This window comes from Microbulbifer discodermiae (genome assembly GCF_040742695.1).
GTDB lineage: Bacteria > Pseudomonadota > Gammaproteobacteria > Pseudomonadales > Cellvibrionaceae > Microbulbifer.
The window spans coordinates 1-87910 of sequence record NZ_JBFLAB010000014.1 but is presented as its reverse complement, the minus strand read 5'-3'; the positions used below and the strand labels follow the sequence as shown (position 1 = coordinate 87910).

The following is an 87910-nucleotide window of genomic DNA, read 5'->3' as shown; positions in this document are numbered from 1 at the left end:
GGCCAGTGCACCTGGAATCTGCTGAGAAGTAGATTCCAGGTGAAAAAACAAACAATCTCAGGGTTGTTTTGGTCAAATTCAGGCCCGCACCAGAAAATACTGATACTGCCGTAGCGATTGTTGAGTTATTCAGACGTTCCCTAATGTCAACGGGCCCTAGCAGGTTGTTGAAAAAGCCCTCCCTGGCTTTCCTCAACCCGGGTTAGCGGCGCATGTCCGCAAACCCTCCACGACAAATCAAGCAGTTACATGCTTGATTTGCGGCCCGAACATCCCTGTTCGGGACAGCAGGCTGCTGAAAAACACTTTTTCAACAGCCTGCTAGTGCGGCCGCCGGCGGCCGAAAAGCTGGCAGGGATGTGCGGGTGCAGAGATTATTGTGCCGGCTTCCGGTTTGTTACCGGCCCGCTGGATTCGTGGGCACGGATTGGGCAACAGCGAATACATGGCTTATCGACTGAACAGCAGGGAGACATTTGCTGCCGCCATCAAGGCTGCGGCCCAGGCCGAGGTAACCGCTGCCGCCACGGCTTCCGGGGAACTGCCGGAACCGGAGGCGGTGCACGAGCTGCGCAAGCATTGCAAGAAGATGCGCGCCCTGCTGCGCCTGATACGGGGCGGGCATGAGGCGCTGTACCGGCGCGAGAATGCCCACTACCGCACCCTGGCCCGCCGTCTGGCCGCCAATCGCGATATGGTGTCGGTTTGCGACGCCTATGCCGCCATTGCCACACCGCAGGATTTTCCCCGGATCCACACTTTTATTGCCGCGCGCTGCGGGCGGCGGGACAGGGCGGCATTGGCGCAGGCCGCCGAGTCGCTGCGCCGGGGGGCGGGGCGGATACCGGACTGGCCATTGGTGGATTTGCGCTGGAGACAGGGCAAGCGCGGATTTTTCCGTGCCTATGGGCGTGCCCGCAAATTAAAAGCCAGGGCGATTCCCCGGAGGGCTGCCGGGACGCTGCACGAATATCGCAAGCGGACCAAAGACCACTGGTACCACTGCCGCCTGTTGCAAGAGCGCTATCCATCCCTGGCTGACCGCTGTGCCCCGCTGGAAGCGCTCTCCCGGATGCTGGGGGACTGGCGCGACCTGCACCTGCTGTGCGAGCTGCTGGCAGCGGAGCGGGAGATACCGCCGGGTGAACTGGTAGCTCTGCTGGAGATTGCCGGACAGCGGGGGGCCACCCTGTACCGAGGGATTCAGCGGCTGAGTGCGGATCTGTTCCCGGCCGGAAAAGCCGCACCGCCATTAACCCGGGGGCACAAATAGGTCGCGGGTTGATGCGGGGGTGCCCGGTGGGTAGCGTGCCCCCCAAGCAGCAGCCACAGGCCAATGCATCGGCCGTCGATAATTTTTGGCATAATAAGCGCCACGAATAAATAACAGGGTGAAACAGGCCATGCTGGACTGGTTGAATACACATATCGCCTACTGGCACTGGCTGGTATTGGGACTGCTGCTGGTAACTGCCGAAATCTTCGTGTCCGGATTCGTTTTGTTTTGGTTCGGGCTGGCGGCGCTGTTGATGGGGGTGTTGCTGCTGGTGGTGGATATGCCGATTGCCATGCAACTGTTGCTGTGGGCCGCAGGTTCCATAGCGGCGCTGCTGCTGTGGCTGAAGTTTATCAAGCCCAAATGGCGCGATCGCACCACTGCCGGCATGGCCGCGGAGGCGCTGTATGGACAGGTGGGTATGGTGATTGAATCCAACGCGGGCAAAAGCCGCGGCAAGCTGAAATTCCCGGCGCCCATTCTCGGCGAAGAAGAATGGCTGTTTATTTGCACCGACGATATAGCGGTCGGCGAGCGGGTGAAGGTCGGCAAAATTTCCGGCAATACGCTGATTGTTACGGCTGCCTGACTATTTATGACTTTTCTTAGCCAGGGTTTGCGGCCAAGGTCCGCAAACCCTGCGCGACAAATCAAGCCGTTACACGTTTGATTTGCAACCAAAAAGTCCCAGTTTGGGGCAGCGGCCCGTCAGGGGCCCATACAAAAATCGCTTTAGCATCCGGGGAGGAGAAACTGGTGGAAGGTTTATATGTTGTTCTGGCGCTGGTGGCACTGGTGGTCATCACCATCGCCAAGGGGGTACGTATTGTACCGCAGGGTTTCAAACACATCGTTCAAAGGCTGGGTAAATACCACAAGACGCTGCCTCCGGGCATGAATGTGGTTATCCCCTATATCGATCAGATTCCCTTCAAGGTCACCACCAAGGACATAGTGCTGGATATACCGTCCCAGGAGGTTATCACCCAGGACAACGCCACCATCATCGCCAACGCGGTAGCCTACATCAACATCATCTCGCCGGAAAAAGCGGTTTACGGTGTAGAGGACTACACTATCGCCATCCAAAATCTGGTGCAGACGGCACTGCGCTCCATCGTTGGCGAAATGTCCCTGGATGCGGCGCTGTCGTCGCGGGAACTGATCAAGGCGAAACTCAAGGAGGGGATCTCCGATGATATCGCCGACTGGGGTATCAATCTGAAAACCGTGGAAATCCAGGATATCAACCCCTCGTCAACCATGCAGACGGCGATGGAGGAGCAGGCGGCGGCGGAGCGCCAGCGCCGCGCGACCGTGACCCGGGCCGAGGGGGAAAAGCAGGCGGCGATTCTGGAGGCGGACGGCCGCCTGGAGGCCTCCAGGCGCGACGCCAAGGCCCAGGTGGTGTTGGCTGACGCGAGCCGCGAGGCCATCGAGCGGGTGACCCAGGCCATAGGGGAGCAGGAATTGCCGGTGATGTATCTGCTCGGTGAGCGCTATATCGGCGCCCTGTCCGAACTCTCCCAGTCCGACAATGCCAAGAACGTGATTTTCCCGGCGGATCTGCCCCAGGCGGTGAAGGGGCTGTTGAACCGCTAGTGTAAACGACACCGGCGGCGGACTATCCACCGCCGGTGTTACAGGACGCTGGTCGAACAGGTGAGCAAAGCCCCGTTTAGTTGCCAGCTCCCTCCAGCAAACCACCGGCGCGGGCCATTACGTGGAACAGGTAGCTCTGTTCGTTGGTACCGCTGACCAGGTGGGCTCCGGGACCCCGCGCCCAGACACCCACGTCCTCACCCGCATGGGATTCACTGCCCAGAGGCACCAGGGCATCCTGGCGGTAGTCCACGGCAGTAGTATCAATGCTGGTCAGGTCTTTGCGCCCGCCGTTGTCGTCGGAGCTGTAGCCGGGACCATTGGCGTAAGTCAGCGTGGTGTAGGGGAGGCCGTCCCCCGCGAGGGTATGGGCAATTTCCGCCTCACCACTGGCGTCGTTGCCTATGACCTTGCCGAGGATCGGATTGCCCCGGGTCGGGTAGCCGGCAATGGTCATCACATGACTGTGGTCGGCGGTAACGATGATCAGCGTGTCCTCGGGGCTGGTGTGGTCCATGGCGTACCGGATGGCCCGGTCGAATTCCACCGCGTCCGTAAGGGCGGTATAGGCGCTGCCGGCGTGGTGACCGTGATCGATACGGCCGGACTCCACCATCAGCAAATAACCATTGCTATTTTTCTGCAGCAGCTCCAGACCCTTGGCAGTCATTTCGGTGAGGGAGGGCTCGCCGGCAATGTCGTTGCCGCGGTCCACCTCGTAACGCATGTGTGAACCGTTAAACAGGCCCAGCAGTTTGTCTGTGGAGGCTGTGTCCACAGCCGCGAAACCAGCGCTGTCCTCGACATAGGCGGCATTGGTGACGCCGTCGTTATAGCGCGCCTGCCACTCCTGGACCAGGTTGCGGCCGTCCTCACGGCGGCCTTCCCCGCCCTCCAGGTCGGTGACATCCACGGGCAGGAAGTTGCGCCGGCCCCCGCCCATGGCCACATCGATACCATCGCCCGCCTGCAACTCGACAAATTGTGCCGCGATATCGCGGCAGCCCTCGGGGGCGGAGGCCTCCCAGCCCCGCTCGGGTACCTTGGCATAAGTGGCCGCCGGTGTGGCGTGGGTAATCCGCGCGGTGCTGATGATGCCGGTGCTCTTGCCCAGATCTTCGGCCAGTTCGATGGCGGTGGTCAGCTGGCGATCCAGACTGGCGGCGCAGTCCCCCCGCGCCACATCCTCCGCCACACTCAATACACCGGCCTTGGTTTTCACACCGGTGACCAGCGCGGTCATGGTGCCGGCGGAGTCGGGGGTCTGCTGGTTGGTGTTATAGGTTTTCACCAGTCCCGCAAACGGCATCCGCTCAAAGCTCAACTGGTGCTCCTCACCCGGGCGCCCCTGTTGTTGTCCAGCCAGGATCCGCGCTGCGGTCACGGTGGAGATGCCCATGCCATCGCCAACAAACAAAATAATATTTTTCGCAGCGCCGGGAGTATTGTTAATGCGCTGGGCCTGGGCTGCAGCCAGGGCCTGCTGCCCCGCCTTAAACCAGTCGCTGTCGCGCTGGGCCGGTGACAGGCTCAGCGCCTGTGCCTGCGGCTCCGACGGCCGGGTAGGTTCCGGGTTGCTATTGTCATCACTGCAGCCAGCGGCGATCAGGGCCACAGAGAGGGCCAAAGTGGTCTTAGAGAAAACTTTCATGGTGCATTACCCCTAATTTATTCTTCAGTCACCGATAAGGCTGTTGCGCCGGCCATCAAGTGGAAAACAACGCTTTGTTCGAGACTTCCCTGCACCAGTTCGGCGCCAGCGCCGATGGCATGCAGGCTGATATCTTCACCGGCGTGGCTCTCCGCACTCAAGGGCACCAGGGCTTCCTGGTGGTATCCGGACGCCACTGTGTTCACCCCGCTGAGATCTTTGCGCCCATTGTCGGCGGCCAGGCTGTAGCGGCCGTCCGCATCGGTATTGTCACCCAGCTCGGCGTAACCCAGGCCGTTGGCGTAGACCAGGGTCGTATAGGGCTTGCCGTCGGCCGCGGTATCCACCTGGGATTCCGCCGCACCGCTGCTGTCATTGCCCACTACTTTTCCGAGAATAGGATTGCCCCTGGTGGGATAACCAGCGATGGTCATGACATGGCTGTGATCCGCCGTCACCAGGACCAGCGTACGGTTCAGATCCACTTTGTCCAGCGCTGTTTTTACCGCGTTGGAAAAGGCCAGCGTATCGTGCAGGGCATTGTAGGCATTGCCGGCGTGGTGCGCATGGTCAATGCGGCCGGACTCCACCATCAGAAAGTAACCGTTGCTATTTTTCTGCAACAGATCGATTGCCGCTACGGTCATTTCGGCGATACTTGGTTCATCGCGACCGCTGGCGGTGCGGTCGGCATGGTAACTCATATGGCTGCTGGTAAAGAGACCCAGCAGCTTTTCCGTGGAGGAGAAGTCGACGGCGGCCAGCTCGGAACCGGTCTGCACGTAAAGCGCATTCTGCTGGCCTTGGTAGCGCCGCAGCCACTCGCCGGTGAGATCGCGCCCATCCTTGCGCCGGCCCTCCGCGCTGGTGGGCGTAAAACTGCGGCGGCCGCCGCCGAGCATTACGTCGATACCGTCGCCATACTCCGACTCCACCATTTGTGTGGCGATATCCACACAGGGGCCTTCGGCACTGTACTCCCAGCCGCGCTCCGGGCTACGCGCATAGGTGGCGGCGGGGGTCGCGTGGGTGAGACGGGCAGTGGACACTATGCCGGTGGACCTGCCGCGACTCTCCATCAGTTCGAGAAAGGTATGGAGTTCTTTACCCGCACTGCCGGTGCAGTCAGCGCGCTGAGCCCCGCCATCAATATTGATCACCCCGGCACGGGTCTTCACCCCGGTCATCATCGCGGTCATGGTCCCGGCGGAATCCGGGGTCTGTTGATTGGTGTTATAGGCTTTGATCAGCGCACTGTAGGGAAACCGTTCAAACGCCAGATAATTCTCCTCCCCCGGCTCACCGCGCAGCTGCCCCTCCAGGATACGCGCGGCGGTAAGGGTGGATATGCCCATGCCGTCGCCCACAAACAGGATGACATTTTTTGCTGTTTTGCCCCGCTCGGACAGAGAGGCGCGCTCTTTCAGGTGCTCACTGCCCTCAGTAAACCAGTCGCTGCTGATCTGATAGTCGGGCAGTTCTGCGGATAACAGGGCTGGGGCCAGGGGTGTCAGGCACAGGGCGCCGAGTGCGCGGACAAGTTTTTTTGCCACGATGGTTCTCCGAAACTCGTGAATTTGGCGAGCATTAGAGTCCGGAAATATGACAGCGGTATGATGTATCGATCAGGCCTGGGAATTCTTTTGCGGAGCTGGCCGCCTCCGGGCTGAAAAACGCGAGTGCAGGAAGGTGCTACAACCAGGGTTGTTGGGGACGACAGTACAGCCTGTGTCTATTGCACGATTTTCCCACCGGCACAGCGAATAAGGCAGTGATGTCAGCCCATCCATTTCACCGCTTGTTCATCCGGGTCGCGCCCCTTGCCGGCGGCGCGCAATCGCTGCAGGTAGTGGTCCCAGTTGGCCACATAATCGATAGCCAGCGTATGCAGGTATTGCCAGGTGTAGATACCGGTATCGTGGCCATCGTCAAAATCGATTTTCAGTGCATAGCGCCCGGCGGTCTCGATTCTGTCGATCCCCACATGCATTTTTCCGCTGACCAGCTTGGGTTCACCGCCGCCGTGACCGCGCACCTCGGCGCTGGGGGAGTAGACGCGCAGGTACTCCGCCGGCAGGGTGAAGTCACCGTCATCAAATAGTAGCCACAGGTTTTTCTCTGCGCGATTCAAACGGATTTTGTGGGGTTTCATTACAGAATAAAACGCGACAGGTCCTCATTTTGGCTGAGTTCGCCCAGGTGACTGTCCACGTAAGCCGCATCCACAGTCAGGGAACCCTGGTCGTCGCTGGCATCGAAGGAAATTTCCTCCAGCAAACGCTCCAGCACTGTGTGCAGGCGGCGTGCACCGATATTCTCCGTGCGTTCATTGACCTCGCAGGCCACCTCGGCGATACGGCGGATACCGTCCTCGGCAAACTGCAGTTTTACCCCCTCGGTGGCCAGCAGGGCCTTCTGCTGTTCGGTCAGGGACGCCGACGGCTCCGTGAGAATGCGTTCGAAATCCGCGGAGGTGAGTGAACTCAGCTCCACGCGGATGGGCAGCCGCCCCTGCAGCTCGGGGATGAGATCCGACGGCTTGGCCAGGTGGAAGGCACCTGAGGCGATAAACAGGATATGGTCTGTCTTGATCATGCCGTATTTGGTGGTCACGGTGCTGCCTTCAATGAGCGGCAACAGGTCGCGTTGCACTCCTTCGCGGGACACGTCGGCACCCCCGCCCTCCTGGCGCTTGGCCACCTTGTCCAGTTCGTCCAGAAACACTATGCCGTTTTGCTCCGCGGCCTGGATGGCGCGGCTTTTAATCTCCTCGTCATTGATCAGCTTGCCTGCCTCCTCGTCACTGAGCTGTTTCAGCGCCTGTTTGACGGTGAGTTTGCGCTTGCGGGTCTTGCCCTGGGCCATATTGGAGAACATGCCCTGCAATTGATTGGTCATTTCCTCCATGCCCGGCGGCGCCATGATCTCCACCCCGATGGGGGAGACGGCCAGGTCGATTTCAATTTCCTTGTTGTCGAGGTCACCTTCGCGCAGCTTTTTGCGAAACAGCTGCCGGGTACCGGAATCTTTTTCCGACGGCTCGCTGCCGCGGGCGGGGGGCAGCAGAGCGTCCAGGACGCGTTCCTCGGCGGCATCCAGAGCCCGCTGCTGCACCGATTCCATGGCCTTTTCCCGCTCCAGTTTCACCGCCATTTCCACCAGGTCGCGCACTATGGATTCCACATCGCGGCCCACATAGCCCACTTCGGTAAATTTGGTGGCTTCCACCTTGATAAAGGGTGCGTTGGCCAGCTTGGCCAGACGGCGGGCTATCTCGGTTTTTCCCACACCGGTGGGGCCGATCATAAGAATATTCTTCGGGGTGATCTCCGCGCGCAGCTCTTCACTCACCTGCATACGGCGCCAGCGGTTGCGCAGCGCTATGGCCACGGCGCGCTTGGCGTCCTGCTGACCGACGATATGGCGGTCGAGTTCCTGCACAATTTCACGGGGGGTCATTTGGGACATAAGAATTCTCGGTAACCTTGACTGCGAGGCGGGGAGCCACTCAATAGCTCAATTCCTCGATGGTGTGGTTCTGATTGGTGAAGACGCAGATATCTCCGGCGATCTTCAAACCCTGTTCAACAATGGCGCGGGCTTCCATATCAGTGTTGTCCAGCAGGGCGCGGGCAGCGGACTGGGCGAAGGGGCCGCCGGAGCCGATGGCGATCAGGTCGTCTTCCGGCTGAATTACGTCGCCATTGCCGGTAACCACCAGGCTGGCGCTGGCATCGGCGACTGCTAGCAGTGCCTCCAGCCGGCGCAGGGCGCGGTCGGTGCGCCAGTCCTTGGCCAGCTCCACCGCAGCGCGGGTCAGCTGGCCGCCGTGGGCTTCCAGTTTGGCCTCGAAACGCTCGAACAGGGTAAAGGCATCGGCGGTACCGCCGGCAAAACCGGCGATAACCTGGTCCTTGTACAGGCGGCGCACCTTGCGGGCATTGCCTTTCATAATGGTGTTTCCCATAGACACCTGGCCGTCGCCGCCAATAACGACTTTGCCATTGCGACGGCAGGAGAGAATGGTGGTTCCGCGATACTGTTGCACCTGTGCGCCCCTCTTAAATTGCGTATCGACTAGCATAGGTGAGGTCGATGGCCCGGCTTTTCAACACAGGGCCGGCAAAAGGCCGGGACCGGGGGGCGGTTGGCGACGTGAGCGGATTATCGCCCCACCCGGGTATTGCAGGGGTCGTCGGAGGGACTCAGGAGTCGTGCGGGCGTTTGAGTACCAGAGGCATCAGGCGGTGGTCGGCGAGCACCTGGCGGGCTTTTGCCATCTGTGAGCGGCTCCGGTAGGGGCCGACCAGGACCCGGTGCCAGGTGCCGCGGCTGTCGGTGGCTGTCTCCACCTTGACGTCGAGATTGGCGAGGGTCAGCCGCGCGCGCAGTTTTTCCGCTTCCTTGGCGTCGCGAAATGACGCCGCCTGGAGTATGTAGCTGTAGTTGGGATTTACTCCGACGGGCTGTGCCGGCTGCGGGGCTGGATTGCCGGCACCACTGCTGCTGCCGCCATCCAGGCGACGCGCCGGTCTGGCGGTCTTCGGCGGCGGCACGCTGACTTCGCTGTCCCGCAACAGGGTGTAGAAATCGAAGCGCGTCTGCTGTGGCTGCTGATCCGTCTGTTGTCGCGGCTGGGCGCCGGGCTGGGCCGGCTCCAGTCCGCTGACGAAGATCATAAACACCGCGAAGCCGCCCACAAAATTACCCAGTACGAACCAGACCCAAGGGGGCTTGCCCGCAGGACTGCGGCGGCTGGCATTGCGACGGCTCATCGGCTTCTCTTACGGTTCTCTAGTGGTGGATTCTAGTGGTGGATATTGTGCCCGGCGCAGCATTGTACCGTTTATCACCCGCGCCCGGAGCCCAAACAAGAAATTCCCGGCGATAGGTTCAGGCGAGCTCCTGCGCATCCATGTCCACCGCCCAGCGCAGGCGGCGGTTGCTGCTGCCCTCGGCCCACTGGCACAGGCGCGCCAGCAGCGGTTGCAACTGACTGCGTTGCCCGGCCGTTATCTGAATATAGAAGCGAAACCTGCCGGATTTGCGCTCCAGCAGCGCCGGTACCGGTCCGAGGTAGCGCAAATCCGCTGAGGGCGGTGCCAGAGATTGCATAAACAGGCGCGCGTCCCGTAAAAAGCCCTCGGCCCAGGACGGTTCCTCGCACTCGGCGCGCACCAGGGCCATGGCGCTCAGGGGGGGCAGCTGTGCCGCAGCGCGCTCGCGCAGCAGCTGGCGGGCAAAAGTACTGTAGCCCTTTTCCAGCAACGTTTGCAGCAGTGGGTGTTCGGGGAAGCGGCTCTGTACCAGCACCCGCCCGGGCAAACTGCCGCGGCCGGCGCGGCCGGCCACCTGTTCCAGCAACTGGCCGGTGCGTTCCGGTGCGCGGAAGTCTGCGCTAAACAGACCGCCGTCGGCATCCTGAATCACTACCAGGGTTACCCGCGGCAGGTGGTGCCCTTTGGCCAGCATCTGGGTCCCCAGCAACAGGCAGGGCTCGCCATTGCGGGCGGGCGCCAGCAGTTGGTCCAGTGCCTGTTTGCTGGCTGTGGTGTCCCGGTCGACGCGGATCACCGGATAGCCCGCGAAACGCCGCGCCAGCAGTTCCTCGCTGCGTTCGGTACCGCCCCCCAGCGCTGAGATTGAGCGGCTGTGACACTGGGGACAGCTGTCCATCAGGGGGCGGCGGTAATCACAGTGGTGACAGCGGAGCTGGCGCTGGCGGCGATGCAGGGTCAGCTTGCTGGAGCAGTGCGGGCAGTCGGCGATCCAGGCGCACTCATCACAGATCAGTGCCGGCGCGAACCCCCGCCGGTTGATAAACACCAATACCTGCTCACCCCGCGCCAGGGTGTCACCGATATGGCGCAATACCTGCGGCGCAAACCCTTCCTCCAATGGCTCCCCGAGGGTGGGTACCAGGTGGATCTGTGGCGCGCGGGCTCCCCCGGCGCGGCGGCGCATACGCAGGTGCTGGTAGCGGCCGCTCAGGGCATTGTGCAGGGTTTCCAAAGCGGGCGTGGCGGAGCCCAGCAGGGCTGGCACGCCGGCTTTGCGTGCCAGCACCACCGCCAGGTCGCGGGCTGAGTAGCGCACACCATCCTGCTGTTTAAAGGAGGCGTCGTGTTCCTCGTCCACCAATACTGCGCCGAGCCTGGGCAGTGGAGTCATAATTGCCGAGCGGGTACCAATGACGATATCCGCCTGTCCGGCTGCGGCGGCCAGCCAGGAGCGGGCGCGTTCCCCCTCGGCCAGACCCGAGTGCAGGGCGGCGATACTGTGCCCGGGAAAGCGCGCGGCGATACGGCGCAGGGTCTGGGGCGTGAGACCGATCTCCGGCACCAGCAGCAGCGCTTGACGTCCCGCCGCCAGGACCCCCTCCACCAGGCGCAGGTAGACTTCCGTTTTGCCACTGCCAGTGGTGCCCTCCAGCAGCGTTGCGGAAAAACTGCTGCAGTTCACCGCGTCCAGTGCCAGCTGCTGTTCGCTGTTCAGTTGTGGAGCCGGGGAGGGCTCCACCTCTGGCATTGGCGGCGGCACCGTGGGGCCCGCCACCCACTCCACCAGGCCGCGTTCCTGTAGGGCGCGAACCGTCGCCGAGCCATGCTTGCGGGTTTTCAGGCAGGTGCGGCTCTGTCTGCCCTCGCGCAGCAGCAGCTGCAGCAGTGCCTGCTGTCTGGGCGCGCGCGCCAGCGCCGAGTCCGGCAACCCCTTGCCGTCCGTGGTCAACTGCAGCCACTGTTCGGCCCAGTGGTGGGCAGATTTGCCTTTGCGTAGCGCGGCGGGCATTGCGGCCGCGTAAACCTCACCCAGGGGAGCCTGGTAATAGCCCGCGATCCAGCTGAGAAAACTGCGGCTGCCTTCATCGAAGAGTACGGTGCGGTCAATCAACTCTTGAGCTGGTTTCAGTTCCGCCAGTGGTGATTCTTGCACTATCTCCACCAGCACCGCCACCAGCCTGCGCCCGGCAAAGGGCACCCACAGGCGCTGGCCCGGCGCTAGAAGCTGGGGGTCCAGACCCTCCGGCGGCAAATAGTCGAACAGCCGCCGCAGTGGCACCGGCACTGCCAGCCTCAGGATGACCCCCTGTGGAACCGCCTGCTGCACCCTACCTCCGTCGAAAATCTTAAAAGTCACTGGGCCCTGCTGTCCCGAGCAGCGATGTTCGGGCTGCCAATCCAGCGTGTAACGGCTCAATCTGTCGTGGAGGGCTTGTGGACACAGGCCGCAAACCCGGGCTGAGAAAAGCCAGGGAAGGCTTTTTCAGCAGGCTGCTAGTGTAGCGGCTGGCTCGGCCAGGTACAGGGAGGGCGACTTCTGCTTGCACACTCTAAATATTAGAGTATTATGAATAGCAACTCTATTATTTAGAGCTATCTATTAAAACAAGCGAGTGATAGTGCCATGACTGACGTGGATAGAATCAAGGACAACCTGGATTACGTTACCTGCGCGGTGCGCAACGGGGAGGTGCGCGGGGGCATACCGGCTCTCTATTTTCTGTGGGGCCCGGTGATTTTTATCGGTTTTACCCTGGTGGACCTGGCGCCGCGGTTTACCTCCATCTACTTCCTGGTGGCGGGCACCGCGGGGGGCCTGTTCAGTTGGTGGCTGGGCACGCGCAATGAACGCCGCAGGGGCATCAACAACACTGCTCTGGGGCGCCGATACGGATTGCACTGGCTGATAACTGGTGTCGCCTTCCTGTTGGCCTTTGCCTCCATGATGAGCGGATCTGGCTGGGGCGGACCGGAGTTGTTTCTGCTGGTTGCCGGACTGTCCTACAGTCTGGCGGGCGTCCATCTGGACCGGCCACTGCTCTACAGTGGCTTTTTGATGTTGGCTTGCTACGGCGTTATGGTGCTCCTCTCCCCTCCCTACGCCTGGACACTGACGGGAGTGCTTGTCGGCTTTGCGCTGGTGGGCAGCGGCATTGCCCAGCGCGTAGCGAACCGGCCTTCCGGAACTGCACAGTGAAGGCTCTGAAACAGTTGGACCCGGTCCTGGAACACCGGGTGCGGCTCGCCGTCTGTGTGCTGTTGGCACAGCATGAAAAGATCAGCTTTTCCCGCTTCAAGGAGCAGTTGGAAGTCACGGATGGCAACCTGGGCGCCCAGCTGCGGCGCCTGGAAGAGTGCGGTTATATCGGTCTGGACAGGGACTTCGTCGAGCGCCGCCCCGTCACCTGGTACCACCTCACCAGCGATGGCAGTCGGGCTCTGCAGCGGCATCTGGAGGCACTGCGGCAGCTGATCTCGGCGGCGGATTGAAATTGGGGCTGGAACGGCAAATCCGGACTTGAACCACGGCGCCGATCTGATAGTATGCGCCGACTTTTTAACCAGCCCGGAATCCAGGTGGCAACACCGAAGTTCCTGTACCAATGACGACTCCGTGCCCGGCAATGGATCGGGTGGCGGATTCGAAAAGAGGCAATCATGAAAGCAGATATCCATCCCGCCTACACAGATATTACGGCCACCTGTTCCTGCGGCAACGTGATCAAGACCCGTTCCACCCTGGGCAAAGACCTGCAGCTAGACGTCTGCTCCCAGTGCCACCCCTTCTACACCGGCAAGCAGAAGCAGGCCACTACCGGCGGCCGTGTTGACCGTTTCAAGAAACGTTTCGGCAGCCGTATCTCCAAGTAGAGCCGCCCGGCAACCGGGTGCCGCAGACGTGGCCCCCGGCACAATGGGCTCGAGCTGGTTTGGGGCCGCGTTGCGGGTCTGTCTAGGTGCCCTTGCCTATCTCCTGCTGCCGGTATTGCCGGTCGCTGTCGACTGTGTGTTCGCACCGGCGGATGAGCTGGTGGCCCTGCGCGAGGTGCGCGATGGCGACACGCTGATATTGCAAGACGGGCGCCGAGTGCGCCTGATCGGCGTGAACACACCGGAGCTGGCACGGGCCGACGCTCCTGCACAACCGCTGGCACAGGAGGCCAAGCGGTTCAGCGAGCGCTTTCTCGGCAACGGGGGCCTGGAACTGGTGTTCGACCAGGAGCGTTACGACCGCTATGGACGATTGCTGGCCCATGTCTACAACCACCGCGGTGAAAGCCTGGAGTCGGCACTGCTGTCCGCCGGGCTGGCCTTCCATATAGCGATAGCCCCCAACCTGACACTGGCGGAGTGCCTGTCCCAGCGCGAGCAGCGGGCGCGCCAGAGAGCGCTGGGTGTCTGGGCACCGGGGGCCTGGCCCCCGTTGCACGCCGCGGAGGTGGGCCCTGGTGATGGCGGCTTTGTGCTGCTGCTGGGCAGGGTGCAAAAGGCGGAGTACAACCGCTTTCTCTGGCTCCACCTGGATGGACCCGTGACCCTGCGGCTGAGCAACTCCGGGGAATATGGCCAGCTGACCCCGAGCGACTGGCAAGGGGCCAAAATAGAGGTTAGGGGTTGGCTGGTAGACAGGGGTACGAAATATCTGTCCCAGAATTCTCACCACAAGCGCTGGTTTATTGCGGTGGACTCCAAATTCTCCCTTAAAATTAGTAGGGACTAACGGTCCACATGCCGCTGCTCTCTTGTGGGTGCCAGTGGCCATCGGTTATTCTCCGGCCCCCGAAGTAGCCGGGCCCGCTAGCCGGCCGGCCGAGTATTTCAACCTCTGAATTTTAGAGACAGCCTCAAGATGAGCGACTCACTGCGCCAGGCGGCGCTCGACTACCACGCCCTGCCCACACCGGGCAAGCTCTCGGTGGAACTCACCACCCCCGCCCAGACCCAGGAGGACCTGTCTCTCGCCTACAGTCCGGGCGTGGCGGAGCCCGTGGGCGAGATTGCCAAAGACCCGGAGGCGGCGTATCGCTACACCGGCAAGGGCAATCTGGTAGCGGTTATCTCTGACGGCAGCGCTATCCTGGGCCTGGGCAATCTGGGCCCGCTGGCATCCAAGCCGGTGATGGAGGGCAAATCCCTGCTGTTCAAGCGCTTTGCGGGTATCAATTCCGTGGACATTGAGGTGGATACCGACAGCCCAGAGCAATTTATCCAGACTGTGGCTGCCATCGCCAACACCTTTGGTGGCATCAATCTGGAAGACATCAAGGCGCCGGAGTGTTTCCATATCGAAGAGGTGCTGATTGAGCGCTGCCCCGTGCCGGTGTTCCACGACGATCAGCACGGCACTGCCATAGTGACTGTGGCCGGGATGCTCAATGCGCTGGAAATCCAGGGCAAGGAAATCAGTGGCGTGCGTATGGTGTGCCTGGGTGCGGGTGCCGCCGCAACCGCCTGCTGCAAGCTGATGCTGGCGGCCGGGATGCGCAAGGAGCAGATCACCATGCTCGACAGCCGCGGCGTGATTCACTCCGGGCGTACCGATATCAACGCCTATAAGGGGGAGTGGGCGCGGGATACCGATATGCGCACCCTCGACGACGCCATTGCGGGCGCGGACGTTTTCCTCGGCGTCTCAGGCCCGGACCTCTTGTCGGCGGAGCAGCTCCGCAGCATGGCGCCGCGCCCGGTGGTATTTGCCTGCTCCAACCCCAATCCCGAAATTGCCCCGGAGCTGGCCCACAGTGTGCGCGACGATCTGATTATGGCCACCGGCCGCTCCGATTATCCAAACCAGGTCAACAATGTACTGTGTTTCCCGTTTATCTTCCGCGGCGCACTGGATGTGCGCGCAGTGTGTATCAACGAGGATATGAAGCTGGCGGCAATAGAGGCTATCCGTGCCATAGCACATCTGCCGGTACCGGACTCGGTACGCGAGGGTTACGGCGGTGTCGAACTGTGTTTCGGGCCGGACTATATTTTGCCGAAACCCATAGATCCGCGCCTGCTGCCACAAGTGGCGGCGGCAGTGGCGCGGGCGGCAGTGGACAGCGGTGTGGCGCGCCTGCCCTATCCCGGGCACTACCCGCCGGAGCTGCGCTGAGCGATGGGGGGGGCCGCGATGAAAACAGCGATTCGCCTACTTCTTGAGCTGTACAGCTGCCATCGCTACACTGCTCTCCTGTCACAGCATCAAAGTTGTTCCACCCCATGACCCACGTCTATGTGCTGACCAACCAGCACCAGCTTTTTCTGAGTAAAAGCAACGAATGGATCGATGGTCGCGAGGCCGGGCGCCTGTTTCGCAGCGCTCACAAGGATGTCGCCATCAACCAGATGTTCGAAGCCAACACCCGTGATGTCACCCTGCGGATCGAGTTGCTGGAGTGCCCGCTGGACAGCAAAGGCTGGCCAAAGGTGCCGGAAGCTGCCCTGGGCGAACCCGTTCCGGGGGAGCCGGAGATACCTGCGGGTGTGCCGGAGGAGTTGCCACCGGAGAGCAGCCCCGAGCTGAACCCCGAGCCGGCCCCCGAGGTGGAGCCCGCAGAGCATCCGGAAGTACCCCCGGGCCAGCCCCCCGAGGTGCCCCCTCTCCAACCCCCGGAGAGTGGCGACGACCACATTGCCGCCACAGATTTCGAATCCACCGCCGGAACCGCAGAGGTTTGAGAATTTAGGGCCGGCCAGCGCGCGTGGCGCCAAGACGGTACCGGCAACCCAAGGAGATTCGCGTGCCCAACCCCTATCTGGCCGCTCTGGCCCGACCCAGTTCGCTGCAATTGCTGAAGGGCATTCGCCGCGGTATCGAGAAGGAGAGTCTGCGCGTGACCGAAAGCGGTATGCTGGCGCAGTCCCCCCACCCGGCAACCCTGGGGTCAGCCCTGACCCACGACAGTATTACCACGGATTTCTCCGAGGCACTGTTGGAGTTCATTACTCCGCCGGTGGCGACGCCGGAAGAGGCCCTGCTACAACTCGACCGCATTCACCGCTATACATACAGTCAGATCGGTGACGAACGGCTTTGGGTCAACAGTATGCCCTGCCACATTGGCACCGATGCGGACATCCCAGTAGCCCGCTATGGCCACTCCCATATCGGCACCATGAAAACCGTTTACCGGCTCGGGCTGGGCCTGCGCTACGGCCGCGCTATGCAGACCATTGCGGGCATTCACTACAATTTTTCCCTGCCACAAGAATTCTGGTTGTGGCTGCGGGAATTCGAGCAGAGCGCCGAGGAACTGGGCGAGTTCAAGACCCGCCGCTACTTCGACCTGATCCGCAATTTCCGCCGGCACTACTGGCTGCTGGTCTACCTGTTTGGCGCCACCCCGGCCGTGTGCAGTACCTTTGTCCAGGGACGCCAGCACAATCTGCAGCGATTCGATGGCGATGCCTCCACCCTTTACAGTCCACACGCCACCTCGTTGCGCATGGGCGATCTCGGCTATAACAGCAACGAGCAAAAGTCCCTGATCGTCTGCTATAACGATTTGCCCAGCTACCTGTCGACCCTGTGTGCCGCCATTACCCGGCCCTATCCGCCCTACCACAGGCTGGGGGTCAAAGACGCGGCGGGGGATTACCAGCAGCTGTCCACCGGGCTGCTGCAAATCGAAAACGAGTTCTACTCGCCGATCCGGCCCAAAAATCCGGTCGGACCGGGTGAGACAGCACTGGCGGCACTGGACAAGCGCGGTGTCGAGTATATCGAAGTGCGCTGCCTCGATCTCAACCCCTATCTTCCGCTGGGCATAGACTCGGTGCAGATGCGCTTCCTGGATATTTTTCTGCTGCACTGCCTGCTGGACAAAAGCCCCAAAGCCGATGAGGCGGACTACAGGTCGGTGCAGGAAAACCAGCGGCGTATTGTCTATGATGGCCGCGACCCCCAGCTGCAACTGATCCGGAATGGTGAAGAAGTCCATCTCTCCGACTGGGCCGGGCAGCTGTTGGCGGAGATGGCTCCCTTGGCGGATCTCCTCGATCAAGCCTGGGACGGTGACAATTTCCAACGGGCACTGGAGGCCCAGAGCGCTGTGCTGCGCGGTGACGCACCCACCCCGGCAGCGCGGATACTCGACGACCTGGCCCGGAATGAGCAGAGCTTCTTTAACTGGGCCGCCGGCAAGGCGGAACAGCACCGCGAGTTTTTTCTCCAGCGGCCGCTGGAGCCGTCCGCGCAGGCTCAATTCGCCGCGGAAGCCTGGAGTTCGCTGCAGCGCAGGGCCCAATTGGAGGCCGCCGACGAGGGGTGTTTTGAGGACTTCCTCGGCAAATATTATGCCCAGTACATTTTTTGCCAGCGCCAGTGAGCGTTTCTCACTGATCCGACCGTGAACTATCTCGCTCACCTGCTGCTTTCCGGCCCCGATCCGGACTGGCGCCTTGGGGGACTGCTGGGGGATTTTGTCAAAGGGCCCCTGCGCGGTGAGCGGCCGCAAGCCATTGAGGCGGGGATTCGTCTCCACCGGCGCATCGATGCCAGCGCGGACAGGCACCCGAGCTACCAGCTGGCATTGACCAACCTGCATCCGCGGTGGCGGCGCCACGGGGGCATTATCCTGGATATCTGGTTTGACCATCTCCTCAGCCGCCATTGGGACGACTGGTATCCGCAACCGCTGGATGCGTTTTGTAGCCAGTGCTGGACGGATTTCCGGGCCCGCAAACTTTACATTCCACCCCCTGCCCAGGCATTTATCTGTCGTGCAGAACAATTTACACTGCTGCAGAGTTATCGCGACGAACAGGGGATTGCCCGTGTTTTAACGCGGGTTAGCGAGCGTCTGAGCCGGCCGCTGCCGCTGCAGCAGGCCCTGCCGGAGCTGATTGACGGACGTGTGGCGCTGACCGAAATTTTTAATGATTTGTTCAATTACCTGCTGCTGGAAGCCAAGCGATTTCGACAGCAGTATCCAGGAGCCGATTCCCGATGATTCTTCCCAATCCGCGTATCACTTTCCTGCTGATGTTTGTCGCCGTCGTTGTGCTGCTCGGAGCCGCCTTTTATCTGGAGTATGTGGCGGGCCTTGAGCCCTGCCCCCTATGTATCAGCCAGCGGGTAATGTTTCTCGGTGTGGGTTTGGTCTCACTGATTGGATTTGTGCACAACCCGGGCACTGTGGGTCGGCGTATCTACGGCCTGCTGGTCTCCCTATGGGCACTGGGGGGGCTGTATTTTTCCGTTCGGCAGTTGTGGCTGCAGAACCTGCCGGAAGATCAGGTCCCCGCCTGCGGGCCGGGTATCACCTATATGTTGGATGCCTTTCCCCTGTACGACGTGGTGCGCACACTACTTACCGGGGATGGCAACTGTGCGGAAGTACAGTGGACTTTGTTTGGTATCAGCATCCCCGGTTGGGCCACCATTGGCTTCGTGGGATTGGTGCTCTTCGGTATCTGGCAGGCATTTCGCACCGGCCGGGGCAATAACGGCGGCTACCGCTAAGGGCATGGGGTAGGTGATTGCAGCGGCAATAGCGGAACGACTCCGGCCGTCCTGTTCGACCCCCGCGGCCCTGTAGACGCAGTAACCCGAAGGTGTACAACCGGTAACGGCGGTGTGCCCCCGGTCATGTAAAGGCGCGCAGGGAGGGAATGGGGTGCTTAAGCCAGCCCCGGATCCCGTCAATCTGGCGCACCGTTTACCACTTATCTTGCCGGCGGCAAACGAATCTCCTATCTTTTATTATTAACACGCCAACGCCAATAAAACTGTGCATAGAGGCTGGTGCAATAGGGCAGTAACAGGAAAAATCAGATGCTGGAGAATTGCAAATCTGCGCGCGAGCGCTGGGGTGGGGTAAGCAAGATCATTGATCGGTGGCTGCAGTCGCGTCAGACACTCCTGGTGTCCTTCTGTGTGCTTTCAGAGAAGAAAGGGTCTCTGCAGGCAACTGAACCCACTGGAGAAAAGGTACGGGAGCTGTGCCAGAACCTCATGGACTATGTGTCGGCGGGGCATTTCGAGGTCTACGAACAGCTGATCCTGGAGGGCAAAGCCTTCGATGATAAGCAGGGGCTGGAACAGGCCCGGGGCCACTACCAAAAAATTGATGACACTACGGATACCGCCATCGACTTCAATGACAAGTACCTGGAGACAGATGACCTGTCCAGCCTGGTGCGCGATCTGTCGAAGCTTGGGGAGGCACTGGAAAGCCGTTTCAGCGCTGAGGACCAGATGATTGCGGTGCTACACACCGCCCACAAAAACCAGGCGGTCTAGTTTACCCGCCGCTGGCGGCAGCGGCGGACCTAAAAGCAGCACCGGTGAACTTGAGATGGGGAGACCCGGACCGACAGGCAGAGCCTTCCCCCTCCGGTCCGGAAGTCAATTTCACTCGGTTTCCGCCCCGCCTTCTGCCGGCTTTTCTTCCGCAGAATCATTCCCGCTGTCATTGTCGACATTGGCCTTGTGGAGTTCCACTTCAAAGATCAGGGTGGCATTGGGGCCTATCAGACCACCCGCACCGCCCGGGCCATACGCCAGGTCTGAAGGAATGTAGAGTTCCCACTTGGCACCCTCCTTCATGAGCTGGAGGGCTTCTGTCCAGCCTTTGATAACGCCGCCTACGGGAAACTGCACCGGCTCACCGCGGGCATAGGAGCTGTCGAATTCGGTGCCGTCAATCAGAGTTCCCCGGTAGTCCACTTCCACAGTGCTATCGGCGTCTGGAGAATTTCCACTGCCTTCAGTAATAATCTTGTACTGCAGGCCGGAATCGGTGGTGATCACACCGTCCTTCTTCGCGTTTTCTTCCAGGAAAGTCTTGCCGTCAGTCATATTCTTGTCAGCCTTTACCTTGAACTCCTCCTCCTGCTTAGCCAGCATCTCCTTCTGCTTGGCCTGGATCTTCTCCTGGAAGGCGGCTATCACCTGCTGCTTGTCTTCATCGTTCAGGCGCGACTCGCGGCCACTGGCGACGTCGTTCAGCGCCATCATCACTATCTGAGGGTCGAGTTGTACATCCTGAGACTGCAGGCGCCTGGCCATGTCCTCGGCTATGATGTAGCTGACTTTCTGTTCCTGGGTTTCAAGTGCCATTTCTGTCGCAGCACCCGATTCCTGTTTGTTACAGCCAACCAGCGCGAGGCCCAGTGCGACGGCTGCAGCCAAAGGGTATTTATTCATGGAGTTTTCTCTTCGTAATTGATACATTTTGATTTTTCGAGCGTGGTGGTTCGGCCAACGCAGACTGGCGGCGTATCTCTCTACACATAGCATAGAATTCCTGCGCGAGAGTCGGCCCGCCGGTGCCCAGCAAGTCTAACCCAAGGCGGCAACCGGTGCCTACCGGTGGAGTTGATTAGCGCAAAGCAGTGCACAATAAGGCGAGGCTCCGCGACCACCGGACAAAAAAATGGCTGAGCGACGTGAAGTATGCACTCAAACGGCATACATTTTTGGAAAAAACAGCGCTATTATCTCTGTTCCGCCTATGATTGTGTCGGCGTGTATGGGCTGGTCGAGCCGGTTCGAGGCGATCACTCAAAGTGTGGACCAGAGGAGCGGATATCAACCGCAAAGATTACCGGGCACACTCGCCCCGGGTACGCCGAATCCATAATAAACTTCAGGATATTTACTCATGGCTGCCAAACGTAAAGCTGTCAATCCGGTCGCAGAACTGGAAGCAAAAATCGCCAAACTCACCAATCAACTGGATAAAGCGCGAGCCAAGCAAGCGGCAGATGCCGGCAAGCAGGTGACCAAGACCGCTAAGGCGCTGGCCTCGGCCAGGAGCAAGCTGGCAGCGGGCAAAGCCAAACTGGTCGGTGCCCGTGCTGCGCTGAAAAAACGCAAGACGGCTGCGGCACAAAAGCGTGTGGAAGCTGCGGCTGCAGCTGTTCACAAGCTGGCTGATACCCTGGAGCAGGCCCGTGAAGCAGCCGCCTTTGCCAAGCAAGCCGAGGCCCAGGCCAAGCTGGAACTTAAGCTCGCCAAGGCGATCGACAAGGTCTCTGCCAAAGCTGAAAAGGCGGCCGGCAAAACCAAGAAGAAGGGCGTTGCGGCTAAACGGGCAGCGGGCAAAGTGAAGGCCCCGAAGGCCGCGGCCAAGAAAGCGACAGCGAAAAAAACCCCGGCCAAAAAAGCTGCCACAGCGAAGGCGACCGCCAAGAAGGCCCCGGCCAAGGGTGCCGCTGCCAAAAAGACAGTAGCGAAAAAATCCGCTGCAACCAAGGCCGCACCGAAGAAATCCGCCACCAAAACGGTAACCGCAGCCAAGGCCGCGCCCAAAAAGGCCGCACCAAAGAAAGCAGCACCCAAGAAGAAGGTAGCGGCACAGCCAGCGGTCAAAGCTGCAGTCCAGGTACCGCAGGCGGCAGCCAAGCCGGCGATGGAGCGACAGCCGGAGGCTAGTGCCGCACCCGCCGCGGATAAAACGCCGCCGGCCCCGCTTCCGGGTGCGGCTGCACCGACCGCACCGAGCATCACACCGGTTGCGCCGGCCAACAGCCTGTTTTCCAGTGAAGGTCCCGGCGACGAATAAGCGTTAAAGGCTGTCATTGTTCATCCGGCAATCCAATAGATGATTCCTCATCCATTGGATTGCCCTCAGTGAAAACCTGTGCAATTACGCGGAATCTCCAGCTTTTCAAGGGCTTGAGCAGGCCTTTGCCCAGCAGCACACCCCCTGCACCGCACTGACCCGGAAATTTGTTCAGTTGCCGGAGGTGAAGCTGTCGATCAGGCCCGCCCAGAGGGCCTGATCGCTTTGCGTCAATCCATATCGCTGGCCCACAAGTTCGACCGGTGGACAATCCCCGGCCCAGGGTCTTGTCTGCAGGGCCCATAAAGCGGCAATCTGTCGCTGTTCCAATAGCTGTTCACAATGCTTGCAACCGGCGTAAATCCTCCGCGCGCGCGGACATGCCCTGCCCAGCCAGCGGCGCAGCTGTCTGATGCGCCGGATCACACGCCGCAACGGCGCGGTACCGCGATTCGCCGTCTCCCAGCTCTCGCTGCTCAGTTTGCCTCCGGTGGCGGCGACATGGCTGGCCCACAACATCAGGCATACATCCGCACCGCGGAGGTCCTGGCACTCCAGCAAAAATCGCTCCACCTGGGGGTGGCGATAAAATTCCAGACTGAAGCGCCACAGAGGGTTTTGCCAAGGGTTCGACGAGGATGGAGGCGCACCATTTGTCACGATAGAATCTCCACCGTTTTTGTGTCTACAGCCCGGCGGCGCCGGGTATGCGAGGGTGACTGTTGATTAACTTACAGGGAGTTTCCCTGCAACTGGGGAGCCGGGAGCTGTTGCGACAGGCCGACTGCCGGATATCTCCCGGGCACAAGGTAGGCATTATCGGTGCCAACGGCTGCGGCAAGTCAACCCTGTTCAGATTGTTGCTGGGGCAGCTGGAGACCAGTGCGGGCAGTATTAGGGTCCCTTCCGGCTGGCGTATCGCACATATGGCTCAGGAGGTGGCCACTGGGGAAGGGACTGCGCTGAATTATGTGCTTGAAGGGGACCGGGAACTGCATGCCCTACAAGCTGAACTGCGCGCGGCCGAGGCCGGTGCGGAGGGACAACTGGGCGAACTGCATGAGCGCATGGCCGCTATCGACGGCTATAGCGGCCCCGCCCGGGCTGCGCAGCTGCTGCACGGGCTGGGTTTTTCCCACCCGGACCAGCAGCGGCCGGTGAACAGCTTTTCCGGCGGCTGGCGGATTCGCCTCAATCTGGCCCGCACACTGATGTGTCCCGCTGATTTGATGTTGCTGGATGAGCCTACCAACCACCTGGACCTGGACGCCACACTCTGGCTGGAGCAGTGGTTGCAGCGATTTGCCGGCACTTTGCTGATAGTCTCCCACGACCGCGATTTTCTGGATGCGGTGGTGGATACCATTGTCAGTTTCGAGCAGCAGAAGCTGGTGCTCTACAGCGGCAACTACAGTGGTTTTGAGCGCACCCGGGCGGAGCGATTGGCTCAGCAGCAGGTGCAGTTTGAAAAACAAAAAGCCGAGCGCGCGCATATGGAGGATTTCGTGCGCCGTTTCCGCGCCAAGGCCAGCAAGGCGCGCCAGGCGCAGAGCCGCCTCAAGGCACTGGGGCGGATGGCACAGATATCCCCCGCCCATGTGGATTCCCCCTTTCGTTTTTCTCTGCCGGCGGCGGAGCGGCATTCGGACCCCCTGGTGGATCTGCGCGGAGCGGATGTGGGTTATCCGGGCCCCAGCGGCAGTGGGCGAACAGTCGTGCACAGGGTGCAACTGGGTATTCGCCCCGGCAGTCGTATCGGCCTGCTGGGTCCCAATGGTGCGGGCAAGTCCTCTCTGATCAAGACACTGGCGGGTGAGTTGCCGCTGCTCGCGGGTGAACGGCATTGCGGCGAACACCTGGCTATCGGCTACTTTGCCCAGCACCAGTTGGAGGCCCTGGACAGTCGTGCATCGCCGTTGCTGCATCTGCAGCGGCTGTCACCCCAAGCAGGTGAGCAGTCCCTGCGGGGCTTTCTCGGTGGTTACGGCTTTACCGGCGACCGGGTGTTCGAAGACACAGGGGGCTTTTCCGGGGGAGAGAAGGCGCGACTGGCGCTGGCTATCCTCGCCTGGCAGAAGCCCAACCTGCTGTTGCTGGATGAACCCACCAACCACCTGGACCTGGAGGTGCGCCACGCACTTACCCTGGCTTTGGCGGAGTTTCCCGGCGCCGTGGTGTTGGTGTCACACGACAGGCATTTACTGGCCAACACTGTGGATGAGTTTCTGCTGGTTGCCAAGGGTAGATTGGAGCCGTTTGCCGGCGATCTTGAGGATTACAAGCGCTGGCTGCTGGATTTCCGCCGGGATGGGGGAGATGAACAGGAAGTTGCATCGGACCCAAAGCCCGCCGACGGCAAAAGGGCTCAGCGGCGCGCGGCAGCGGCCACTCGGGAGCAGCTGAAGCCATTGACCGACCAGCTCAAGTCGATCGAGCGCGCCATGCTGAAGGTGGAAAACGAACTGGCGGAACTGGAACGGCAGCTGGCGGATGAAAGCCTCTACAGCAGCGGGGATCAGCGGCAGATCGCCGATCTCAGTCGCACCCGCGCGCAGCGGCGGGAACTACTGGAGGAGCTGGAAACACAGTGGCTCGACATTAGCGACCAGCTGGAAGCTGCGCGCGACTAGGGTCTGTTCACACTAACTGAGTTGGCCCTAGTTGCCGGGTTAACAGCGTCTCAATCAGGGCAGCCGCTATCGTCGACCGCGACGGCCAGTGGCGTGCCGGGACAGAGGTCCAGATAGTCCGGCACCCCATCCCGGTCAGAGTCCACCGGGCAGCCATCGGCATCGATGAATACCCCCGGCGGTGTCTGCGGGCAGTCATCCAGCTTGTCGATGATCCCATCCCCATCCAGATCCCGCCAGAAGACCGGATATTCACTCCACTGGTAGCCGATGCTGATGCTGACAAAGCCGTCCAGGCCGCCCTCCTCCACTCCCTGAAAGGCCCGCGCATCGACGCGGGTCTGCCAGCGGGGCCCCAACTGGTATTTGACCCCGAATCCCCCATTCACCATGGTTTGGCGCCGGTGCCAGTCCCGTTCCGGGCCAAAGGCGCCATCGTATTCGGTGCGTATCTCGCCGACACCAAAAGCGACGTAGGGCTGCCAGCGACAGGGTGCGCCGCAGAAGTTGCCAGCGAAGTGATACAGGAGGTCCATGTGATAGTTGTAGACATCCACTTTTTCGTTGATGCCTTTGACACTCACACTGAAATAATCGACCACCCCTTCCAGTGCCCAGCGGTCAGTGATGCTGTAGCCAAGGCCGCCACCGCCACCGGTAGTGTCGCTGAGTTCCAGATCAAATTCCTGAAATGGCGTGCCCTTCAGGCGGTCGTTGTCAAACCAGTAGCGGCCGCCGTTGAGGTATAGGTTGAGGGTGGTTTCGGGGTCTGCCTGTAGCGGCGGGGAGGTGGCTGCCATCAGTGGCAAAGCGCACAGGGTGAGGCGGGAAATCAGTCGCCTTGTTGTCATTATCAACTCCGGAATATCCATTTACCGGCAATGGGTCTGAATGAAAATAGTAGACCCTGGGCGGGGCGTCCACTTAACCCTACAGGGTCTCAGAAGATCTTGCAGGAGCTGCAACCGCCCCATGGGGGAGTGGTGGTGGCGCTGTGTCGCCGCGGACTTTTGGGGGAATAACTGTTCAGTAAAGCGCGGCGTCTGTGTGAACCGAAACAACAGGGGTTGACAGGTGTGGCTGTGCCCCTAGCAGGTTGTTGCAAAAGGCATCCTGCCTTTTGCAACACACGAAAAGCGAAAAATTTGATTTTCACTTTTCTCCCAAAATCAACGACTTAGGCGTTGCCGATTTTGCCGGAACATCCATATTCCGGTACCAGGCGTCGAAATTCTTCGAATTTCAACAGCCTGCTAGCTGTCGGCGCGCCGGTAAAGCAGATCCCAGACCCCGTGGCCGAGTCGTTGGCCGCGCCGCTCGAACTTGGTTTGCGGACGGAAGTCCGGTCGCGGCGCATACTCGCCTTTGCCGGCGGTGTTTTCCAGCAGCGCTTCGGCCTCCAGCACTTCCAGCATCTGTTCGGCGTAGTTTTCCCAGTCAGTGGCCATATGCAGCAAACCACCGGGTTTTAATTTGGTACACAGCAGGCGTGCGAACTGGGGTTGCACTATGCGGCGCTTGTGGTGTTTTTTCTTGTGCCAGGGATCGGGAAAGTAGAGCTGTATGCGGTCCAGGGAAGCGTCCGCGATACAGTCATTCAGTACGTCTATGGCATCGGCCATATATACGCGAAGATTTTCCACACCCGCAGTACCGGCATTGTTGATCAGCCGGCCCACACCGGGTGGGTGGACCTCGATACCGATAAAATCCTTGTCCGGCTCCGCGCGGGCCATTGCCAGTAGCGAATCACCCATACCGAAGCCGATCTCCAGCACCAGCGGTGCCCCGCGGCCAAACACCTGTCGGGCACTCAAGGGGCCGTCGAAGAGCGACAGGCCGTAGGGACCCCAGTAGTGATCAAAAGCCCGTCTCTGACCCTCGGTCATGCGCCCGGCCCGAATGACATAGCTGCGAATGGATTTTTTCTTGTATTCCGTGCGATAGGGAAATTTTTCCGCGGAATCTTCCTGCATGTGTTGCGGCCTCTGAAGGGAACCTGACCCCAAGGGGGATTTTTTACTGTCCGTTAACCCGGCAATCCAATAGATGATCCCCCATTCATTGGATTGGCGCCCCTGCAAATCCATGCAATTGCGCGGAATCCTATGCTTTTCAGGGGCTTGTGCCGGCCTTCACCGGTGGTGGCACATCCTGTATCGCCATACCCGGTGACTTATTTAGTTGTCTAGTCGCCGGGTAAACCGTCACACTATTTCTCGGAGTCAGCGGGAATAGTTCAGTGCGGCGACAAACAGCGCCACCCAACCGGAGATGAGTGCCAGTCCCCCCAGCGGTGTGACCGGGCCCAGCCAGCGGGGACCGCCGAATGTCAGGCCATAGAGGCTGCCGGAAAACAGGAGTATCCCGGTGGCGAACAGGGCACCGCTGACCAACAGAGCTGTGCGTTCTCCCCAACTCTGTAACAGTAGCGCCACACCGAACAGGGCCAGAGTGTGGACCATCTGGTAAAGAACACCGGTTTTGTAGGCTTCCAGCAGATCCACCGCGACCTTGCCGCGCAGACCATGGGCGCCGAAGGCACCCAGCACGACGCCGCTGCCACCCAGGGCGGCGGCGATCAGCAGGTAGAGTTTGACCATTTGTCTTTCCTCCCGGAACATAGCGGGGCACCAATAAAAAACCGCGCGGATGCGCGGTTCTTTAACAGCCACAAGTGTCCGTCAGGCTTCCATCGCCGCTCGCACTTTCATCATGGCCTTTTTTTCCAGTTGGCGAATACGCTCGGCGGAAACACCGTATTTGTCCGCCAGTTCGTGCAGCGTTGCCTTGGTCTCGCTCAACCACCGCGCCTGGATAATATCGCGGCTGCGATCATCCAGCTGCTCCATGGCTGCTGCCAGACTGTTCAGGTTGGACTCCTTCCAGTTGTCACGCTCCAGCTGCGCCGCCGGGTCGAAGCGGTGATCTTCCAGGTAGTGGGCCGGCGCCTGCCAGGCGCTGTCATCACTGTCGTCCACCCCGGCATCGAAGGCCGCATCGTGGGCGGACAGGCGCCCCTCCATTTCATAGACCTCGGTGACATCGACTTTGAGGTCGGTGGCAACTGCCTTGGCTTCGTCATTGGTCAACCAGGCCAGCTTCTTCTTCTGGCTGCGCAGATTGAAGAACAGCTTGCGCTGGGCCTTGGTGGTGGCGATTTTCACGATACGCCAGTTGCGCAGGATGAACTCGTGAATCTCCGCCTTGATCCAGTGCACTGCAAAGGACACCAGGCGTACCCCTTTCTCGGGGTTGAAGCGCCGGACGGCCTTCATCAGGCCGACATTGCCCTCCTGGATCAGGTCGCCCTGGTTGAGGCCGTAGCCGGAATAGGACTTGGCGATATGCACCACGAAGCGCAGGTGGGACATCACCAGTTGGCGGGCCGCATCCAGATCCTGGCGATAGTAAAGGTCTTCGGTCAGGCGCCTCTCCTCCTCCGCGGACAGCACGTCAAAACTGCCGACCGTTTGGATGTAGGCGTTGAGATTGGCACCCGGAGACAGCGTATGCACTGGCTGCAGGCTGGTTCCCATGATTTCTCCTTCTGTTTAGTTGTGCCGGACAGCTGCTTTCAGCACCGACCGGCAGTGCGGTGGCCCCGTGTCGGACCCCCCCTTGTGTTCCGGTAGTCTTGTACCGATGGATTGGGGGATGGGGCGCCGCCGAATGGCTCCAGTGTAGCATTTGCACCACCGCCTTAGGAAGACTACAGCTGACGGGACAAAGGCGGGAACTACAGGTACTTAGAAGGTCTATCCATAGAAAAGTTTCGCGCCATAGGACAGTCCTCACTGGGTCCCGCAGGCCTCTACTCCCCTCAGCGGGGCTCGATTGCGCGGGTATGGCGGGTCACGGCGATCCAGGCTCCCATCAGGCCCAGCCCGGCGGCGCCTCCGGTCAGCGCCAGAAAATAGCCAAACCCGGGACCATCCAGTGTGTAACCACTGCCATAAGAGGCGGCCAGGCCCGCCACCGGCCCCGCCATCAGCGCCACCCCGAAAGCCACCAGCAGCCAGGCCAGGGCACCGCCGAAAAACCCGTAACAGAGGCCGCTGTAGAGAAAAGGGCGGCGCACAAAGGCGTTGGTGCCGCCCACCAGTTTGACCACCAGGATTTCCTCGCGGCGGTTCTCGATATGCAGGCGAATGGTATTCACCACGACCAGTAGCACGCCCATTGCCAGCAACAGGGCGAGGCCGGCGGCCAGGCGCTGCCCCAGCTGCGAGAGCCGGGCCAGCCGCTGTACCCAGGCCAGGTCCAGCACTACGGCATCGGTCAGGGGATTCGCCCGCAGCTGTTCTGCCAGCGCCTGCAGCCGGTCACTGGGGGCGCTTTGCGGGCGCACCAGCAACACAGCGGGCAGCGGATTGTTGTCCAGTCCGGTCAGCAGGTCGCCCAATCCGGAAGTCTGCTGAAATTCCTGCAGGGCCTGCTCCGGGGAGATGTAGGCGACCTCCCCGATCAGCGGGTTTGCCCGCAGCGCCTCCGCGTAGGTCTGCACCGCCTCGCTATTCGCACTTTTGCGCATAAACACGGAAATCTGTGGCTGGCCGTCCCAGCCCGCCACCGCGCGCTGAAAATTCACCATGCCCAGGTGCAGGGCACTGGGCAGAGCCAGTGCTATGGCGATGACCAGTGCAGTCATGCCGCTGGCTATGGGGGTAGCGAAGAAGCGGCGCAGCGCCTCCAGCGCCATCTCGCGATGGTGGCGGGTCCAGCTTTGCCAGCGGTCGCCGAGCCGGGTCCGGGCCGCCACCGCACCCGCTGTCTTCCTGGGTTCCGGCGCCGGGCGCCGGTGTTTATGGGTGGACTGTTTCACGGCCGGGGACTCCATCGAAGACCAGCTGGCCCGCCCGCAGGGTAATCACCCGGCGGCGCAGGCGCGCGATCAATTCCAGGTCGTGGCTGGCCACCAATACGGTCACGCCCACTGCGTTGAAATCACCAAACAGCCCCATGATCTCCTCCGAAAGCCGCGGGTCCAGGTTGCCGGTGGGCTCGTCCGCCACCAGTATCGCCGGTTTGTGCACCACCGCGCGGGCAATACCAACCCGCTGCTGTTCACCCCCGGACAGGGTGATCGGATTGTGCTTTTCCTTCTGTAGCAGGCCCACTTTGTCCAGGGCGGCGCGCACCCGGCGGCCCACTTCGCGCCTGCCGCACCCGGCCACTGTCAGTGGCAGCGCCACATTGTCGAATACGTTGCGATCAAACAGCAGCTGGTGATTCTGGAAAACGATACCGAGGTTGCGGCGAAAATAGGGAATCCGGCTGTTGCGGAGCCGGTTCAGGTTCTGCCCGGCGACCAGGACGCTGCCACCGGAAGGGCGCTCGATTGCGGTCAACAGCCTGAGCAGGGTGCTTTTGCCGGCACCCGAGTGGCCGGTGAGAAATACCATTTCCCCCCTGTCCATCTCCAGGCTGACGCGCACCAGCGCATCCTGGCCCGAGTCGTAACGCTTGTTGACCTTGTCGAAGGTGATCATGAGTCAGCAACCCGCCATTCCAATCGGTCTTTCCCAGCCTGTCCGGCGGTCGCCGTCGATACAGGGACACGGGGTGGCATCGCCCGGCTGTCCGGGGCCCGGCGAGCGGGATGTCGGGCGGGCCCTGTCATTCGGACACAGGCGGGTGGGGTTCGGTGCGAAACAGGGCGGCGACGAACTCATTTGCCCCAAAGGGCTGCAGATCCTGCGCCTGCTCGCCGACGCCAATAAAGCGTACCGGAATCCCAAACTTCTGCGCCAGGGCAAAGATCACACCGCCTTTGGCGGTGCCGTCGAGCTTGGTCAACACCAGGCCGGTGACCCCGGCGGCATCCCGGAACTGTTCCGCCTGGTTGATGGCGTTCTGCCCGGTGCCGGCATCCAGGACCAGCAGCACTTCGTGGGGTGCGTCGCCGTCCAGTTTGCCCATCACCCGGCGCACTTTGGACAGTTCTTCCATCAGGTTGGATTTGGTGTGCAGGCGGCCGGCGGTATCGGCAATGACCACATCGACGCCCCGTGCCTGGGCCGAACAGACTGCGTCGTAAATCACCGAAGCGCTGTCGGCACCGGTATGCTGGGCCACCACCGGCACATTGTGGCGTTTTCCCCAGACCTGCAGCTGTTCCACTGCGGCCGCGCGGAAAGTGTCCCCCGCGGCCAGCATCACCGACTTTCCCTCCGCCTGACAACGGTGTGCCAGCTTGCCGATGGTGGTTGTCTTGCCGACCCCGTTGACGCCCACCACCAGAATCACAAAAGGCCCGTTGGCTGTATTCATTTGCAGCGGCTCCTCGACTGCGGCGAGGAGGCCGGTCAGCTCTTGCTGGAGGGCGCGGTAGAGTGCAGGGCCATCGGTCAGCTCCCGGCGCGAAACCTTCTGGGTAAGCCGGTCGATAATTTCCGTGGTCGCCTCCACGCCGACATCTGCCATCAGCAGCTGGGTTTCCAGTTCCTCCAGCAGGTCTTCGTCGATCTCTTTCGCACCTAGGAACAGATTGCCCACGCCCTCGGCAAACTGGTTGCTGGTGCGGCTCAGGCCGCGGCGGATACGGCTAAAGAAGCCCCCGGCTTCCGGCATACTCTCCTGCCCGGCCTCGTCGATCGGTGTCTCCGCGGGTGACTCTGGTATTGTCTGGGGTGGGGTCACCGCCTCTTCGGCGGATGCCGTGCGAATAGCTTCCGCACCGGCTTGGGTTTCCTCAGGCCCGGCCTTCTTTTTACGCAGGAAATCAAAGATCATTCTCGGGTCCGCATGTCACGCTTGCACAAAAGCGCTAATCTTAGCATCGCTCCATTTTTCCACACAGCAGGAATACACTTTGGCCAACAGCCGTTCGCGCAGTGGCGCACCCCACTCACGACCACAACTGCGCATCATCGGCGGTGACTGGCGCGGCCGCAAAGTGCAGTTCGCGCCGGTCGCGGGGCTCAGGCCCACCGGTGACCGCCTGCGCGAAACACTGTTCAACTGGTTGCAGTTTCAATTGGCCGGCACCCGTTGCCTGGACCTCTTTGCCGGCTCCGGCGCCCTGGGGCTGGAGGCCCTGTCCCGCGGTGCCCAGGCGGTGGACTTCGTTGAATTGAACCGCGATGCGGCGATGACCCTGCAGCGACAACTGGCGGCGCTGGGAGCCCACAACGGGCAGGTGCATCTCTGCAGTGCTGAGCAGTTTCTCGGTCAGGCGTGCGGCCCCTATCAACTGGTGTTCCTGGACCCGCCTTTTGCCGGCGCCCTCTGGCAGCCCATGCTGGCGGGGGTTATTCCACACCTGGATGCCGGCGCCCAGGTCTATGTGGAGACCCCGCGGGACACGCTCCTCAGCCTGCCGGATGGCTTCCGGATTGAGCGGGAGAAGCACGCCGGACGGGTCTGTATGCGCCTTCTGCGCTGGCGTCAGTAGTACCTGTCGGAAACCTCCGGCGGGCGCTGTTTTGTGCCGGGTCGACAAATTGTTTAACATGCGCGCCCGGCCCGGCAGAGTTCCAGAATACAGTTTGGCTTATGAAAAAAGTTGTCTACCCAGGAACTTTCGATCCCATTACCAACGGTCACCTGGACCTGGTGGAGCGCGCCTGTCGCCTGTTTGACCATGTCACCGTGGCGGTAGCGGCGAGTTCCCGCAAGAACCCGCTTTTCACCCTCGACGAGCGCGTGGATCTGGCCCGGCAGGTATTGGATCATCTGCCCAACGCGGAGGTGATTGGTTTCGATATTCTGCTCGCCGACCTGGTGCACCAGGTAGGGGCCTACGGCGTTTTGCGCGGCCTGCGCGCGGTATCCGATTTCGAGTACGAGTTCCAGCTGGCCAATATGAACCGGCAACTGGCGCCGAATATGGAAAGTCTTTTCCTCACTCCGGCGGAGCACCTCTCCTACATTTCCTCATCGCTGGTGCGGGAGATCGCCTCCCTTGGAGGTGACGTCACCAAGTTTGTGCCAGCGACAATCCAGGCGGCGCTGCTGGCCAAGTTCCGCTGAGCCGGATTTGCCGAGGGACCTCTGTTACACTGGCTCGATGAGTTAACGCCGACGGAGTACCACCTGTGCGTAAGCTGATTCTCGTCCCGCTTCTGCTGTTCTGCAGCGGTGTCTCTGCCCAGGAAGTCCAGCCCGAAGTCGCCACCGGACGTGGCGCAGTCAAGTCCGCTACCGCCGAGGAATTTATGGCGGTCACCGCCAACCCCCATGCCAGCCGGGCCGCCGCTGAGATTCTCGCCCGCGGTGGTACTGCGGTGGATGCCGCTATAGCGGCGCAACTGGTGCTCGGTCTGGTGGAACCACAGTCGTCCGGTATCGGTGGTGGCGCCTTCATGCTGAGTTACCGCGCGGATAAAAAAACACTGTATTTCTACGATGGCCGTGAAACTGCGCCGGCGGCGGTGGATGAAAACTATTTCATGCACGACGGCCGGCCGCGCTCATTTTTGAAAGCGGTGATCGGCGGCTATTCGGTGGGGGTGCCCGGCGTGATGCGTATGCTGGAGCTGGCACACGAGCGGGACGGCAAGCTGCCCTGGGCGCAGTTGTTTGAGCCGGCGATCCAACTGGCGGAGCAAGGGTTTGCAGTGTCACCGCGGCTGCACCAGTTACTGGAGAAATTACCCCAAGTTGCCGCCCGGCCCGCCATTAAAAGATATTTCTTTGTCGCCGATGGCGAGCCGGTTCCGGTGGGCTACCGGTTGAAAAATCCAGACTATGCGCAGACGCTGCGCCTGCTGGCCAGGGATGGCAGCGATGCTTTTTATCGCGGGGAAATCGCCGCGGCGATCGTGAATGCGGTGCGCAACGACCCCGAAAACCCCGGGGTTATGACCCGCGGGGATATGGCGGATTACAGGGCCAGGATACGCCCGCCCCTATGCAGTAAATTTTTGCAATACCGTGTCTGCGGCGCCAATGCGCCCTCGTCCGGCGGCTCCACCGTGGGTGCGATTCTGGGCATGTTGGGGCAGTTCCCGCTGCGCGAGTTTGAACCCGGCAGCGCTGCGCTGACCCATTTGTTTGCGGAGGCATCGGAACTGGCGTTTGCCGATCGCAATGCCTATCTGGGGGATCCGGATTTCGTCGCGGTGCCGAGCCGGGCCCTGGTTGCGCCCGGGTATCTGGCCGAGCGGGCCAAGCTGATCGACCCAACCCGGGCCACGGTCGCGGTGGCCGGCCAGCCGGACCCGCGAGCGGCAAAAAAGCGGCCGGCACTCTCGCCTGAGAAACCCAATACCAGCCACATGGTCATGGTGGACCGTTACGGTAATGGAGTCAGTATGACTACCAGTATCGAAACCGGTTTCGGTTCCCGGCTGATGGTGACGGGGTTTCTACTCAACAACCAGCTCACTGACTTTTCCTTTACTCCAGAAAATGCCGCTGGGGATCCGGTGGCAAATCGTATCCAGCCCGGCAAAAGGCCCCGCTCCTCCATGTCGCCCACAGTGGTTTTTGATGAAAACGGCAACATGCGCATGCTCGTGGGCTCGCCGGGAGGCTCGCGTATCATCGATTACACCGCACGCACTATTCTCTACCACCTGGGCCTGGGCATGCCGATCGCAGAAGCTATAGCGGCGGGTAATATCGGCGCTATCGGTAGGCGGGTGGAACTGGAACCGGGGTTTTTTACCGCGGACACTGTAACAAAACTGGAACAGCTCGGACAAAAGGTGGTGCAACGCAATCTCAATAGTGGTATCCACGGGATTGCGCTGATCGATGGCAAATTATATGGCGGGGCAGACCCCCGTCGGGAAGGCAGTGCCGTCGGGAATTAACCATCAATTGTGTGTGAGGGGTGACCATGCGAGCCTATTCTCTTCTACTACTCCGTATCAGTCTCGGTCTGTTGCTGGTGATCTGGGGGGTCGACAAAATTATTAATGTGGACCACGCCATTCTTGTTTCGGACCACTTCTATCTCGGGCTGATCAAGGCGCCGTTGATGTGGAATATCTTCGGTATTCTGCAAACCCTGCTCGGTCTGGCGGTGGTACTGGGTCTGTGGCGAAAGTTCACCTACCCGGTGCAGGCGGTGATTAACGGCGCCACTATGCTGGGCGTGTGGAAATCCATCATCGATCCCATGGGCCTGATGCTGGAAGGGACCAATGTATTGTTCTATCCATCGCTGATCGTGTTTGCCAGCTGTCTCGTATTGTGGGCCTTCCGCAGCGAGGACCAAATGGTATTGGACAAGAACTGATTGATCTGTCGGCGCGGTTCACCGCTCGAGGGCAGCGCCGGCCCGGTACACGGGCCGGCCCTTGAAGTAAGTGCGCAGCACGCGGGCCCGGTGAATCTGTTCTGGGGGTATCTGGAACAGGTTTCGGTCAAGCAGGATAAAATCTGCCCACTTGCCAACTTCCAGACTGCCGGTCTCCCCTTCTATCCGATTGGCAAAGGCGCCATTGATGGTGAAAACCGCCACCATTTGTTCGAGCGCTGCCACGTCCCCTGATATCGATACCAGGCCACGGAATTGATTCTGTCCCCGGTGTACGACGCCGAGCTGAATAGCGGCAAGGGGGTTCACCGATTGCGACACTGGTGAGCCGCCACCGGACGCCACGGCTATATCCCGCCGAAGCAATTCCGTTGCCGGGTAACGCCCGGTTTCAGGCTTCCGTGTGGACGCCAACCGGGGTGGCTCTAGTAAGGCGATGGTTTTTGTTCGCTGCAACAGGCGGAAGTCCCGCCCCTGGGCAAGTTGCCAGGGAGCCAGGCTGTTGCGGGGGTCTTCGGCACTCCTTGTGCCGCTGGCGTGCGCGAATGCCTGCAGGGCCATACGCGTGGCCAGGTCGTCTTCGGCGTGCAGCTGTACCTGCAAGCCTTGTCGGTTGGCGTCTGTGACAAATCGGTTGATCTGCTTCTGGCGGGCGGCGGCTCCAGCCTGTATCTGGCCCAGGTAGCCGGCCACTGACAGGGATACGGAGTGAATTCTGAGTTCACCCCGCTGCAATGTTTCCGCCCGCTGCTTGAGCGCTGCCAGCTGTTCCCCGGTCATATCGGCGGTGGCCGCGAGGGAACCGCGAAGGCGCAATGTGAACTCCTCCTTTGTGGCCATTTCCCGCAACGTAGCGAGCATGGTCGTATCCCCGGGGCGGATATCCGTTGCGTGCATACTGGTGATGCCCCAGCGGTTGCGCTGTTGCTGCGCGGCGACTATTTTGGCCCGGTGTTCGCCCGCACCTGCCGGCGGAATAATGCGCTCCACCAGTGCCATTGCCGGGGCGCCGCGGAACACACCGATGGCGAGCCCGTTAGCGTCTCTGCCGATGGTGCCGCCGTCGGGCGCCACAGTCTCCATATTGATTCCGGCGGCGGCCAGCGCTTCGGAGTTGGTCCAGATGGATTGCCGGTCCTCGGAATACAAGACTATGGGAATCAGGTCGTTCACCTGGTCCAGCTGTGCCTTATGGGGTGCGCCATCGCCGAAGGCCGCCGCCCTCCAGCCGTGCCCGACTACAAGTTGAAGCCCGGGATTGGCGTCGATGAAATCCGCTACCGCTGCCTGGTAGTCGCCGACTTGTTGTCCGCCGTAAAGGTGTAGCCGTCGGCCCTGGTTGCCTATCCGTGCCAGCGCGTCCACAAAGCCGGGTAACACCAATTTGCCCTGCAGGTCTTCCACCCGGGTCGCCGGACCGATGAAAGCGTCGGCGCCGGCACTAGTGCCGACAAAGACGATACGCCCGGCGCGGATGGCAATGGCCTGATGGATACTCCTGCGGGCGTCGACGGTATAGATGTAACCGTTTTTCAGCACCAGCTCTGCGGGGCTGGGTGCGGCCTCCGTCTTTGCGCCCTGCGCAAACCGGCCGGCGGAAACACTTTCCCGGTCGGCAGGCGCCCGGGAATCACAAGCTGCCAGTACCACCGTCAACAAAGTGACAGTCAGCGTTATCAGCTTCCCGGGGTTACACATGTGCGTCCTGTCTGTGCCGCTGCGTTTGTAAAGCCCGGCGCTATTTGCCGTGGCTGTCTCAGTATAGAAAACCGATTGTGCGGTGTTGTTTCGCCCCGGATGCGGCAGCCATTAACCTGTTGGAGGATTGAAGCTCAGCGCTGGCAGCGGCTGCAGAAAAAGGTGTTGCGCTGGCCCAGCAGTGTATCGCGTACCGGCCTGCAGCAGTTGGGACAGGGTTCGCCGGCGCGGCCATAGACATTCAGCTGCTGGGCGAAGTAACCGGGGTTGCCGTCGCCGCCGATGAAGTCGCGCAAAGTGGTGCCACCCTGCTCGATAGAGCAGGTCAGTACCTGCTTGACGGACTCCGCGAGGCGCTCATAGCGAGCGCGGGATATGCTGCCGGCAGCGCGGTCCGGGCGGATACCGGCCATAAACAGGGATTCACTGGCGTAAATATTGCCTACACCCACTACGATGCGGCCGTCCATGATCAGGGTTTTGACCGCCTGGCGACGCCGGCGGGACATGCGAAAGAGATGCTCACCGGAAAATTCCGGCGACAATGGCTCGGGCCCCAGGTGCGCCAGCAGCCTGTGCCCGGCGGGGTCCGAGCTGGTCCACAGCAGGGCGCCGAAGCGGCGCGGATCGCGATAGCGCAGGTGCAATCCGGAATCCAGCACCCAGTCCACATGGTCGTGTTGTTGGGTTTCCTCATCCGCTTCCACCAGGCGCAGGCTGCCGGACATGCCCAGATGCCAGATGGCGCATCCCCGGTCGGTGTGTACCAGCAGATACTTGGCGCGCCGTTCCAGCCGCAGAATCAGGGCGTCGCGGATACGCTGCTCAAAGCGGGCGTCCACCGGCCAGCGCAGTCGGCGCTGGCGCACCAGCGCTGTGCATACCCTGCGGTTTTCCAGGTGGGGTGCGAGGCCGCGGCGGGTGGTCTCTACTTCCGGCAGCTCGGGCATAGGGGAACTCCAGGCACAAAAAAACCCGGCGAGCCGGGTTTTTTGGCGCAGACTAAGGCTCTATTTGATTTTGCCTTCCTTGTACATCACATGCTTGCGAACTACGGGATCGTATTTTTTGATCTCCATCTTTTCCGGCATGTTGCGCTTGTTTTTGGTGGTGGTGTAAAAGTGTCCGGTGCCGGCACTTGAATTCAGGCGAATCTTGTCACGCATTGTTTTCTCTCCGATCTCTCAGCTGGGCGCCAGCCGCCGGTTAAACCTTTTCGCCGCGCGCGCGCAGCTCGCTCAGTACCGTGTCGATACCTTTCTTATCGATTACGCGCATACCTTTGGCGGATACCCGCAGCTTCACAAAGCGCTTTTCGGATTCAACCCAAAAACGGTGGCTGTGCAGGTTGGGCACAAAGCGGCGCTTGGTGCGGTTCTTAGCGTGGGACACGTTGTTACCGGTGACCGGGCGCTTACCGGTGACCTGACATACCTTGGACATCTTCTGGCCTCTTCAAAACTCTCGGTGCCTGCTAGCGGCTGCGGACACGTCAATTCGGGATTCTAATCCGGTTCCTGGGCGGCGGCGGAAGCTGTTCGGAATCTGGCCCGGCCGCAAAGAGCGGCGTTTTATACCAGAAGCACCCCCGGGTGACAAGTTTTAGCCGGCACTCCCGTGTGGCGGGGCTGTACCCCGCGGTCACAGTAGCCCCTGCTCCGCGAAGGACAGGGCCGCACCCTCGCCCACGATCATATGGTCGAGCACCCGGATATCCACCAGTTCCAGCGCCCGGGCCAGCCGCTGGGTGATACCGATGTCCGCCTGGCTGGGTTCGCTGACGCCGGAGGGGTGGTTGTGGGCCAGGATTACCGCCGCCGCGCCCCGCAGCAGGGCCGCCTGCACCACCTCCCGGGGATAGACACTGGCCGCATCCAGGGTGCCTTCGAACAGTTCCTCAAACGCAATCACCCGGTGTTTACTGTCGAGGTAGAGACAGCAGAAGACTTCGCGCTGGCGGTGGCGCAGTTGCGCCGCCAGGAAGTCGCGTACCGCATCGGGCCTGGACAGTGCGTTACCCCGTTGCAGCGACGCCGCCAAATGCCGCCGCGCCATCTCCAGTATCGCCTGCAGCTGCACAAACTTGGCATCCCCGAGGCCCTTGGCCGCGCAGAACTCGCGCCGCTGGGCCTCCAGCAGCGGCCGCAGGCCGCCAAAATCCGCCAGCAGCCGGCGCGCCAGATCCACCGCGGACACACCCGGCAGGCCGGTGCGCAGAAAAATAGCCAGCAGCTCCGCATCTGACAGGGCGCCCGCCCCCCGCGCCAGCAGTTTCTCCCGCGGGCGCTCCTCTATCGGCCAGTCGGTGATCGCCATGGACGCCTCCCCCAGCTCTTTTCCAGATCGTTGATCAGCTCTGCCTTCTACGACAAGGCGCATCAATGCTAATCTTACCTGCTCGCCTTAGTTTGAAACCACTGCCACGGAAACAGCCCCATGTCCGCCCTGACCGACAAACGCATAGTGCTGGGAATCAGTGGTGGTATAGCCGCCTACAAGAGCGCTGACCTGGTGCGCCGCCTGCGGGAAAGAGGCGCGGATGTACGCGTTGTTATGACCAGGGGGGCGCAGGAATTCATCCGGCCGCTGACGTTTCAGGCCCTTTCCGGCAACCCGGTGCACAGCGACCTGCTGGACCCGGCGGCTGAGGCTGCCATGGGCCACATAGAGCTGGCCAGGTGGGCCGGGCTGATCCTCATTGCCCCCGCCAGTGCACAGTTGCTGGGGAAGCTGGCCGCCGGTTTGGCGGATGACCTGCTCACCACCCTGTGTCTCGCCAGCCAGGCGCCATTGGCGGTGGCACCGGCCATGAATCAGGTTATGTGGCACCACGATGCCACCACCGCCAATGTTGACAGGCTGCGCAGTCGCGCCACCCATATCTGGGGCCCGGCGGCCGGCAGCCAGGCCTGTGGCGAGATTGGACCCGGGCGCATGCTGGAACCCGATGAACTGGTGCGGCGGGTCGAGCGGCTGTTTGGCAACCGGCAGCTGCTGGCTTCGCGGCGTGTTGTGGTTACCGCCGGCCCCACGCGCGAGGCGCTGGACCCGGTGCGCTACATCAGCAATCGCAGTTCCGGCAAAATGGGTTTCGCGCTGGCGGCGGCGGCGCAGAGGGCCGGTGCGGAAGTGACACTGATCGCTGGTCCTGTAGCCCTCGCGACGCCCACCGGAGTGAAACGCATCGATGTGACCAATGCCCTGGAGATGCGCGATGCGGCGGAAGAGGCCGCAGATGCATGTGATATTTTTATCGCCGCCGCCGCGGTGGCCGATTTCCGCCCGGCGCAGGTCGCCGAGCAGAAGATAAAGAAAAGTGATAGCAGGGATGAAGACCGCCTGACGCTGGTAAAGAATCCGGATATTGTGGCGGCTATCGCCGCGCGCCGTAAGTTGCGGCCCTTTACGGTCGGATTTGCTGCGGAGACGGAGAAGCTGCTGGAACATGCGCGCGGCAAGTTGCAGCGCAAAGGGCTCGATCTGATCGTGGCCAACGATGTCAGTGCTGCGGATGGCGGGTTCGACAGCGACCGCAACAGCGTCACGGTGATCGACGCCAACGGCTGTGAAACTCTGCCTTCGGCACTCAAAACGGAACTTGCCGACCGGCTGATCACCGTTATCGCCAGCAGAGCCGTGCAAGAATAACAACCTGTGATGGTGAAGTTTCTGTGACCCCCCCCAACAAGGATCGACCATTGTCCCCGTTTCACCAGGGCCTGGCATTGCCTGCGCTGCTGGCGTGTATCGTCTGGCTGGGGGGAGCTTTTTTTATCGCCCGGGAAGTGGTGACGCCGCGCAGTATCGCCGCCGTGGATACTGCCGCTCAGGCGTTGGTGGACCGGCATGCGGGACAGCTGGGGCAAATCCTCCACCGCCGTGCACAGGATTTGCGCAAACTGCCGGGTTCTGAGTTTCGCTCCGTGGCACTGGAAGGAAGCCCCGCCATGCCCACCAATGCCACTGCGCAGTTTTTTGCCGTGGCGGATATTCGTGTGGGTGCCGGTGCTGGGCCGCAACTGAACTTTGCACTGGTGGATCTGCTCAAGCGCGGGCTGGACGGATCCGACCAGCGGGTGGAGTTTTTGCGCACCGGGGACGACGACGGCTGGCAGCTGCACCAGGTGGTGGCCACTGACCAGGGCGCACTGCTGGTGACGGAGGACCTGGCCAGCTTCGCGGCGGACCTGCCCGCCTTCGATAGCGCGCTGGGCGGGCTGGTGCTGACCCAGCAGTTTGACGGCGGGCCGCCGCAGTCGCTCTGGCGCAGTGGCGGGGGCGATAGGGTGCGGGGCAGCGCCAAAGTGACCGGCAGCTACCTCAAGCTGGGGTTTAGCCCGTCGGCACAGTTTGTCAGTGAACAGGGCAGCTCTTCCAGATGGGTGTACCTGGGCGCGCTTGTTGGCCTGGTGATTACGCTGGTGTTGCTGGTGCGCTACCTGCCGCGCAACATTTCCGCGCCGTGGCGTCAGAGGGATAACAGAAAGAGCCCCGGCAGTATTAGTCGCGAGCCTCCGGAGGAGGCCGATGGCGACGAGGCCGCGGTGTTTGCCGCAGCCGCGCCGCCGGCGCCGCGGGCGGGGCAACAGAGCGAAGCCGATACCCCTGCACCGGAGTCCCTGGCTGCGCCTGAATTTCCGCCGCATGTGTTTCGCGCCTACGATATCCGCGGCATCGCCGGTGCGGAAATCGATGAGCCCTTCGCCTATCAACTGGGTGTTGCCCTGGGCACCTTGGCCCAACACGCCGGAGAAAAGATACTTCTGGTGGGTCGGGACGGCCGCAACAGCAGTGCACTGCTCGCCAATTGTCTGAACGAGGGTATCCTCGACAGTGGCTGCAACAGCGTCGATCTCGGGATGGTGCCGTCACCACTGCTTTACTATGCCTGCGCCAAAGGCAAAAACACCAGTAGCGGGGTTGTGGTTACCGCGAGCCACAATCCCGCCGAGTACAACGGTTTTAAGGTTCTGCTGCGCGGGCGTCCCCTGTCGGGACAAAAATTGCAGCAGCTGCACAAATTGATGCGGCAGGGCCCGTTCAAAAAAGGCCGGGGAAGCCATCGGGAACAGGATGTCAGCGCTGATTACATCGACGAGATCTGCAACGGCGTGGCCCTGGCGGGCCAGCCGCGTCTGGTGGTGGATGCCGGAAACGGCGCTACCTCTGTACTGGCGCCGCGACTGTTTCAGCAACTGGGCTGCGCCGTCACGCCGCTGTTCTGCTCTGTCGATGGCGACTTTCCCAATCACGCTCCCGATCCCTCGCGCCCGGAAAATCTGCGCGCCCTGACCGATAAGGTGAAAGAGGCCGGCGCCGATCTGGGGGTGGCGCTGGACGGTGATGGAGATCGTGTGACGCTGATCACCGCGTCCGGCCGCATCGCCTGGCCGGATCAGCTGGTGATGCTGTTGGCCCGCGATGTACTGGTGCGCAACCCCGGTGCCGATATCGTGTTTGATGTAAAAAGCAGCCGCGCCCTGGGTGAGCTGGTCAGCCAGTATGGTGGCCGCCCCGTTATGTGGAAGACCGGCCATGCGCCGATGAAAACCAAGATACTGGAGACCGGCGCTGTCCTCGGCGGCGAGTTGTCGGGGCATATCTTTATAGTGGATCGCTGGTTCGGCTTTGATGATGGGATCTACGCGGCGGCGCGCATTCTGGAGATTATGGCGCTGCGCGAGCAGAGCCTGGACGAGCTTCTCGATTCCCTGCCACAACTGGCGAGCACCCCGGAAATTCTCCTGCCGGTGAAAGAGGAGGAGAAGTTTGCACTGGTCGAGCGACTGCGCGAGACCGGCGACTTCCCCGGCGCGGATATCAATACGTTGGATGGACTGCGGATAGAATATGCCGATGGCTGGGGCCTGGTGCGCGCCTCCAATACCGGCGCCGCCCTCACGTTGCGCTTCGAGGCGGAGAGCGATGCCGCCCTGCAGAGTATCCGTTCGCGGATAATGGAACAGTTAAAGAAAGTTGTCCCCGACCTTTCGGCCTCGGCGTGACAATTGTGTAAACGAGGAATTACAGCATGTCCCTGGACCAGAAGTCCGCACTGCGCATCGCCCAGGTACTCAACGAGGCGCTGCCATATATTCAGCGCTTTACCGGTAAAACCGTGGTGGTCAAATTTGGCGGTAACGCCATGGTGGATGAGGCGCTGCAAAACGGTTTCGCCCGCGACATCATTCTGATGAAACTGGTGGGTATGAATCCCGTGGTGGTGCACGGAGGTGGGCCCCAGATCGCCGGTCTGCTGAAGAAACTCAATATCGAGACCCGCTTTGTGGACGGCATGCGGGTGACAGACAGCGAAACCATGGATGTAGTGGAAATGGTGCTGGGGGGTACGGTCAACAAGCAGATCGTCAATTTGATCAACAACAACGGCGGCCGAGCGGTTGGCGTCACCGGCAAGGACGGCCTGTTGATCAGGGCGAGAAAACTGACCACAAGCAACGCCGCCGCCGGCCTGCACGCCTCGGAAATTATCGACATCGGTCATGTGGGGGAAGTGGAGAGCGTCAATACCGATGTGATCGACATGTTGCTCCGCGGAGATTTTATCCCTGTGATCGCTCCCATCGGGGTGGGGAGTGACGGCAGTTCCTACAATATCAACGCCGATCTGGTGGCCGGTAAGATAGCCGAGTATCTCGGCGCGGAAAAACTGATGCTGCTGACCAATGTGGCGGGCCTGCAGAGTAAGGATGGTGCGGTACTTACCGGCCTGAGCACCCTGGAGGTGGACTCCCTGATCGCCGATGGCACCATTTATGGTGGCATGCTGCCGAAAATCGCCTGTGCGCTGGATGCGGTAAAATCCGGGGTGACTTCCGCCCATATTATCGACGGGCGCGTCCCCCACGCGGTGCTGCTGGAAATATTCACCGATACCGGCGTGGGCACGCTGATTACCGACACAGCGCATTCATAGTAGTGCCGGCATAACGATTGAAGCTAACGCGATGAATCGTTAGGATTCCCGCGCCCGCCATGGAAGAGTTTTCAGCCGGGCCCGGAGTAAACGCGGGGGTGGTCCGGCCCGCGAGCAACAACAAAAACACACAGTCCCGGCGCTCCCTCCGGGTATAAAGATGGCTTAATGAAGAGCGACAAAATCAATCGACGCCAGCAGATACTGCAGGCTCTGGCCCATATGCTGGAGGCCAGCCCCGGCGCACGCATCACCACTGCGGCGCTGGCAAAAGAAGTGGGCTTTTCCGAGGCGGCACTCTACCGTCACTTTCCCAGCAAATCGAAGATGTTTGAGGGGTTGATCGAGTTTATCGAGGAAACGGTTTTCAGCCGCGTTTCCCTTATTCTCCAGGATGAGCCCTCGGCGCTCGGCCGTTGCCAGAAAATTCTGCAGCTGCTGCTCGGCTTCTGTGAGCGCAATCCCGGCATCACCCGCCTGCTCACCGGCGATGCGCTCACCGGCGAAACGGAACGCCTGCACGGACGCATCCTGCAGTTCTTCGACCGTTTGGAGACCCAGCTCAAGCAGATCCTGCGGGAGGCGGAACTGCGCGAGCAGCTGCGCCCATCCATACCGCTGGGCGGCGCCGCCAACCTTCTGCTGGCCAGTGCCGAAGGCCGCATTGTTCAGTATGTGCGCAGCGGCTTCAGGCGCAAACCCACGGAGTACTGGGCGGAGCAGTGGCCGGTGCTGGTGGCGGGCTTTTTTCGCGATACCGCACTGGTGGGGCAGCGGGGTTAGGCGGGAGCAGAGTGATAGCGCCGGGCAGACGGCCGGGCCGTCGGCTAGTGGTGTGGAGGCCAGGGAACCTCTGATTAATTCAGTTGCGGGAGATTTCTCCATAGCGGCGCGCGGCCTGGTCGAACTCCGCCTCAATGCGCTCTGCCTCCTGCTCACGCTGCGCCACACGCTCCTGCAAAAGCGCCACCTCTTCGGTCAAGCTGGCAATCCTCTCCCGGCGTTCCGGTGAAACCGCGCCGCCATTGCGCTGAGCGCGGGCGGCGGCGGTCTCCTCCCGCTCAATCTGCAGCTTCAGGCTGGCGATGTTGGAGCCCAGGATTGCCATATCCTGCTCAACTGTGGCCAGCTTGCGTGAACGCGCGCTCTCAATGTCCGCGACACTGGTATAGCGCCGCAGCAGGTCTCGGTCCACTTGCGCCTGCTCTTCCCGCCGCTGCTGCTCCGCCAGCGCCTCCCCGCTGGGTTTCGGTGGCACCACCTTGAGCACCCGCCCCGACAGGCTGAGAATCTCATAGCCGCGGTCAACCAGATGCGGCGGCACCTGGTGATCCAGTACCTGTATGCCCTGTTGATCGGTATAGCGGTAGAGTACCTTGCCGGTTAACTCGTTGGGCTGCTTGTCCCGTGCCCAGGCGCTGGCTGCGGCCAGGGTGATGGCGACAATTGTGGCTAGTGCGGCTTTCATCGCATCTCTCACTTTTTCTTTTACATGCCGGGGGTCTGGCAACCTCTCTCAATCCCCAACCCCATAGCGCTCTCGATAGCGGATAACCCTCTGCAGTGTATCACTGTCCTCTAGCACCTCGCCGAGATAGCTGATGATGTGATCGAGCTGTACGATACTGAGCACCGGTACCCCGTATTCCCTTTCTACCTGTTGAATGGCCGACAGTGGTGTGTCCTCGCCGGCCTTCTCCTGGCGGTTGAGACCGATCACCACGGCGGCCGGCTGGGCATCCCGGGCTTCAATAAGCTGCATTACTTCCCGCACAGCAGTGCCAGCGGTGATCACATCGTCTATAATCAGAACCTTGCCAACTAGCGGCGCACCCACTAAGGTTCCGCCTTCGCCGTGATTCTTGGCCTCCTTGCGGTTGTAGCAGAAGGGTTTATCTACACCTTTTCGCGCCAGTGCCACGGCGGTTACAGCACCCAGCGGTATCCCTTTGTAGGCCGGCCCGAAAATGACATCAAACTCGACTTCCGAGGCAATAATCGCTTCGGCGTAAGCCTGCCCCAGTGCGGACAGGGCGGCTCCGGTGTGGAAGTGTCCGGCGTTGAAAAAATAGGGACTCCGGCGGCCGGACTTCAGGATGAAATCGCCAAAGCTCAGCACCTGGTGATCCAGGGCCAGTTGGATAAAGTCGCGCTGATACTGCTGCATGGAAAATTGAAAACCATTGGCTAAGGTGAAGGGAGACCTCACCGCAGGCACCCTGGTGGGCGAGGTGCTGAAGATAATGTTAGCAATCATACACAGTCCGCTGGTAAGGGGCTAATAATGCGAATAGTGAGTTTATCGGTAGACGGCATCCACCAGGCGGCACAGCGTGGCCTGTACGACTGGCTGGCGGATCAGGACGCCGATATCATTTGTCTGCAGGATCTGCGTTCTCTGGAGCCGGAACTGGACCACCCCATCTTCCACCCGGACGGTTACTACGATTATTTTTTCGATTCCGGCACACCCCACCTGAACGGGGTGGCGATTTATACCCGCACCCAGCCGAAAGCGATCATCTTCGGCATGGGGTTTGCCAATGGCGAAGACATGTACGGCCGTTACCTGCAGGCGGACTTCGAGCGCCTGAGCGTCGGATCGCTGCTGGCGCCCTTCGCCAATGACGAGGCGTCCCTGGAAAAGAAGGTACAGTTTTTCGACGACATGCAGGCGCACCTGAACAAGATCAGCCGCAAGCGCCGCGATTTTATTTTTTGTGGCAACTGGAATATCGCGCATCGCCGCGCCGATGTGCAGAACTGGCAGGATCACCAGGATACCCCCGGCCTGATGCGCCACGAGCAGCGCTGGATGGATCAGCTGTTCAACGACGTCGGCTACATTGACGCTTTTCGCAAAGTGGTGAAGGATGCCGATGAGTTTACCTGGTGGCCCAGCGGCAAGGTGGGTGAGGGTGACGGCTGGCGCACCGATATGCAGATAGTCTCACACTCGCTGCGCAACCGTATCGAGTATGGTGCCATCAACAAGAACGTCGAATTTTCCAGCCATCTGCCACTGATTATGGATTACGACCTGGAGGTCTGACTTGCCAGGCCGTGTCAGGCCAAAGTGAGGTGAGACAAGGCGGGCGCACAAGCCGATTCACTCGGCCAGCGCTTTCTGTTGCAGGGCGATCAACTCGTCGATGCCCGCCTTGCCCAGCACCAGCATCTCTGCCAGCTGACGCTCGGCGAAGGGTTCACCCTCGGCGGTGCCCTGTATTTCGATAATGCCGCCATCGTCTGCCATCACCAGGTTCATATCCGTGTCCGCTCCGCTGTCCTCCGGGTAGTCCAGGTCCAGTACCGCCTCGCCGGCAACCATGCCCACAGAGACCGCGGCCACCATGCGTTTGAGCGGATCCGTCTCGATCAGCTTTGCCCGCTGCATATGGCGCAAGGCATCCACCAGGGCTACGCAGGCCCCGGTGATCGACGCTGTGCGCGTACCGCCGTCCGCCTGGATCACATCGCAATCCACGGTGATCTGGTGCTCGCCCAGTAGTGCCAGGTCCACTGCCGCGCGCAGGGAGCGGCCGATCAACCGCTGAATTTCCACCGTGCGACCGCCCTGTTTGCCCCGCGCCGCCTCGCGTGCCATACGCGTGCCGGTGGAGCGGGGCAGCATTCCGTATTCGGCGGTAATCCAGCCGCTGCCCTGGCCGCGCAGAAAACGGGGCACCTCAGTCGCCACCGACGCGGTGCACAGCACTTTGGTATCACCGAATTCAACCAGCACGGAACCTTCCGCGTGACGGGTATAGTTGCGCGTGAGCTTTACAGAGCGCAATTGCGCGGCGAAGCGGCCACTGGGTCGCTGCATGATTCACCTCAGAGTCTGGCTTAAAGCGCGTCATTATACTCCGCCACTGCGGCGGGCCAGAACTGTTTGCGGCGCCTGTGCTATGATGCGCGGCCACATCTGAACGCAAGTTGGAGGGCGGGGGCCATGGCCACTAATCGGGTGCGCAGTATGACGGGCTTTGGCCGTGCCGAGCAGAGCTTCGCCACCGGCACCGCCATCTGGGAGCTGCGCTCCGTCAACCACCGCTATCTGGAGCCGCACTTTCGCCTGCCGGAAGCGGCGCGCCCACTGGAAACCCAACTGCGGGAAAAGCTGCGCAAGCAACTGTGTCGCGGCAAACTGGAACTCTGCCTGACGCTCAAAAACAACGCCGGTGAAGTAGCGAGTCTTCAGGTCGATGAAGGCTTGGTAAGCACCCTGGTGGACGCAGCGGAGCGTGTTGCCGCACAGCTCTCTCCACCGGCATCGATCAATCCTCTCCAGATATTGCAGTGGCCGGGTGTGATCGCCGAGCAGGAAACCGACCCCGAGCAGCGGTCCGCGGCAGTACTGCAGGCATTTGTGCAGGCACTGGACCAGTTGTGTGCCAACCGGGAACGGGAAGGCCGGGAGTTGTGCCGGTTTATCGAAGCCCGGTTGAGCGGCGTCGAACAGCAGGTACAGAAGGTGCGGCAGTTGCTGCCGGAAATCCTGCAGGCCCAGCGGGAAAGATTGCGCGCCCGCCTGGATGACATGGTCGCCGAGCTGGATGCCGACCGGCTGGAGCAGGAAGTGGTATTGCTTGCCCAGAAAACCGATGTCGATGAGGAACTGGATCGGCTGGAGGCACACATCTCTGAAGCGCGGCGCGTGCTGACCGCTGGAGGTACTGTCGGGCGCAGGTTGGATTTCCTGATGCAGGAGTTCAACCGCGAGGCAAACACCCTGTCTTCCAAGTCTGTGGTGACCGATACCACTCAGGCGGCGGTGGAGCTAAAAGTGCTGATCGAACAGATGCGCGAGCAGGTGCAGAATATCGAGTAGAGGTACATAGCCTGTGATAAACGGCGGGCGCCGAAGTTTGGCTCAAAGGTCGGGTAGTTCTGATTACAATAGACTTGGCGGGAAAAACCCACAGGCCGAATTTGGTCCGGGAGGCGCCAACGCCAAGGGTGGTTTTGGCCAGATCAAATAAGAGCTAAATAAACTGAAGCATACCGTAAACTTGGCTGGTTGGCATTATCACTGAAACCACCAAGAATAAATAAACGCTGAGTTTGCCCTATTGGATCGGCTATATCCCACCCGGCACGAATATTTGTTGTGCAAAATGCACGAGTCAGAAACTGGATAAGGTATCGGCCAAACTACCGCGGATTTTCCCGACCATTGACAGATTTGTAGGGCGGATGCTAGTTTTCCTATTGCGGTGGGGTAAGACCCATATTCCCGTTTACTCCTACCTCTGGCACCGGATGCCAGATGGTCACTTCCTGAGCCGGTTTGGCTACTTTTCTCGGATCTCCTAGTTTTCATTAACAGGTTACTTTTAAAGTATTTTAATGTCGGAATAATAACCAGTGTATGTAAAATTCTTATATGGCATTGTGGTGGCCATAGCCATGTCGCTCATCGCCGCGTGTAGCGGATCCGGCTCTAACAGTTCTGATGTGGATGAGGGCAACAGCGAGAGTGTTGGTAATGAGGAGCCAAAACTGGGCCTGCCTCAAGGTGTCACCCTGCGCTTCGAGGCCGTCAAGCGCTTCCGCTTTGACTGGATTGATGCTGAGGGCGCTACCCATTACCGATTGCTGGAAAACCCCGATGGGCGTTCCGGTTTTAGCCCGGCTGGTACAGAGGTTGGGCAGGGTATTCAGACCCTCGTGTTGGAAGTCCCTCTCTATGCCCGCGCCAATGCACAATATATCCTCCAAGCCTGTAAGGGTGTGGAGGCACAGGAAACCTGTAACGATTCGGAGATCCTCTCAGTCAGCGGTACCCTGGTGGGTAGCATCGGTTACTTTAAGGCCAGCAATCCCGACCCGTTGGACCACTTCGGCTCGGCCCTTAGCCTAAGTGCCGATGGTAGCACCCTGGCCGTGGGCGCATTTGATGAGGCCGGCAGTGCCACCGGGGTTGGTGGCGACCAGGATAAGAACGATGCTGAGCACGCCGGTGCCGTCTATGTGTTTAGCCGCCGCACAGGAATTTGGGTCCAGGAGGCTTATCTCAAGGCCAGTAGTATCGACGTATACGACATCTTTGGAGAGAGCCTCAGCCTCAGTGCCGACGGCAATACCCTGGCAGTGGGGGCTTTTGGTGAGGACAGTAGTGCCACCGGAGTTGATGGTGACCAGAGTAATAACGACGCTAGGAGTTCCGGTGCCGTGTACGTCTTTAACCGTCGTCAGGGCAGATGGTCACAGCAAGCCTATATTAAAGCCAGCAATACTGACCGATACGATAACTTTGGTGAAGCGGTCCACCTCAGTGCTGATGGCAATATTCTCGCCGTGGGAGCGCCTTTCGAGTCCAGCAGCGCTGTGGGTGTCGGCGGAGACCAGAGCAATAACGATGCCGAGGGTGCTGGTGCCGTGTACTTGTTTAGCCGCAGTGAGGAAGCCTGGGAACAAGAGTCCTATGTCAAGGCCAGCAATACGGAAGCATTTGATCATTTCGGCGCTGGTCTCAGCCTCAGTGGTGATGGCAAAACCCTGGCCGTGTGGGCAAGAGGTGAAGATAGCAACGCCATCGGGGTCGATGGCGATCAACTCAATAACGATAGCGGGTCCGGCGCCGTGTATCTGTTTATTCGCGGCGACAGCACCTGGGTGCAGCAGGCCTATGTCAAGGCCAGCAATACCGATACACACGACGGTTTTGGTAGAGCTCTCAGTCTCAGTGGCGATGGCGATACTTTGGCTGTGGGGGCGCCGGGCGAAGACAGTAGCGCCACCGGGCTCAGCAGCGACCAGTCCAATAACGATGCCGAGAGTGCCGGTGCCGTGTATATCTTCAGCCGCAACGCGGGCACCTGGTCACAGCAAACCTATGTCAAGGCCAGTAATACGGACACAGGGGATCGCTTTGGTCACGCCCTCAGTCTGAGTGGGGATGGCAATATCTTGGCGGTGACCGCAAGTGATGAAGACAGTAATGCCATAGGGATTGGTGGCGATCAATTCAATAATAGTGCCGGTGGGGCCGGTGCTGTGTATCTTTTTTATCGTCGCGAAGGCAGCTGGGCCCAGCAAGCCTACCTCAAAGCCAGTAATACGGATCGATTTGAATATTTCGGTGAGAGTCTCAACCTGAGCGCTGATGGCAATACCCTGGCCGTTGGCGCCATTTTTGAAGACAGTAGTGCCACAGGGGTCAATGGTAATCAGAGTAATAACGACTTATTGCGTGCAGGGGCAGTGTATGTGTACTGAGCAGAGTTCAGTACCGGCCTAGCGTGTCAAATCCCCAATAATCCCTATTGGTGACAGACTTTACTAATTACCATCGCTACTTGCCTGAATATAGCCTCGTTGGCGAGCTTTATGGAGTGGAGTTAGCCGTTAAAGGTCGCGCGAATGGAACCATAGGTGAGCTTCATTTTTGCCGGATCCAGGGGCGCCTTGAAAAAACCGTGGTAGTGCCCGCGGGGATTGATCAAAACAACCTGTGAGCCGTGATCCAGGGTGTAGTCGCCATTTTCCAGTGGCACCTTGTTGAAGGGTACATTGAGCTGGTTGGCGAAACGCTTCAACTGCAAAAAATCCCCCGTGATGCCGCGAAAGTCCTGATGGAAATAACGTACATAATCCCCCAGTTTTTCCGGGGTATCGCGCTTGGGGTCGACGGAAACCAGAAGGATGTCGGTATCGGTGCGGGTCTTCTCATCCAGGCCGCGGTAGAAATTATTCAGCGTCGCCATGGTGGTGGGACAGATATCGGGGCAGTGGGTGAAGCCGAAGAACACCAGTGTCCAACGGCCGGCAAAGTCGCGGGTTTGAAAAACGTCACCAGTATCGGAGAGCAGCTCAAAGTTTTCCAGGATGCGGGGGCGCTCCAGTTTGATGGCGCCGTTGAGCCGCAGTTCGGAGTCAGAAATCACGCGCGGTTGGTTCAGTTTGTTGATAAACCCGGCCAGGACGGCCAGCATAAATAGCACCAGCACCGCTACAGTGATAAGGATACCCCGCCGCTGGCTTGGGGTTTTTTCCGGGGAAGCGTGTCCAGCCATGATTTATACCGCGATTAGATAGTGGTCCAGTAACATAATGCAGAAAAGCGCCATCAAATAAATAATCGAGTAGCGAAAGGTCTCCATGCCCGCATCGGGATTTTTGTCGCGCAGCATTTCGATTGCCCAGTAAATAAAGCCGATACCCAGCACTACTGCGCCCAGCAGGTACAGCCAGCCCAGCATACCGGTGGCAAACGGCAGCAGGGTGACGGCAAACAGGACAAAGGTATAGAGCAGTATGTGCAGTTTGGTATAGGCGACGCCGTGAGTCACCGGCAACATTGGAATATCCGCATTGGCGTAGTCGTCGCGCCGGTGCACCGCCAGGGCCCAGAAATGCGGGGGTGTCCAGGCGAAAATAATCAACACCAGCAGAAGTCCGTGGCCGTGCCAGTCCCCCGTTACCGCCACCCAGCCGAGTAGCGGTGGCGCCGCGCCGGCGATGCCGCCGATGACGATATTCTGCGGCGTTGCCCGCTTGAGAAACATGGTGTAAACAACGGCATAGCCGAGCAGTGAGGCCAGCGTCAGCCAGGCCGTGAGCGGGTTGATAAAGGTAATCAGGATGGTCATGCCGGCACAGCCCAGCAGCAGTGCGAACAGCAGTGCCTTGTGCGGCTCCACCCGCCCCCGGGCAATGGGCCTGTTGTGCGTACGGGCCATCTTCAGGTCGATATGGCGGTCCACCAGGTGATTGACTGCCGCGGCACTGCCGGCACAGAGGGCGATACCCAGATTGCCCAGCAGCAGTACATCCATGGGCACCATACCCGGTACCGCCAGCAACATGCCGATCACCGAGGTGAGAATCATCAGCATCACCACGCGTGGTTTGGTGAGCTCGTAGTAGTCGCGCCATCCGGCTGTGCTCAGGCTTGGGGTTTGTGCGGTCATGGGTTCACCTCTTTGTTATTTTTATCGCCGGGGTTGCGCTGTCTGGATACGGTAGCAGAAAGTCAGGAGCCCCAGTAACAGCAGCGCGGCTCCGGCGTTGTGGGCCACCGCTATGGGCAGCGGTAGGAACATGACCACGTTGGCGATCCCCAGCGAGACCTGTAGCGCCAGCACCGCCGCCAGTCCCAGGGCCCAGCGCCTGGAGCCGGCACGCCAGGCCAGAGCGGCCAGGCTCAGGACCAGGATAGTGACGACCAGGGCACCGATGCGGTGGGTGACGTGAATAGCGGTTCGCGCGTCACTCTCCAGAGCGCCACCGAGATAGTTGGGGCCAATCCGTTGGGCAATATTGAAGCCCTCGCGAAAATCCATCGGCGGCCACCACTGGCCGTGACAGGTGGGAAAGTCGGCGCAAGCCAGGGCGGCGTAGTTGGAGCTGGTCCAGCCTCCCAGTGCTATCTGCACAATCACGGCTCCCACGGTGATGAAGGCCAATGGTCTGAGTTTCTGCAGCAGACGGTATTCCTGCACGGGAATACTGCGCCCCCGGTTGCGCAGCCGCTCGGCGAGAAGCCACAACATCGACAGTATCGCCATGCCGCCCAGCAGATGGGCTGTGACAACCTGCGGCCACAGCTTCAGCGTCACTGTCCACATGCCAAATGCCGCTTGCAGCAGGACCAGGGCCAGCAGTATGTGTACCTGGATAAAAGCGCGCTGTCCGCGGCGGCGCCAGGTCAGTATGGTGAGGCCGAACACCAGCAACAGCAGCAGGCCGGCAAAATACCTGTGCACCATTTCCGGCCAGGTCTTGTCGGTCTCCACCGGTGTGTCGGGATAGGCGGCGTTGGCCTGCTGGATTTCGTGGGCCTCGCTGGGCCAGGTCAGCTGGCCATAGCACCCGGGCCAGTCCGGACAGCCGAGACCCGCATCCACCAGGCGGGTGAAGGCCCCTAGCACCACCACCACCAGGGTGAGCACGCAGCCCGCGAGTGCCAGCCGCAGGCGCCAGTCTGTATGCGCTGCACCTTCGTCGGGGCCTATGGAAAATTTTCGCATGTCTGTCTCCGTTTACTGCTCATAGGAGTACTTCAGCAGGCGCTTAATGTCCTTGAGGATCTGGTTTCCCGTGTGATGGTTGTCATACGCCATCATGGCGAAACCCGCCTGGTCCACCAGCAGTGCCTCAGACTGGTTCCGGTTCAATACCCCGGTGTCGTTCTGGAGGCGGGCAAGTTCCTCCGGCGGCACCACCATAAAGCGCAGCCGTGGGTGCTGTTCCGAGAGGATCTGCAGTTGGTCTGCGGGCAGGGGGGCACTGGTGACGAGCATACGCTCCACGCGATCCGCCTTTTCACCCAGCCGGATATGGACCTGGCGGCTAGTATAGAGCAGTTTCTCACAGTCGCTGCCGCAGTCCCGGTCGGAAAAAATCAGGTAGCGCCACTTGACCGGTTCGCCGGTCAGCTGTACCGGTTCGGCGCCCCGCTCCCGCATGGGCAACAGGGAGAGGTCTACTGCGGGGTGCAACAGGTCGCCTTCGTTGATGGTATTTTGAGGCATGCCCACGCCCGTGTGGTACACCAGATAGGCGGCTGCGATGGGCAATACCACTGAGGCAATGACCGAAACCCCCTGCATACGGCCGAACCAACTCCTCTGCTCGGCGGCGGCTTCCGGGTTGTTTGTGGTGGTATCGGGGATCTCGTTCACGACTGTCTACCTCTACAGTTATTCGTTATTGTCGTTGCACCCGGCGCACTCGCAGCCTTTGCAGGATACGAGTAGCGGCAGCCAGCCACAACAATACCAGAGCTGCGGCCATTGCGAACCACTGAAATGCATAGGCCCGGTGGCGCTCCGGCGGACTGTTTATCATCTTCCAGTCGGTAACCAGTGCAGTATCCGAATCCGCGCTCAGGCGCACCGACCAGTGTGGATGTTGCAGGCCCAAAGCGGTGCCCAGGCCGGTATCCAGGGACTGGATTCGCTGCTGGGGTTTGGCGCTTTCATCTGCGCTTCGGGCCAGCGCTTCCGGCAAGGGGTACAGGAAACCGGTGATCACCTTGGCGGCCATTGGTGACGATACCTGCGGCAACCGCTGACGACTGTTTGTGGCCTCCACCCAGCCCCGATTGATCAACCAGCGCTGGCCGGCGGATACAAACACCTGCACAATCTCATACCCGACTCTGCCACTGCGCGTGCGATTGTCCAGATAAAACAGCTCATCCGTGTAGTAACCCAACAGGCGCAGGGGGACATAGCGCTCCAGCTTTGGCAGTTTTTCAGGCGCCACTGGCTGGGCGGACAGGCGGGCATCCAGGGCTGCGACCATCGCCGCCTTCTGCCCGGCCCGGTCCAGCTGCCAGAAGCCCAGGGACAACAGCAGTGGCAGCAGGAGGCCACAGAAGAGGGTGAGCGGCCAGCTGCGAATCAGTGCTACACTGCGGGCTGTTCCGGACTGCACGGAATTGCTTTGTGCTGTCATGGCGATTTTCGCCTGCAAGCAGGCCCCACTTCCAATGGCGAATAAAATATGTGGCTGAAAGTCGTTATTGTCCTGTTGTTTCTTGCGGTGCTGGCCAGCCTGACCAGTGCTTTGTTTTTCCTGCTGCGCGACATGGGCGCACCGGAATCCAAGCGCACCCTATACGCTTTAGGTATTCGTATCTCCCTCGCGGCGATGCTGCTGCTGGCGATCTGGTATGGCCTGGACAGCGGCATCCTGTCAAACACCGCGCCCTGGGCCAACAAATACTGAGTTGACCCGGCGGGCCCGGGAACTGATATCGCAATCACCGGGCGCAGGCTGGGATACCCCGCGCCCCCGGGTCAGGCCCCCAGTACGTAGACGAAAATAAACAGTCCTACCCAGACCACATCCACAAAGTGCCAGTACCAGCTGGCCGCTTCGAACCCGAAATGGTCGTCCGGCTTGAAATGGTGGGCGATTACAGAGCGCAGCAACATAATCAGCAACATGATGGTGCCGAGGGTGACGTGGGCGCCGTGGAAGCCGGTCAGCATAAAGAAGGTGGTGCCGTAGATGCCCGATTCCAACGTCAGCCCCAGGTGCTGATAGGCTTCATAGTACTCAACCGCTTGAAAATACAGGAACACTGCGCCCAGTACGACGGTGAGCCCCAGCCACAGGTTGAAGGCGGTGCGCTTGTTTTTCTTCAAAAACACATGGGCGATGTGCACGGTAACGCTGGAGGCCAGCAGTATCAGGGTATTCAGCAGCGGCAGGTGCCAGGGATCGATGATGTCCCTGGGGCCTGTGACTTTGGCGGCGTCGCCGTGTACGGCCGCATCCGGGGTCACCAATAGGGGCCAGGTGTTTTCGAAACCCTCCCAGAGCATATTCGATGAGCCCAGCTCCCCTTCCCCACCCAGCCACGGCAGAGTGAAGTTGCGGATATAGTAGAGGGCGCCGAAGAAGGCACCGAAAAACATCACTTCGGAGAAGATGAACCAGCCCATGCCCCACACGTAGGAGCGCTTCAGCTGGTCGCTGTTCAGTCCGGCCATGTTTTCGCGGATCACCGCAGCGAACCAGAACCACAGCACTGCAGCCAGAGCCAGGGAGCCAGTATAGAAAATAAATGAACTGCCACCATTGATCCAGTTGGCGGCGCCGAACGCTATCAGAAAAAGACCGATGGTGGCGAATATTGGCAGCCGGGACTGCTCGGGCACATAGTAGCTGCTTTCACTGGCCATAATTATTATCCCTCTCGCTGGGAGCCGGTATTGTTGTTATTGAGTGCATGATTGTCAGAAATCTTTTCCGTAACGTCGAATAGCGTATAGGAAAGTGTGATGGTGTTGACGCTCGGCGGCAGGTCGGGGTCGACGATAAAGCGCAGTGGAAGCTCAGCGCTCTCGCCGCCCTGCAATACCTGTTGATTGAAGCAGAAGCACTCCGTCTTGTGAAAATAAGCCGCAGCCTTGAACGGAATCAGACTGGGGATCGCCTGGCTTATCATTTTTCGATCGGTCGGGTTGTAGGCGAGAAACACTGTGTCCCTCGCCTCACCTGGGTGTACCTGTATCGAAACCACGCTGGGTTTGAACTGCCAGGGCATATTTTCATTGTTAGTGGCGACGAACTGCACAGTTACCAGCCTGCTGGTATCGACGGCGGCGGGTACGGCTTCGTACTTGTCGCCGGTCTTACCGTTGAGGCCGGTAATTTCACAAAAGGCGTCGTAAAGCGGCGGCATGACAAAGATCGCAAACAGCAGCATGCCGGCGGCGAGCGCCAGCAGCTTTGCAGTAATTTTTGTATTGTCGTTCCAGACCATTGCCGCGAAACTCAGTTACCGCACTGCCGGAGGTGTGCTGAAAGTGTGGTAGGGCGCTGGCGACGGCAGTGTCCACTCCAGGCCCTGGGGGTTATCCCACACTTCCGCAGTGGCTTTTCTGCCCCCCTGGATGGTGCGAATCACATTGAACAGGAACACCAGCTGGGCGGCGCCGAACAGGAAGGCCCCGATACTGGCGATCTGGTTGAAATCTGCAAATTGCAGGGCGTAGTCCGGTATGCGGCGCGGCATACCCGCGAGGCCGACGAAGTGCATGGGAAAAAAGGTCAGATTGAGGCCGATAAACGCCAGCCAAAAATGTACCTTGCCCATGGTTTCGTTGTACATGTTGCCGCACCATTTGGGCAGCCAGTAGTAAACCGCCGCAGTGATGGAGAAAATGGCACCGGGCACCAGTACGTAGTGGAAATGCGCAACCACGAAATAAGTGTCGTGATACTGGAAATCCGCCGGTGCTATCGCCAGCATCAGCCCTGAGAAACCGCCGATCGTGAACAGGATCACGAAGGCTACAGCGAACAGCATCGGCGTTTCGAAGGTCATGGCGCCGCGGAACATTGTGGTTACCCAGTTGAACACTTTCACCCCGGTGGGTACCGCAATCAGCAGGGTTGCGTACATGAAGAACAGCTCGCCGGCGATAGGCATGCCCACGGTGAACATATGGTGCGCCCACACAATAAAGCTCAAAAAGGCGATGGATGCCGTCGCGTATACCATGGAGCTGTAACCGAACAGCGACTTGCGGGCGAAGGTGGGGATTATCGCCGACACAATGCCGAATGCCGGTAGAATCATGATGTACACCTCCGGGTGGCCGAAGAACCAAAAAACGTGCTGGAACAGCACAGGGTCACCGCCGCCGGCCGCGCTGAAGAAGCTGGTGCCGAAGTGGATATCCATCAGCATCATGGTCACCACACCCGCCAGCACCGGCATCACGGCAATAAGCAGGTAGGCGGTAATCAGCCAGGTCCACACGAACAGCGGCATCTTCATCAGGGTCATGCCCGGAGCGCGCATGTTGAGGATGGTGGCGATGATGTTGATGGCCCCCATGATGGATGAGGCCCCCATGATATGGATGGAAAAAATAAAAAAGGTGACGCTGGGCGGCGCATACTCGGTGGACAGCGGTGCATAGAAAGTCCAGCCAAAGTTGGGCGCACCCCCTTCCATCAGCAGGGTCGAGGTCAGCATGGTGAAAGCAAAAGGCAGAATCCAGAAGCTCCAGTTGTTCATGCGCGGCAGCGCCATGTCCGGAGCGCCGATCATCATCGGAATCATCCAGTTGGCGAGGCCGACAAAGGCCGGCATCACTGCGCCGAACACCATGATCAGGCCGTGCATGGTGGTCATCTGATTGAAGAATTCCGGCTGCACTATCTGCAGGCCGGGTTCGAACAGTTCAGCGCGGATCACCAGTGCCATACACCCGCCCAGCAGGAACATGGCAAAGCTGAACCAGAGGTACATGGTGCCTATATCTTTGTGGTTGGTGGTGTAGAGCCACCGCTTGAATCCGGGTTGCGGACCGTGTGCCATGACTGACTCCTACTGCTTATTCTTGAAATTGAGAATGTCGATGGGCTGCACGGTGTCGCCCATGTCGTTGCCGAAGGCATTGCGCTGGTAGGTGATCACCGCAGCCAGGTCCACCTCGGAAAGCTGTGGACCAAACGCCTGCATGGCTGGGTTGGTGGGCGAACCATCAACCACCATACTCAGATGGTCGTCCAGGGGGCCGGTGGCTATTTTGGAGCCGGCAATGGCGGGGAAAGTGGGGGGCACCCCCTGGCCATTTGGCTGGTGGCAGGCGGCACAGTTGACGTTGTATACGTCCTGACCGCGCGCCATCAGTTCGTCGAAACTGAAGGTCTGCTGGGTGAGCTGGCGCACTTTGGCCGCGCTTGCCGCCCGCTCCTCCAGCCAGGCATCGTACTCCGCCTGGGGCACCGCCTTGACCACGATGGGCATAAAGCCGTGGTCCTTGCCGCAGAGCTCGGCGCACTGGCCCCGGTAGATGCCGGGCTCCTCAATGCGGGTCCAGGACTCGTTGATAAATCCGGGAATCGCGTCTTTCTTGACCGCCAGGGCCGGTACCCACCAGGCGTGGATTACGTCGTTGGCGGTAATCAGGAAGCGTACTTTTTTATTGATCGGTACCACCAGTGGCTCGTCCACCTCCAGCAGGTAGTTTTCGCCTTTGGGCAGCTGGTTGTCGATCTGCGCCCGGGGGGTGGAGATGTTGGAGAAGAAGGAGACATCGGAACCCAGATAGTCGTATTTCCACTTCCACTGGTAACCGGTAATCATGATATCCAGATCGGCTTCCTTGGTATCGTAGATATCGTACAGGGTTTTGGTCGCGGGTATGGCCATCAGCACAAGAATAACGAATGGCACAATAGTCCATACCAGCTCCACGGCGGTGCTCTCGTGAAACTGTGCCGCTTTATAGCCCTTGCTCTTGCGGTGACGCCACATGCTGTAGAACATCACCCCGAACACCACAACGCCGATCGCCACGCAGATCCAGAAGATCAGCATGTGCAGATCGTAGATGGTCCGGGCAATCCCGGTTACCCCCTGGGTCATATTGACTTCCCAGCGCTGGGAACCCGAGTTTTCCGCCAGTGCGGATTGGGCCAGCACCGAAGTGGCCAGCAAGGCGAACAGCCGATTGAAGCCTCTCAACATCGCCTACAAATCTCCGTGTATTTGTTTTTATCTCAGCCGTCGGCTGTCACGGATAACTGGACTGCCGCGCGACCCGGGGGGTGCACGGTGTTTCCACACAAAAATTGTGGACATTCTGTAGTAATACAAGACCACTTGCACTGAGCAAAGTCTGGGCACGCTGCCGATACTTCGCGATACTGCCATCAGTGCAACTTGTTATTCTTCTATGCAAAGATTTTTACTTCAGATGTCGTCGTCCGGAAGGTACAACCAACAACCTGTGTCTTATTGTCGCATCTACTGCGGGGACAACAGAAACATACCACCGCTAAAAAGTCAATTGAACCGCCAGTTTAAGTTGCCCTGCAATGACGTCGACACAAAGCTGTAACACGGCTTATGGACGGGTCTGGAGACTCGCCTGGCCGATGATTTTGAGCAATATTTCGCTACCCTTGCTGGGTGCGGTTGACACGGCAATCCTAGGTCATCTCTCCTCTCCGGAATATCTTTCTGGAGTGGCGATTGGCGCCAGTATCATGTCGATGCTGCTGTGGGCATTCGGTTTTCTGCGCATGGGGACCACCGGACTGGTGGCGCGCAGCCGGGAGGGCGGCGAACTGTGGCTGCTGCGCGCCCTCTGTCTGGCGGTGGCGCTGGGGTTGGGTTTGATTCTGTTGGTCTGGCCCCTGCTCGGCCATATCGTCGATTGGATGAATGCCAGTGCCGAGGCCCGGCCACAAGCACTGATTTATCTGCAGATCCGCCTGTTGAGCGCGCCTCTGGCGCTGGCCAACTTCGCCCTGCTGGGATTTTTTATCGGCCGTCAGGACAGCCGCGCGCCGCTGTTTATCCTGCTGGCCGCCAACCTGCTCAACATTGCTCTGGACTTTCTTTTGATTGTCGGCCTGGGTTTGGGTGCCAGGGGTGCCGCCCTGGCAACCCTGTGTGCGGACACCGCCGCGCTGGCAATGGGCTTCGCACTGTTGCGTAGGGTTGACCCGGGCTTGCTGGGCCGGTTGTGGGGAGGGCTGTGGCGGCAGAGTTTTTCACCATTGCGCGAGCCGGCTCCGTGGCTTGAGTTGCTGCGCATCAATTCCGACCTGTTCTTACGTACCTGCCTGCTATTGCTGACCCTGACTTTCTTTACCGCCCAGGGTGCGGCTCTGGGTGACAGGGTACTGGCCGCCAATGCGATCCTGATTCAACTGCTGATGATGACCTCCTACGCCCTGGACGGATTCGCCCATGCCACAGAGGCTTTGGTGGGGGAATCTGTAGCGAAAAAATCCCCGCACCTTTTTTCCACCACTGTGCGCGCCGCCGGACTCTGTGCCCTGGTTACCGCCGCCGGTTTCAGCTTCATATTGGTCCTCGGTCAGCCGCTGATCCTCTCCCTGTTCACGGATATGCCCGAGGTGCTGGAGCAGGCGGGGCGTGTCTACTGGTGGTTGTGCGCCCTGCCGCTGTTGGCGGTGTGGAGCTACCAGTTGGATGGGGTTTTTATCGGCGCGGGAAAAAGCCGGGACATGCGCAACACCATGTTCGTCGCCACTGTGCTGGTTTTTTTCCCCGCCTGGTGGCTGACCCGCTCCTGGGCGAATCACGGTATCTGGTTCAGTCTTTTTTTGTGGATGACTGCCCGCTCTGCAGGTCTGCTGATTTATTTTCAGCGCTATTCAGCGACAAAGTCCTGGATTTAACATTGCAAATCTGACAGTGGATACGCCAAGAACAAAAGAATCGGCAGTGGGTTTTATTCCTAGCAGGTTGTTGCAAAAGGCATCCTGCCTTTTGCAACACACGAAAAGCGAAAAATGTGATTTTCACTTTTCTCCCAAAATCAACGACTTAGCCGTCGCCGATTTTGCCGGAACATCCATATTCCGGTACCAGGCGTCGAAATTCTTCGAATTTCAACAGCCTGCTAGGGCCAGATTAAAAATTCACCGCCATTTGCTGGTATTGCACTATCTGTGTCCAGTTGGCCATAAATGGCCCCTGTCCCTGGATTATTGCTTTGTTCAGGCGGTCCACCCGCAGTTGCAACTGGCTGTCGTGAAAATACAGTCCGCCATTTCTGATGGTATAGCCGCGCGGGTTGTCGGTTAAAAGCTGCAGATAAGCCTGCACGCGCCTGATCTGTGCTCTGACCTGAGTGGTGGAAAAGTTGCCGGAGCGATAATTGTCCAGAGCCTCGGTGTTGATGGTGGACTCCACCAGTTGCTGAGTCCCGGGGCTCAGGCTGCTGGTTGCGATCTTGTCGCGGATATCTGCGCGCAGGTGTAACAGATAATTGTCCGCAGCCTCTGCGGCAGTGTATAAGCGCTCGGTGATATGCTTGGCATTGCTCAGAGCCTGGGGGCTTCCCAGCAAGTGTGCAGCGCGCAGGTCCGCAGCCGCGAAATCACCCAGGGGAGCAAAAATGGTGGTGTGCTGGGTATTGCTGTTCAGCGTTAGTCGTTCACATAAGCGCACCGCTTCGCGCCACTCCGGGAAGTGCCTTCCACGCAGGGCTTTCGACGGCAGCGCCGTTGTGTCGCGCAACAGTCTCGCGCTCTCGGCGCGGTAGAAGGCAGGCCGCCGCTGCCAGTTGTTGGCCTGCAGATTAAACAGGGACAACAGGCCAGCGTTGACGCAGCGGGACAGCAGGTGGGCCACCTGTTGGCGGCGTTCCTGCTGTGCATCCTGCCAGTACTGCCGGGTGGCCAGGCCCACTATAAGTAACAAGGCCGCCAGCCCCAATAGTGATAGTTTTCTAAGCACAGTTAGTGTGAACTTGCCCTAAGGCTTTTTGGGTGGCTGAATAAATCTCACCGGCCTTTCCGCATCCTCGGACTGGGCCTGCTCGCTGACCCGGGTGGACAGCTCCCGGGGGGATGACTGCAGGCGGATTTCGTCCTTGAAACCGCAGGCGACACATTCCCGGTAATTCCGCTGGCCCCGGTTGTAGTTGACGATCCTATCCATCTCGCCACATTTGGGGCACACGGCGCCGGCAATAAAACGTCTTTTCTCCGCCTTGGGTGAAGGCTTGCTACCTGATTGCATTGTTTGTCCTGCACTGCATGGTTGGCATCCCGTGGTTACTCAATTCCCGAATGGCGCAGCAGCGCGTCTATGTCGGGTTCCCGGCCGCGAAACTCCGTGAACAAATCCAGGGCATCGCGGCTGCCCCCCTGTTCAAGAATAGAATGCAGAAATCGTTCCCCGGTTGGCGGGTCGAATATCCCCTGCTGTTCAAACAGTGAAAAGGCGTCTGCAGATAATACCTCTGCCCACTTGTAGCTGTAGTAGCCGGCGGCATAGCCACCGGCAAAGATATGGCTGAAACTGTGCTGAAAGCGATTTTCTGCCGCAACTGGCACCACCCCTGTCTGCTCGCGGACCTTATCCAATATCTTTTGTATCTGCTTCGCGTCAGGGGCGCGATCGAGACTGTGGATGCGCAGGTCGAACAGCGCGAACTCCAGCTGGCGCACGGTGCGCATGGCGGACTGGAAGTTTTTGGCCGCCAGCATCTTGTCCAACAGGGACTGCGGCAGTGGCTCGCCGTTTTTGTAGTGTGCCGAGATCATGGCGATGGCCTCGGGTTCCCAGCACCAGTTTTCCAGGAACTGGCTGGGCAGCTCCACCGCGTCCCAGGCGACACCGTTGATGCCCGATACGGCGGGAATATCCACCTGGGTCAACATGTGGTGTAGGCCGTGGCCAAACTCGTGGAACAGTGTGGTCACTTCATAGTGGGTCAGCAGGGAGGGCGTATCGCTGCTGGCGGGACTGAAATTACAGACCAGGTAAGCCACCGGCAACTGCAGCCCGGCGGCGGTGCACCGCCTGGTACTGACCGTATCCATCCAGGCACCGCCGCGTTTGTTCTCGCGCGCAAACGGATCCAGGTAAAAGCCGGCGATACGCTCGCCGTCGCGCAACAGCCAGAAGAATTGCACATCCGCGTGCCAGACGGCTACCTGCGGGTCCGCTTCCACAGTGACTCCAAACAACTTTTCCACTACTGCGAACAGGCCCTGCAACACGGTCGCGAAGGGGAAATAGGGGCGAAGCTGCTCCTGGCTGACCGCATAGCGACACTGTTTGAGTTTCTCCGCCGCCCAGGCGATATCCCAGGGTTGCAACTGCTCCAGGGACAGGGTTTCACGGGCAAAATCCTGCAATTGGGCAAATTCCCTCTGGGCCGCCGGTCGCGCACGGTGCCCGAGGTTTTGCAGAAACGCCTCCACCTGGGCCGTGTCCGCGGCCATTTTGCTCGCCAGCGACAATTCCGCGTAATTGGCCATATCCAGCAGGCGCGCCTGATCGGCCCGCAGTGCCAGTATCTCCTCCATGACCGCCGAATTGTCGAACCGGCCGGCGTCGGGTCCCGTCTCCGAGGCCCGGCTCACGAATGCCAGGTGGACCCGCTGGCGCAGTGCGCGGCTGTCCGCATGGGTCATCACCGCCAGGTAACAGGGGCCCTCCAGGGTAATCACCCAGCCCACCAGCGCCCGCTCGCGGGCGGCCTTGGCGGCGGCGGCCAGAGCAGTCGCGGGCAGACCCGCCAGTTCCTCGACATCGTTGGTGTGATAGGTCCAGGCGTTGGTGGCGTCGAGTACATTGTTGGCGAAGCGGCTCGACAGCTCCGCCAGGCGGCGCTGGTTGGATGCAAAGCGGCTGCGCGCCTCACCCTGCAGTGCCACGCCGCCCAATTGGAAATCCCGCAGGCCCAGGGCCACCATCTGTCGGCGTGCCTGGGGTCGGTCGGCGAAGTCCGGCGCCTCGGACAGCTGGCGGTAGACCTGGCACAGTGCCTCGTTCTGGCTCCGTTCCGTCCAGTAGGCGGTGACCTGCGCCAGCGCCGCTTCGTAGGGCTGACGCCAGGGGCCGCTCAATACGCTGTTGAGATGGCTTACGGGGGAAAAGGCGCGATTGAGTTGGTCCTCGACCTCCTCCAGGGCTTCCAGCACAGAGTCCGGGGCCGGGTTGTCCGCCACCGATGCCAACTGTCGGCGACACTGTTCCAGCAGGGGGGTAATGGCGGCTTCCACCTGTTCCGGCAGCAGTTGGTCGAAGGGGGGCAGCAGGGAAAACTCAGACAGCGGGTTGGGCATAAAAACTTCCTGTGGGACTGTGCCAATGTGGCTATGATAGGGAATCCATTGTACAAGGAGCCCGACTATGTCCCCACTGCGCCCCCACGGCAAGGACAGCGAAGAAAAGATCCCCCGCCTTGGCAACGGCGTCTATGTCGATCCACAGTCTGCAGTGATCGGCGATGTGGTGTTGGGGGATGACTGTTCGGTATGGCCAATGGCCGTGGTTCGGGGCGATATGCACCGCATCCGGATAGGTGCGCGCACCAGTGTTCAGGACGGCGCCGTGCTGCATATCACCCATGCGGGGCCCTTCAACGAGGACGGCTGGCCGTTGATCATCGGCGAGGACGTCACTATCGGGCATAACGCCTGCCTGCACGGCTGTACCGTGGGCAACCGGGTTCTGATCGGTATAGGGGCGACAGTGCTGGACGGGGCCGTCATCGAAGACGAGGTGGTACTGGCAGCCGGCGCGTTGGTGCCACCGGGTAAAAGGCTCGCCAGCGGCTACCTGTATGTGGGCGCACCCTGCAAGCAGGCGCGCCCGCTGAAGGAGGCGGAACGACAGTTTTTCAGTTATTCAGCGGCTAATTATGCGAAGCTGAAAGACCAGTACCTGACCGAGCATGTGCAGCCCTGAGAGGCTGGCAGTCTGACATGGCTTCCGCCCGTTTCTTCAACCGGTTACCGGTGTGCACTGATACAGAGGACTGGCCTTCGCTTTGCAGTGGCACATCCTTGTGCCCTATTAACCCGGCAACTTATTGAGTTGCCGGGTTAATAGGGCCAAGTGTGAAGCTATTCCGGGGCTTTACTGGCCGCAGGGAGGTAGAGTTCTAATCCTGAACCGGGCGTTGGCTTTCCGCCCAGCGGATCGCCAGCTCGCCCAGCAGCAGCGCTATCACAGCACCGGTGAGCACTGGCCACTGAACCCCTTCGCCGGGGGTGTAGACAAACAGGAAAATACTGCCCGCCAGCACCGCGACGCAAAACACCGCCATCAATTGCACCGCCAGGTCGCTGCCGGGTACCCGAAAGGGCCTGGTGCGCTGGCCGTCCACACGGCGCATCTGCAGGAACGCCAGAAACATACCGATGTAGGGCAGCAGGAAGATTACACCGCTGAAGGCAAACAGGGACCAGAAGAGGTCCTCGTTGGAGTGCACCATAAGCCCGTACAACACCAGGATAACGGTGCTGGTTATCCCCATCAGCACTGCCGCACCCACCGGGGTGTTGCGGCGGCTTCTCAGGGCGAAGGCACGGGGCAGCTCGCCCTCTTCCGCCGCTTCTGCCGCGGCCCTGTTGCTGCCGATGGCCCAGGTCACGCCATTGGAGAAAAATGTGTAGAGAGCTGCCAGACCCAGGGCCGCGACCAGAACTTCTCCCATTGGCAGCCTGGCGAAGAACAGCTGCAGTGTATCCACCAGCCCCTCCACCAGATCTATTTCCCGGGCGGGTATGGCGGCCAGTATGGCCGTGGTACCCGAGATGTAGAGTGCGAGAATAATGCTCCCCGACACCAGGATGGACAGGGGCAGATCCCGCTCCGGGCTGCGCATTTCCTCGCTGCTGGCACTGATCAGTTCGAAACCCAGCATGCCGTAAATAATCGCGGGGATATATTGCAGACTGTCGCTCAACCTTGGCCGCACACTGTCGAAAGTGATCGGATTGGCGAGGCCGTTGTGCGCGGCATGGAAGATGGCGCCGACGATGATGGCGAGAAAAATAACAATCTTAAAAATCGCCCCTATGTTGGGCACCCACTTGCCCACATTGAGGGTCACCACATTGACGCCAACCGCCATCCAGGTGAGGGCTATTCCCAGACCGATCTGCTCCACTACGCGCATTTGCGGCCAGAACAGCTGGGTTGCCACACCGGCGAACAAAATAAAGATAGCCGGCATCCAGATGGCGGTATTTACCCAGTAGGCCCAGCTTACCCGGCAACCCCAGCGCCCGCCGAAGGCATCGCGGACCCAGGCGTAGATACCGCCCTGTTCCGGATAGGTGCACCCCAGTTCCGCGGAAACCAGTGCGAAAGGAACGAAGAAAAACAGGCCGAGAAAGAGCCACCAGAAAATACTGGAGGCACCGATCGCCGCGGTGGCGGCGAGAGTGTCCACCAACAGTATGGCGGAGACGGTAAACAGGATTATGTCCCGCTTGCCGAGGTTTTTTTTAATCACCAGCTCCGACACTGCAGTCTCCACTCTTGTTCGAGGTGCTCCAGCCCTGAACTTTGCCGGTGCCGGTGCGCCGGTTCGAGCAGCCAACTGGATGGATTCGATTCCGCCCGCCCCTCCCTACCGGGGGGATTAATGGATAGTGCCGGCCCGGTGACGCCACTGCTCAATATCTGCGGTCGGCCTGTTTCAGACTATCACGCTCAGAGCGCTGCGGTACCGGCAGGGTCCAGCGGAAGCGCTATTTCCCCTGTGCCCGCAGCAGGCCGGAGGCGGCGATGCCCCCGGCGGCACAGGCGAGCACAATCACCAGGGGTGTCAGGGCCCCCAGTCCCAGGGCAGCGATCCCGTAACCGCGCATGGGCAGCAACAACAGCAAGAGGATACCGGCGGGCACAAGGGACAGAAAGAAGCCGCGCGCCACCCAGGAGCGTCGCCAGGGCAGCAGGAAGATCAATCCACACAGCCCGCCCCAGACCACCCGTTGGTACAGGTAGGCATTGGACAGATAGGGGGCTATGTCCACGCCCACCCAGCGGTTGAAACCGTGGTACCCCATGGCCCAGAGCATCAGGGCATAACACAGGCCGCCAAAGCAGCCGGCGGCAAAGACAAAAGACAGGTTTCGCAGGAATTCGCGCACCTTACCCCCTTTAGTTTGATTGGTGTCAACAGGCCCTAATTTTGTTCGTCAGTCTGATTGCGCTTCAATCCCGCCCGCAGTTCCGACAATACGGGTGCCAGCTGGGGGTGCAGCCCGCGCCAGAGAAAAAAGGATTCCGCCGCCTGCGCCACTAGCATACCCAGTCCATCAGCGGTTTCTGCGCCACAGTCCGCAGCCCAGCGCATAAATGCGGTTGGCTCGGCCCCGTAGACCATGTCATAGGCGCGGGTGTCACTGGAGATGACTGCTGCGGGCAGCGCCGGCATCTCGCCGCTCAGGCTGGCGGAACTGGCATTGATGACCAGGTTAAAGGGACCCGGCAGATCACCCAGGCCGCCGCCGGTGACCCTTCCCCCCTGTGGGAACCTTTGCGCCAACTGCACTGCCCGGGCGGCGGTGCGGTTGGCGATGTGAATGGCCTCCGGGAGCTGCGCCAGCAACGGCTGCAGGACACCGCGGGCGGCGCCACCGGCACCGAGCAGCAGTATCCTTTGCCCCTCCAGCGGCCAGCGCAATTGGCGGGTGAGGTCGTTAACCAGCCCGGCGCCGTCGGTGTTATCGCCGAGAAGGCGACCGCCACTGCCGAGCACCAGGGTGTTTACCGCGCCCGCAGCGCGGGCCCGGTCTGTCAGTTGGTCCGCCAGGGCCGCTGCATCCAGCTTGAATGGCACTGTGACGTTGAGCCCCAGGCCCTCGGCAGCGAAAAAGCTCCGGGCTATAGAGGCAAAAGCGTCCACGGGCGCCAGCAGCCTGTCGTAATCCATATCCTGCCCGGTCTGACGGGCAAAGGCCCGGTGGATCAGCGGCGACAGTGAGTGGGCGATGGGGTTGCCGATCACCGCGTATTGGTCGGTCACATGGGCATCCTTAATGGTTCGCTGTTATTAACCCGGCAATCCGACAGGCCATAGCTGGTCCACTGGGTCGTCGCCTTTGAAAGCCGGCACAATTCTGCGGAACAGCCTGCTTTTCAGGGGCTTGCGCCGGCCAGGGCGCGGCGGATACACGCCTTTTCGTCTACCGCGATCAGGCCGTCTATTTTCAGACCCGCAGGGGTGTCGCTCACTAGGTAACGAGTGGTGGCCGTGTAGAGTTCGACACTGCTGTCCCCCTCCCGGCGCAACAGTACCCAGCGCAATTCCACCAGGTTGCTGCAGGTGTTGAGTTCGCTAATCTGTGTCACTGCGCCGACAATCTGCGACACACCCAGGCGGCCATAGATCGACAGCAGTCGATTTACCTGCGCTGTGAACTGGGTGCGATTTGCGCTCTGTTTGCCACAGCGCTCAGGGTAATAATGCAGCGGGAAGCGGTAGAAATCCGCAATCTGCTGGGCATCCCCACTTTCGAAGGTGCGACGATACTGCAAAAACAGCTGGTTGATCGCGTCTGTGCGGGTCTTGTCCAACGCATATCCTCCCTGAGGTCAAACCCAGTCGCGCCGGGGCAGGAAATCGCTGTAGAGCCTGGCCTCTTCGCTGTTCTGTTGCGGTTGCCAGTCGTACTGCCAGCGCACCAGTGGAGGCAGGGACATGAGGATGGACTCGGTACGGCCACCACTTTGCAGGCCAAAAAGCGTCCCGCGATCATAAACCAGATTGAACTCGACGTAGCGGCCGCGCCGGTAGAGCTGGAATTCCCGTTCACGCTGGCCATAGGGGGTGTCTTTGCGCTTATGTACTATCGGCAGGTAGGCGTCGAGGTAACTGTCCCCCACCGCTCGCATCAGGCCGAAAGCTTGGCTGAAGCCCCCCTGGTTGAAGTCGTCAAAGAACAACCCTCCCACGCCGCGCGCCTCGCCGCGGTGGGGCAGGTAAAAGTAGTCGTCACACCAGCTTTTGAAACGGGGGTAAATGTCGTCGCCGAAGGGGGCACAGGCGTTTTTCGCGGTGCGGTGCCAGTGCACCACGTCCTCTTCCACCCCGTAATAGGGGGTCAGGTCATAGCCGCCGCCGAACCACCACACCGGCTCGGCGTCGGGTTTTTGGGCCACGAACAGACGCACATTGGCATGGCTGGTGGGCACCCGGGGATTGCGCGGGTGGATCACCAGCGATACTCCCATCGCCTCGAAGGAGCGTCCGGCCAGCTCCGGCCGGTCGGCAGTGGCGGAGGGTGGCAGACCGTCGCCGTGCACGTGGGAAAAATTCACCCCGCCTTTTTCGATCACGCCACCGTCTTCCAGTACCCGTGTGCGTCCGCCACCGCCGCCGGGTCTCTCCCAGCTGTCCTGGCGAAATTGGTCGCCATCCACAGCGCTGAGGGCCGCGCAGATGTTCTCCTGCAGTTGCAGCAGGTAGGTTTTTACGGCTTGAATATCCACTTGGCTCATGGGTGGTCACCCTGGAAAAATTGATTGACTCAGCCGGTGCGCACCACCCGGCCACTGATCAGGTCGCGGATCTCGCTGGGAGTCGCGCGGCCGCCGGTGGCCCCCCCACCGACAAAATCCAGCGCGTCGCCAAAATAGCGTAACACCTGGTATTTCTTTCGCGCCGGCTGGCAGCCGCTGGGATTGGCAGAGGTGGACACTATGGCCCCGCCGAAGGCACGGGTCAGCGCGCTGGTAAAGGGGTGGTCGGTGCAGCGCAGGGCCACCGAGGTATGGGTGCCGGTAATCCAGGCCGGCACCTGGTCGCAATGGGGTACCAGCCAGGTAACCGGCCCTGGCCAGGAGGCCTGCAGCTGTTGCAACTGGTGGGCGCTGAGCTTGTCCAGCATGGGCGCAAAATCGCGCTGATCGGCGGAGACCAGAATCAAGCCCTTGTCCAGCGGCCTGTGCTTGAGGCGCAGCAGCCGCTGCACCGCGTGGCGATTGGACGGGTCACAGGCGAGTCCCCACACGGATTCAGTGGGGTGTGCGATGACGCCGCCCCCGGAGATAGCGTGGGCGGCGAAGTGCACATCGAGTGGCGGAAACGCCATTTGGGCCCCGGGTTTAGCGGGATTTGCGCTGTTGCAGGTCCCGCTGCAGCTGCTCGTCCTTGGCGATGATGGCCTCGGCATTGGCCTTGCGCTCGTCCACCAGTTTCCGGTGCATTTCCGCATCGGCGGAACCGATGATCTGTGCGGCCAGGTAGGCGGCATTCTTGGCTCCGGCCTTGCCGATGGCGACGGTTGCCACCGGAATGCCGCCGGGCATCTGCACCGTGGAAAGCAGCGCGTCGAGGCCGTCCAGGGATGCATTGATGGGTACGCCGATTACCGGCTTCAGGGTGGTTGCGGAAACGGCACCCGCCAGGTGCGCCGCCATGCCGGCGGCGCAGATAAAGGCCGCACAGCCGCGCTTGTCGGCGTCCACAACATAGTTGTGGGTGTTTTCCGGGGTGCGGTGGGCGGAAGTCACCTTCACCTCATAGGCGATATCGAACTTCTCCAGTACCCCAAAGGCGGCCTCCATGACCGGCAGATCGGAGTCGGAACCCATCAGAATTGCTACGAAAGGCTTGCTCATTTCAGCTCTCTTGAATAGTCGATCCGGCAAAGACGCGGCAATCTAGCGGATTGGCCAGCGGCGCACAAGACCCGACAGCGCAGATACCGGTCCACGGGAGGGCCCGGTGTCGAGGCCCGTGTAAATGACTGGCAGCCTGCTACTGAAGAAAATGTATCCACCGGTGCCAGATATTCTGGTCCACCCTATCGGAATGCCTGTCTGGTTCACGCGGCTGGATATCCTCGCCGATCAGGGCCATTTTCCGCTGGTATTGGCGCAGCCCGGTCCCTTCTCCCACCAGTTCCATGGCGTGGCGGAAGTTTCGCCGGTAGCCCTCCGCACCCATCTGGTAGCGGGCCATTCCCAACAAAAAGTGAAAGCGGTGATCATTCCTGTCGATGGTCATGGCGTCCCGGGCATAGGCCGCCGCCACCTCATAGTTGGCATCGCCGTAGGATTGTAGTGCCAGGGTGTACCAGTAATAGGGGTTTTTGCGCCGGTATCTGTTCAGCCTTTGGGCGATTAAATCCGCTTCCTGCAGCCGGTTACTGTCGCGCAGTGCCCGTTGCAGGTTTGTCAGTGTTGAAAGGTTATCGGCATCCAGTGACAGTGCTATCTGATAAGCCGCCATCCCCCGTTCCGGGTGGCCGGCCGCCCGGTAAATGACACCGAGGTTGCTCCAGAGGTCGGCGTCCTCCGGGGCCAGGTCGAGCGCTTTGCGCTGGTGGTAAAAGGCCTTTCCGTAGGCCTTATCGCGTAGAAAGTCCGCCGCGAGATTGCTGTAAAATTTTGCCAGGGCTTGGTTATCGGTCAGCCGCCGCTGGCGGAAGTTGGGATTGCCGGCAGTAAAGTTGAAGTCGATGACCCTGGTGTTCTGCCCGGGGTTGATTGCGGCGTTAATGTGCTGGTATAGCACCATCTGATCCCTGTCCAGATACCAGGTGGGCGGAACAAAAACCTCGTTGAAGTGGGCCTCCACTCCCAGTTCCCTGGCCATGGCCACAATCAAGGCCGAGAAAGCCAGGCAATTACCACGCTGCTGTGAGTAGGCCTCTGCCGCGGAAATTATCGCATCCGGATCGTAGAAAATACTGAAATTGTCGGCCGCAAACGCGCGTAAAAGGTTTTCCAGCCGCGCCGGCGCTGTGGTTTCCGCAGGCAGTGAATCGAGAAACGCCCGCATTTCAGCGCTGGGATTCAGGATGTCCTCCGCCTTTAGATCGACCTCTTGTTTTTCAAACACGTCACCCGTCAGCAGTGCATCTTCTGTATAGGCTGGCGGCCCCAGCAAATTTGATACTGGAGGCATGGATGAACAGCCCGCAAGGGGCAGGAGCAGCAATGGAAAAAGCACGGATTTTATTGGATTTATCATAGGCTCTCCGGGTACAAACTGACCGGGGGACCAGCCATCCTATTTGGCTGGCGGATTAAACGGTGGCTTCCGCACTGGAATCCAAGCACACGGCTCCCGCACGGGTCAACTGATAGCCACCGGGGAGCTGTTCGACCAAGCCCTCCAGTTCCAGTTGCACCAGGTTTGCCATCAGTGTTCCGGCTTCCTCGCCAGTCTGCTGTGCCAGCTGTTCAAGGGAGCGGGGTTCCCCGACCAGGGCCTGGAGCAGGTGGATCTGGTGCGGCGCCAGCAGCGGGCCCGTCGCTGGCGCTGGCGCGGTGGGCAGGGACAGCAGTCCCCCCAGCTGGTTGGCGATGTCCGCGGCGGTTTCCACCAGCGCTGCCCCCTCCTTGATCATACGGTGACAGCCGCGTGCCATCGGGTTGTGAATGGAACCGGGGATGGCAAAAACCTCGCGGTTTTGCTCCGCGGCCAGTCGCGCGGTGATCAGTGAGCCGGAATGCCGGGCCGCTTCAACCAACAGTACGCCCAGGGAAAGGCCGCTGATAATGCGGTTGCGCCGGGGAAAGTGTGCCGCTTCGGCGTTACTGCCCAGGGGTAACTCGCTGATTATCGCGCCGCCACTGTCGATGATGTCTTTGGCGAGGCCCTGGTTGCGGCTCGGATAAAGGCGATCGATGCCGCTGCCGAGCACTGCCAGCGTGGTCCCCTCAACCCGCAGGGCACCGCGGTGCGCAGCCGCATCTATACCCAGCGCCAGCCCCGAAGTTACGGCGAAGCCGGCGCTACACAGTTCCGCCGCGAAGGCCATGGCATTGTCCACTCCGCCACTGGTAGCGCGCCTGGCGCCCACTACCGCTATTTGTGGCAGATGCAGTGCGTCGGTATTTCCACGCACATAGAGAATGGGGGGTGGACGCTGGATCTGGGCCAGCAGGGGCGGATACTCCGCCGAACCCGCGGCCAGCAGTATCACACCGCTGGCGCGGCAGCGCTCCCGCTCATCGGCCGCCCAGCACAACAGCGGGCTGTTGTCGCCCATTGACGCGAAATCGCGCCACTGCTGTTGCGCCCGCTGGGGAAGTTTTTGCAGCAGTGCCGGGGGAAGCTGGTGCAGCGCCTGGGCGGCGCTGCCGAAGTGTTCGACCAGTTGCCAGTAGCGGCCGGGCCCCAGGCCCTCCAACCTGAGCAGTGCCAGGCTGGCGGTAATGGCATCCATGCGGATTTGCCCCCCTAGTGATTGGTTTGATCACTGGTGGCACTTCCGTGCTTCGCCACCGCCGGCCTGTTGTCCCGAACAGGGATGTTCGGGTCGCTTCAAGCTAGCAATTGCTTGATTTGTCGTGGAGGGTTTGCGGACATGGGCCGCAAGCCCGGGTTGAGGAAAGCCGGGGAAGGCTTTTTCAACAACCTATTAGGGATTGCGCACCAGATCCATCACTGTCAGTGGACGGTCCGCCTCCAGTACCAGGCCGAGACTCATTTTTTCAAAGGTGCGGAAAACCATCAGCAGACCGGCGCGCTCGTCCGGCAGTTGCACCTGGTCGCGGGCGATACGGTCGCGCACCATTGCTCCCCGCTTGTAAATGGCCAGTACATGTCCCGGCTGCAGGCCCTCCCGCTCGCCGCGATTGAGTACCACTACGTCGTACTTGCCAATCTGGGTGACGCCCTCTTCCACATCCATAATGACGCCGTCCACCGGCACCGCAGGGGCACCGGGCTGGAACAGGGCGGCGATGGAACGCTCTTCCACCGGCAACAGGCGATCCTCCAGGCGGATTTCGCGGGAGGTACGGGTGACTTCCATGGTGGCAATGGCGGTTTCATCGCTGCCGTCAGGGTCCAGCTGATACAGGTCTACCGAGCCCACATCCAGCGCCTTCATGCCGAGGTTTTCGCCGGTGAGCGGGTCCCTGTAGACCTCCGAAGGGCGGTAGATGCCGTAGGAGGGCAGTGGCTCGCGGAAATCGCCGCGGGCGTAGAGCCTTTCCCCGGCGCCCACGAGAATGCGCTGGTCCTCGCCGGAAATCACATAGGGGGTTCCCACGAATGCATCCGGCGCCACGATACGGGTGCGGGACAGGAAGGCGTCGATGGCATCCAGGGGTATGGCGGGAATAGCCTCACCAATGGCCTCGCGCCGCACACTTGGCTGCAGGCGGTTGCTGCCGCCGGCGGGGCTCAGGCGATAGGGTCGCGGTCCGCGCTCCAATTGCAGCTGTGGCTCGCCCGCCACATAGACCAGGCGCAGCAGATCGCCGGGGAATATCAGGTGGGGGTTTTCGATCTGCGGATTCACCTGCCAGATTTCCGGCCAGTACCAGGGCTGGGTCAGGAAGCGGCCGGAGATGTCCCAGAGGGTGTCCCCCCTTTGCACCACATAGACATCCGGGTGGTCGGGATTGAGGCGCACGTCTTGAGCCTGGGTCCCGAAGGCTATTGCCAGGACAGCGGCAGCCACCACAATAATTTTCTTCATGGAAGCATTCCTATGCTCTTTATCGCTATAATTCTCAGCGCCGGGCACTGCCGGGTGGCGGGAGCCTTGCCGACCAGCAATCGGCATCCGACTCTCCGCAGTGAATAGTGAGCGCGATCATTATGTTATCAGCGCCAGTTCCACGATTACTAGAAGTTTGTCACAGGTGTTATGGCCAAACTGCAGATTCTCGAATTTCCCGACCCACGCCTGCGCCAGGTGGCTCAGGCGGTTGAACAGGTGACCGATGAAGTGCGGTCTCTGGTGGACGACATGTTTGAAACCATGTACGACGCCCCCGGGGTGGGCCTGGCCGCAACCCAGGTAAATGTTCACCAGCGGATTGTGGTGATGGATGTTTCCGAGGACCAGAGCGAGCCGCTGGTGTTGATCAACCCGGAAGTCGAGGTGCTGGACCCGGAAATTCACCAGTATGACGAGGGCTGCCTGTCGGTACCGGGTTTTTACGAGACAGTGGAACGCCCGCGCCGGGTGCGGGTCAAGGCGCTGGATCGCGCTGGCGAGTCCTTTGCAATGGAGGCCGAGGGCCTTCTGGCAGTGTGTATCCAGCACGAGCTGGACCACCTGGAGGGCAAGCTGTTTGTGGATTACATCTCGCCGCTCAAGCGCAACCGTATCCGCTCCAAACTGGAAAAAACCCGTCGCCAGCACGCCTGATGGAGCGGCATTCCTGACCCTACACGTCCCAATCCGGTCGCCGGCACAGCTGGCGGCCGCAGCACCAGATTAATATGGCCCAGCCTTTGAAGATTGTTTTTGCCGGAACGCCGCAGTTTGCCGCCAGCCACCTGAGCCAGTTGGTGGGCACTGGCCATTCAGTGGTCGCGGTGTACACCCAGCCGGACAGGCCTGCCGGGCGCGGTAAGAAGCTGCAAACCAGCCCGGTCAAGCAACTGGCCGGGGCACACAATATTCCCGTCCACCAGCCTGTGAGCCTGCGGGATCCAGCTGCACAGGAGGCGCTGGCGGCCCTCCGGCCCGATCTGATGGTAGTGGTGGCCTACGGCCTGATTCTGCCGCAGCGGGTGCTGGATATCCCCCGGTTGGGCTGCGTCAACGTGCACGCTTCACTGTTGCCGCGTTGGCGCGGCGCGGCGCCCATCCAGCGGGCCCTGGAGGCGGGTGACAGCGAGAGTGGCGTCGCCATCATGCAGATGGAAGCAGGCCTGGATACCGGGCCTGTGCTGCTGGAACGCCGCTGCGCCATCTCCCCCGCAGACACCGGTGGCTCCCTGCACGACAAGCTGGCTCTACTCGGTGGCCCCGCGCTGCTGGAGGCTTTGGAGCAGTTGGCGGAGGGCAGGGCGAATCCGCGCCGGCAGGACGATGGGTGTGCAAGTTATGCCGACAAGATCACCAAGGCGGAGGCCCGGCTCGATTGGGCGCGCCCGGCGGCGGAGCTGGAGCGCAGAATCCGCGCATTCAACCCCTTTCCCGTATGCTGGACCACCTGTGACGACGGTGCCCAGCGGCTGCGGGTGTTCACCGCCAGGCTGGAGCAGGGCCATCGCGACGGTGCACCGGGCACGGTTCTCGATACCAGTGGGGAGGGGGTCCTGGTCGCCTGCGGGCGGGATGCACTGCGTCTCCAACTGCTGCAGCTGCCGGGTAAGAGAGCCCTGCCGGCGGCCGAGCTGCTCAAAGGCCAGGGGGAACTGCTCGCCCCCGGAAAACAGCTGGGTCGTTAAATGACGGATGTGCGTGTCACAGCTGCGCGGCTTCTGGCCGACCTGCTCGGGGGCCGGGGTTCGCTGGCGCGGCTGCTGCCCGCCGCCGAGTGCGGGTTGGACGCGCGCGACTGTGCCCTGTTGCGGGAACTCTGTTATGGCTGCGCGCGCACGGCGCCGCGACTGCGCCTGATCGCAGCCAAGCTGTTGCGCAGAGCGCCGAAGGATAAGGCGGTGGAGGCCCTGATCCTGTTGGGGCTCTATCAACTGGAATACACGCGCATCCCGGATCACGCCGCAATTTCGGCGACCGTTGAGGCGGCGCGGGGGCTGGGCCTGGAGCGCGCCACCGGCCTGCTCAACGCGGTGCTGCGCAATGCGCTTCGCGACCGCGAGCAACTGCAGCGCAAACTCAGCGGCAACCCGCAATTCAGCTCTATGCACCCGGCCTGGCTGCAGCAGCGGATCAAGTCCGCCTGGGGCGCCGAGGCTGGAGATATTTTCCGGGCCAACAATAGTAATCCGCCCATGACGCTGCGGGTCAACGGCGGCAAAATTTCGCCTGTCGAGTACCTGCAACAGCTGGCCCGGGCCGGTATAGCTGCGGCCCCCTGTGCTATTTCGCCGGTGGGGATACAGCTGGCAGAGCCCTGTCCGGTGACGGCGCTGCCCGGTTTCGAGCAGGGCCTGGTCAGTGTACAGGATGAGTCGGCACAGCTGGCCGCACTCCTGTTACAGCCAGGTCCTGGAGAGCGGCTACTGGATGCATGCGCGGCGCCCGGTGGCAAAAGCTGCCACCTGCTGGAGCAGCAGCCCGGGGCTGACCTGGTGGCGCTCGATATCGACGCGGAGCGTTTGGGCCGGGTGGAGGAAAACCTGGTCCGCACAGGCCTGGCGGCCGAGCTGATCTGTGGCGACGCGGCGCAGCCGGCGGACTGGTGGGATACTTCCCTCTACGACCGCATACTGCTGGATGCGCCCTGCTCCGCCACCGGGGTCATCCGCCGCAACCCGGATATCAAACTGCTGCGGCGGGCGGAGGACATCGGCGAACTGGCGGCGTTGCAGGCGCGGATCTTGCGGGCCCTGTGGCCGCTGCTGAAACCCGGCGGAACCCTGCTCTATGCCACCTGCTCGATACTGCCGGAGGAAAACAGCGAAGTCGCCGCCCGCTTCGTTGCGGAGACCGAGGATGCGAGCGACAATACGCCACCGCTGCTCGCCGGCGCTTCCTGGGGCATGCCGCAGGCGGCGGGCAGGCAGATACTTCCGGGGATTCACGGTGGGGACGGTTTCTACTACGCTCTGTTAAGCAAGGCCGGACCGCAGGGAGCACTAACCGGATAACAACGGCGGTGACGTCCGCGAACTACTTCTCTTATGAAAATTCTCATTCTCGGTGCGGGTCAGGTGGGCGGCTCTCTGGCGGAGAGCCTCGCTTTCGAGCGCAACGATATAGTACTGATTGACAGCGACGAGAGCACTTTGCGCGAACTGCGCGACCGCCTGGATATCGGAGTGGTACAGGGCCACGCCTCCCATCCGGATATCCTGCAGCAGGCCGGTATCGAGGATGCCGATATCCTGGTGGCGGTGACCAATAACGACGAAACCAATATGGCCGCCTGCCAGATAGCCCACTCCCTGTTCCGGGTACCGACCAAAATCGCCCGGGTTAGAGCGGCTTCCTACCTGAAATATCCGCAATTGTTCGATCCCCAGGCGATTCCCATCGACGTGCTGATCAGCCCGGAACAGCTGGTGTCCGAATATATTGTGCGCCTGATGGAGAATCCGGGGGCACTGCAGGTGCTGGACTTCGCCGGCGGCCGGGTGCAGCTTGTGGCCGTGCGTGCGGTCAGAGGCGGTCCATTGGTGGGCCACCAGCTGCGTTACCTGCGCCAGCATATGCCGAAAGTCGACACCCGGGTGGCGGCCATTTACCGGCGCAACAGCCCCATCATTCCCCGCGGGGACACCGTCATCGAAGCGGGTGACGAAGTGTTTTTTCTCGCTGCCCGCGCCGATATTCGCGCTGTGATGAGTGAACTGCGCCGCCTGGAGCAGGGGTACAAAAGAGTCACCATCGCCGGGGGCGGCAACATCGGTTTGCGCCTGGCGCTCAAGCTGGAAAACCGCTATTCGGTCAAGCTGATTGAGCAGAGCCACGCGCGGTGTATCTTTCTCTCCGAAGAACTTTCCAACACCATTGTCCTGCACGGCAGTGCGTCGGACCAGGATCTGCTGCTGGAGGAGAGTATCGAGGACACAGATGTCTTTCTGGCGCTCACCAATGACGATGAAGCCAATATCATGTCCTCGCTGCTGGCAAAGCGTCTGGGCGCGCGCAAGGTGATGACTCTGATCAATAACCGCGCCTACGTGGATTTGGTGCAGGGTGGTGAAATCGATATCGCCATTTCGCCGCAGCAGAACACCATCGGCAGCCTGCTGACCCATGTGCGCCGGGGCGATATGGTCAATGTGCACTCGTTGCGGCGCGGTGCCGCCGAGGCCATAGAGGTGATCGCCCACGGCGACGAGCGCACGTCCAAGGTGGTGGGCCGCAAGATTGAGGATATCGATCTGCCGGAAGGCGCCGCCATCGGCGCCATAGTGCGCGAGACGGAAAACGGCAGCGAGGTGCTGATCGCCCACGATGACGTGGTGGTGAAGAGCGATGACCACGTCATCGTATTCCTGGTGGACCGCCGGCATACCCGCCATGTGGAGCAGTTGTTCCAGGTGGGTTTCAGTTTCTTTTAAACATCGTGTGAAGCCGTGCCGGGGCACTGTTGCCGCACAGCCTTCACCTGCAAACTACAGGCTCTATAGCGCCGATGCGAATAGCGGTAATTGCGCGGGTTTTTGGAATTCTCCTGATGGTGTTCAGCCTTACGCTGTTGCCGCCAATCGGTGTTTCCCTGTGGTACGAGGACGGTACCCATCCGGCGTTCAGCGTCGCCTTCGCGATTACCCTGATTACCGGTGTGTCCATGTGGCTGCCGGTACACGGCTTGCGGCAGGAGCTGCGCACCCGCGACGGCTTTGTTGTCACCTCCCTGTTTTGGCTGGTACTCGGCGCTTTCGGTTCCCTGCCGTTCATCATCAGTCCACTGCCGGACCTGGACATCACCAATTCCATTTTTGAATCCATCTCCGGGCTGACCACTACCGGAGCCACGGTGATTACCGGCCTGGATACGCTGCCACCCGCTATCCTCTACTACCGCCAGCAGTTGCAGTGGTTCGGTGGCATAGGGGTGATTGTCATCGCCCTGGCGATACTGCCGATGCTGGGCATTGGTGGCATGCAGCTGTACAAGGCGGAAATGCCGGGGCCGGTAAAAGACACCAAGTTGACCCCGCGTATCGCCGAAACCGCAAGGGCCCTGATAGTGATTTATCTGAGCCTTACGGTCCTGTGCGGTCTCGGCTACTGGTGGGCCGGCATGACGGTGTTCGACGCCGTGGGTCATGCGTTTTCCACTGTGGCCAATGGTGGGTTTTCCACCCACGATGCCAGCATGGGTTTCTATGCCAACAACCATGCCATCATGACCATCTGCATCCTGTTCATGTTTACCGCCGCGATCAACTTCGGCCTGCATTTCTTTGCTTTTCGCAATCGCACTCTGTCCCACTACTTGCGGGATTCAGAGTTCCGATTCTGGATTACGCTGACAGGTATCTCTGCGCTGCTGGTCAGTTGCTACCTGTGGTTTCAAGGTATTTTTGGCGCGGGCGGGAGTCTGCTGCACGGTTTTTTTCAGGTGGTATCCATCGGTACCACCGCGGGCTTTGTGTCGGAAAATTTTTCCATCTGGCCCGCCTTTCTGCCCTATGTTCTGTTGGTTCTGGGTATTCTGGGTGCCTGCGCCGGTTCCACGTCCGGTGGCATCAAAGCGGTGCGCGGTATGCTGATCATGAAATCCGGTATGCGCGAACTCAACCGCCTGGTACATGCCAGTGCGGTGATTCCCATCAAGGTGAACCGCAAGATAGTGCCGGAGCGGGTTACCGATGCGGTATGGGGATTCTTTGCTGTCTATATCCTCTCGTTTTTTGTTCTCACTATTATTGTGATGGCGACCGGAGAGAATTTTGTAACGTCTTTTTCCACCGTCGCCTCCTGTCTCAGCAATATAGGCCCGGCCCTCGGCGATGCTTCGTCAAACTACGGCTCCGTCAATCAGGTGGCAAAGTGGTTTTTGATTCTGGCCATGCTGATGGGGCGCCTGGAAATCTTTACCCTGCTGGTGCTGCTGACCCCGGCATTCTGGCGGCACTGACCCGGGCCCTGCCCGCATGGCTGTGGTTAATCCGGAAACTTAACAAGTTGCCGGATAGTAATAACTGTGGTGGCTCATCACTCGAAAGTATCCTTGGTACCGGCGATAATTTGCGCGTAGCGAGGCAGAAAGGTCGCCAGCACCCAGGCCTCCAGCACGCAGCCGAGGGCACTCACCGCCACGATGGACTGGCCGAAGAAGTTGCCGGTATTGGTATAGTGCGGGGTCCACTCCAGGGCCACCTGCTGTGCGAAGCCGAGCCCCAGCACCAGGAAGGCCACCGCGGTGGCGACCTTGGGGATCATTCTGGGGGCCACCTTGAAGGGGCGCTTGAGCCAGCCCATCAGAACTGGAAACACACTCAGCTGCAAAGCGTAACGAATGACTACCAGCCACACGAAGAGTGTAAGAACTGAACTCAGGTGCCAGACCAAGGGCATCAGGCACAGCACGTACAGTTTGTCGGCCACCGGGTCCAGCAGTGCGCCCACATGGCTGTGCCAGTTATAGCGCCGCGCCAGCCGTCCGTCGAGAAAGTCCGTCAGGGCGCCGGCGGCAAAGGCCAGCAGCGCGGCCACAACATAGTGCTGTAGCGACAACCAGATGATCACCGGGATCAGTAGGATGCGCAGCGCGGACAGGGCGTTTGGCAGGTGGCGCCAGACGGTCCGGGTTTCAGTGGTTTCATTCATATAACATTGCGCTGCTTGGCGTAGGGGGATGGTTTTTCATGTGGCAAGGCCTTGTCGGAATCCTGGTATTTACCGCGATTCCCATTTTGTTGAGCGAAAACCGCCGCGCTGTGTCAGTGCGACTGATTGTTGTCTGCCTGTTGCTGCAGTTTGGAATCGCCATGGTGATGCTCAAGGTTACCTGGGTGCAAAACGCACTTCTCGCCGTCAACAGCGCCGTCAAGGTACTGGAGCAGGCCGCCATCGCCGGCAGCAGCTACATGTTTGGCTACCTTGGGGGGGCGGATCTGCCGTTTGTGGCCGACGGCCCCGGCAGCAGCTTTATCGTCGCCTTCCAGGTTCTGCCCATTGTACTGGTGATGAGCGCCCTGTCGGCATTGCTTTTCTACTGGGGCGTGTTGCAGAGAGTTATCGGCGCGTTGGGCTATCTGTTACAAAAGACTCTGCGACTCGATGGCCTGCAGACCTTCAGCGTCGCAGCCAGTGTGTTTTTCGGTATCGTCGAGGCGCCGCTGCTGGTGCGGCCCTATTTCGAGTCAATGTCCCGCTCCACACTGTTCCTGCTGATCACCGCCGCCATGTCCACCGTCGCCGGCACCGTTATGGTGTTGTATGCCAGCCAGCTTCAGGGGATAGTCGCCAACCCCGCCGGCCACATCCTTGTCGCTTCACTCATCAGCATGCCGGCGGCGGTGCTGTTCGCCCAGTTGTGGGTGCCCCCTGCGGACCGGGCCGAACACCATGTCCCCAGGGTGCGCAGTGAAGCCCAGAGCACCTTGGACGCACTGGTGCGGGGTACCGAGGATGGGGTAAAGCTGCTGCTGAATGTAATTGGTATGATCATAGTGCTGTTTGCACTGATTTACATCGTCAACGCGATACTGTCCTCCCTGTTCGGTGACGGCATTACGCTGGAATACCTGGCATCGATCCTGTTCCGCCCCATTGTCTGGTTGATGGGGGTGGATACTGCGGACCTGTCGCAGGCGGCGGAGCTGATGAGTATCAAACTCATTTTCAATGAATTCGTCGCCTACCAGCGGATCTCCGAGCTGGGTCCCGACGCCCTGTCGCCGCACAGCTATCTGATTCTGATCTACGCTATCTGCGGCTTCGCCAATTTCGCCAGCCTGGGGCTGGTAGTGGGCACCATCTCCACCATAGTGCCGGGCCGTACCGCCGAGGTGGCCTATCTGGCCACCCGTGCCCTCTTCGCCGGCCTGCTGGCTACCTGCATGACCGGTGCGGTGGTAGGGGTACTGGACGCCTTCTGAATCTGGCCCCGGGGAAATAACTCCCCGGTGGGTACGAGGACCCAGTGGCAACAACCGGGCCGGTGTTCAGCCCTTGCGATAGCGGTGTGTCCTGCCCCTGGGACCGCGGCGGAAGCGCTTGTACTCCCACTGGTACTGATCCGGCGCCGAGGCGATGCAGGCTTCCACACCCCGGTTCATCGCCGCCAGCGATACTTTCTGTTCCGCGGCGTAAATAGACTGTTCCGCCGGCAGCAGAACCAGTTCGAAGCCGTCCCGCAACCGCTTGGCAAAGCCGAACACGCAGCGGCAACCGGTGCGCTGCAGCAGATTGTGGGCCAGCGTCATAGTCAGCGCCGGCTGGCCGAAGAAGGGAGCAAAGTCGCCGCCGCTGTCGGGCTCCTGATCCGGCAGCACCATCACCATTTCACCCGCCTTCAGCGCTTTCAGCAGGGCGCGCACCCCCCGTATACTGGTGGGTACCATATGGGCGCCATTCATCTGGCGACCGCTGCGGATCAGGGGGTCCAGTGCCGCCACCTTCGGCGGTGCGTAGAGGGCGGTTGAGGGTCCCAGGGTACTCAGGTACATACCGAAGAGCTCCCAGTTGCCAATGTGCGGCATCAATACCAGCAGACCCTGCCCTCTATCCGTCCGCTCGGTGAGCAGCTGTTGATTCCGCACCCGCACAATCTGATCCTCACTGCGGCTCCAGGGTTGCTGCCAGATGCCCGCCACTTCGAACCCCGTCAGGGCTGTCTGCACGACACTGTGTCGCGCCAGCCGTTCCCGCGCTTCCGCTTCCATCGTGGGATAGCAAAGCTGCAGATTGATGCGGGTAACCCGCAGGCTCTCGCCCCGGCCCAGCACCGCAATATGGCCGGTCAGCCAACCCAGCCGGCGCGACCAGCGCAATGGCAGCCTGCCCACCAACCTCAGCACAGCGACGGCGAGGCGCCCCTTAATATCCAAACTACATATTCCTCTAACCGGTTTCAGTTTTGCGCGATGTCGACACCGGGACCGGCGGCGCTGCCGGTCTATTCCCGCTGTTGCCGCCGCGCGCCTTTTAGTGCGTCACCGGCTGCCGCTATAATTGCCCCCTTTGCCCGGGCCCGGTGATTTCAGCGGGCCGCACAACCCGTCCGGAGATAGCGGTGTCAAGCCAACACGACCTCAACACTTTCCAGGGGCTCATCTTTGCCTTGCAGGATTACTGGGCGCGCCAGGGGTGCGTCATTCTACAGCCTCTGGATATGGAAGTGGGTGCCGGCACTTTCCACCCCGCCACCTTCCTGCGTGCCGTGGGCCCGGAGACCTGGAACGCCGCCTATGTACAGCCCTGTCGCCGGCCCACCGACGGCCGCTACGGCGAGAACCCCAACCGCCTGCAGCACTACTACCAATACCAGGTGGTGATGAAGCCCTCGCCGGACAATATTCAGGAACTCTATCTGAACAGCCTGAGCGCCATGGGCATAGACCCCACCATCCACGATATCCGCTTCGTCGAGGACAACTGGGAATCCCCCACACTGGGAGCCTGGGGCCTGGGCTGGGAAGTTTGGCTGAACGGCATGGAGGTGACCCAGTTCACCTACTTCCAGCAGGTGGGCGGGCTGGAGTGTTTTCCGGTCACCGGAGAGATCACCTACGGCCTGGAACGCATCGCCATGTATCTCCAGGGGGTCGAGTCCATCTACGACCTGGTGTGGACCCGCAATCCGGACGGCAGCCCGGTGACCTACGGCGACGTTTTCCACCAGAACGAGGTGGAAATGTCCCATTACAACTTCGAGCACGCGGAGGTGGAATTCCTGTTCAATACCTTCGACCACTGCGAGCGCGAGAGCCAGCGCCTGATCGAACTGGGTCTGCCGCTGCCGGCCTATGAGCAGGTGATGAAAGCCTCCCATGCGTTCAACCTGCTGGATGCACGCCACGCCATCTCCGTGACTGAGCGCCAGCGCTACATACTGCGCGTGCGCACCCTCGCCCGCGCCGTAGCGCAGGCCTATTACCAGGCCCGCCGCGCACTGGGCTTCCCGCTGGCGGCGGAAGAAATTCGCAGTGAAATTCTGGCGGAGAGCGCGTCCGCAGCAGAGGAGAAGCAGTAATGGCGCAGGATTTTCTCGTTGAGCTGGGCACCGAAGAGCTGCCGCCCAAGGCGCTGCGCAGGTTGATGGAAGCCTTCGCCAACGGTATTGAACAGGGCCTGGACAAACAGGGGCTGCCGTATAGCTCGGTGTGTGCCTATACCGCGCCGCGCCGCCTGGCGGTGATTGTCTCTGACCTGGCGGAGGAGACCCCGAGCAAAACCATTTCTGTATGGGGGCCGCCCGTCAGGGTCGCATTCAAGGATGGCGTAGCCACCAAAGCTGCTGAGGCCTTTGCGCGCAAGAATGGCATCGCCATCGGCGATCTGCGGGACTGTGTGGCCAACGACGGCAAACAGGACAAGCTGTTCTGCCGCCAGACCACCGGCGGTGAGGATACCACCACCCTGCTCGGCGGTATCGTAACGGCGGCGCTCGACGGGCTGCCAATCCCCAAGCGCATGCGCTGGGGCGCCCGTCGGGAGGAATTCGTGCGCCCGGTCCACTGGCTCTTGATGCTGTTCGGTAACCAGGTGGTGGATACGGAAGTACTCGGCCTCAGGTCCGGCAACAGCACCCGCGGACACCGCTTTCACTGCAACCGCGAATTGGCTGTGCACTCCGCCAGTGACTATCTGTCGCTATTGAAAGACGATGGCTATGTCATCGCGGACTTCGCCCAGCGGCGCGACATGATTCGCGCCCAGGTCACTGCCGAGGCGGAAAGGGTCAATGGCGTCGCGGTGATCGAAGACGATCTCCTGGACGAAGTGACGGCACTGGTGGAATGGCCCGTAGCGCTCACCGGTCGTTTTGAGGAGCGTTTTCTCAAGGTGCCGGCGGAAGCCCTGGTGTCCTCTATGAAAGAGCACCAGAAGTATTTTCATGTGGTGGACGAGGACGGCATCCTGCTGCCATTTTTTATCACCGTGGCCAATATCGAAAGCCGGGATCCGGCCCAGGTCATTCACGGCAACGAGCGTGTTATCCGTCCGCGCCTGGCGGATGCCGCCTTCTTTTTCGAAACGGACAAAAAGACCAGCCTCGAGGCGCGCCGGGAAAAGCTCAGACACATAGTCTTCCAGCAGAAACTGGGTAGCATCTATGACAAGACGGAGCGCCTCGCATCCCTCGCCGCTGGAATTGCCGATGCCACCGGCGCCAGCCGGGATCTGGCCGCGCGCGCCGCGCGCCTGTGCAAATCGGACCTGGTCACTGATATGGTGTTTGAATTTGCCGATATGCAGGGCATCGCCGGCTATCACTATGCCGAAAACGATGGCGAACCGCTGGAAGTCGCCAAGGCAATGTACGAGCACTATATGCCCAAATTTGCCGGCGACCAGTTGCCGCAGAGCCCGACCGGCACCGTACTGGCGCTGGCTGACCGGCTGGATACCCTGGTCGGTATCTTTGGTATCGGCCAGCCGCCCAGCGGCTCCCGCGATCCCTTCGCCCTGCGCCGCGCCAGCCTCGGGGTAATCCGCCTGCTGGTGGAAAAAAAGCTGGACCTGGACCTGCGCACTCTGCTGGAGCTGGCCCGCGACAATTACCCGCGCACCGCCCTTGGAAGTTTCCAGAGTGTGGTGGACGACACCCTGCACTACATACTCGAGCGTTTTCGTGCCCGCTACGAGGACCAGGGTGTCCCTGCGGAGATATTTATGTCGGTGGCTGCACGCAACTTGTCGCGACCACTGGATATCGACAACCGGGTACAGGCGGTGCACGCCTTCAGCCGGCTGCCGGAAGCCCAGGCACTGGCCGCGGCCAACAAGCGCGTATCCAATATCCTCGCCAAACTGGAGCGGGACGTGCCGGCCAGCGTGGATGAAAGCCTGCTGCAGGAGGAAGCCGAGAAGGCGCTGTTCGCGGCTATCAGCGATGCCCAGCGGCAGGTGGTGCCGCTGTACCGCCAGTCCCTCTACACTGAAGGGCTGGCAGGGTTGGCGGGGCTGCGCGACAGCGTCGATACTTTTTTTGATGACGTGATGGTAATGACGGACAACCAGAAGCTGCGGGACAATCGCCTGGCATTATTGACGCAGCTTCGCGCCCTGTTTCTCGAGGTTGCCGATATTTCCCTACTGGTGCCGGCAAAGTAACTGAAGACTGGCGGGGCTGAACTGGCCCCGGCTTATCTCTACTGACAGCGGAAAGCCCATGTCCCTGATCCTGCTTGACCGCGACGGCGTTATCAATTGCCACAAGGCCGGCGGCGTGCGCCGCGCGGAGGACTGGCAACCCCTGCCCGGCAGTGTCGGCGCTATGGCTGACCTCAGCCGGGCCGGCTACCAGTTGGTGGTGGTCACCAACCAGCCGGGTCTCGCCCGGGGCGATTTCCAACTGGAGGACCTTGAGGCCATACACGCCGAGCTGCGCGCTCGCGTGGAAGATGCCGGCGGCGAGGTAGCGGCCATCTTCTACTGTCCCCACGGCCCCGATGACGGCTGCCGCTGTCGCAAGCCCGCTACCGGTATGCTGGACGCGGTCGAGGCGGAATTCGATACCAGCCTGCACGACTGCTATCTGGTGGGGGATCGGGTACAGGACCTGCAGGCCGCTGTGGCCAAGGGGTGCAGGGCCGTGCTGGTCAGGACAGGTCGCGGGGAGGAAACCCTCGAGGCCTTAACCAGGGCGCCCGAGGATTGTCTGGCAGCGACAATGGTGTTCGACAGTCTGGCGGGATTTTCCGACTTCCTTCTCCGAACCCGGGGAGCCTCTGATTAATTCGATGCAGCCTAGCAGGCTGTTGAAATTCGAAGAATTTCGACGCCTGGTACCGGAATATGGATGTTCCGGCAAAATCAACGACGCCTAAGTCGTTGATTTTGGGAGAAAAGTGAAAATCACATTTTTCGCTTTTCGTGTTTTGAAACAGGCAGGATGCCTTTTTCAACAACCTGCTAGGGCGGCTGTTCCCAACAGGGATCTCCCGGCCGCAAATCAAGCGTGTAACTGCCCGGTTTATTGTGGAAGCCTTGTGGGCAATGCAGCGCAAATCCCGGCTGGGAAAAGCCCCTGCGGGTTTTTTTAGCAGCCCGTTACAATTGCCCCGGCGCAGAAAAAACAACAGACGCCAAAGTATCGCCGGGATTCCGATGCCGCTTGACACAGGTTTCCCGGGCCCAGCATAGTAATTACCGCCGTTATTATTTACCCGGCAATTAAATAAGTTGTCGGGTAAATCGGCCTAAGAGCCGACGGGCTGATTCCCCAACCCACTGATTTTCGCCCTTGGGGTACTGCGCAACCAAACGGCATTGTCCTTATACCAATGGCCAGCGCCGGGATTGGGTGTGGCCTTAGCAGGCTGTTGAAATTGTCCCGCATCATCAGCGGCTTTGATAAAATTCTCGTACGATAAAAACTAGGTCTTACTCCGACATGCGTGGCGCTGATATCACTCAAGAAGCTCTTTTTACAACGGTACACCTCGAGAGCTTCGT

At 60.6% G+C, this 87910-nt stretch carries 87 protein-coding genes; 38 read left to right on the top strand and 49 right to left on the bottom strand.

Going from position 1 to position 87910, the window contains the following annotated elements:
- Positions 1 to 379: 379 nt before the first annotated feature.
- From AB1S50_RS07455 to AB1S50_RS07445, 3 genes are all read left to right on the top strand, one after another.
- Positions 380 to 1273 carry a CHAD domain-containing protein gene (locus tag AB1S50_RS07455; RefSeq protein ID WP_367149917.1) on the top strand — a complete coding sequence of 298 codons (894 nt, stop codon included), beginning with the start codon at positions 380 to 382 and terminating at the stop codon, positions 1271 to 1273.
- A gap of 130 nt (positions 1274 to 1403) precedes the next feature.
- Complete coding sequence (locus AB1S50_RS07450; RefSeq protein WP_367149916.1) at positions 1404 to 1865, top strand: NfeD family protein; 462 nt, start codon at positions 1404 to 1406, stop codon at positions 1863 to 1865.
- 167 nt (positions 1866 to 2032) lie between these two features.
- Positions 2033 to 2878, top strand: coding sequence for an SPFH domain-containing protein (locus AB1S50_RS07445; RefSeq protein WP_367149915.1), 846 nt, complete (start codon positions 2033 to 2035; stop codon positions 2876 to 2878).
- Positions 2879 to 2954: 76 nt separating this feature from the next.
- Here AB1S50_RS07445 and AB1S50_RS07440 read toward each other — a convergent pair whose 3' ends face one another.
- From AB1S50_RS07440 to AB1S50_RS07410, 7 genes are all read right to left on the bottom strand, one after another.
- Complete coding sequence (locus AB1S50_RS07440) at positions 2955 to 4529, bottom strand: alkaline phosphatase (RefSeq protein WP_367149914.1); 1575 nt, start codon at positions 4527 to 4529, stop codon at positions 2955 to 2957.
- 17 nt (positions 4530 to 4546) lie between these two features.
- Positions 4547 to 6082, bottom strand: coding sequence for an alkaline phosphatase (locus tag AB1S50_RS07435; protein WP_367149913.1), 1536 nt, complete (start codon positions 6080 to 6082; stop codon positions 4547 to 4549).
- A gap of 224 nt (positions 6083 to 6306) precedes the next feature.
- Positions 6307 to 6681 carry a gamma-butyrobetaine hydroxylase-like domain-containing protein gene (locus AB1S50_RS07430; RefSeq protein ID WP_367149912.1) on the bottom strand — a complete coding sequence of 125 codons (375 nt, stop codon included), beginning with the start codon at positions 6679 to 6681 and terminating at the stop codon, positions 6307 to 6309.
- Complete coding sequence (gene hslU / locus AB1S50_RS07425; RefSeq protein WP_367149911.1) at positions 6681 to 7997, bottom strand: ATP-dependent protease ATPase subunit HslU; 1317 nt, start codon at positions 7995 to 7997, stop codon at positions 6681 to 6683. Before hslU ends, AB1S50_RS07430 begins: the two co-directional genes overlap by 1 nt.
- A gap of 40 nt (positions 7998 to 8037) precedes the next feature.
- Entirely contained in the window at positions 8038 to 8577 is a 540-nt protein-coding gene (hslV, locus tag AB1S50_RS07420) for an ATP-dependent protease subunit HslV (protein WP_367149910.1), read from the bottom strand.
- 157 nt (positions 8578 to 8734) lie between these two features.
- On the bottom strand, positions 8735 to 9304 hold the full coding sequence (locus tag AB1S50_RS07415) for an SPOR domain-containing protein (RefSeq protein WP_367149909.1): 570 nt from the start codon (positions 9302 to 9304) through the stop codon (positions 8735 to 8737).
- 118 nt (positions 9305 to 9422) lie between these two features.
- On the bottom strand, positions 9423 to 11666 hold the full coding sequence (locus tag AB1S50_RS07410; protein WP_367149908.1) for a primosomal protein N': 2244 nt from the start codon (positions 11664 to 11666) through the stop codon (positions 9423 to 9425).
- A gap of 267 nt (positions 11667 to 11933) precedes the next feature.
- Here AB1S50_RS07410 and AB1S50_RS07405 point away from each other — a divergent pair, with 267 nt between their 5' ends.
- The 10 genes from AB1S50_RS07405 (at position 11934) to rsd (ending at position 19544) form a co-directional block, all read left to right on the top strand.
- Complete coding sequence (locus AB1S50_RS07405) at positions 11934 to 12506, top strand: hypothetical protein (protein WP_367149907.1); 573 nt, start codon at positions 11934 to 11936, stop codon at positions 12504 to 12506.
- A complete protein-coding gene (locus AB1S50_RS07400) occupies positions 12503 to 12799 on the top strand; it encodes a transcriptional regulator (protein WP_367149906.1) in 297 nt (98 codons plus the stop codon). Before AB1S50_RS07405 ends, AB1S50_RS07400 begins: the two co-directional genes overlap by 4 nt.
- Positions 12800 to 12967: 168 nt before the next feature.
- Entirely contained in the window at positions 12968 to 13180 is a 213-nt protein-coding gene (gene rpmE / locus AB1S50_RS07395) for a 50S ribosomal protein L31 (protein WP_367149905.1), read from the top strand.
- Between the two features lie 28 nt (positions 13181 to 13208).
- Positions 13209 to 14030, top strand: a complete 822-nt coding sequence (locus AB1S50_RS07390; RefSeq protein WP_367149904.1) for a thermonuclease family protein — start codon at positions 13209 to 13211, stop codon at positions 14028 to 14030.
- Positions 14031 to 14159: 129 nt separating this feature from the next.
- The gene (locus AB1S50_RS07385; RefSeq protein WP_367149903.1) at positions 14160 to 15413 is read left to right on the top strand and encodes a malic enzyme-like NAD(P)-binding protein; all 1254 of its coding nucleotides are present in this window, start codon (positions 14160 to 14162) and stop codon (positions 15411 to 15413) included.
- A 107-nt stretch (positions 15414 to 15520) separates the two neighbouring features.
- Positions 15521 to 15979, top strand: a complete 459-nt coding sequence (locus AB1S50_RS07380; RefSeq protein WP_367149902.1) for a hypothetical protein — start codon at positions 15521 to 15523, stop codon at positions 15977 to 15979.
- A 62-nt stretch (positions 15980 to 16041) separates the two neighbouring features.
- Complete coding sequence (gshA, locus tag AB1S50_RS07375) at positions 16042 to 17628, top strand: glutamate--cysteine ligase (protein WP_367149901.1); 1587 nt, start codon at positions 16042 to 16044, stop codon at positions 17626 to 17628.
- Positions 17629 to 17649: 21 nt separating this feature from the next.
- Positions 17650 to 18252 (top strand): acyl carrier protein phosphodiesterase, encoded by a 603-nt coding sequence (locus AB1S50_RS07370; RefSeq protein ID WP_367149900.1) that lies wholly within the window; start codon positions 17650 to 17652, stop codon positions 18250 to 18252.
- Positions 18249 to 18764 carry a disulfide bond formation protein B gene (locus AB1S50_RS07365; RefSeq protein ID WP_367149899.1) on the top strand — a complete coding sequence of 172 codons (516 nt, stop codon included), beginning with the start codon at positions 18249 to 18251 and terminating at the stop codon, positions 18762 to 18764. The genes AB1S50_RS07370 and AB1S50_RS07365 overlap by 4 nt, the downstream gene beginning before the upstream one ends.
- A gap of 312 nt (positions 18765 to 19076) precedes the next feature.
- Positions 19077 to 19544 (top strand): sigma D regulator, encoded by a 468-nt coding sequence (gene rsd, locus AB1S50_RS07360; protein WP_367149898.1) that lies wholly within the window; start codon positions 19077 to 19079, stop codon positions 19542 to 19544.
- A 111-nt stretch (positions 19545 to 19655) separates the two neighbouring features.
- On the opposite strand, the gene AB1S50_RS07355 is transcribed toward rsd, so the two are convergent.
- Complete coding sequence (locus AB1S50_RS07355; protein WP_367149897.1) at positions 19656 to 20450, bottom strand: FKBP-type peptidyl-prolyl cis-trans isomerase; 795 nt, start codon at positions 20448 to 20450, stop codon at positions 19656 to 19658.
- A gap of 457 nt (positions 20451 to 20907) precedes the next feature.
- Between AB1S50_RS07355 and AB1S50_RS07350 the strand changes: the two genes are divergently transcribed.
- Positions 20908 to 21810, top strand: coding sequence for a histidine kinase (locus AB1S50_RS07350; RefSeq protein ID WP_367149896.1), 903 nt, complete (start codon positions 20908 to 20910; stop codon positions 21808 to 21810).
- 171 nt (positions 21811 to 21981) lie between these two features.
- Here the strand turns inward: AB1S50_RS07350 and AB1S50_RS07345 are convergent, their stop codons facing one another.
- Positions 21982 to 22470: a TIGR02444 family protein gene (locus tag AB1S50_RS07345; RefSeq protein WP_367149895.1), complete on the bottom strand. Its 489-nt coding sequence runs from the start codon at positions 22468 to 22470 to the stop codon at positions 21982 to 21984.
- A 62-nt stretch (positions 22471 to 22532) separates the two neighbouring features.
- Here AB1S50_RS07345 and AB1S50_RS07340 point away from each other — a divergent pair, with 62 nt between their 5' ends.
- Positions 22533 to 24440 (top strand): ABC-F family ATP-binding cassette domain-containing protein, encoded by a 1908-nt coding sequence (locus AB1S50_RS07340; protein WP_367149894.1) that lies wholly within the window; start codon positions 22533 to 22535, stop codon positions 24438 to 24440.
- A gap of 50 nt (positions 24441 to 24490) precedes the next feature.
- On the opposite strand, the gene AB1S50_RS07335 is transcribed toward AB1S50_RS07340, so the two are convergent.
- The 7 genes from AB1S50_RS07335 to ftsY all read right to left on the bottom strand — a co-directional run bounded on the left by AB1S50_RS07335 (position 24491) and on the right by ftsY (position 31175).
- Positions 24491 to 25291 carry an outer membrane beta-barrel protein gene (locus tag AB1S50_RS07335; protein ID WP_367149892.1) on the bottom strand — a complete coding sequence of 267 codons (801 nt, stop codon included), beginning with the start codon at positions 25289 to 25291 and terminating at the stop codon, positions 24491 to 24493.
- 402 nt (positions 25292 to 25693) lie between these two features.
- Entirely contained in the window at positions 25694 to 26416 is a 723-nt protein-coding gene (trmB, locus tag AB1S50_RS07330) for a tRNA (guanosine(46)-N7)-methyltransferase TrmB (RefSeq protein WP_367149891.1), read from the bottom strand.
- A gap of 249 nt (positions 26417 to 26665) precedes the next feature.
- Entirely contained in the window at positions 26666 to 27043 is a 378-nt protein-coding gene (locus tag AB1S50_RS07325) for a DUF423 domain-containing protein (RefSeq protein ID WP_367149889.1), read from the bottom strand.
- Positions 27044 to 27124: 81 nt separating this feature from the next.
- The gene (gene rpoH / locus AB1S50_RS07320) at positions 27125 to 27979 is read right to left on the bottom strand and encodes an RNA polymerase sigma factor RpoH (RefSeq protein ID WP_367149888.1); all 855 of its coding nucleotides are present in this window, start codon (positions 27977 to 27979) and stop codon (positions 27125 to 27127) included.
- 284 nt (positions 27980 to 28263) lie between these two features.
- On the bottom strand, positions 28264 to 29265 hold the full coding sequence (gene ftsX / locus AB1S50_RS07315; protein WP_367149886.1) for a permease-like cell division protein FtsX: 1002 nt from the start codon (positions 29263 to 29265) through the stop codon (positions 28264 to 28266).
- Positions 29246 to 29932: a cell division ATP-binding protein FtsE gene (ftsE, locus tag AB1S50_RS07310; protein ID WP_367149885.1), complete on the bottom strand. Its 687-nt coding sequence runs from the start codon at positions 29930 to 29932 to the stop codon at positions 29246 to 29248. The genes ftsX and ftsE overlap by 20 nt, the downstream gene beginning before the upstream one ends.
- Before the next feature lie 127 nt (positions 29933 to 30059).
- Positions 30060 to 31175, bottom strand: coding sequence for a signal recognition particle-docking protein FtsY (ftsY, locus tag AB1S50_RS07305; RefSeq protein WP_367149884.1), 1116 nt, complete (start codon positions 31173 to 31175; stop codon positions 30060 to 30062).
- 79 nt (positions 31176 to 31254) lie between these two features.
- Here ftsY and rsmD point away from each other — a divergent pair, with 79 nt between their 5' ends.
- The 4 genes from rsmD (at position 31255) to AB1S50_RS07285 (ending at position 34629) form a co-directional block, all read left to right on the top strand.
- The gene (gene rsmD / locus AB1S50_RS07300) at positions 31255 to 31836 is read left to right on the top strand and encodes a 16S rRNA (guanine(966)-N(2))-methyltransferase RsmD (protein WP_367149883.1); all 582 of its coding nucleotides are present in this window, start codon (positions 31255 to 31257) and stop codon (positions 31834 to 31836) included.
- A 101-nt stretch (positions 31837 to 31937) separates the two neighbouring features.
- Complete coding sequence (gene coaD, locus AB1S50_RS07295; RefSeq protein WP_367149882.1) at positions 31938 to 32414, top strand: pantetheine-phosphate adenylyltransferase; 477 nt, start codon at positions 31938 to 31940, stop codon at positions 32412 to 32414.
- Positions 32415 to 32479: 65 nt separating this feature from the next.
- Entirely contained in the window at positions 32480 to 34201 is a 1722-nt protein-coding gene (ggt, locus tag AB1S50_RS07290; protein WP_367149881.1) for a gamma-glutamyltransferase, read from the top strand.
- A 26-nt stretch (positions 34202 to 34227) separates the two neighbouring features.
- On the top strand, positions 34228 to 34629 hold the full coding sequence (locus AB1S50_RS07285; RefSeq protein ID WP_367149880.1) for a DoxX family membrane protein: 402 nt from the start codon (positions 34228 to 34230) through the stop codon (positions 34627 to 34629).
- Between the two features lie 18 nt (positions 34630 to 34647).
- On the opposite strand, the gene AB1S50_RS07280 is transcribed toward AB1S50_RS07285, so the two are convergent.
- The 5 genes from AB1S50_RS07280 to radC form a co-directional block, all read right to left on the bottom strand.
- Complete coding sequence (locus AB1S50_RS07280; protein ID WP_367149879.1) at positions 34648 to 36348, bottom strand: amidohydrolase; 1701 nt, start codon at positions 36346 to 36348, stop codon at positions 34648 to 34650.
- Positions 36349 to 36482: 134 nt separating this feature from the next.
- On the bottom strand, positions 36483 to 37298 hold the full coding sequence (gene mutM / locus AB1S50_RS07275; RefSeq protein ID WP_367149878.1) for a bifunctional DNA-formamidopyrimidine glycosylase/DNA-(apurinic or apyrimidinic site) lyase: 816 nt from the start codon (positions 37296 to 37298) through the stop codon (positions 36483 to 36485).
- Positions 37299 to 37358: 60 nt separating this feature from the next.
- On the bottom strand, positions 37359 to 37514 hold the full coding sequence (gene rpmG, locus AB1S50_RS07270; RefSeq protein ID WP_069946430.1) for a 50S ribosomal protein L33: 156 nt from the start codon (positions 37512 to 37514) through the stop codon (positions 37359 to 37361).
- Between the two features lie 40 nt (positions 37515 to 37554).
- Positions 37555 to 37791: a 50S ribosomal protein L28 gene (gene rpmB / locus AB1S50_RS07265; protein ID WP_067083837.1), complete on the bottom strand. Its 237-nt coding sequence runs from the start codon at positions 37789 to 37791 to the stop codon at positions 37555 to 37557.
- A 198-nt stretch (positions 37792 to 37989) separates the two neighbouring features.
- The gene (gene radC, locus AB1S50_RS07260) at positions 37990 to 38664 is read right to left on the bottom strand and encodes a RadC family protein (protein ID WP_367149877.1); all 675 of its coding nucleotides are present in this window, start codon (positions 38662 to 38664) and stop codon (positions 37990 to 37992) included.
- Between the two features lie 120 nt (positions 38665 to 38784).
- Between radC and coaBC the strand changes: the two genes are divergently transcribed.
- The 4 genes from coaBC (at position 38785) to slmA (ending at position 44068) form a co-directional block, all read left to right on the top strand.
- Positions 38785 to 39996 carry a bifunctional phosphopantothenoylcysteine decarboxylase/phosphopantothenate--cysteine ligase CoaBC gene (gene coaBC, locus AB1S50_RS07255; protein WP_367149876.1) on the top strand — a complete coding sequence of 404 codons (1212 nt, stop codon included), beginning with the start codon at positions 38785 to 38787 and terminating at the stop codon, positions 39994 to 39996.
- A gap of 23 nt (positions 39997 to 40019) precedes the next feature.
- On the top strand, positions 40020 to 42353 hold the full coding sequence (locus AB1S50_RS07250) for a phosphomannomutase/phosphoglucomutase (protein WP_367149875.1): 2334 nt from the start codon (positions 40020 to 40022) through the stop codon (positions 42351 to 42353).
- 26 nt (positions 42354 to 42379) lie between these two features.
- Positions 42380 to 43285, top strand: coding sequence for an acetylglutamate kinase (argB, locus tag AB1S50_RS07245; protein ID WP_367149874.1), 906 nt, complete (start codon positions 42380 to 42382; stop codon positions 43283 to 43285).
- A 168-nt stretch (positions 43286 to 43453) separates the two neighbouring features.
- Positions 43454 to 44068: a nucleoid occlusion factor SlmA gene (gene slmA, locus AB1S50_RS07240; protein WP_367149873.1), complete on the top strand. Its 615-nt coding sequence runs from the start codon at positions 43454 to 43456 to the stop codon at positions 44066 to 44068.
- A gap of 79 nt (positions 44069 to 44147) precedes the next feature.
- Here slmA and AB1S50_RS07235 read toward each other — a convergent pair whose 3' ends face one another.
- Both AB1S50_RS07235 and pyrE read right to left on the bottom strand, forming a co-directional pair.
- Positions 44148 to 44753 carry a hypothetical protein gene (locus AB1S50_RS07235; protein ID WP_367149872.1) on the bottom strand — a complete coding sequence of 202 codons (606 nt, stop codon included), beginning with the start codon at positions 44751 to 44753 and terminating at the stop codon, positions 44148 to 44150.
- Between the two features lie 48 nt (positions 44754 to 44801).
- Positions 44802 to 45452 (bottom strand): orotate phosphoribosyltransferase, encoded by a 651-nt coding sequence (gene pyrE, locus AB1S50_RS07230; protein ID WP_367149919.1) that lies wholly within the window; start codon positions 45450 to 45452, stop codon positions 44802 to 44804.
- Positions 45453 to 45569: 117 nt separating this feature from the next.
- On the opposite strand from pyrE, the gene AB1S50_RS07225 reads away from it, so the two are divergent.
- A complete protein-coding gene (locus AB1S50_RS07225) occupies positions 45570 to 46337 on the top strand; it encodes an exodeoxyribonuclease III (protein ID WP_367149870.1) in 768 nt (255 codons plus the stop codon).
- Positions 46338 to 46394: 57 nt separating this feature from the next.
- Here AB1S50_RS07225 and rph read toward each other — a convergent pair whose 3' ends face one another.
- Entirely contained in the window at positions 46395 to 47114 is a 720-nt protein-coding gene (gene rph, locus AB1S50_RS07220; protein ID WP_367149868.1) for a ribonuclease PH, read from the bottom strand.
- A gap of 126 nt (positions 47115 to 47240) precedes the next feature.
- Between rph and AB1S50_RS07215 the strand changes: the two genes are divergently transcribed.
- Both AB1S50_RS07215 and AB1S50_RS07210 read left to right on the top strand, forming a co-directional pair.
- A complete protein-coding gene (locus tag AB1S50_RS07215; protein WP_367149866.1) occupies positions 47241 to 48119 on the top strand; it encodes a YicC/YloC family endoribonuclease in 879 nt (292 codons plus the stop codon).
- Positions 48120 to 48655: 536 nt separating this feature from the next.
- Positions 48656 to 50509 (top strand): histidine kinase, encoded by a 1854-nt coding sequence (locus AB1S50_RS07210; RefSeq protein WP_367149865.1) that lies wholly within the window; start codon positions 48656 to 48658, stop codon positions 50507 to 50509.
- Positions 50510 to 50631: 122 nt separating this feature from the next.
- Here the strand turns inward: AB1S50_RS07210 and AB1S50_RS07205 are convergent, their stop codons facing one another.
- Genes AB1S50_RS07205 through AB1S50_RS07185 form a run of 5 tightly spaced genes read right to left on the bottom strand, consistent with a single transcriptional unit; the run spans position 50632 to position 54694 of the window.
- Positions 50632 to 51306 (bottom strand): SCO family protein, encoded by a 675-nt coding sequence (locus AB1S50_RS07205; RefSeq protein WP_367149864.1) that lies wholly within the window; start codon positions 51304 to 51306, stop codon positions 50632 to 50634.
- A 3-nt stretch (positions 51307 to 51309) separates the two neighbouring features.
- Positions 51310 to 52203: a heme o synthase gene (cyoE, locus tag AB1S50_RS07200; RefSeq protein ID WP_367149863.1), complete on the bottom strand. Its 894-nt coding sequence runs from the start codon at positions 52201 to 52203 to the stop codon at positions 51310 to 51312.
- 21 nt (positions 52204 to 52224) lie between these two features.
- Positions 52225 to 53262, bottom strand: coding sequence for a COX15/CtaA family protein (locus tag AB1S50_RS07195; protein ID WP_367149862.1), 1038 nt, complete (start codon positions 53260 to 53262; stop codon positions 52225 to 52227).
- A 12-nt stretch (positions 53263 to 53274) separates the two neighbouring features.
- Positions 53275 to 53916 carry a hypothetical protein gene (locus AB1S50_RS07190; protein WP_367149861.1) on the bottom strand — a complete coding sequence of 214 codons (642 nt, stop codon included), beginning with the start codon at positions 53914 to 53916 and terminating at the stop codon, positions 53275 to 53277.
- A gap of 25 nt (positions 53917 to 53941) precedes the next feature.
- On the bottom strand, positions 53942 to 54694 hold the full coding sequence (locus tag AB1S50_RS07185; RefSeq protein WP_367149860.1) for an SURF1 family protein: 753 nt from the start codon (positions 54692 to 54694) through the stop codon (positions 53942 to 53944).
- Between the two features lie 48 nt (positions 54695 to 54742).
- Between AB1S50_RS07185 and AB1S50_RS07180 the strand changes: the two genes are divergently transcribed.
- Positions 54743 to 54967: a DUF2909 domain-containing protein gene (locus AB1S50_RS07180; RefSeq protein ID WP_367149859.1), complete on the top strand. Its 225-nt coding sequence runs from the start codon at positions 54743 to 54745 to the stop codon at positions 54965 to 54967.
- Between the two features lie 71 nt (positions 54968 to 55038).
- Here the strand turns inward: AB1S50_RS07180 and AB1S50_RS07175 are convergent, their stop codons facing one another.
- From AB1S50_RS07175 to coxB, 4 genes are read right to left on the bottom strand one after another with little or no spacing between them, the layout of a single operon-like run.
- On the bottom strand, positions 55039 to 55929 hold the full coding sequence (locus AB1S50_RS07175) for a cytochrome c oxidase subunit 3 (protein ID WP_367149858.1): 891 nt from the start codon (positions 55927 to 55929) through the stop codon (positions 55039 to 55041).
- Positions 55930 to 55934: 5 nt separating this feature from the next.
- Positions 55935 to 56513, bottom strand: a complete 579-nt coding sequence (locus AB1S50_RS07170; RefSeq protein WP_367149857.1) for a cytochrome c oxidase assembly protein — start codon at positions 56511 to 56513, stop codon at positions 55935 to 55937.
- Positions 56514 to 56528: 15 nt separating this feature from the next.
- Positions 56529 to 58079: a cytochrome c oxidase subunit I gene (gene ctaD, locus AB1S50_RS07165; RefSeq protein WP_367149855.1), complete on the bottom strand. Its 1551-nt coding sequence runs from the start codon at positions 58077 to 58079 to the stop codon at positions 56529 to 56531.
- A 9-nt stretch (positions 58080 to 58088) separates the two neighbouring features.
- A complete protein-coding gene (gene coxB, locus AB1S50_RS07160) occupies positions 58089 to 59234 on the bottom strand; it encodes a cytochrome c oxidase subunit II (protein ID WP_367149854.1) in 1146 nt (381 codons plus the stop codon).
- A 350-nt stretch (positions 59235 to 59584) separates the two neighbouring features.
- Between coxB and AB1S50_RS07155 the strand changes: the two genes are divergently transcribed.
- Positions 59585 to 60919 carry an MATE family efflux transporter gene (locus AB1S50_RS07155; protein WP_367149852.1) on the top strand — a complete coding sequence of 445 codons (1335 nt, stop codon included), beginning with the start codon at positions 59585 to 59587 and terminating at the stop codon, positions 60917 to 60919.
- Between the two features lie 235 nt (positions 60920 to 61154).
- Here the strand turns inward: AB1S50_RS07155 and AB1S50_RS07150 are convergent, their stop codons facing one another.
- The 3 genes from AB1S50_RS07150 to AB1S50_RS07140 are packed head-to-tail and all read right to left on the bottom strand — an operon-like array spanning position 61155 to position 64324.
- On the bottom strand, positions 61155 to 61946 hold the full coding sequence (locus AB1S50_RS07150) for a hypothetical protein (protein WP_367149851.1): 792 nt from the start codon (positions 61944 to 61946) through the stop codon (positions 61155 to 61157).
- A 54-nt stretch (positions 61947 to 62000) separates the two neighbouring features.
- Positions 62001 to 62267, bottom strand: a complete 267-nt coding sequence (locus AB1S50_RS07145; protein WP_367149850.1) for a YheV family putative zinc ribbon protein — start codon at positions 62265 to 62267, stop codon at positions 62001 to 62003.
- Between the two features lie 35 nt (positions 62268 to 62302).
- Positions 62303 to 64324, bottom strand: a complete 2022-nt coding sequence (locus tag AB1S50_RS07140) for a M3 family metallopeptidase (protein WP_367149848.1) — start codon at positions 64322 to 64324, stop codon at positions 62303 to 62305.
- A gap of 67 nt (positions 64325 to 64391) precedes the next feature.
- On the opposite strand from AB1S50_RS07140, the gene AB1S50_RS07135 reads away from it, so the two are divergent.
- Positions 64392 to 64949 (top strand): gamma carbonic anhydrase family protein, encoded by a 558-nt coding sequence (locus AB1S50_RS07135; RefSeq protein WP_367149847.1) that lies wholly within the window; start codon positions 64392 to 64394, stop codon positions 64947 to 64949.
- A gap of 196 nt (positions 64950 to 65145) precedes the next feature.
- Here the strand turns inward: AB1S50_RS07135 and AB1S50_RS07130 are convergent, their stop codons facing one another.
- The 10 genes from AB1S50_RS07130 to AB1S50_RS07085 form a co-directional block, all read right to left on the bottom strand.
- Positions 65146 to 66516, bottom strand: a complete 1371-nt coding sequence (locus AB1S50_RS07130; protein WP_367149846.1) for an APC family permease — start codon at positions 66514 to 66516, stop codon at positions 65146 to 65148.
- A gap of 226 nt (positions 66517 to 66742) precedes the next feature.
- Positions 66743 to 67144 (bottom strand): hypothetical protein, encoded by a 402-nt coding sequence (locus AB1S50_RS07125; protein WP_367149845.1) that lies wholly within the window; start codon positions 67142 to 67144, stop codon positions 66743 to 66745.
- A 35-nt stretch (positions 67145 to 67179) separates the two neighbouring features.
- Positions 67180 to 68022, bottom strand: coding sequence for a shikimate dehydrogenase (gene aroE, locus AB1S50_RS07120; protein ID WP_367149844.1), 843 nt, complete (start codon positions 68020 to 68022; stop codon positions 67180 to 67182).
- 113 nt (positions 68023 to 68135) lie between these two features.
- Complete coding sequence (locus tag AB1S50_RS07115; protein WP_367149843.1) at positions 68136 to 68573, bottom strand: hypothetical protein; 438 nt, start codon at positions 68571 to 68573, stop codon at positions 68136 to 68138.
- A gap of 18 nt (positions 68574 to 68591) precedes the next feature.
- The gene (hemF, locus tag AB1S50_RS07110; RefSeq protein ID WP_367149842.1) at positions 68592 to 69497 is read right to left on the bottom strand and encodes an oxygen-dependent coproporphyrinogen oxidase; all 906 of its coding nucleotides are present in this window, start codon (positions 69495 to 69497) and stop codon (positions 68592 to 68594) included.
- A gap of 29 nt (positions 69498 to 69526) precedes the next feature.
- On the bottom strand, positions 69527 to 70090 hold the full coding sequence (locus tag AB1S50_RS07105) for an L-threonylcarbamoyladenylate synthase (RefSeq protein WP_367149841.1): 564 nt from the start codon (positions 70088 to 70090) through the stop codon (positions 69527 to 69529).
- A 13-nt stretch (positions 70091 to 70103) separates the two neighbouring features.
- Positions 70104 to 70619, bottom strand: coding sequence for a 5-(carboxyamino)imidazole ribonucleotide mutase (gene purE / locus AB1S50_RS07100; RefSeq protein WP_367149839.1), 516 nt, complete (start codon positions 70617 to 70619; stop codon positions 70104 to 70106).
- A gap of 139 nt (positions 70620 to 70758) precedes the next feature.
- Positions 70759 to 71910, bottom strand: coding sequence for a transglutaminase domain-containing protein (locus tag AB1S50_RS07095; protein ID WP_367149838.1), 1152 nt, complete (start codon positions 71908 to 71910; stop codon positions 70759 to 70761).
- Between the two features lie 121 nt (positions 71911 to 72031).
- Positions 72032 to 73177, bottom strand: a complete 1146-nt coding sequence (gene dprA / locus AB1S50_RS07090; protein ID WP_367149837.1) for a DNA-processing protein DprA — start codon at positions 73175 to 73177, stop codon at positions 72032 to 72034.
- Between the two features lie 195 nt (positions 73178 to 73372).
- The gene (locus tag AB1S50_RS07085; RefSeq protein WP_367149836.1) at positions 73373 to 74440 is read right to left on the bottom strand and encodes a LysM peptidoglycan-binding domain-containing protein; all 1068 of its coding nucleotides are present in this window, start codon (positions 74438 to 74440) and stop codon (positions 73373 to 73375) included.
- 171 nt (positions 74441 to 74611) lie between these two features.
- Between AB1S50_RS07085 and def the strand changes: the two genes are divergently transcribed.
- The 5 genes from def (at position 74612) to AB1S50_RS07060 (ending at position 80420) form a co-directional block, all read left to right on the top strand.
- The gene (def, locus tag AB1S50_RS07080; protein WP_367149835.1) at positions 74612 to 75118 is read left to right on the top strand and encodes a peptide deformylase; all 507 of its coding nucleotides are present in this window, start codon (positions 74612 to 74614) and stop codon (positions 75116 to 75118) included.
- Positions 75119 to 75192: 74 nt separating this feature from the next.
- The gene (gene fmt, locus AB1S50_RS07075) at positions 75193 to 76149 is read left to right on the top strand and encodes a methionyl-tRNA formyltransferase (protein ID WP_367149834.1); all 957 of its coding nucleotides are present in this window, start codon (positions 75193 to 75195) and stop codon (positions 76147 to 76149) included.
- Positions 76150 to 77475 (top strand): 16S rRNA (cytosine(967)-C(5))-methyltransferase RsmB, encoded by a 1326-nt coding sequence (rsmB, locus tag AB1S50_RS07070; protein ID WP_367149833.1) that lies wholly within the window; start codon positions 76150 to 76152, stop codon positions 77473 to 77475. It begins immediately after the preceding gene.
- Positions 77476 to 77508: 33 nt separating this feature from the next.
- On the top strand, positions 77509 to 78894 hold the full coding sequence (gene trkA, locus AB1S50_RS07065) for a Trk system potassium transporter TrkA (protein ID WP_367149832.1): 1386 nt from the start codon (positions 77509 to 77511) through the stop codon (positions 78892 to 78894).
- A 74-nt stretch (positions 78895 to 78968) separates the two neighbouring features.
- Positions 78969 to 80420: a TrkH family potassium uptake protein gene (locus AB1S50_RS07060; RefSeq protein ID WP_367149918.1), complete on the top strand. Its 1452-nt coding sequence runs from the start codon at positions 78969 to 78971 to the stop codon at positions 80418 to 80420.
- 77 nt (positions 80421 to 80497) lie between these two features.
- Here AB1S50_RS07060 and AB1S50_RS07055 read toward each other — a convergent pair whose 3' ends face one another.
- Positions 80498 to 81112 (bottom strand): CDP-alcohol phosphatidyltransferase family protein, encoded by a 615-nt coding sequence (locus AB1S50_RS07055; protein WP_367149831.1) that lies wholly within the window; start codon positions 81110 to 81112, stop codon positions 80498 to 80500.
- A 38-nt stretch (positions 81113 to 81150) separates the two neighbouring features.
- Here AB1S50_RS07055 and AB1S50_RS07050 point away from each other — a divergent pair, with 38 nt between their 5' ends.
- Positions 81151 to 82386 carry a NupC/NupG family nucleoside CNT transporter gene (locus AB1S50_RS07050; RefSeq protein ID WP_367149830.1) on the top strand — a complete coding sequence of 412 codons (1236 nt, stop codon included), beginning with the start codon at positions 81151 to 81153 and terminating at the stop codon, positions 82384 to 82386.
- A 66-nt stretch (positions 82387 to 82452) separates the two neighbouring features.
- On the opposite strand, the gene AB1S50_RS07045 is transcribed toward AB1S50_RS07050, so the two are convergent.
- Positions 82453 to 83337 carry a lysophospholipid acyltransferase family protein gene (locus AB1S50_RS07045; RefSeq protein ID WP_367149829.1) on the bottom strand — a complete coding sequence of 295 codons (885 nt, stop codon included), beginning with the start codon at positions 83335 to 83337 and terminating at the stop codon, positions 82453 to 82455.
- A gap of 185 nt (positions 83338 to 83522) precedes the next feature.
- Here AB1S50_RS07045 and glyQ point away from each other — a divergent pair, with 185 nt between their 5' ends.
- The 3 genes from glyQ to gmhB are packed head-to-tail and all read left to right on the top strand — an operon-like array spanning position 83523 to position 87191.
- The gene (gene glyQ / locus AB1S50_RS07040; RefSeq protein WP_367149827.1) at positions 83523 to 84482 is read left to right on the top strand and encodes a glycine--tRNA ligase subunit alpha; all 960 of its coding nucleotides are present in this window, start codon (positions 83523 to 83525) and stop codon (positions 84480 to 84482) included.
- Positions 84482 to 86566: a glycine--tRNA ligase subunit beta gene (glyS, locus tag AB1S50_RS07035; RefSeq protein WP_367149825.1), complete on the top strand. Its 2085-nt coding sequence runs from the start codon at positions 84482 to 84484 to the stop codon at positions 86564 to 86566. Before glyQ ends, glyS begins: the two co-directional genes overlap by 1 nt.
- Before the next feature lie 58 nt (positions 86567 to 86624).
- The gene (gmhB, locus tag AB1S50_RS07030) at positions 86625 to 87191 is read left to right on the top strand and encodes a D-glycero-beta-D-manno-heptose 1,7-bisphosphate 7-phosphatase (RefSeq protein ID WP_367149824.1); all 567 of its coding nucleotides are present in this window, start codon (positions 86625 to 86627) and stop codon (positions 87189 to 87191) included.
- A 426-nt stretch (positions 87192 to 87617) separates the two neighbouring features.
- Here the strand turns inward: gmhB and AB1S50_RS07025 are convergent.
- Positions 87618 to 87910 (bottom strand): hypothetical protein (locus AB1S50_RS07025; protein ID WP_367149823.1); only part of this gene is annotated, 293 nt, incomplete at its 5' end.

Coding starts and splice junctions, on each gene's coding strand:
- dprA (WP_367149837.1), bottom strand. CDS start 73,177: ATGGATGCCATTACCGCCAGCCTGGCACTGCTCAGGTTGGAGGGCCTG.
- glyS (WP_367149825.1), top strand. CDS start 84,482: ATGGCGCAGGATTTTCTCGTTGAGCTGGGCACCGAAGAGCTGCCGCCC.
- ftsE (WP_367149885.1), bottom strand. CDS start 29,932: ATGATCACCTTCGACAAGGTCAACAAGCGTTACGACTCGGGCCAGGAT.
- coaD (WP_367149882.1), top strand. CDS start 31,938: ATGAAAAAAGTTGTCTACCCAGGAACTTTCGATCCCATTACCAACGGT.
- rpoH (WP_367149888.1), bottom strand. CDS start 27,979: ATGGGAACCAGCCTGCAGCCAGTGCATACGCTGTCTCCGGGTGCCAAT.
- AB1S50_RS07350 (WP_367149896.1), top strand. CDS start 20,908: ATGGCTGCCAAACGTAAAGCTGTCAATCCGGTCGCAGAACTGGAAGCA.
- AB1S50_RS07205 (WP_367149864.1), bottom strand. CDS start 51,306: ATGGCTGGACACGCTTCCCCGGAAAAAACCCCAAGCCAGCGGCGGGGT.
- fmt (WP_367149834.1), top strand. CDS start 75,193: ATGGCCCAGCCTTTGAAGATTGTTTTTGCCGGAACGCCGCAGTTTGCC.
- AB1S50_RS07050 (WP_367149830.1), top strand. CDS start 81,151: ATGTGGCAAGGCCTTGTCGGAATCCTGGTATTTACCGCGATTCCCATT.
- AB1S50_RS07385 (WP_367149903.1), top strand. CDS start 14,160: ATGAGCGACTCACTGCGCCAGGCGGCGCTCGACTACCACGCCCTGCCC.
- AB1S50_RS07430 (WP_367149912.1), bottom strand. CDS start 6,681: ATGAAACCCCACAAAATCCGTTTGAATCGCGCAGAGAAAAACCTGTGG.
- rpmG (WP_069946430.1), bottom strand. CDS start 37,514: ATGCGTGACAAGATTCGCCTGAATTCAAGTGCCGGCACCGGACACTTT.
- argB (WP_367149874.1), top strand. CDS start 42,380: ATGTCCCTGGACCAGAAGTCCGCACTGCGCATCGCCCAGGTACTCAAC.
- AB1S50_RS07195 (WP_367149862.1), bottom strand. CDS start 53,262: ATGCGAAAATTTTCCATAGGCCCCGACGAAGGTGCAGCGCATACAGAC.
- trmB (WP_367149891.1), bottom strand. CDS start 26,416: ATGCAGGAAGATTCCGCGGAAAAATTTCCCTATCGCACGGAATACAAG.
- def (WP_367149835.1), top strand. CDS start 74,612: ATGGCCAAACTGCAGATTCTCGAATTTCCCGACCCACGCCTGCGCCAG.
- AB1S50_RS07285 (WP_367149880.1), top strand. CDS start 34,228: ATGCGAGCCTATTCTCTTCTACTACTCCGTATCAGTCTCGGTCTGTTG.
- AB1S50_RS07055 (WP_367149831.1), bottom strand. CDS start 81,112: ATGAATGAAACCACTGAAACCCGGACCGTCTGGCGCCACCTGCCAAAC.
- AB1S50_RS07175 (WP_367149858.1), bottom strand. CDS start 55,929: ATGGCCAGTGAAAGCAGCTACTATGTGCCCGAGCAGTCCCGGCTGCCA.
- AB1S50_RS07440 (WP_367149914.1), bottom strand. CDS start 4,529: ATGAAAGTTTTCTCTAAGACCACTTTGGCCCTCTCTGTGGCCCTGATC.
- AB1S50_RS07155 (WP_367149852.1), top strand. CDS start 59,585: ATGACGTCGACACAAAGCTGTAACACGGCTTATGGACGGGTCTGGAGA.
- AB1S50_RS07415 (WP_367149909.1), bottom strand. CDS start 9,304: ATGAGCCGTCGCAATGCCAGCCGCCGCAGTCCTGCGGGCAAGCCCCCT.
- radC (WP_367149877.1), bottom strand. CDS start 38,664: ATGGCGATCACCGACTGGCCGATAGAGGAGCGCCCGCGGGAGAAACTG.
- cyoE (WP_367149863.1), bottom strand. CDS start 52,203: ATGACCGCACAAACCCCAAGCCTGAGCACAGCCGGATGGCGCGACTAC.
- AB1S50_RS07170 (WP_367149857.1), bottom strand. CDS start 56,513: ATGGTCTGGAACGACAATACAAAAATTACTGCAAAGCTGCTGGCGCTC.
- AB1S50_RS07180 (WP_367149859.1), top strand. CDS start 54,743: ATGTGGCTGAAAGTCGTTATTGTCCTGTTGTTTCTTGCGGTGCTGGCC.
- rpmE (WP_367149905.1), top strand. CDS start 12,968: ATGAAAGCAGATATCCATCCCGCCTACACAGATATTACGGCCACCTGT.
- AB1S50_RS07225 (WP_367149870.1), top strand. CDS start 45,570: ATGCGAATAGTGAGTTTATCGGTAGACGGCATCCACCAGGCGGCACAG.
- coaBC (WP_367149876.1), top strand. CDS start 38,785: ATGTCCGCCCTGACCGACAAACGCATAGTGCTGGGAATCAGTGGTGGT.
- AB1S50_RS07325 (WP_367149889.1), bottom strand. CDS start 27,043: ATGGTCAAACTCTACCTGCTGATCGCCGCCGCCCTGGGTGGCAGCGGC.
- mutM (WP_367149878.1), bottom strand. CDS start 37,298: ATGCCCGAGCTGCCGGAAGTAGAGACCACCCGCCGCGGCCTCGCACCC.
- rpmB (WP_067083837.1), bottom strand. CDS start 37,791: ATGTCCAAGGTATGTCAGGTCACCGGTAAGCGCCCGGTCACCGGTAAC.
- slmA (WP_367149873.1), top strand. CDS start 43,454: ATGAAGAGCGACAAAATCAATCGACGCCAGCAGATACTGCAGGCTCTG.
- AB1S50_RS07105 (WP_367149841.1), bottom strand. CDS start 70,090: ATGGCGTTTCCGCCACTCGATGTGCACTTCGCCGCCCACGCTATCTCC.
- hemF (WP_367149842.1), bottom strand. CDS start 69,497: ATGAGCCAAGTGGATATTCAAGCCGTAAAAACCTACCTGCTGCAACTG.
- AB1S50_RS07405 (WP_367149907.1), top strand. CDS start 11,934: ATGACTGACGTGGATAGAATCAAGGACAACCTGGATTACGTTACCTGC.
- purE (WP_367149839.1), bottom strand. CDS start 70,619: ATGAGCAAGCCTTTCGTAGCAATTCTGATGGGTTCCGACTCCGATCTG.
- AB1S50_RS07140 (WP_367149848.1), bottom strand. CDS start 64,324: ATGCCCAACCCGCTGTCTGAGTTTTCCCTGCTGCCCCCCTTCGACCAA.
- ctaD (WP_367149855.1), bottom strand. CDS start 58,079: ATGGCACACGGTCCGCAACCCGGATTCAAGCGGTGGCTCTACACCACC.
- AB1S50_RS07215 (WP_367149866.1), top strand. CDS start 47,241: ATGGCCACTAATCGGGTGCGCAGTATGACGGGCTTTGGCCGTGCCGAG.
- AB1S50_RS07235 (WP_367149872.1), bottom strand. CDS start 44,753: ATGAAAGCCGCACTAGCCACAATTGTCGCCATCACCCTGGCCGCAGCC.
- AB1S50_RS07380 (WP_367149902.1), top strand. CDS start 15,521: ATGACCCACGTCTATGTGCTGACCAACCAGCACCAGCTTTTTCTGAGT.
- rsmB (WP_367149833.1), top strand. CDS start 76,150: ATGACGGATGTGCGTGTCACAGCTGCGCGGCTTCTGGCCGACCTGCTC.
- pyrE (WP_367149919.1), bottom strand. CDS start 45,452: ATGCAGCAGTATCAGCGCGACTTTATCCAACTGGCCCTGGATCACCAG.
- AB1S50_RS07085 (WP_367149836.1), bottom strand. CDS start 74,440: ATGAAGAAAATTATTGTGGTGGCTGCCGCTGTCCTGGCAATAGCCTTC.
- rsd (WP_367149898.1), top strand. CDS start 19,077: ATGCTGGAGAATTGCAAATCTGCGCGCGAGCGCTGGGGTGGGGTAAGC.
- AB1S50_RS07135 (WP_367149847.1), top strand. CDS start 64,392: ATGTCCCCACTGCGCCCCCACGGCAAGGACAGCGAAGAAAAGATCCCC.
- AB1S50_RS07145 (WP_367149850.1), bottom strand. CDS start 62,267: ATGCAATCAGGTAGCAAGCCTTCACCCAAGGCGGAGAAAAGACGTTTT.
- AB1S50_RS07095 (WP_367149838.1), bottom strand. CDS start 71,910: ATGCCTCCAGTATCAAATTTGCTGGGGCCGCCAGCCTATACAGAAGAT.
- AB1S50_RS07185 (WP_367149860.1), bottom strand. CDS start 54,694: ATGACAGCACAAAGCAATTCCGTGCAGTCCGGAACAGCCCGCAGTGTA.
- trkA (WP_367149832.1), top strand. CDS start 77,509: ATGAAAATTCTCATTCTCGGTGCGGGTCAGGTGGGCGGCTCTCTGGCG.
- AB1S50_RS07280 (WP_367149879.1), bottom strand. CDS start 36,348: ATGTGTAACCCCGGGAAGCTGATAACGCTGACTGTCACTTTGTTGACG.
- ftsY (WP_367149884.1), bottom strand. CDS start 31,175: ATGATCTTTGATTTCCTGCGTAAAAAGAAGGCCGGGCCTGAGGAAACC.
- AB1S50_RS07365 (WP_367149899.1), top strand. CDS start 18,249: ATGATTCTTCCCAATCCGCGTATCACTTTCCTGCTGATGTTTGTCGCC.
- gmhB (WP_367149824.1), top strand. CDS start 86,625: ATGTCCCTGATCCTGCTTGACCGCGACGGCGTTATCAATTGCCACAAG.
- AB1S50_RS07450 (WP_367149916.1), top strand. CDS start 1,404: ATGCTGGACTGGTTGAATACACATATCGCCTACTGGCACTGGCTGGTA.
- AB1S50_RS07335 (WP_367149892.1), bottom strand. CDS start 25,291: ATGACAACAAGGCGACTGATTTCCCGCCTCACCCTGTGCGCTTTGCCA.
- rph (WP_367149868.1), bottom strand. CDS start 47,114: ATGCAGCGACCCAGTGGCCGCTTCGCCGCGCAATTGCGCTCTGTAAAG.
- AB1S50_RS07355 (WP_367149897.1), bottom strand. CDS start 20,450: ATGAATAAATACCCTTTGGCTGCAGCCGTCGCACTGGGCCTCGCGCTG.
- hslU (WP_367149911.1), bottom strand. CDS start 7,997: ATGTCCCAAATGACCCCCCGTGAAATTGTGCAGGAACTCGACCGCCAT.
- AB1S50_RS07060 (WP_367149918.1), top strand. CDS start 78,969: ATGCGAATAGCGGTAATTGCGCGGGTTTTTGGAATTCTCCTGATGGTG.
- coxB (WP_367149854.1), bottom strand. CDS start 59,234: ATGTTGAGAGGCTTCAATCGGCTGTTCGCCTTGCTGGCCACTTCGGTG.